The sequence below is a fragment of the Pseudomonas sp. SCA2728.1_7 genome (genome assembly GCF_018138145.1).
Classification (GTDB): Bacteria; Pseudomonadota; Gammaproteobacteria; order Pseudomonadales; family Pseudomonadaceae; genus Aquipseudomonas; species Aquipseudomonas koreensis_A.
Genome location: NZ_CP073104.1, coordinates 6,600,280 through 6,710,653, shown reverse-complemented (window position 1 = coordinate 6,710,653; position 110,374 = coordinate 6,600,280). Strand labels below are relative to the sequence as shown.

Annotated in this window: 118 protein-coding genes (1 of these 118 cut by a window edge); 60 read left to right on the top strand and 58 right to left on the bottom strand. The window is 59.6% G+C overall.

Translation table 11 applies throughout. The annotated features are described in order from the left end of the window. On the top strand, positions 1-297 hold the 3' portion of the coding sequence (gene copD / locus KBP52_RS30060; protein ID WP_212621618.1) for a copper homeostasis membrane protein CopD. It extends 561 nt beyond the left edge of the window; only the last 297 of its 858 coding nucleotides appear in the window; its start codon lies beyond the left edge, outside the window; it ends in the stop codon at positions 295-297. 124 nt (positions 298-421) lie between these two features. Here the strand turns inward: copD and KBP52_RS30055 are convergent, their stop codons facing one another. Next, the gene (locus tag KBP52_RS30055; RefSeq protein ID WP_212621617.1) at positions 422-1,564 is read right to left on the bottom strand and encodes an HlyD family secretion protein; all 1,143 of its coding nucleotides are present in this window, start codon (positions 1,562-1,564) and stop codon (positions 422-424) included. Beyond that, positions 1,561-3,216 (bottom strand): MFS transporter, encoded by a 1,656-nt coding sequence (locus KBP52_RS30050; protein ID WP_077573448.1) that lies wholly within the window; start codon positions 3,214-3,216, stop codon positions 1,561-1,563. Before KBP52_RS30050 ends, KBP52_RS30055 begins: the two co-directional genes overlap by 4 nt. 308 nt (positions 3,217-3,524) lie before the next feature. Between KBP52_RS30050 and KBP52_RS30045 the strand changes: the two genes are divergently transcribed. The 6 genes from KBP52_RS30045 to KBP52_RS30020 all read left to right on the top strand — a co-directional run bounded on the left by KBP52_RS30045 (position 3,525) and on the right by KBP52_RS30020 (position 9,770). Next, entirely contained in the window at positions 3,525-4,820 is a 1,296-nt protein-coding gene (locus KBP52_RS30045) for an OprD family porin (RefSeq protein ID WP_212621616.1), read from the top strand. A gap of 281 nt (positions 4,821-5,101) precedes the next feature. Then, positions 5,102-5,926 (top strand): NAD(P)-dependent oxidoreductase, encoded by an 825-nt coding sequence (locus KBP52_RS30040; protein ID WP_212621615.1) that lies wholly within the window; start codon positions 5,102-5,104, stop codon positions 5,924-5,926. Positions 5,927-5,956: 30 nt separating this feature from the next. Further along, positions 5,957-6,850 carry an SMP-30/gluconolactonase/LRE family protein gene (locus KBP52_RS30035; RefSeq protein ID WP_212621614.1) on the top strand — a complete coding sequence of 298 codons (894 nt, stop codon included), beginning with the start codon at positions 5,957-5,959 and terminating at the stop codon, positions 6,848-6,850. A 64-nt stretch (positions 6,851-6,914) separates the two neighbouring features. Next, complete coding sequence (locus tag KBP52_RS30030) at positions 6,915-7,886, top strand: TRAP transporter substrate-binding protein (RefSeq protein WP_212621613.1); 972 nt, start codon at positions 6,915-6,917, stop codon at positions 7,884-7,886. A 76-nt stretch (positions 7,887-7,962) separates the two neighbouring features. Further along, positions 7,963-8,490, top strand: a complete 528-nt coding sequence (locus tag KBP52_RS30025) for a TRAP transporter small permease (RefSeq protein ID WP_116030074.1) — start codon at positions 7,963-7,965, stop codon at positions 8,488-8,490. Then, positions 8,490-9,770 carry a TRAP transporter large permease gene (locus KBP52_RS30020; protein WP_137216449.1) on the top strand — a complete coding sequence of 427 codons (1,281 nt, stop codon included), beginning with the start codon at positions 8,490-8,492 and terminating at the stop codon, positions 9,768-9,770. The genes KBP52_RS30025 and KBP52_RS30020 overlap by 1 nt, the downstream gene beginning before the upstream one ends. A gap of 49 nt (positions 9,771-9,819) precedes the next feature. Here the strand turns inward: KBP52_RS30020 and KBP52_RS30015 are convergent, their stop codons facing one another. The 3 genes from KBP52_RS30015 to KBP52_RS30005 form a co-directional block, all read right to left on the bottom strand. Continuing rightward, entirely contained in the window at positions 9,820-10,620 is an 801-nt protein-coding gene (locus KBP52_RS30015; RefSeq protein ID WP_077573462.1) for a sulfite exporter TauE/SafE family protein, read from the bottom strand. A 9-nt stretch (positions 10,621-10,629) separates the two neighbouring features. Next, on the bottom strand, positions 10,630-11,874 hold the full coding sequence (locus KBP52_RS30010) for an FAD/NAD(P)-binding oxidoreductase (RefSeq protein WP_212621612.1): 1,245 nt from the start codon (positions 11,872-11,874) through the stop codon (positions 10,630-10,632). Between the two features lie 164 nt (positions 11,875-12,038). Continuing rightward, positions 12,039-12,380 carry a metalloregulator ArsR/SmtB family transcription factor gene (locus tag KBP52_RS30005; protein ID WP_007915092.1) on the bottom strand — a complete coding sequence of 114 codons (342 nt, stop codon included), beginning with the start codon at positions 12,378-12,380 and terminating at the stop codon, positions 12,039-12,041. 91 nt (positions 12,381-12,471) lie between these two features. Here KBP52_RS30005 and KBP52_RS30000 point away from each other — a divergent pair, with 91 nt between their 5' ends. After that, positions 12,472-13,335: an MBL fold metallo-hydrolase gene (locus tag KBP52_RS30000; RefSeq protein ID WP_212621611.1), complete on the top strand. Its 864-nt coding sequence runs from the start codon at positions 12,472-12,474 to the stop codon at positions 13,333-13,335. 125 nt (positions 13,336-13,460) lie between these two features. Next, a complete protein-coding gene (locus KBP52_RS29995) occupies positions 13,461-14,318 on the top strand; it encodes a tyrosinase family protein (protein WP_212621610.1) in 858 nt (285 codons plus the stop codon). 3 nt (positions 14,319-14,321) lie between these two features. Here the strand turns inward: KBP52_RS29995 and bkdR are convergent, their stop codons facing one another. Further along, the gene (gene bkdR / locus KBP52_RS29990) at positions 14,322-14,810 is read right to left on the bottom strand and encodes a Bkd operon transcriptional regulator BkdR (RefSeq protein ID WP_016985245.1); all 489 of its coding nucleotides are present in this window, start codon (positions 14,808-14,810) and stop codon (positions 14,322-14,324) included. Between the two features lie 185 nt (positions 14,811-14,995). On the opposite strand from bkdR, the gene KBP52_RS29985 reads away from it, so the two are divergent. The 5 genes from KBP52_RS29985 to KBP52_RS29965 all read left to right on the top strand — a co-directional run bounded on the left by KBP52_RS29985 (position 14,996) and on the right by KBP52_RS29965 (position 21,197). Continuing rightward, complete coding sequence (locus KBP52_RS29985; RefSeq protein ID WP_102899278.1) at positions 14,996-16,231, top strand: 3-methyl-2-oxobutanoate dehydrogenase (2-methylpropanoyl-transferring) subunit alpha; 1,236 nt, start codon at positions 14,996-14,998, stop codon at positions 16,229-16,231. Between the two features lies 1 nt (position 16,232). Beyond that, the gene (locus tag KBP52_RS29980; protein WP_003224000.1) at positions 16,233-17,291 is read left to right on the top strand and encodes an alpha-ketoacid dehydrogenase subunit beta; all 1,059 of its coding nucleotides are present in this window, start codon (positions 16,233-16,235) and stop codon (positions 17,289-17,291) included. Then, entirely contained in the window at positions 17,292-18,563 is a 1,272-nt protein-coding gene (locus tag KBP52_RS29975; protein ID WP_212621609.1) for a dihydrolipoamide acetyltransferase family protein, read from the top strand. Positions 18,564-18,570: 7 nt separating this feature from the next. Then, positions 18,571-19,944, top strand: a complete 1,374-nt coding sequence (gene lpdA / locus KBP52_RS29970; protein WP_077573473.1) for a dihydrolipoyl dehydrogenase — start codon at positions 18,571-18,573, stop codon at positions 19,942-19,944. A gap of 233 nt (positions 19,945-20,177) precedes the next feature. Beyond that, positions 20,178-21,197 (top strand): branched-chain amino acid aminotransferase, encoded by a 1,020-nt coding sequence (locus KBP52_RS29965; protein ID WP_008086978.1) that lies wholly within the window; start codon positions 20,178-20,180, stop codon positions 21,195-21,197. Between the two features lie 248 nt (positions 21,198-21,445). On the opposite strand, the gene KBP52_RS29960 is transcribed toward KBP52_RS29965, so the two are convergent. From KBP52_RS29960 to KBP52_RS29950, 3 genes are all read right to left on the bottom strand, one after another. Continuing rightward, positions 21,446-22,279 carry a TIGR03915 family putative DNA repair protein gene (locus KBP52_RS29960; protein WP_212621608.1) on the bottom strand — a complete coding sequence of 278 codons (834 nt, stop codon included), beginning with the start codon at positions 22,277-22,279 and terminating at the stop codon, positions 21,446-21,448. After that, complete coding sequence (locus KBP52_RS29955; RefSeq protein ID WP_077573477.1) at positions 22,276-23,496, bottom strand: putative DNA modification/repair radical SAM protein; 1,221 nt, start codon at positions 23,494-23,496, stop codon at positions 22,276-22,278. Before KBP52_RS29955 ends, KBP52_RS29960 begins: the two co-directional genes overlap by 4 nt. 121 nt (positions 23,497-23,617) lie before the next feature. Beyond that, on the bottom strand, positions 23,618-24,382 hold the full coding sequence (locus KBP52_RS29950) for a helix-turn-helix transcriptional regulator (RefSeq protein WP_212621607.1): 765 nt from the start codon (positions 24,380-24,382) through the stop codon (positions 23,618-23,620). A 79-nt stretch (positions 24,383-24,461) separates the two neighbouring features. Between KBP52_RS29950 and KBP52_RS29945 the strand changes: the two genes are divergently transcribed. Next, complete coding sequence (locus KBP52_RS29945) at positions 24,462-25,565, top strand: cytochrome P450 (RefSeq protein ID WP_212621606.1); 1,104 nt, start codon at positions 24,462-24,464, stop codon at positions 25,563-25,565. A gap of 128 nt (positions 25,566-25,693) precedes the next feature. Here KBP52_RS29945 and KBP52_RS29940 read toward each other — a convergent pair whose 3' ends face one another. Both KBP52_RS29940 and KBP52_RS29935 read right to left on the bottom strand, forming a co-directional pair. Continuing rightward, positions 25,694-27,013, bottom strand: coding sequence for an Nramp family divalent metal transporter (locus KBP52_RS29940; protein ID WP_212621605.1), 1,320 nt, complete (start codon positions 27,011-27,013; stop codon positions 25,694-25,696). Between the two features lie 72 nt (positions 27,014-27,085). After that, positions 27,086-27,622, bottom strand: coding sequence for a chalcone isomerase family protein (locus KBP52_RS29935; RefSeq protein ID WP_077573483.1), 537 nt, complete (start codon positions 27,620-27,622; stop codon positions 27,086-27,088). 147 nt (positions 27,623-27,769) lie between these two features. On the opposite strand from KBP52_RS29935, the gene KBP52_RS29930 reads away from it, so the two are divergent. Together KBP52_RS29930 and KBP52_RS29925 are read left to right on the top strand one after the other, a co-directional pair. Beyond that, positions 27,770-28,543 carry a hypothetical protein gene (locus KBP52_RS29930; RefSeq protein ID WP_212621604.1) on the top strand — a complete coding sequence of 258 codons (774 nt, stop codon included), beginning with the start codon at positions 27,770-27,772 and terminating at the stop codon, positions 28,541-28,543. A gap of 84 nt (positions 28,544-28,627) precedes the next feature. Beyond that, positions 28,628-29,185, top strand: a complete 558-nt coding sequence (locus tag KBP52_RS29925; RefSeq protein ID WP_116254966.1) for a hypothetical protein — start codon at positions 28,628-28,630, stop codon at positions 29,183-29,185. On the opposite strand, the gene KBP52_RS29920 is transcribed toward KBP52_RS29925, so the two are convergent. From KBP52_RS29920 to KBP52_RS29905, 4 genes are all read right to left on the bottom strand, one after another. After that, entirely contained in the window at positions 29,175-29,891 is a 717-nt protein-coding gene (locus KBP52_RS29920; protein WP_212621603.1) for a prolyl oligopeptidase family serine peptidase, read from the bottom strand. The genes KBP52_RS29925 and KBP52_RS29920 overlap by 11 nt on opposite strands. 182 nt (positions 29,892-30,073) lie before the next feature. Then, the gene (locus KBP52_RS29915; protein WP_212621602.1) at positions 30,074-31,186 is read right to left on the bottom strand and encodes a succinylglutamate desuccinylase/aspartoacylase family protein; all 1,113 of its coding nucleotides are present in this window, start codon (positions 31,184-31,186) and stop codon (positions 30,074-30,076) included. Between the two features lie 200 nt (positions 31,187-31,386). Continuing rightward, complete coding sequence (locus KBP52_RS29910; RefSeq protein WP_077573493.1) at positions 31,387-32,166, bottom strand: ABC transporter substrate-binding protein; 780 nt, start codon at positions 32,164-32,166, stop codon at positions 31,387-31,389. Positions 32,167-32,522: 356 nt separating this feature from the next. Beyond that, a complete protein-coding gene (locus KBP52_RS29905; RefSeq protein ID WP_212621601.1) occupies positions 32,523-32,951 on the bottom strand; it encodes a rhodanese-like domain-containing protein in 429 nt (142 codons plus the stop codon). A gap of 101 nt (positions 32,952-33,052) precedes the next feature. Here KBP52_RS29905 and ftrA point away from each other — a divergent pair, with 101 nt between their 5' ends. The 6 genes from ftrA (at position 33,053) to KBP52_RS29875 (ending at position 37,242) form a co-directional block, all read left to right on the top strand. Then, entirely contained in the window at positions 33,053-34,027 is a 975-nt protein-coding gene (ftrA, locus tag KBP52_RS29900) for a transcriptional regulator FtrA (RefSeq protein WP_212621600.1), read from the top strand. 437 nt (positions 34,028-34,464) lie between these two features. After that, complete coding sequence (locus tag KBP52_RS29895; RefSeq protein ID WP_077573499.1) at positions 34,465-34,845, top strand: DUF6124 family protein; 381 nt, start codon at positions 34,465-34,467, stop codon at positions 34,843-34,845. 2 nt (positions 34,846-34,847) lie between these two features. After that, positions 34,848-35,117 carry a hypothetical protein gene (locus KBP52_RS29890; RefSeq protein ID WP_116030089.1) on the top strand — a complete coding sequence of 90 codons (270 nt, stop codon included), beginning with the start codon at positions 34,848-34,850 and terminating at the stop codon, positions 35,115-35,117. A 306-nt stretch (positions 35,118-35,423) separates the two neighbouring features. Further along, complete coding sequence (locus KBP52_RS29885) at positions 35,424-36,644, top strand: colicin E3/pyocin S6 family cytotoxin (protein WP_212621599.1); 1,221 nt, start codon at positions 35,424-35,426, stop codon at positions 36,642-36,644. Positions 36,645-36,658: 14 nt separating this feature from the next. Then, entirely contained in the window at positions 36,659-36,898 is a 240-nt protein-coding gene (locus tag KBP52_RS29880) for a pyocin S6 family toxin immunity protein (protein WP_180700142.1), read from the top strand. An 8-nt stretch (positions 36,899-36,906) separates the two neighbouring features. Continuing rightward, positions 36,907-37,242, top strand: coding sequence for a hypothetical protein (locus KBP52_RS29875; RefSeq protein ID WP_212621598.1), 336 nt, complete (start codon positions 36,907-36,909; stop codon positions 37,240-37,242). A gap of 59 nt (positions 37,243-37,301) precedes the next feature. On the opposite strand, the gene KBP52_RS29870 is transcribed toward KBP52_RS29875, so the two are convergent. Next, positions 37,302-37,640, bottom strand: coding sequence for an FKBP-type peptidyl-prolyl cis-trans isomerase (locus tag KBP52_RS29870; RefSeq protein ID WP_053121462.1), 339 nt, complete (start codon positions 37,638-37,640; stop codon positions 37,302-37,304). A gap of 163 nt (positions 37,641-37,803) precedes the next feature. Between KBP52_RS29870 and KBP52_RS29865 the strand changes: the two genes are divergently transcribed. Next, positions 37,804-38,871, top strand: coding sequence for a sensor domain-containing diguanylate cyclase (locus tag KBP52_RS29865; RefSeq protein ID WP_212621597.1), 1,068 nt, complete (start codon positions 37,804-37,806; stop codon positions 38,869-38,871). Between the two features lie 8 nt (positions 38,872-38,879). Here KBP52_RS29865 and KBP52_RS29860 read toward each other — a convergent pair whose 3' ends face one another. Continuing rightward, on the bottom strand, positions 38,880-40,004 hold the full coding sequence (locus KBP52_RS29860) for a hypothetical protein (RefSeq protein WP_077573507.1): 1,125 nt from the start codon (positions 40,002-40,004) through the stop codon (positions 38,880-38,882). Positions 40,005-40,098: 94 nt separating this feature from the next. After that, positions 40,099-40,404, bottom strand: coding sequence for an RcnB family protein (locus KBP52_RS29855; RefSeq protein WP_077573509.1), 306 nt, complete (start codon positions 40,402-40,404; stop codon positions 40,099-40,101). A gap of 985 nt (positions 40,405-41,389) precedes the next feature. Between KBP52_RS29855 and KBP52_RS29850 the strand changes: the two genes are divergently transcribed. Further along, the gene (locus tag KBP52_RS29850) at positions 41,390-42,682 is read left to right on the top strand and encodes an MFS transporter (protein WP_077573511.1); all 1,293 of its coding nucleotides are present in this window, start codon (positions 41,390-41,392) and stop codon (positions 42,680-42,682) included. Between the two features lie 12 nt (positions 42,683-42,694). After that, the gene (locus tag KBP52_RS29845) at positions 42,695-43,465 is read left to right on the top strand and encodes a substrate-binding domain-containing protein (RefSeq protein WP_212621596.1); all 771 of its coding nucleotides are present in this window, start codon (positions 42,695-42,697) and stop codon (positions 43,463-43,465) included. On the opposite strand, the gene KBP52_RS29840 is transcribed toward KBP52_RS29845, so the two are convergent. Beyond that, the gene (locus KBP52_RS29840) at positions 43,455-44,369 is read right to left on the bottom strand and encodes a LysR family transcriptional regulator (protein WP_212621595.1); all 915 of its coding nucleotides are present in this window, start codon (positions 44,367-44,369) and stop codon (positions 43,455-43,457) included. The genes KBP52_RS29845 and KBP52_RS29840 overlap by 11 nt on opposite strands. Before the next feature lie 249 nt (positions 44,370-44,618). Here KBP52_RS29840 and KBP52_RS29835 point away from each other — a divergent pair, with 249 nt between their 5' ends. Beyond that, complete coding sequence (locus KBP52_RS29835) at positions 44,619-46,427, top strand: monovalent cation:proton antiporter-2 (CPA2) family protein (protein WP_212621594.1); 1,809 nt, start codon at positions 44,619-44,621, stop codon at positions 46,425-46,427. A 115-nt stretch (positions 46,428-46,542) separates the two neighbouring features. Here the strand turns inward: KBP52_RS29835 and hcnC are convergent, their stop codons facing one another. The 8 genes from hcnC to KBP52_RS29795 all read right to left on the bottom strand — a co-directional run bounded on the left by hcnC (position 46,543) and on the right by KBP52_RS29795 (position 55,062). Beyond that, positions 46,543-47,802 carry a cyanide-forming glycine dehydrogenase subunit HcnC gene (hcnC, locus tag KBP52_RS29830; protein WP_212621593.1) on the bottom strand — a complete coding sequence of 420 codons (1,260 nt, stop codon included), beginning with the start codon at positions 47,800-47,802 and terminating at the stop codon, positions 46,543-46,545. After that, a complete protein-coding gene (gene hcnB, locus KBP52_RS29825; protein WP_212621592.1) occupies positions 47,795-49,204 on the bottom strand; it encodes a cyanide-forming glycine dehydrogenase subunit HcnB in 1,410 nt (469 codons plus the stop codon). Before hcnB ends, hcnC begins: the two co-directional genes overlap by 8 nt. Further along, positions 49,201-49,518: a (2Fe-2S)-binding protein gene (locus KBP52_RS29820; RefSeq protein ID WP_212621591.1), complete on the bottom strand. Its 318-nt coding sequence runs from the start codon at positions 49,516-49,518 to the stop codon at positions 49,201-49,203. The genes hcnB and KBP52_RS29820 overlap by 4 nt, the downstream gene beginning before the upstream one ends. Before the next feature lie 240 nt (positions 49,519-49,758). Beyond that, on the bottom strand, positions 49,759-50,298 hold the full coding sequence (locus KBP52_RS29815; RefSeq protein ID WP_212621590.1) for a hypothetical protein: 540 nt from the start codon (positions 50,296-50,298) through the stop codon (positions 49,759-49,761). A gap of 139 nt (positions 50,299-50,437) precedes the next feature. Beyond that, positions 50,438-51,784 (bottom strand): delta-60 repeat domain-containing protein, encoded by a 1,347-nt coding sequence (locus tag KBP52_RS29810; protein ID WP_212621589.1) that lies wholly within the window; start codon positions 51,782-51,784, stop codon positions 50,438-50,440. 207 nt (positions 51,785-51,991) lie between these two features. Next, entirely contained in the window at positions 51,992-53,338 is a 1,347-nt protein-coding gene (locus KBP52_RS29805) for a delta-60 repeat domain-containing protein (RefSeq protein WP_212621589.1), read from the bottom strand. 294 nt (positions 53,339-53,632) lie between these two features. Then, complete coding sequence (locus KBP52_RS29800; RefSeq protein ID WP_212621588.1) at positions 53,633-54,562, bottom strand: hypothetical protein; 930 nt, start codon at positions 54,560-54,562, stop codon at positions 53,633-53,635. 191 nt (positions 54,563-54,753) lie between these two features. Next, positions 54,754-55,062 (bottom strand): hypothetical protein, encoded by a 309-nt coding sequence (locus KBP52_RS29795; RefSeq protein ID WP_212623178.1) that lies wholly within the window; start codon positions 55,060-55,062, stop codon positions 54,754-54,756. A 193-nt stretch (positions 55,063-55,255) separates the two neighbouring features. Here KBP52_RS29795 and KBP52_RS29790 point away from each other — a divergent pair, with 193 nt between their 5' ends. Together KBP52_RS29790 and KBP52_RS29785 are read left to right on the top strand one after the other, a co-directional pair. Then, complete coding sequence (locus KBP52_RS29790) at positions 55,256-55,939, top strand: response regulator transcription factor (RefSeq protein WP_016986226.1); 684 nt, start codon at positions 55,256-55,258, stop codon at positions 55,937-55,939. Then, positions 55,917-57,311, top strand: a complete 1,395-nt coding sequence (locus KBP52_RS29785) for a HAMP domain-containing sensor histidine kinase (protein WP_212621587.1) — start codon at positions 55,917-55,919, stop codon at positions 57,309-57,311. Before KBP52_RS29790 ends, KBP52_RS29785 begins: the two co-directional genes overlap by 23 nt. A gap of 132 nt (positions 57,312-57,443) precedes the next feature. Here the strand turns inward: KBP52_RS29785 and KBP52_RS29780 are convergent, their stop codons facing one another. The 3 genes from KBP52_RS29780 to KBP52_RS29770 are packed head-to-tail and all read right to left on the bottom strand — an operon-like array spanning position 57,444 to position 59,692. Further along, positions 57,444-57,854: an SRPBCC family protein gene (locus tag KBP52_RS29780; protein WP_116030102.1), complete on the bottom strand. Its 411-nt coding sequence runs from the start codon at positions 57,852-57,854 to the stop codon at positions 57,444-57,446. 21 nt (positions 57,855-57,875) lie between these two features. Continuing rightward, positions 57,876-58,673, bottom strand: a complete 798-nt coding sequence (locus KBP52_RS29775) for an SDR family oxidoreductase (protein ID WP_116030103.1) — start codon at positions 58,671-58,673, stop codon at positions 57,876-57,878. Further along, complete coding sequence (locus KBP52_RS29770) at positions 58,670-59,692, bottom strand: aldo/keto reductase (RefSeq protein ID WP_212621586.1); 1,023 nt, start codon at positions 59,690-59,692, stop codon at positions 58,670-58,672. The genes KBP52_RS29775 and KBP52_RS29770 overlap by 4 nt, the downstream gene beginning before the upstream one ends. Before the next feature lie 113 nt (positions 59,693-59,805). Here KBP52_RS29770 and KBP52_RS29765 point away from each other — a divergent pair, with 113 nt between their 5' ends. Both KBP52_RS29765 and KBP52_RS29760 read left to right on the top strand, forming a co-directional pair. Then, positions 59,806-60,702 carry a LysR substrate-binding domain-containing protein gene (locus KBP52_RS29765; RefSeq protein ID WP_212621585.1) on the top strand — a complete coding sequence of 299 codons (897 nt, stop codon included), beginning with the start codon at positions 59,806-59,808 and terminating at the stop codon, positions 60,700-60,702. A gap of 86 nt (positions 60,703-60,788) precedes the next feature. Then, positions 60,789-61,448: an isoprenylcysteine carboxylmethyltransferase family protein gene (locus tag KBP52_RS29760; RefSeq protein ID WP_212621584.1), complete on the top strand. Its 660-nt coding sequence runs from the start codon at positions 60,789-60,791 to the stop codon at positions 61,446-61,448. Positions 61,449-61,570: 122 nt separating this feature from the next. On the opposite strand, the gene KBP52_RS29755 is transcribed toward KBP52_RS29760, so the two are convergent. Both KBP52_RS29755 and KBP52_RS29750 read right to left on the bottom strand, forming a co-directional pair. Next, positions 61,571-62,236 carry an HAD family hydrolase gene (locus tag KBP52_RS29755; protein WP_212621583.1) on the bottom strand — a complete coding sequence of 222 codons (666 nt, stop codon included), beginning with the start codon at positions 62,234-62,236 and terminating at the stop codon, positions 61,571-61,573. Between the two features lie 69 nt (positions 62,237-62,305). Beyond that, entirely contained in the window at positions 62,306-62,719 is a 414-nt protein-coding gene (locus tag KBP52_RS29750; protein ID WP_123594218.1) for a response regulator, read from the bottom strand. 199 nt (positions 62,720-62,918) lie between these two features. Between KBP52_RS29750 and KBP52_RS29745 the strand changes: the two genes are divergently transcribed. Continuing rightward, positions 62,919-63,860 carry a class I SAM-dependent methyltransferase gene (locus KBP52_RS29745; RefSeq protein ID WP_212621582.1) on the top strand — a complete coding sequence of 314 codons (942 nt, stop codon included), beginning with the start codon at positions 62,919-62,921 and terminating at the stop codon, positions 63,858-63,860. Between the two features lie 121 nt (positions 63,861-63,981). On the opposite strand, the gene KBP52_RS29740 is transcribed toward KBP52_RS29745, so the two are convergent. After that, positions 63,982-64,761 (bottom strand): helix-turn-helix transcriptional regulator, encoded by a 780-nt coding sequence (locus KBP52_RS29740; RefSeq protein WP_212621581.1) that lies wholly within the window; start codon positions 64,759-64,761, stop codon positions 63,982-63,984. Positions 64,762-64,871: 110 nt separating this feature from the next. Between KBP52_RS29740 and KBP52_RS29735 the strand changes: the two genes are divergently transcribed. Together KBP52_RS29735 and KBP52_RS29730 are read left to right on the top strand one after the other, a co-directional pair. Then, the gene (locus KBP52_RS29735) at positions 64,872-65,987 is read left to right on the top strand and encodes an extracellular solute-binding protein (protein WP_212621580.1); all 1,116 of its coding nucleotides are present in this window, start codon (positions 64,872-64,874) and stop codon (positions 65,985-65,987) included. A 149-nt stretch (positions 65,988-66,136) separates the two neighbouring features. Next, complete coding sequence (locus tag KBP52_RS29730; RefSeq protein ID WP_212621579.1) at positions 66,137-67,255, top strand: P1 family peptidase; 1,119 nt, start codon at positions 66,137-66,139, stop codon at positions 67,253-67,255. Positions 67,256-67,605: 350 nt separating this feature from the next. Here the strand turns inward: KBP52_RS29730 and KBP52_RS29725 are convergent, their stop codons facing one another. Beyond that, entirely contained in the window at positions 67,606-68,238 is a 633-nt protein-coding gene (locus tag KBP52_RS29725) for a TetR/AcrR family transcriptional regulator (RefSeq protein ID WP_212621578.1), read from the bottom strand. Between the two features lie 164 nt (positions 68,239-68,402). On the opposite strand from KBP52_RS29725, the gene KBP52_RS29720 reads away from it, so the two are divergent. After that, complete coding sequence (locus KBP52_RS29720) at positions 68,403-68,843, top strand: hotdog fold domain-containing protein (RefSeq protein ID WP_077573552.1); 441 nt, start codon at positions 68,403-68,405, stop codon at positions 68,841-68,843. Positions 68,844-68,907: 64 nt separating this feature from the next. On the opposite strand, the gene KBP52_RS29715 is transcribed toward KBP52_RS29720, so the two are convergent. Beyond that, entirely contained in the window at positions 68,908-69,594 is a 687-nt protein-coding gene (locus KBP52_RS29715) for a GNAT family N-acetyltransferase (RefSeq protein ID WP_212621577.1), read from the bottom strand. Positions 69,595-69,746: 152 nt separating this feature from the next. Here KBP52_RS29715 and KBP52_RS29710 point away from each other — a divergent pair, with 152 nt between their 5' ends. The 3 genes from KBP52_RS29710 (at position 69,747) to KBP52_RS29700 (ending at position 70,992) form a co-directional block, all read left to right on the top strand. Further along, positions 69,747-70,232, top strand: a complete 486-nt coding sequence (locus KBP52_RS29710) for a DUF3592 domain-containing protein (RefSeq protein ID WP_212621576.1) — start codon at positions 69,747-69,749, stop codon at positions 70,230-70,232. Positions 70,233-70,413: 181 nt separating this feature from the next. Beyond that, entirely contained in the window at positions 70,414-70,737 is a 324-nt protein-coding gene (locus tag KBP52_RS29705) for a YXWGXW repeat-containing protein (protein ID WP_212621575.1), read from the top strand. A gap of 42 nt (positions 70,738-70,779) precedes the next feature. After that, entirely contained in the window at positions 70,780-70,992 is a 213-nt protein-coding gene (locus KBP52_RS29700; RefSeq protein ID WP_077573601.1) for a YXWGXW repeat-containing protein, read from the top strand. 15 nt (positions 70,993-71,007) lie between these two features. On the opposite strand, the gene KBP52_RS29695 is transcribed toward KBP52_RS29700, so the two are convergent. After that, positions 71,008-71,565 carry a YceI family protein gene (locus KBP52_RS29695; protein ID WP_212621574.1) on the bottom strand — a complete coding sequence of 186 codons (558 nt, stop codon included), beginning with the start codon at positions 71,563-71,565 and terminating at the stop codon, positions 71,008-71,010. Between the two features lie 74 nt (positions 71,566-71,639). Then, entirely contained in the window at positions 71,640-72,995 is a 1,356-nt protein-coding gene (locus KBP52_RS29690) for an MATE family efflux transporter (RefSeq protein ID WP_212621573.1), read from the bottom strand. A gap of 200 nt (positions 72,996-73,195) precedes the next feature. Here KBP52_RS29690 and KBP52_RS29685 point away from each other — a divergent pair, with 200 nt between their 5' ends. From KBP52_RS29685 to KBP52_RS29675, 3 genes are all read left to right on the top strand, one after another. Continuing rightward, a complete protein-coding gene (locus KBP52_RS29685) occupies positions 73,196-73,756 on the top strand; it encodes a chorismate mutase (protein ID WP_212621572.1) in 561 nt (186 codons plus the stop codon). Positions 73,757-73,919: 163 nt separating this feature from the next. Continuing rightward, on the top strand, positions 73,920-74,360 hold the full coding sequence (locus tag KBP52_RS29680) for a phage infection protein (protein WP_077573562.1): 441 nt from the start codon (positions 73,920-73,922) through the stop codon (positions 74,358-74,360). Positions 74,361-74,508: 148 nt separating this feature from the next. After that, positions 74,509-76,152: a diguanylate cyclase gene (locus KBP52_RS29675; protein ID WP_212621571.1), complete on the top strand. Its 1,644-nt coding sequence runs from the start codon at positions 74,509-74,511 to the stop codon at positions 76,150-76,152. Here KBP52_RS29675 and KBP52_RS29670 read toward each other — a convergent pair whose 3' ends face one another. The 3 genes from KBP52_RS29670 to KBP52_RS29660 all read right to left on the bottom strand — a co-directional run bounded on the left by KBP52_RS29670 (position 76,153) and on the right by KBP52_RS29660 (position 78,298). Beyond that, on the bottom strand, positions 76,153-76,446 hold the full coding sequence (locus KBP52_RS29670) for a hypothetical protein (RefSeq protein WP_212621570.1): 294 nt from the start codon (positions 76,444-76,446) through the stop codon (positions 76,153-76,155). An 81-nt stretch (positions 76,447-76,527) separates the two neighbouring features. Further along, positions 76,528-76,914 carry a cytochrome c family protein gene (locus tag KBP52_RS29665; RefSeq protein WP_077573564.1) on the bottom strand — a complete coding sequence of 129 codons (387 nt, stop codon included), beginning with the start codon at positions 76,912-76,914 and terminating at the stop codon, positions 76,528-76,530. 52 nt (positions 76,915-76,966) lie between these two features. Further along, positions 76,967-78,298, bottom strand: a complete 1,332-nt coding sequence (locus KBP52_RS29660) for a PLP-dependent aminotransferase family protein (RefSeq protein ID WP_212623177.1) — start codon at positions 78,296-78,298, stop codon at positions 76,967-76,969. A gap of 89 nt (positions 78,299-78,387) precedes the next feature. Between KBP52_RS29660 and KBP52_RS29655 the strand changes: the two genes are divergently transcribed. Further along, positions 78,388-79,281, top strand: a complete 894-nt coding sequence (locus tag KBP52_RS29655) for a DMT family transporter (RefSeq protein ID WP_212621569.1) — start codon at positions 78,388-78,390, stop codon at positions 79,279-79,281. A 3-nt stretch (positions 79,282-79,284) separates the two neighbouring features. Here the strand turns inward: KBP52_RS29655 and KBP52_RS29650 are convergent, their stop codons facing one another. After that, on the bottom strand, positions 79,285-80,100 hold the full coding sequence (locus KBP52_RS29650; RefSeq protein ID WP_212621568.1) for an AraC family transcriptional regulator: 816 nt from the start codon (positions 80,098-80,100) through the stop codon (positions 79,285-79,287). A gap of 131 nt (positions 80,101-80,231) precedes the next feature. Here KBP52_RS29650 and KBP52_RS29645 point away from each other — a divergent pair, with 131 nt between their 5' ends. Next, positions 80,232-80,744: a carboxymuconolactone decarboxylase family protein gene (locus tag KBP52_RS29645; RefSeq protein ID WP_212621567.1), complete on the top strand. Its 513-nt coding sequence runs from the start codon at positions 80,232-80,234 to the stop codon at positions 80,742-80,744. A 483-nt stretch (positions 80,745-81,227) separates the two neighbouring features. Here KBP52_RS29645 and KBP52_RS29640 read toward each other — a convergent pair whose 3' ends face one another. Then, positions 81,228-82,673 (bottom strand): SulP family inorganic anion transporter, encoded by a 1,446-nt coding sequence (locus KBP52_RS29640; protein WP_212621566.1) that lies wholly within the window; start codon positions 82,671-82,673, stop codon positions 81,228-81,230. A 157-nt stretch (positions 82,674-82,830) separates the two neighbouring features. Here KBP52_RS29640 and KBP52_RS29635 point away from each other — a divergent pair, with 157 nt between their 5' ends. Further along, the gene (locus tag KBP52_RS29635) at positions 82,831-83,148 is read left to right on the top strand and encodes a hypothetical protein (RefSeq protein ID WP_212621565.1); all 318 of its coding nucleotides are present in this window, start codon (positions 82,831-82,833) and stop codon (positions 83,146-83,148) included. A gap of 53 nt (positions 83,149-83,201) precedes the next feature. Continuing rightward, the gene (locus KBP52_RS29630) at positions 83,202-83,747 is read left to right on the top strand and encodes a hypothetical protein (RefSeq protein WP_077573571.1); all 546 of its coding nucleotides are present in this window, start codon (positions 83,202-83,204) and stop codon (positions 83,745-83,747) included. 41 nt (positions 83,748-83,788) lie between these two features. On the opposite strand, the gene KBP52_RS29625 is transcribed toward KBP52_RS29630, so the two are convergent. After that, the gene (locus KBP52_RS29625; protein ID WP_123594203.1) at positions 83,789-84,424 is read right to left on the bottom strand and encodes a hypothetical protein; all 636 of its coding nucleotides are present in this window, start codon (positions 84,422-84,424) and stop codon (positions 83,789-83,791) included. 128 nt (positions 84,425-84,552) lie between these two features. Further along, positions 84,553-85,011: a GNAT family N-acetyltransferase gene (locus KBP52_RS29620; RefSeq protein ID WP_212621564.1), complete on the bottom strand. Its 459-nt coding sequence runs from the start codon at positions 85,009-85,011 to the stop codon at positions 84,553-84,555. A gap of 143 nt (positions 85,012-85,154) precedes the next feature. Here KBP52_RS29620 and KBP52_RS29615 point away from each other — a divergent pair, with 143 nt between their 5' ends. Next, positions 85,155-85,799, top strand: a complete 645-nt coding sequence (locus KBP52_RS29615) for a TetR/AcrR family transcriptional regulator (RefSeq protein WP_212621563.1) — start codon at positions 85,155-85,157, stop codon at positions 85,797-85,799. Positions 85,800-85,847: 48 nt separating this feature from the next. Here the strand turns inward: KBP52_RS29615 and KBP52_RS29610 are convergent, their stop codons facing one another. From KBP52_RS29610 to ggt, 3 genes are all read right to left on the bottom strand, one after another. Then, positions 85,848-86,867, bottom strand: coding sequence for a lysozyme inhibitor LprI family protein (locus tag KBP52_RS29610; protein WP_212621562.1), 1,020 nt, complete (start codon positions 86,865-86,867; stop codon positions 85,848-85,850). A 198-nt stretch (positions 86,868-87,065) separates the two neighbouring features. After that, entirely contained in the window at positions 87,066-87,599 is a 534-nt protein-coding gene (locus tag KBP52_RS29605) for a cysteine hydrolase family protein (RefSeq protein WP_212621561.1), read from the bottom strand. A 66-nt stretch (positions 87,600-87,665) separates the two neighbouring features. Further along, complete coding sequence (gene ggt, locus KBP52_RS29600) at positions 87,666-89,393, bottom strand: gamma-glutamyltransferase (protein WP_150750772.1); 1,728 nt, start codon at positions 89,391-89,393, stop codon at positions 87,666-87,668. Between the two features lie 153 nt (positions 89,394-89,546). Between ggt and KBP52_RS29595 the strand changes: the two genes are divergently transcribed. Then, on the top strand, positions 89,547-90,062 hold the full coding sequence (locus KBP52_RS29595) for a methylated-DNA--[protein]-cysteine S-methyltransferase (protein ID WP_212621560.1): 516 nt from the start codon (positions 89,547-89,549) through the stop codon (positions 90,060-90,062). 94 nt (positions 90,063-90,156) lie between these two features. Here KBP52_RS29595 and KBP52_RS29590 read toward each other — a convergent pair whose 3' ends face one another. From KBP52_RS29590 to KBP52_RS29575, 4 genes are all read right to left on the bottom strand, one after another. Continuing rightward, positions 90,157-90,747, bottom strand: a complete 591-nt coding sequence (locus tag KBP52_RS29590; protein ID WP_123594199.1) for an NUDIX domain-containing protein — start codon at positions 90,745-90,747, stop codon at positions 90,157-90,159. A 95-nt stretch (positions 90,748-90,842) separates the two neighbouring features. Beyond that, on the bottom strand, positions 90,843-91,901 hold the full coding sequence (locus KBP52_RS29585) for a chitinase (protein WP_212621559.1): 1,059 nt from the start codon (positions 91,899-91,901) through the stop codon (positions 90,843-90,845). 43 nt (positions 91,902-91,944) lie between these two features. Then, positions 91,945-92,580 carry a lytic polysaccharide monooxygenase auxiliary activity family 9 protein gene (locus KBP52_RS29580; RefSeq protein ID WP_212621558.1) on the bottom strand — a complete coding sequence of 212 codons (636 nt, stop codon included), beginning with the start codon at positions 92,578-92,580 and terminating at the stop codon, positions 91,945-91,947. 221 nt (positions 92,581-92,801) lie between these two features. Then, entirely contained in the window at positions 92,802-93,239 is a 438-nt protein-coding gene (locus KBP52_RS29575; protein WP_077573582.1) for a hemerythrin domain-containing protein, read from the bottom strand. A 148-nt stretch (positions 93,240-93,387) separates the two neighbouring features. Between KBP52_RS29575 and KBP52_RS29570 the strand changes: the two genes are divergently transcribed. Further along, positions 93,388-93,813, top strand: a complete 426-nt coding sequence (locus tag KBP52_RS29570; protein ID WP_064390654.1) for a GNAT family N-acetyltransferase — start codon at positions 93,388-93,390, stop codon at positions 93,811-93,813. A gap of 117 nt (positions 93,814-93,930) precedes the next feature. Here KBP52_RS29570 and KBP52_RS29565 read toward each other — a convergent pair whose 3' ends face one another. Beyond that, positions 93,931-94,281 carry a hypothetical protein gene (locus KBP52_RS29565; protein WP_077573583.1) on the bottom strand — a complete coding sequence of 117 codons (351 nt, stop codon included), beginning with the start codon at positions 94,279-94,281 and terminating at the stop codon, positions 93,931-93,933. A 134-nt stretch (positions 94,282-94,415) separates the two neighbouring features. Here KBP52_RS29565 and KBP52_RS29560 point away from each other — a divergent pair, with 134 nt between their 5' ends. From KBP52_RS29560 to KBP52_RS29525, 8 genes are all read left to right on the top strand, one after another. Continuing rightward, entirely contained in the window at positions 94,416-94,745 is a 330-nt protein-coding gene (locus KBP52_RS29560) for a DUF6388 family protein (protein WP_077573603.1), read from the top strand. A gap of 25 nt (positions 94,746-94,770) precedes the next feature. Beyond that, complete coding sequence (locus KBP52_RS29555; protein WP_212621557.1) at positions 94,771-95,475, top strand: YoaK family protein; 705 nt, start codon at positions 94,771-94,773, stop codon at positions 95,473-95,475. A gap of 186 nt (positions 95,476-95,661) precedes the next feature. Beyond that, complete coding sequence (gene tusD / locus KBP52_RS29550) at positions 95,662-96,054, top strand: sulfurtransferase complex subunit TusD (protein ID WP_212621556.1); 393 nt, start codon at positions 95,662-95,664, stop codon at positions 96,052-96,054. Position 96,055: 1 nt separating this feature from the next. Next, the gene (gene tusC, locus KBP52_RS29545) at positions 96,056-96,412 is read left to right on the top strand and encodes a sulfurtransferase complex subunit TusC (protein ID WP_123594196.1); all 357 of its coding nucleotides are present in this window, start codon (positions 96,056-96,058) and stop codon (positions 96,410-96,412) included. Continuing rightward, the gene (gene tusB, locus KBP52_RS29540) at positions 96,412-96,705 is read left to right on the top strand and encodes a sulfurtransferase complex subunit TusB (RefSeq protein ID WP_123594195.1); all 294 of its coding nucleotides are present in this window, start codon (positions 96,412-96,414) and stop codon (positions 96,703-96,705) included. The genes tusC and tusB overlap by 1 nt, the downstream gene beginning before the upstream one ends. After that, positions 96,702-97,037, top strand: coding sequence for a TusE/DsrC/DsvC family sulfur relay protein (locus tag KBP52_RS29535; RefSeq protein WP_116030131.1), 336 nt, complete (start codon positions 96,702-96,704; stop codon positions 97,035-97,037). The genes tusB and KBP52_RS29535 overlap by 4 nt, the downstream gene beginning before the upstream one ends. After that, positions 97,034-98,035 carry a glycosyl transferase family protein gene (locus KBP52_RS29530; protein ID WP_212621555.1) on the top strand — a complete coding sequence of 334 codons (1,002 nt, stop codon included), beginning with the start codon at positions 97,034-97,036 and terminating at the stop codon, positions 98,033-98,035. Before KBP52_RS29535 ends, KBP52_RS29530 begins: the two co-directional genes overlap by 4 nt. A gap of 91 nt (positions 98,036-98,126) precedes the next feature. Then, positions 98,127-99,128 carry a glutathione S-transferase family protein gene (locus KBP52_RS29525; RefSeq protein ID WP_212621554.1) on the top strand — a complete coding sequence of 334 codons (1,002 nt, stop codon included), beginning with the start codon at positions 98,127-98,129 and terminating at the stop codon, positions 99,126-99,128. A 117-nt stretch (positions 99,129-99,245) separates the two neighbouring features. On the opposite strand, the gene cysG is transcribed toward KBP52_RS29525, so the two are convergent. From cysG to KBP52_RS29495, 6 genes are all read right to left on the bottom strand, one after another. Further along, the gene (gene cysG, locus KBP52_RS29520) at positions 99,246-100,640 is read right to left on the bottom strand and encodes a siroheme synthase CysG (protein ID WP_077573590.1); all 1,395 of its coding nucleotides are present in this window, start codon (positions 100,638-100,640) and stop codon (positions 99,246-99,248) included. After that, positions 100,641-101,921, bottom strand: coding sequence for a serine--tRNA ligase (gene serS, locus KBP52_RS29515; RefSeq protein ID WP_007908080.1), 1,281 nt, complete (start codon positions 101,919-101,921; stop codon positions 100,641-100,643). It lies immediately after the preceding gene. Between the two features lie 15 nt (positions 101,922-101,936). After that, positions 101,937-102,311 (bottom strand): fluoride efflux transporter CrcB, encoded by a 375-nt coding sequence (gene crcB / locus KBP52_RS29510; protein ID WP_129394504.1) that lies wholly within the window; start codon positions 102,309-102,311, stop codon positions 101,937-101,939. After that, positions 102,311-103,633, bottom strand: a complete 1,323-nt coding sequence (locus KBP52_RS29505; protein ID WP_212621553.1) for a replication-associated recombination protein A — start codon at positions 103,631-103,633, stop codon at positions 102,311-102,313. Before KBP52_RS29505 ends, crcB begins: the two co-directional genes overlap by 1 nt. Positions 103,634-103,774: 141 nt before the next feature. Beyond that, positions 103,775-104,395 (bottom strand): outer membrane lipoprotein chaperone LolA, encoded by a 621-nt coding sequence (gene lolA / locus KBP52_RS29500; protein WP_077573591.1) that lies wholly within the window; start codon positions 104,393-104,395, stop codon positions 103,775-103,777. A gap of 67 nt (positions 104,396-104,462) precedes the next feature. After that, on the bottom strand, positions 104,463-106,892 hold the full coding sequence (locus KBP52_RS29495) for a DNA translocase FtsK (RefSeq protein WP_161986613.1): 2,430 nt from the start codon (positions 106,890-106,892) through the stop codon (positions 104,463-104,465). A 276-nt stretch (positions 106,893-107,168) separates the two neighbouring features. On the opposite strand from KBP52_RS29495, the gene trxB reads away from it, so the two are divergent. From trxB to infA, 4 genes are all read left to right on the top strand, one after another. Next, complete coding sequence (trxB, locus tag KBP52_RS29490; protein WP_077573593.1) at positions 107,169-108,128, top strand: thioredoxin-disulfide reductase; 960 nt, start codon at positions 107,169-107,171, stop codon at positions 108,126-108,128. A gap of 63 nt (positions 108,129-108,191) precedes the next feature. Continuing rightward, positions 108,192-108,872: a leucyl/phenylalanyl-tRNA--protein transferase gene (gene aat / locus KBP52_RS29485; protein WP_077573594.1), complete on the top strand. Its 681-nt coding sequence runs from the start codon at positions 108,192-108,194 to the stop codon at positions 108,870-108,872. 57 nt (positions 108,873-108,929) lie between these two features. Then, complete coding sequence (locus KBP52_RS29480) at positions 108,930-109,637, top strand: arginyltransferase (RefSeq protein WP_007908064.1); 708 nt, start codon at positions 108,930-108,932, stop codon at positions 109,635-109,637. 112 nt (positions 109,638-109,749) lie between these two features. Then, positions 109,750-109,968: a translation initiation factor IF-1 gene (gene infA, locus KBP52_RS29475; RefSeq protein ID WP_002553999.1), complete on the top strand. Its 219-nt coding sequence runs from the start codon at positions 109,750-109,752 to the stop codon at positions 109,966-109,968. The last annotated feature ends 406 nt before the right edge of the window (positions 109,969-110,374 follow it).

Below are 110,374 nucleotides of genomic sequence, written 5' to 3'. Positions count from 1 at the left end.
GTCGGTTATGCATTGGTCGCGGGGCTGTTGATCACCGGTTTGATCAACGTACGCGTGCTGACCGGCCAGTGGTGGCCGACGCCGTTGTTCAGTGGGTTTGCGTTGATTCTGCTAGTCAAGGCGATGATCGTGCTGGGGATGCTTGGGCTGGCGCTGTTCAACCGCTTGCGGGTTGAGGATTGCGAACAGCGGATGGGCGCAATCAGGCGCAGTGTGATGCTGGAGTGGTTGCTCGGCATCGGCGCGGTGGCGGCCGTCTCCCTGCTCGGCACCCTGCCCCCGATGATCACTGCCTAAAGATCATGGAGATCCAATGTAGGAGTGAGCCTGCTCGCGATAGCGGTGCGTCAGTCAAAATATCCGTAACTGACACACCGCTATCGCGAGCAGGCGAAGGCCTACAATTGGATCTGTGTGTGGATCAGTGGGGCTGGGTGTCGCCCGCTGCGGTGTCGATGCTGACTACCACCGACATCCCCGGCCGCAACCGTTCCTCTTCCTGCTGATCCGCATCAATGGTGATCCGCACCGGCACGCGCTGGGCAATTTTCACAAAGTTACCGGTGGCGTTATCCGCCTGCAACAAGGCAAATTCAGACCCCGTCCCCGGCGAAATATGCTGCACATGCCCGGTGAATTTGCGGTGGTTCAGCGCATCGACGGTGAAGCGCACCGGCTGCCCGACGCGGACGTTGTCCATCTGGGTTTCCTTCATGTTGGCGATCACCCATTTCTGGTTCGGCACCAGCGCCATCAACTGCGCCCCGGAATTGACGTAGGCGCCGAGGCGCACGCCGATCTGCCCCAACTGCCCATCACGCGGCGCAACAATACGTGTGTTCGACAGATCGATCCGCGCCAGTTGCACCGCTGCTTCGGCGCTGGCCACTGCGGCTTCCAGCGAGCCGCGATTGACGATCACCGTTTGCAGATCCTGACGGGCGATTTCCAGATTGGCCTTGGCCTGCGCCACCCCCGCAACACTTTGCGCATTCGCCGCCAGTGCTACATCCATCTCACGCTTGGACACCGAACCGTCGCGCACCAATTCCTGATTCCGGCGCAGATCCGCCTCGCTCTTGCGCAACTGCGCTTCGCTGTCGGCCTGCACGGCCTGACGCAATTTGATCGTCGCCTCGGCACTGTTGCGTTGCTGCACCACATTGGCCAATGCAGCTTTCTGCACCGCCAGTTGTGCCAGTGACTGATCGAGGCGTTGCTGATAGATGCGGTCATCCAGACGCACGAGCAAATCACCGGCCTTCACGTACTGGAAATCCTGCACCGGCACTTCATACACATAGCCGGCGAGTTGCGGGCCGATGATCGTCACCTGGCCACGAATCAGCGCATTTTCGGTGGTTTCGACCGCACTGCTGAACGGTGGCAATTGCCAGGCATAGAGCACGATCAACACACCGACGATGGCAATCGCCGCGAAGCCCATTGAAGAGATGATCCGCACCCGCAGCGAACGTGGCGCGGTGTTCGGCGATGACGGCGGCGCCTCACCCTCGGGCGTGGCAGCGATGGCATTGGTGGTTGTGGTGGTCGGTTCGGTCATGAATTAGAGGCACCGCTAGGAGGTACGGAAGGCGCTGGGGCGACGGCTTTGGTGGTGCTCATCAGCCACAGTGCACGAATGGACAGCCAGATCATGGTCAGCACCGCAATCACGGCGATCAGCATGAACACATCGTTGTAGGCCAGCACGTTGGCCTCACGGGTGGCGGCGTTGGCCAGGCTGCGAATCCCCGCAAGGTTGCGCAGACTCGGGTCGGCCAACAGCGAACCGTACGCCGAGCCGCCGCTCTGCACGCGTGCCGCCACCAAAGGGTCAGACAGCGTCAGGTGCTCAACGATTTGACTGGAATGAAATTTTTCCCGGACGATCTGGAAAGTGCCCAGAAGTGCCGCACCGAGCAGGCCGCCGAGGTTGTTGCAGATCCCGAACAGCACGGAAAAACTCACCAGATTGCGCGGATTGGTCAACACGTTGCGAGTACCGAAAACCATGGTCGGGCCAAGGAAAAACGTGCTGCCGAACGCCAGCAAAAACTGACTGAAATAGAGGTTTTCCGGACGGGTCAGGTTGTTGGAAAAGCTGTCCATCACCGACCCGGTGGCCATCAGACCCAGCGAGATAATCAACGGCATCAGCAGGTGCTTGGGGTCGATCGTCAGTGCGCTGGTCACCAAGCCCGCGACGCTGCCGATCAGCATCACCACGTACAGGCTGTGCAACTGCTCGTAGCCCATGTTCAGGTTCTGCATGAAACCGACCGCACCGGTGGACTGCTCCGAGGTGACCATACGAATCAGGGTCACCGCCAGCGCCAGGCGGATCATCGTCCCGCTGCCCAGCCAACGGGTCATCAGCAGCGGGTTACTGCGGTTATGTTCGATGGCCAGGCCGGCGATGATCAAGGCAATCGACGCGGCCAACGCATAGCCGATCCAGTCGGCCTCCAGCCACCAATCGATCCGCCCCAGCGACAACACCGCACACAGCAACGCCACGCCAGTGGCGAGAATGGCAAAGGTGAGGAAGTCGAGTTTTTCGAAGGTTTTGAAGCGATCGCCGGGCGGTAACTTGAGCAGCAACACGCAGCCGAGCGACAGCAACGCCATGCCCAATTCGAACAGGTACAAGCCGCGCCATTCGGCGATCTGCAGCAAGTCTTCGGAAAATAATCGTGCCAACGGCAAGGCCAGTTGCGAAGTGCCGAGGCCGAGCACCAGCGCCTTCAGCCGCCACTTCGCCGGGAACGCCTGAACCATGTAATACAGGCCCAGCGAACTCAGCGCCGCGCCGACCATACCGTGGGCCGCGCGCACCGCCACCGCCGAATTGAGGTCATTGACGAACAGATGGCCGAACGTCACCAGCGCGTACAGCACCAGAAACACCTCGGTGAATGCACGCAAACCGAACTGCTGGCGAAACTTCACCAGCAGCAGGTTCATCGACACGTTGGTCATCACGTACGCCGCCGGTAACCAGGCCATTTCCGCCGTGGTCGCGCCGAGTGCGCCTTGCAGATAAGGCAGGTTGGCCACCACCAGCGAGTTGCCCAGACCACCGGTCACCGCCACCAGCACGCCGACCAGCGCATAGGCCAGGCGCTTGGGGGTGGAGTGCAACGGCGTCGAGGGGGAACCGGGCAGACTGGGCTTTTCGTGGGGCTGCCAGTTGCGCGGGGCGTATTGATCCATGGAAAAGCCTTGTGCAGAAGGTGGGTGAAGTTTGCCGCAAATTCACCTGCAACACACATCCCATGGACAACACAGATCCCTTGTAGGAGTGAGCCTGCTCGCGATCGCGTTGTATCAATGATGGAAATGTCGACTGATACACCGCTATCGCGAGCAGGCTCACTCCTACAAGGCTTCTGTGTGATGACCGAAGTCATCGCACAACTTGCTGTTGACATTCCCGGGAAACCTAGGAAATATCCGCACCCATGTTGTACGACGACGTATAACAAATAATAAAAACAACAAACGAAACAGGGAGCGTCACAGTGAGCACACTCGTCCGCAGTTCCGTCCGCCCTTCCCGTCTTTCCGTCACCCGCCCGCGTACCGCTTTAAGTCTGATCGGCTGCAGCAGCCTCGCCCTCGCCATGCCGATGAGCGCCGAAGCCGAAGGTTTTCTCGACGACAGCAAAGCCACGCTGAACCTGCGCAATGCCTACTTCAACCGCAATTTCGTCAACCCGGCCAACCCGCAGGGCAAGGCTGAGGAGTGGACGCAGAACTTCATCCTTGATGCCAAATCCGGCTTCACTCAGGGCACCGTCGGTTTCGGCCTTGATCTGCTGGGGATGTATTCGCAAAAACTCGATGGCGGCAAAGGCACCGGCGGCACACAACTGTTGCCGATCCACGATGACGGGCGTCCGGCCGACAACTTCGGACGGCTCGGTGTGGCCCTGAAGGCCAAAGTCTCGAAGACCGAATTGAAGGTCGGCGAATGGATGCCGGTGCTGCCGATCCTGCGTTCCGACGATGGCCGCTCGCTGCCGCAAACCTTTCGCGGCGGGCAGATCACCTCCACCGAGATCAACGGCCTGACCGTCTACGGTGGCCAGTTTCGCGGCAACAGCCCGCGCAACGATGCGAGCATGGAAGACATGTCAATGAACGGCCGTGGCGCGTTCACGTCCGATCGCTTCAACTTCGGCGGCGGCGAATACACCTTCAACGACAAACGCACGCTGGTCGGCGTGTGGTACGCCGAACTCAGCGACATCTACCAGCAGCAGTATTTCAACCTCAGCCACAGCCAGCCGCTGGGCGACTGGACGCTCGGCGCCAACCTCGGCTTTTTCACCGGCAAGGAAGACGGCAGCGCCCAGGCCGGCGACCTCGACAACAAGACTGCGTTCGCCCTGCTTTCGGCCAAATACGGTGGCAACACCTTCTATGTCGGCCTGCAAAAACTCAGCGGCGACGACGCCTGGATGCGGGTCAACGGCACCAGCGGCGGCACCCTCGCCAACGACAGTTACAACGCCAGTTATGACAACGCCAAGGAACGCTCCTGGCAGTTGCGCCACGACTACAACTTCGTCGCCCTCGGCATTCCCGGCCTGACCCTGATGAACCGCTACATCAGCGGCGACAACGTGCACACCGCCACCACCAATGACGGCAAGGAATGGGGCCGCGAGTCGGAACTGGCCTACACCGTGCAGAGCGGGCCGCTGAAAAATCTCAACGTGAAATGGCGCAACGCGACGATACGCCGGGACTTCAGCACCAACGAATTTGACGAGAACCGGATTTTTATCAGTTATCCGATTTCGTTGTTGTAAGTCTTTGCAGCACCACAGACCCCTTGTAGGAGTGAGCCTGCTCGCGATAGCGGTCCGTCAACCGCGATTGTGCTGAGTGATACACCGCTATCGCGAGCAGGCTCACCCCTACAGGGGATTGCATTGCAAGGCAGCCATTGGGGGGAATCGAAATGCCCTTTAAGCCTTCCGTCATCTACACCAAAAGTCGCGTTGACAAGTTCCGGAAACCCTACCGATACTTCAGCGCAGTCATACGACAACCTACAACAAACCTAATAACAATCGTGTAAGGGATTGCCATGACATCTACCTCCACTCCCCGCGCCCCGTTCAACCGTCTGCTGCTGACCGGCGCCGCCGGTGGCCTGGGCAAAGTCCTGCGCGAACGGATGCGCCCTTATGCCAATGTCCTGCGTCTGTCGGACATCGCTGCCCTCGCCCCGGCCGTCGATGATCGCGAAGAAATCGTGGTCTGCGACCTGGCCGACAAACACGCCGTGCATCAACTGGTCGAAGGCGTCGATGCGATCCTGCATTTCGGCGGCGTCTCCGTGGAGCGGCCGTTCGAAGAAATCCTCGGCGCCAATATCAGCGGCGTGTTTCACATCTACGAAGCCGCGCGCCGCCATGGCGTCAAGCGAGTGATCTTCGCCAGTTCCAACCACGTCATCGGCTTCTACAAACAGGACGAGCCGCTCGACGCCAGCTCCGCGCGCCGCCCCGATGGCTATTACGGATTGTCGAAGTCCTACGGCGAAGACATGGCCAGTTTCTACTTCGATCGCTACGGCATCGAGACCGTGAGCATCCGCATCGGCTCCTCGTTCCCCGAGCCGCAAAACCGCCGAATGATGCACACCTGGCTGAGCTTCGACGACCTCACGCAATTGCTCGAACGCGCGCTGTACACGCCGAACGTCGGCCACACCGTGGTCTACGGCATGTCCGCCAACAAGGACGTCTGGTGGGACAACAAATTCGCCAGCCACCTCGGCTTCGAGGCGAAGGACAGCTCCGAAGTGTTCCGCGAAAAAGTCGAGGCGCAGCCAATGCCGGCGGCCGACGACCCGGCGCGGATCTATCAGGGCGGCGCATTCGTCGCGGCCGGACCGTTCGGCGACTGATCACTCTGACAACGACACAAAGGATTGAGTATGCAAGCCGAATTGATCGTTGATGCCCGCAACGCCGTGGGCGAAAGCCCGGTCTGGGTGGCAGAGGAAAACGCGCTGTACTGGGTCGATATTCCCAACGGCGGCCTGCAACGCTGGAGCGCCGAGACCGGCCATGTGCACGCCTGGAAAACCCCGGAAATGCTCGCCTGCATCGCCCGCCACAGCCGTGGCGGTTGGGTCGCAGGGATGGAAAGCGGCTTCTTTCATCTGCACCCGCACAGCGACGGCAGCCTCGACAGCGAGCGACTTGCCAGCGTCGAGCACGGCCGCAGAGACATGCGTCTCAACGATGGCCGCTGCGACCGTCAGGGCCGCTTCTGGGCCGGCAGCATGGTGTTGAACATGGGCCTGAATGCGCCCGAAGGCCGGCTCTACCGCTACGGCACCCGGCAGTCTGGCGTGATCGAAGCGCAGCTCGACGGTTTCATCGTGCCCAACGGCCTCGGTTTCAGCCCCGACGGCAAGACGATGTATCTGTCCGATTCGCACCCCGACGTGCAACTGATCTGGGCGTTCGATTACGACACCGATACCGGCACACCATCGAACCGCCGCGTCTTCGTCGACATGAACCACTTCCCCGGCCGCCCCGATGGCGCCGCCGTGGATGCCGAAGGTTTCTACTGGATCTGCGCCAACGACGCCGGCCTCATTCACCGTTTCGCGCCGGACGGCCGACTCGACTTCTCGCTGGCCGTGCCGGTGAAAAAACCGACCATGTGCGCCTTCGGCGGCAGCCGCATGGACACCTTGTTCGTGACCTCGATTCGTCCCGGCGACGACCACGATCCGCAATCCCTGGCCGGCGGCGTGTTCGCCCTGAATCCCAACGTCAAAGGCCTGCCGGAACCGCTGTTCGACGATTTGCTGTAACACCCGCCTCTGCTGCACCGCTGCGCCTTGAACACAACAATAACAAGACTGGAGACTCACCCCCATGAACTTCAAACGCACCTTGCTGGCCGCTGCACTCCCGCTGATGTTTACCTTCACTGGCGCCGCTCAGGCACTGCAACTCAAATTCGCGGACATTCACCCCGCCGGTTACCCAACCGTGGTGGCCGAAGAAAACATGGGCAAGACCCTGACCAAGGAGACCAACGGCGAACTGACCTTCCAATACTTCCCCGGCGGTGTGCTGGGCTCCGAAAAGGAAGTCATCGAGCAAATGCAAGTCGGCGCCGTACAGCTGTCCCGCGTCAGCCTGGGTATCGTCGGCCCCGTGGTTCCGGACGTGAACGTGTTCAACATGCCGTTCATCTTCCGCGACCATCAACACATGCGTAACGTCATCGACGGCGCAGTGGGCGACGAGATCCTCGACAAAATCACCAATTCCGAATTCGGCCTGGTGGCCCTGGCCTGGATGGACGGTGGCACGCGCAACATCTACACCAAGAAACCGGTACGCAAGCTCGAAGACCTCAAGGGCATGAAAATCCGCGTGCAAGGCAACCCGATGTTCATCGACATGATGAACGCCATGGGCGGCAACGGTATCGCCATGGACACCGGCGAGATCTTCAGTGCCCTGCAGACCGGCGTGATCGACGGCGCGGAAAACAACCCGCCAACCCTGCTCGAACACAACCACTTCCAGAATGCGAAGTACTACAGCCTCACCGGTCACCTGATCCTGCCAGAGCCGATCGTGATGTCGAAAATCACCTGGGAAAAACTGACGCCGGATCAACAGGCGCTGGTCAAGACAGCCGCCAAGGCTGCCCAGGCCGAAGAGCGCGTGCTGTGGGACAAGAAGTCCGCTGCCAGTGAAGAAAAACTCAAGGCCGCCGGCGTCGAGTTCATCGAGGTCGACAAGAAACCCTTCTACGACGCCACCGCACCGGTGCGGGAAAAGTACGGCGCGAAGTATGCCGACCTGATCAAGAAAATCGAAGCCGTTCAGTAACGCCTCCCGCTCCGTCCTCATGAACAAGGCCCGGTGCGCCCGATGACTGCGGCGCGCCCGGTTACGGTGGAACCCGATGAAGAATCTACTGCTGCGTATCAACGACAAGATCTACATGACGTGCATCTGGGTCGCCGGCCTTGCCGTCCTGGCGATTTCCCTGATGATTCCCTGGGGCGTGTTCGCCCGCTACGTGCTGGGCACCGGTTCGAGCTGGCCCGAGCCCACAGCGATCCTGCTGATGATGGTGTTTACCTTCATCGGCGCCGCCGCCAGTTACCGCGCCGGTGCGCACATGGCTGTGGCCATGCTCACCGACCGCATGCCGCCACAGCTGAGAACCGCGGCGGCGATTTTTTCCCAACTGCTCATGGCGGCGATCTGCATCTTCATGACGATCTGGGGCGCCAAGCTGTGCATGTCCACCTGGAACCAGTTCATGGCGGCCCTGCCCGATCTGCGGGTTGGCGTGACCTACTTGCCGATTCCCGTGGGCGGCTTGCTGACGCTGATTTTCGTGCTGGAAAAACTCTTGCTCGGTGACCAGAGCAAACGGCGCGTCGTGCAGTTCGACCTGGTTGAAGAAAGTGAAGGTGCCGCTTAATGGACGCTCTGATACTGCTGGGCAGTTTTATCGTATTGATCCTGATCGGCATGCCGGTCGCCTACGCGTTGGGCGCCGCCGCGCTGATCGGTGCTTGGTGGATCGACATTCCGTTCCAGGCGGTGATGATTCAGGTCGCTTCGGGGGTGAACAAATTCTCGCTGCTGGCCATTCCGTTCTTCGTGCTGGCCGGTGCGATCATGGCCGAGGGCGGCATGTCCCGTCGCTTGGTGGCGTGTGCCGGGGTGCTGGTGGGGTTTGTGCGCGGCGGCCTGTCACTGGTCAACATTGTCGCCTCGACCTTTTTCGGCGCGATCTCCGGTTCGTCGGTAGCGGACACCGCGTCGGTGGGTTCGGTACTGATTCCGGAAATGGAACGCAAGGGCTATCCACGGGACTTCTCCACCGCCGTGACGGTCAGCGGTTCGGTGCAAGCCCTGCTGACCCCACCGAGCCATAACTCGGTGCTTTACTCCCTGGCCGCCGGTGGCACGGTTTCGATTGCCTCGCTGTTCATGGCGGGCATCGTGCCGGGCTTGCTGATGAGCGCCTGCCTGATGGTGCTGTGTCTGATTTTCGCGAGAAAACGCGATTACCCCAAGGGTGAAGTGATCCCGATGCGCCAGGCGTTGAAAATCGTCGGCGAAGCCCTCTGGGGCCTGATGGCGATGGTGATCATCCTCGGCGGCATCCTGTCCGGCATCTTCACCGCGACCGAATCGGCGGCCATCGCCGTGCTCTGGTCATTCTTCGTGACCATGTTCATCTACCGCGACTACAAGTGGAGCGAACTGCCGAAACTGATGCACCGTACGGTGCGGACGATTTCGATCGTGATGATCCTGATCGGTTTCGCGGCGAGCTTCGGTTACATCATGACCCTGATGCAGATCCCGGCGAAGATCACCACGGCGTTTCTGACCCTGTCGGACAACCGCTACGTGATCCTGATGTGCATCAACGTCATGCTGCTGTTGCTCGGCACGGTGATGGACATGGCGCCGCTGATCCTGATCCTCACGCCAATCCTGATGCCGGTGATTCTCGGCATCGGCGTCGATCCGGTGCAGTTCGGCATGATCATGCTGGTGAACCTCGGGATCGGATTGATAACGCCGCCGGTGGGTGCGGTGCTGTTTGTCGGTTCGGCGGTGGGCAAGGTCAGTATCGAGAGCACCGTGAAGGCGCTGCTGCCGTTCTATGCCGTGCTGTTTTTGGTGTTGATGTTGGTGACTTACGTGCCGGCACTGTCGCTGTGGTTGCCGCATCTGGTGTTGTAAGCCGATAGAAAGATCGCAGCCCTTGATGGGCTGCGATTTCTTTTGAACCTCACGCCCGCAACAACATATACCCCGCCACCACCAGACAGACACTGGCAAACCCCACCTGCAATGCCCGCGCCGGCACCCGCGCACAAAGCTTGCGGCCGATGATCATGCCGACAATGCTGGCGACAATAAACGCCGCGCCCTGCCCGTCTATCCGCACACCGGCGTGAAACGAGCCGATCACCCCGATTGCCGAAATCAGACTGATCACCATCAACGACGTCGCGACAATCCCGCGCATCTGCACGTCGGTCAGTTGCTTGAACGCCGGCACGATCAGAAAGCCGCCCCCAACGCCCAGCAATCCGGACACCACGCCGGTAATTGCGCCCAGCGCCGCCAATGTAGCGGTGCATTTGGCGGTCCAGTCGAAGCGCCCGGTGTCTTCATTGAGCATGCAATTCTTCTGGCCCCAACTGGCGTGACCATGATCACTCGGCCCCTCCTGCTGGCGCTCGCGGCGCAGCATGCGCCAGGCCACCATGACCATCAGCAGACTGAACAGAATCATCAGGATTTTCTCCGGCAACTGATGCGCGAAGTAAATGCCCAACGGCGAAAACACCGCGCCCAACGCGGCAATCAACAACGCCGCGCGATAGCGCACCAGACCATGACGCAAACCGTCGATAGCGCCGACCGCCGCCGCACTGCCGACCGCAAACAACGCCACCGGCGCTGCCTGGGTCATCGTCCAGCCCAACCCGAGCACCAGCGCCGGCACCGCAAGAATGCCGCCGCCGGCCCCGGTCAAGCCGAGGACCAACCCCATCACCACGCCAAACAGACTTGCCAGCAACATAGGGTTTTCTCAGTCAACCTTGGACAGACCAGTCAGCCACTCGCGGCCCTTGAGCATGCCGTTCCAGTAGAACCATGGCAGCAGCGAGGCCTTGAGAAACCACGCCGAACGACGCGCCACAGTCGGGTCCAGAGGAAAGGTCGGCAGCAACTTACCGGCATAACCGAACTCGGCGAGAATCACCTTGCCCTTCTCCACCGTCAGCGGACAGGAACCGTAGCCGTCGTACTTCAACGGCAGTGGTTGTTGCTTGCGCAGGGCGAGCAAGTTTTCCGCGACCACCACCACTTGCTTGCGCACCGCTGCGGCGGTTTTTGCGTTGCTGGTGCCGCAGATATCACCGAGTGCAAACACCTCGGGATAGCGCGGATGTTGCAGGCTGTGCGGATTGACTTCGCACCAGCCGGCCGCATCGGCCAATGCGCTTTGCGCGATGAAATCCGGCGAAACCTGCGGCGGCACGACGTGGAGCAGATCGAAGGTTTTCGCCACACGGGTGACGTTGCCGTCAGCGTCCTTGATCTCGAACCACGCGGTTTTCGCCGGGCCGTCGACCTTGACCAGGTTCGAGTTGAACGCCAGTTGTGCGTTGTATTTTTCGATGTATTTCATCAACGGCGGCACAAACGTCGCCACGCCGAACAGCGCGGCGCCGGCCAGATTGAATTCGACATGGATGTTGTTCAGCGACCCGTTTTTGAGCCAGTGATCGCAAGACAGATACAGCGCCTTTTGTGGTGCGCCGGCACATTTGATCGGCATCGCCGGCTGGGTGAACAGCGCCTTGCCGCCGCGCAGTTTCTGCACCTGATCCCAAGTGTATTGCGCGTGCTGATAGCTGTAGTTGGAGGTGACGCCGTGCTGGCCGAGGCTTTCCTGCAAGCCTTCGATCTTCTCCCAGGCCAGACGCAGGCCGGGGCAGACAATCAGGTTTTGATAGCTGACCGTGCGTTGATCGTTGAGGGTGAGTTGGCGTTTGTCCGGGTCGATTGCAGTGACCGCCGCTTGCAGCCAGTTTGCTTGCTTGGGCATGACCTTGTTCATCGGCCGTGCGGTGTCTCTCACATCAAAGGCGCCACCGCCGACCAGTGTCCACGCCGGTTGGTAGTAATGTTGGGCGCTGGGTTCGATCACGGTAACTTTTAGAGCCGGGTCACGCTTGAGCAGGCTGGCGACAAAACCGATACCGGCCGTACCGCCGCCGATGACCACGATGTCTGCACTGATGGATGGGCCCCAGTGTTGATCGTTCATTGCTTGTTCCTTTTGCTGCACGCAAGGATTTCTCAGCCTTCACACAAATCCATTGTAGGAGTGAGCCTGCTCGCGATAGCGGTGGGTCAGCCATATCTTTATTGACTGATACACCGCTATCGCGAGCAGGCTCACTCCTACAGGGGTTGTGTGTTGGCTGGCATTTATTGATGGCCGAGACTTTTCAGCACGGCCCCGCAATACAATCCGGACAGGGTCTTCATCACCTGAATCACTTCCGGACTGGCGAGGCCGTAGAAAATGTACTTGCCTTCACGCCGGGTCGCGACCAGCCCTTCATCGCGCAGGATGCCCAGTTGCTGGGACAGCGTCGGCTGGCGCACGCCGGTCATTTTTTCCAGTTCGCCGACGTTGCGCTCGCCCTGAGTCAATTGACAGAGGATCAGCAGGCGATCCTCATTGGCCATGGCCTTGAGCAGCGCACAGGCCTTGGAGGCCGAGGCGCGCAGTTGGGCGACTTCACATTCGGTCAGACTGGATTGCATTTGCACGATGCCTTCAAGGTCACTTAAGCTGCGAACATTATGTTTTTAGATAAAGTGTTGCAACCCATTTTCCTTGTTCAGGTTGGTGTCCATGCCCGCGCAGATTGAATCGTTCCTCGACCCCGCCTCTTCGACCTACAGCTATGTGGTCTATGAAACCGATGGCGGGCAATGCGCGATCGTCGATCCGGTGCTTGATTACGACGGCGCCGCCGGGCGCACCTGCACCGCGCAGGCCGACAAGATCATCGCCTTCGTTCGCGCCCACAACCTGCAAGTGCAGTGGCTGCTGGAAACCCACGCCCATGCCGATCACCTGTCCGCCGCGCCGTATCTGCGCCGGGAGCTGGGTGGAAAAATCGCCATCGGTGAATCGATCAGCAAAGTGCAGAACGTGTTCAAGGCGCTGTTCAATCTGGAGCCGGAGTTCCGCGTCGATGGCTCGCAGTTCGATCACCTGTTTGCGCCGAACGAGTCGTTCCGCATCGGTAACCTCAAGGCCACGGCCCTGCATGTGCCCGGGCATACGCCGGCGGACATGGCCTATCTGATCGATGGCGAACAGATTCTGGTGGGTGACACGCTTTTCATGCCGGATGTCGGCACCGCGCGCTGCGATTTCCCCGGCGGTAACGCCCATCAGCTGTTTGCCTCGATCCACAAACTGTTGGCCTTCCCTGCCAGCGTGAAACTCTACGTTTGCCACGATTACCCGCCCGAGGGCCGCGAGTCGCAGTGCCAGACCACCGTCGGCGAGCAGCGCAAAAGCAATATCCATGTGCATGACGGGATTGATGAGGCAGCGTTCGTCGAGATGCGCACAAAACGTGACGCCGGGCTGGGTATGCCGACGCTGCTGCTGCCGGCGATTCAGGTGAATGTGCGGGCGGGGAATTTGCCACCGGCGGAGGAAAACGGCGTGGTTTACCTGAAGATTCCGCTCAATTCCCTATAGGAAAAAACCGCTCGGGGCGTCGCCGGATTATTTTTCCTACGAACGCTGTCGAGGGTGATGAACTGGTGAAAATCCTGTAAGCGAGCAGACTCCATTGGGCAAACATTCAATGGAGTTTTCGCAATATGGATATTCGTCGTAATCACCGTGACATGACCGCGCAACAGAAATCCGCATTCATCGATGCCATCCTGAGATTGAAGAACAATGTCGACAGCGTACTGCGCCCGGGAGAGCAAAGCCGCTACGATGATTTTGTCCAGATCCACAAAAATTCGATGGGCCGGGGCAATCCGCTGACGCCCAACCCGCATCGAAGCCCGCTGTTCTATCCGTGGCACCGGATTCTGATCCGCCAGTTCGAACTGGCCCTGCAGTCCGCCGCCAATGACCCGACCATCACCCTGCCTTACTGGAACTGGCAACTGACCGGCGCCGACAACCCCTTTACCTCGGACTTCATGGGCCCCAACGGTGACAACCTGCAAGACCAGCGCGTCACCGGTGGGCCGTTTTCCAGAGAGCAATCGCGGTTCGAAGTGCGAGTCTGGGACGAGGGCATCGGCAACACCGGGATTCGTCGAGATCTCGGGACAAACGGCGCACTGCCCAGCGCAGAGACCGTCATATCGACGCTCAACAGGACGCCATACTGGATGGAAGCAAGCGGCTGGGAAAACACCTCGGAAACCGAACTGCACAATCCGGTACATGCCTGGATAGGTGGCAGCATGGCGCAAGCCTCCTCACCCAATGACCCGATCTTCTTCCTGCACCACTGCTACCTCGACTTGTTGTGGGAGCGCTGGAAACATCAGCATTCTGGCACTCCTGGCTTAACCAATGAGGCCGGCTCGGCGGACATGGAAGAAACCGTGCTGATTTTCCACCCGGCCAATGAACTGGCGCCCTGGCCGCAAACCTTTACCGTCCAGCAAGCCCTCTTCACCGCAGAGCTCGATTACCGCTATGACTACATCTGACCCTCAACTGCCCAGCGTCAAACCGTTAGCGGGTAACGGCAGCGCGGTCTTGTAGCGCACCTGCTTGAGTGCAAAGCTTGACCGGATGTTCGCCACACCCGGCACTTTGGTCAGGAAGTCCATCATGAAGCGCTCGAGCGACTGAATGGTCGGCACCAGGACCCGGATGAGGTAATCCGGGTCTCCGGCCATGAGGTAGCACTCCATCACCTCCGGGCGATCGGAAATGGCTTCCTCGAAATGCTGCAGCGCTTCCTCGACCTGCTTCTCCAGGCTGACGTGGATGAACACGTTCACGTGCAGCCCCAGCAGGTCGGCATCCAGCAGTGTGACCTGCTCGCGAATCAGGCCTAATTCTTCCATCGCCTTGACCCGGTTGAAGCACGGCGTCGGCGACAGGTTTACCGAGCGTGCAAGGTCGGCGTTGGTGATGCGCGCATTCTCCTGAAGGCTGTTGAGAATGCCGATGTCGGTACGGTCCAGTTTGCGCATGAGACAAAACCACCTGTTTTTTATGTTTATGCAGAATTTCTATCTGCAAATCGCCTCCAGCGCAACGAAACAGAGATAAATATTCTTCTTGCCCGGGCCTATGATTGTTGTAGGACAAGATTTCTTCTACCGAAGAATGACTGCCAGCTCACTACAAGAAATTCACAAGATCGAGCGTAGAAGCCATGACCCAAGCGTATGAACCGCTGCGTCTGCACGTCCCTGAACCCTCGGGCCGTCCAGGCTGCAAAACCGATTTTTCCTACCTGCATCTGACCGATGCCGGTACGGTGCGCAAACCTTCCATCGACGTTGAACCCGCCGACACCGCCGACCTCGCGCGTGGGCTGATTCGTGTGCTCGACGATCAGGGCAACGCCCTCGGCCCATGGGCTGAGAACGTGCCGGTCGAGATCCTGCGTAAAGGCATGCGCGCCATGCTCAAGACGCGCATCTACGACAACCGCATGGTGGTCGCCCAGCGTCAGAAAAAAATGTCGTTCTACATGCAAAGCCTCGGCGAAGAAGCCATCGGCAGTGCTCAGGCCCTGGCCTTGAACATCGACGATATGTGTTTTCCGACCTACCGCCAGCAAAGCATTTTGATGGCGCGCGAAGTGCCACTGGTCGACCTGATCTGCCAACTGCTGTCGAACGAGCGCGATCCGCTCAAGGGCCGGCAGTTGCCGATCATGTATTCGGTCAAGGAAGCGGGTTTCTTCACCATCTCCGGCAACCTCGCTACCCAGTTCATTCAGGCGGTCGGCTGGGGCATGGCTTCAGCAATCAAGGGCGACACCAAAATCGCCTCGGCGTGGATCGGTGACGGCGCTACCGCCGAATCGGACTTCCACACCGCCCTCACCTTCGCCCACGTTTATCGCGCGCCGGTGATCCTCAACGTGGTCAACAACCAATGGGCGATTTCGACCTTCCAGGCCATCGCCGGTGGTGAAGCCACCACCTTCGCCGGACGCGGCGTCGGTTGCGGCATCGCTTCGCTGCGCGTGGATGGCAACGACTTCTACGCGGTATATGCGGCATCTGCCTGGGCCGCCGAACGCGCCCGCCGCAACCTCGGCCCGACCATGATCGAATGGGTCACCTACCGCGCCGGCCCGCACTCGACTTCTGACGATCCATCCAAATACCGTCCTGCCGATGACTGGAGCCACTTCCCGCTCGGCGACCCGATCGCCCGCCTCAAGCAACACTTGATCAAGGTCGGCCACTGGTCGGAGGAAGAACACACCGCCGTCAGCGCCGAACTCGAAGCCGAAGTGATTGCCGCGCAGAAACAGGCCGAACAGTACGGCACCCTCGCCGGCGGCCAGATTCCAAGCGCCGCGACCATGTTTGAAGACGTCTACAAAGAGATGCCGGAGCACTTGAAGCGCCAGCGTCAGCAGTTGGGGATCTGACATGAACGATCACAACAACAATATTCAGTTGGAAACCGCCATGACCACGACCACCATGACCATGATCCAGGCCCTGCGCTCGGCCATGGATGTGATGCTTGAGCGTGACGATAACGTCGTCGTGTTCGGTCAGGACGTCGGCTACTTCGGCGGTGTGTTCCGTTGCACCGAAGGCCTGCAGACCAAGTACGGCACCTCGCGGGTGTTCGACGCACCGATCTCGGAAAGCGGCATCGTCGGCGTTGCGGTCGGCATGGGCGCTTATGGTCTGCGCCCGGTCGCCGAGATTCAGTTCGCCGACTACGTCTACCCCGCCTCCGACCAGATCATTTCCGAAGCGGCGCGCCTGCGTTATCGCTCGGCTGGCGAGTTCACCGCACCGATGACCCTGCGCATGCCTTGCGGCGGCGGCATCTATGGCGGTCAGACCCACAGCCAGAGCATCGAGGCTATGTTCACTCAGGTCTGCGGCTTGCGCACTGTCATGCCGTCCAACCCGTATGACGCCAAAGGCCTGTTGATCGCCTCCATCGAAAACGATGATCCGGTGATCTTTCTTGAGCCGAAACGCCTGTACAACGGCCCGTTCGACGGCCACCACGACCGCCCGGTAACCCCGTGGTCGAAACACCCGCAAGCGCAGGTTCCGGACGGTTACTACACCGTGCCGCTGGACGTTGCTGCGATCACTCGTCCGGGCAAGGACGTCACCGTGCTGACCTACGGCACCACCGTGTATGTCTCGCAAGTCGCTGCCGAAGAATCCGGCGTGGATGCTGAAGTCATCGACCTGCGCAGCCTGTGGCCGCTGGACCTGGAAACCATCGTCAAATCGGTGAAGAAAACCGGCCGGTGCGTGGTGGTCCACGAAGCCACTCGCACCTGCGGTTTCGGCGCCGAGCTGGTGTCGCTGGTGCAAGAGCATTGCTTCCATCACCTGGAAGCGCCGATCGAACGCGTTACCGGTTGGGACACCCCCTACCCGCACGCGCAAGAGTGGGCGTATTTCCCAGGGCCGTCCCGAGTGGGCGCGGCGTTGAAACGGGTTATGGAGGTCTGAATGGGCACGCACGTTATCAAGATGCCGGACATCGGCGAAGGCATCGCAGAAGTAGAACTGTCGCAGTGGCACGTCAAGGTTGGCGATCTGGTCGTTGAAGATCAGGTGCTGGCGGACGTGATGACCGACAAGGCGATGGTCGATATTCCCTCGCCAGTGCATGGCAAGGTGATTGCCCTCGGCGGTCAGCCGGGTGAAGTGATGGCGGTTGGCAGTGTGCTGATCAGCATCGAGGTTGAAGGTGCCGGTAACTTGAAAGAGTCCGCCGCACCCGCGCCCGTTAAAGAGGCGCCGGTCGTAGCGAAAGTTGAAGCGGTTGTCGAGAGCAAACCTGCTCCAGCCGCCCCGCGCCCTGCTGCGGTTTGCCAAGGCCCGATGGTTGCGCGCGAAGCAGACGAACGCCCGCTCGCCTCGCCGGCCGTGCGCAAACATGCACTGGATCTGGGGATTCAATTACGTCTGGTGCGCGGTTCCGGCCCGGCCGGTCGTGTGCTGCACGAAGACATTGAAGCCTATCTGGCGCAAGGTCAGTCGAACGCTTCGGCACCAGTCGCCGCCGCTTACGCCCAGCGCAACGACGAAGAACAGATTCAAGTGATCGGCATGCGCCGCAAGATCGCCCAACGCATGCAGGACGCCACGCAACGTGCCGCTCACTTCAGTTATGTCGAGGAAATCGACGTCACCGCGATTGAAGAATTGCGTGCGCACCTGAATGAAAAACACGGTGCCAGCCGTGGCAAGTTGACCTTGTTGCCGTTCCTCGTCCGTGCATTGGTCGTCGCCCTGCGCGACTTTCCGCAGATGAACGCCCGTTACGACGACGAAGCCCAGGTCATCACCCGCCTCGGCGCGGTGCATGTCGGCGTCGCCACGCAAAGCGATGTCGGTCTGATGGTGCCGGTGGTGCGTCACGCCGAAGCACGCAGCCTGTGGGACAGCGCCACGGAAATCTCGCGTTTGGCCAACGCCGCGCGTAATGGCAAGGCCAGCCGCGACGAGTTGTCCGGCTCGACCATCACCCTGACCAGCCTCGGTGCGCTGGGCGGCATTGTCAGCACGCCGGTGCTGAACCTGCCGGAAGTGGCGATCGTCGGCGTCAACAAAATCGTCGAACGGCCAATGGTCGTCAAAGGCCAGGTAGTAATCCGCAAGATGATGAACCTCTCCAGTTCCTTCGATCACCGCGTGGTCGACGGCATGGACGCGGCGCTCTTCATCCAGGCCATTCGCGGCCTGATCGAACAACCTGCCACTTTGTTTGTGGAGTAAGGCGCGCATGCAATCTCTGAACACTACGCTGCTGATCATCGGCGGCGGCCCCGGCGGTTATGTAACGGCGATCCGCGCCGGGCAACTGGGCATTCCGACCATTCTGGTCGAAGGCCAAGCGCTGGGCGGCACCTGTTTGAACATCGGCTGCATCCCGTCGAAGGCGCTGATTCATGTGGCTGAACAGTTTCACCAGACCCAGCACCACAGCCAGCATTCGGCGCTGGGCATCAGCGTTTCGGCGCCGAGCCTCGACATCAGCAAAAGCGTCGAGTGGAAGGACGGCATCGTCGATCGCCTGACCACTGGCGTCGCAGCCCTGCTGAAGAAGAACAAGGTTCAGGTCATCAACGGCTGGGCCGAGGTCATCGACGGTAAAACCGTGGATGTCGGCGACACGCGCATCCAGTGCGAGCACTTGGTGCTGGCCACTGGTTCGACCAGCGTCAATCTGCCGATTCTGCCGATTGGCGGGCCGATCATCTCTTCCACCGAAGCGCTGGCGCCGAAATCCGTGCCGAAACGTCTGGTGGTGGTGGGCGGTGGTTACATTGGTCTGGAACTGGGCATTGCTTATCGCAAGCTTGGCGCCGACGTCAGCGTGGTCGAGGCGCAGGATCGCATCCTGCCGGCCTACGATGCGGAACTGACGCAACCGGTGCATGACGCCTTGAAGCAACTGGGCGTGAAGCTGTATCTGAAGCACAGCGTGCTGGGTTTCGACGGCACCTTGCAGGTGCGCGATCCCGAGGGCGAAACCCTCAACCTGGAAACCGATCAGGTGCTGGTCGCCGTCGGTCGCAAACCGAATACCCAGGGCTGGAACCTCGAAGCGTTGAATCTGGACATGAACGGCTCGGCGATCAAGATCGACAGCCGCTGCCAGACCAGCATGCGCAACGTCTACGCCATCGGCGATCTGAGCGGCGAGCCGATGCTCGCCCACCGCGCCATGGCCCAAGGCGAGATGGTTGCCGAGTTGATCAGCGGCAAAACCCGTGAATTCAGCCCGACCGCAATCGCCGCGGTGTGCTTCACCGATCCGGAACTGGTGGTGGTCGGCAAGACGCCGGACGAGGCCAAGGCTGCAGGTCTGGACTGCATTGTTTCCAGTTTCCCGTTCGCCGCCAATGGCCGGGCGATGACGCTGGAGTCGAAAAGCGGCTTCGTGCGCGTGGTCGCTCGTCGGGATAACCATGTGATTGTTGGCTGGCAGGCGGTGGGCGTCGGGGTTTCCGAATTGTCGACGGCATTCGCGCAAAGCCTGGAAATGGGCGCGCGGCTGGAAGACATCGGCGGCACCATTCACGCGCATCCGACATTGGGTGAAGCGGTGCAGGAAGCGGCGTTGCGTGCCCTTGGCCATGCACTCCACCTGTGAGTGAGGGTGGCAATGATGGCCCCATCGCGAGCAGGCTCACTCCTACATTTTGGAATGCATTCCCTTGTAGGAGTGAGCCTGCTCGCGATTTCTTGAGAACAACGCGATTTATCTGCCTGTCATCCGATAGTCCGGGCTGCGAAACCGCTCAAGAATGAAGTATTGTTGTGCCCATCCAAAAAACGTCAGAAGCCTTGAACCGTTTCGGCGGTTGTTCAGTGATAGAGGGTGTCATGGGTAACGAAAGCATCAATTGGGACAAGCTGGGTTTTGATTACATCAAGACCGACAAACGCTATCTGTCGTACTTTCGCGATGGCGAGTGGGACAAAGGCACCCTGACCGAAGATAACGTGCTGCACATCAGCGAAGGCTCGACTGCCCTTCACTATGGCCAGCAGTGCTTCGAAGGCATGAAGGCCTATCGTTGCAAGGACGGCTCGATCAACCTGTTCCGCCCGGACCAGAACGCCCTGCGTATGCAACGCAGCTGCGCGCGTCTGCTGATGCCGACGGTCGACACCGAACAGTTCATCGAAGCATGCAAAGCCGTGGTTCGCGCCAACGAGCGCTTCATCCCGCCATACGGCACCGGTGGCGCGCTGTACCTGCGTCCGTTCGTGATCGGCGTGGGTGACAACATCGGCGTGCGCACTGCACCCGAGTTCATCTTCTCGATCTTCTGCATTCCGGTCGGCGCCTACTTCAAGGGCGGCCTGACCCCGCACAACTTCCAGATCTCCAGCTACGACCGCGCCGCCCCACAAGGCACCGGCGCAGCAAAGGTCGGCGGCAACTACGCCGCGAGCCTGATGCCGGGTTCGAAAGCGAAGAAAGCCAACTTCGCCGACGCAATCTACCTAGATCCGATGACCCACACCAAAATCGAAGAAGTCGGTTCGGCCAACTTCTTCGGGATCACCCACGACAACAAGTTCATCACCCCGAACTCGCCGTCGGTCCTGCCAGGCATCACCCGCCTGTCGTTGATCGAGCTGGCGAAATCGCGTCTGGGCCTGGAAGTGGTTGAAGGCGACGTGCTGATCGACAAACTGTCGGACTTCAAGGAAGCCGGCGCTTGCGGTACGGCTGCAGTGATCACGCCGATCGGTGGTATCAGCTACAACGATCATCTGCATGTGTTCCACAGCGAGACCGAAGTGGGTCCTGTGACCCAGAAGCTCTACAAAGAGCTGACTGGCGTGCAGACCGGCGACATCGAAGCGCCTGCGGGCTGGATCGTCAAGGTTTGATTTGACGGCTGGTGATGTCGAAAAGCCCTCCACCGAGTGATTGGTGGGGGGCTTTTTTTGCGTTTGGTGGGGATTTTTGTGTAGGGCTTGAGATCTTTTCCCCCTCACCCCAGCCCTCTCCCCCAGGGGGGCGAGGGGGAAAGGGAGCCGATCGTTGTGCCGTTCAAAACCTGAGTTCGACCTGATCGTTCAGGTCGATGGATCAAGTCCGAACACCTCGGTCAGTCCCCTCTCCCTCTGGGAGAGGGTTAGGGTGAGGGGCTTTTCAGTGCGATGCGTTTACCTGCACGATCAGCAATCCCACTCGCCTGCCCATTCTGCTGCTTACCCATCCGCGCCTGCGTAATCAACCCGGGAATCAACTCCCCTTCCGGCAGATTCTTCCAGAACCGCGCCGGCAAATGCCCCTGCATGACCTTCTCGTTCAACCGCGCTGGATTAAAGATGTGGCTGTAATAGGTCAGCCACAGATCCCCATGAGGATCATCGACATTCTGCGCCAACTGCTGCCACTCCTGCGGGCATTGCCGCTGATGGATCAATTGCTCGCCATCGTAATAAACCCCATCACGCGGCGTGGCGATCAACCAGCGGTGGCGGCCCATGCGCCCGATGAAATGCTCACTGGCGCTGTGCAGAATGTCGTGGGCCGGCTCATGCCACGCCACATATTGCGGACCCGCGCTGGATGAAGGGCGTTCGATGAAGCGCACAAACGCATGCAGATGATGGGCTTCGCGATTGACTTGTTTGATCCGTCGCTGCAACTCGCTACCGAGTTTGTCCCCGGCCATCATCGCCGTGCGATCGCCATGGCTGACGCGCCACAACACTTCATACAACAGGCTCCAGCGTTGATCGCCGCGATAGCGCGAGGCTTGCTCCAGGGTGTCGAGCAACGCTCGCGGAATGCGCGCCTGGAACGGCCCCTGCCCTTCAGGCACCGGCTCATCACTGGCAAACAGATCACCCACACCTTCCGACGCCCAGCTCACCAGACTCGGGTCGACTTCATGGCTCAGCAGCCAACGCGCCTGCTGGCGCCAAGTATCGAACAGATCATCGCAATCGAGATTGATCATCCCCACAGCCCCATCTGCTGCGGCATCGGCCGGTCGCGCAATTGCTGATAGAGCAAATGGCTGGTGACCTCGGCCTGCTGCGGGTGATAGTCGCTGGTGATGATGAACGGCTTCGCCTTGGCCAGCACACAGCGCATGCGCGCGACATCTTCGTAGCGGATTCGCCGCTGTCGACGCAGCTCGACCAGACGCTCGGTGGTGCGCAAGCCGATGCCGGGAATACGCGCAATCAGGGACGCTTCGGCGCGGTTCAGATCGAGCGGGAACACTTCGCGGTTCTGCAAAGCCCAAGCGAGTTTCGGGTCGATGTCCAACGCCAGATTGCCCGGGCCCTTGAGCAATTCATCGGCGCTGTAACCGTAGCTGCGCAGGAGAAAATCGGCCTGATACAAACGGTGTTCGCGCATCAGCGGCGGCGCGGCCAATGGCACGCTTTTCGGGCTGTCGGGGATCGGGCTGAAGGCCGAATAGTAGACCCGTCGCAGACGGAAATTGCCGTACAAGGCCTGAGCGCTGTGGAGAATGGTGCTGTCGTCGGTGTCGTCGGCGCCGACAATCAACTGCGTGCTTTGCCCGGCTGGAGCGAACTTCGCCGAGCGCGGTTCGTTCAAAACGGTCTGCACGCCTGTGTAGATGGTGTTCATCGCCTGCTTGATCGAAGCGATGTCCTTCTCCGGCGCCAGCACTTGTAGGCTGGCATCGGTCGGCAATTCGATGTTGACGCTCAGGCGATCGGCGTAGCGCCCTGCTTCTTCGATCAATGCCGGATCGGCTTCGGGAATAGTCTTGAGATGGATGTAGCCGCGAAACTCATGCTCTTCGCGCAGCAGCTTCGCCACCCGCACCAGTTGCTCCATGGTGTAGTCCGCCGAGCGAATGATCCCGGAGCTGAGAAACAGCCCGCTGACGCAGTTACGCCGGTAGAAATCCATGGTCAGCGCGACGACTTCTTCAGGGGTGAAACGGGCACGCGGAACATCGCTGGAACGGCGGTTGACGCAGTATTGGCAATCGTAAAGACAGAAGTTGGTCAGCAGAATCTTCAGCAATGACACGCAGCGGCCGTCCGGCGTGTAGCTGTGGCAAATGCCCATGCCATCGGTCGAACCCAAGCCGCTCTTGCCTTCGGAGCTGCGCTTGGGCGCGCCGCTGCTCGCGCAGGAGGCGTCGTACTTGGCGGCGTCGGCGAGGATGCTCAGCTTGTCGATGATTTGCATGGCGCGGGCCCTGTACTGTTTGCATATACAGTATAGAGTCGTCTGCGGTGATACAAGGTGGCAGATGCGCCCCTCGTCGGTCAGATGCGAAAAATCAAAAGATCGCAGCCTTCGGCAGTGCCTACAGGGATTCGGTACGGTCGGAATTTATCGGGTGGGCACGCTTTGCCGATCGTTTGATCTGCCCATCTACCGGCCACTCAACGCCAAACCGCGCACCGATCTCCTTGCGCCCCGCCGCCGTTAATGCCAGCGCGCGACTGTCCAGATCCTGTGTCACCCACTTGCGCTTCAACGCGGTCTGCAACAACGCCGCGCCCAGCGAACCACCAAGATGCGGCCGGCGCATGCTCCAGTCCAGGCACGGGCAGGCAAACTTGCGGCGCAGGGTGGTCAAATCCTGCACTTCGATGCCCAGACCGAGAAACAACGCCTCGCCACTGTCACTCAAGCGATACGCCTGCTCGTCGGTTGCCACCAGCCAACCGCCTGCGAGCAAACGGTCATGCAGCATCACCGCGAGCGTCCCGGCCATGTGGTCATAGCAGGTGCGCGCAAATTGCAGGCGATCCGGGGTGTGCGCCTTGAACGTCGGCGCGGCGTTCTGGCCAATCACCATCAGCGCTTCCAGCGCCTGCGCCACGCGCTGATCGGCGAGGCTGTAATAGCGATGACGGCCCTGCACATGCAGACGCACCAAGGCCAGGTCCTTGAGTTTCGCCAGGTGCGCACTGGCGGTGGAGGCGCTGACTTCGGCGATCGTCGCTAGCTCCGTGCTGGTGCGGGCGTGGCCGTCCATCAGCGAACAGAGGATTTTCGTCCGCGCCGGCTCGGCGATGGCGGCGGCCACTTGGGAAACGCCGATGTCTTGATGTTCTGCGTGCATAGTTCGCTCCCGGACGAATCATCGTCGCTGCGCAGTGGAGATAGTAGCAACACTTTCCCCGCCGACAAGGATGCAAACCATGAACCCGATCAGCGCCGCAACGCATGCCGATCCTTATCCCTACTACGCCGAACTGCGCGCAGCAGGTGGACTGACGTTTCATCCGGATCTGAAACTGTGGGTCGCCAGCAGCGCCCGTGCGGTGTGTGCGGTGTTGGCCCACGCCGATTGTCGAGTACGTCCGGCGCAGGAGCCGGTGCCCAAGGCGATTGCCAGGGGCATGGCCGGCAAAGTCTTTGGCCAACTGATGCGCATGAATGACGGTGAACGCCAGCACTGTCCGCGTTCGGCCATCGAGCCTGAGCTGGCAGCGCTGGACCTTGAACCAATCAATGCTTTGGTCGCCGCACGGCTGATCACTGCGGACGCCGACGGTGTGTACAAGGCAATGTTTCGTGGCCCGGTGTGCGTGGTCGCGGCGCTTTTGGGATTCACTCCGGCGCAGGCGCGGGCAGTCAGTGAACTGACGGCGGATTTCGTCGCCTGCCTGTCGCCGTTGAGCAATGACCTGCAACTGGCCGCGGCGGATACTGCGGCCGAGCAACTGCGCGGTTACTTTATCGAGCTGCTCGCTGAACCCGCCAGCGACTTCCTCAGCGCGATCCAGCAGCGCTTTGCCGGCGATGAGGAAATCCTGATCGCCAACCTGATCGGCCTCTGTTCGCAGACGTTCGAAGCCTGCGCTGGGCTGATCGGCAACACGCTGTTGGCGTTACGTCGTCAGCCGGCGTTGCGCGGCGAATCCATCGAAGAACTGCTTAGCGAAGTCCAGCGCTTCGATCCGCCGGTGCAGAACACCCGGCGCTTTGTCGCCGCGTCCTGTGAGATTGCCGGTGTGCGGGTCGAAGCAGGCGACGCGATTCTGCTGCTGTTGGCCTCGGCCAATCGAGATCCGGCGCTTAACGAACAGCCGGAGCAGTTTCTGCCGCAGCGCGAGGACCGCCGCAGTTTCAGTTTCGGCAGTGGTCGGCATCAGTGTCCGGGGCAAGCGTTGGCGATGAGTATTGCCAGCGCAACGGTGAGGGAAATAATCAAGCATGACATCGACCTGAATCGCCTGAATTGGCACTACAAGCCTTCGCTCAATGGGCGCATTCCATTGTTCAGCGATATGTGCGCCTGACAGTCCGTCTTCGCGAGCAGGCTCGCTCCCACAGGGTTATGGGGTGTACACACTGTTGAAATCACCTCGAACATTGTGGGAGCGAGCCTGCTCGCGAAGAGGCCAGCCCAGTCACTGCAAATGCTGGCTCAAGCCGCCCACTGCAAAATCAACCAGCTGTTAGCGCCGCTGATCACCACAAACAACGCCCACGCCAACACCCGTGTCGGCCAGCGATTCACAAACGGCCCCATCAGCTTTTTATCATTGGTCATGCGGATCAATGGGTACAGGGCAAACGGCAATTGCAGACTCAACACCACCTGACTCAGCACCAGCAACTTGCCAATCGCGTTATCGCCCATCAGCCACACGCCGATAAACGCCGGAATCAACGCCAGTCCGCGAGTGATCAAACGTCGCTGCCAGCACGGAATCCGCAGGTTCAGGTAACCCTCCATGATTACCTGCCCGGCGATGGTGCCGGTGAAGGTCGAACTCTGCCCCGACGCCAGCAGCGCCACGCCGAACAACACGCTGGCCAACGCGCCGCCGACCAGCGGATCGAGCAAGTGGTAGGCGTCCTGAATGTCCACCACGTCGGTGTGCCCGGACTGGTGAAACGCCGCCGCAGCCAGGATCAGGATCGCCGCGTTGACCAGCAACGCCAGGGCCAGCGAACCGATGGTGTCGATGCGCGCCAATTTTACCGCGTCCTGCTTGCTGGCGAGGTCCTTGCCGATCATCCGCGTCTGCACGATCGAGGTGTGCAGATAGAGGTTATGCGGCATCACCGTCGCGCCGAGAATACCGATCGCCAGGTACAACGGTGCGGCCTCGCCAATCGCCGCCAGAGACGGTTTGAAACCTTGGGCGACATCCGGCCAGTAGGGTTTGATCAACAGCAGTTCAACGAAGAAACACACGCCGATGGTCGCGACCAACACCAGCATGATCGCCTCAAGCCTGCGGAAACCGCGATTTTGCAGGGCCAGCACCAGCAAGGTGTCGAACGCCGTCAGGGCAATGCCGAAGGTCAGCGAACAACCGAGCAACAAGTGAAACGCCAGCGCGCAACCGAGCACTTCGGCCAGATCGGTGGCGATGATCGAGATTTCCGCCAGCACCCACTGCAGGCGCGCGGTCGGTGTGCTGTAGCGCTCGCGGGACAGCTGCGCCAGATCGCGCCCGGTGGCAATGCCCAACCGCGAACACAGGCATTGCACGACCATGCCCGCCAGACTCGCCAGCAACACCACAAACAACAGGCTGTAACCGAAGCGTGAACCGGCCTCGATGGCGGTGGCCCAGTTGCCCGGATCCATGTAGCCGATCGACACCAGCAAGCCGGGGCCGGCGAAACGCAGCACGCGTTTGAAGAACGCGGCATTCGGATCCACCGCAACACTGCCAGCCACTTCCGGCGGGCAAAACGGCGCGGTGGCGATTTTGGGCAAACTGAATTTCACGCACACATCCAGAAACAAGTCGGAAAGACGCAGCTTAGAGGTTTCCGCCCGAGCCTTGAAGTGCAAAAGAATCTATCGACTCACCCCTAACAACTGTTCGCGCAACTCCGGACTGCGCGTGCGCGGATCGAGCCAGATATCGAAAAACGCGCGGGCAAACAGCGGGTCATCGATCTCATGCTGCAACTGCTGGCCGACAAAAAACCGCGCGCCCTGCCCCGGCAGATACACGCCGGTAATCCGCGTGCCGGCCTGCACATCGACGAATGATTGCTGCATCTGGATCTGCCAACCGGCCAATTGCGCCGGGCTGACGCGGCCATCGGCCAGGCGTTTGATTTCGTCGACGCTGGCCTTGACCAGGTCGTCGCGGGAAATGTTGCGGCGGTAAATCAACTCCAGCGCAAACGGCTGACCGTCGACCAGGGGCCGCGCGGCACTCCACAGGCGCGCGTTGTAGACATCGAAACCGAACACGCTGTAATCGCCGGTGCCGATGATCTGCGCGCCGGGCACCGCGTCCTGCCAATTGGCCCAGGTTGGCGTCAGCAATAGCGCCCACAAGCCGATGCCGCAACATCCCCGTAACACCTTGGGTGTTCTGTTCATCGCGGTATCGACTCCGGCAAGCCCTGATAGTCAAAGCATAGCCGGGTATCGTCGCCGGCACTTTGTATACAAAAACCGCACACATAGGCAGCAATCGCCGATCGACAATGCTAACGTGGCGAACCTTCAACGGATGGAGACTCCTGCGTGCTGATCCTCAAACTGCTGCTGATTCCCGGTTTTCTGCTGCTGATTTCCCTGGCGGGCAAACGCTGGGGGCCGAGTGTGGCCGGGTGGCTGTCGGGATTGCCGGTGGTGGTCGGGCCGATTCTGTTTTTCCTCGCCATCGAGCAGGGTCCGGGGTTTGCCGCGCAGTCGGCGGTGGCGGCGTTATCGGCGATGTTCGCGATGATTGCGTTTTGCATCACCTACGCGCAGGTCGCGCAGCGGGCGAACTGGCCACTGGCGCTGACGGCGTCGCTGTCGGTATGGGCCATCATCGCGGGGATGTTGTCGCTGATCCCGGCGTCGCTGCCGTTTTCAGTGGCAGCGGCGGCAATTGCGCTGCTGGCATCGCCGTATCTGTTTCCCACGGTGCAACCGGTGTTGAACGGCCCGGCGCCGAAGTCGGACAGATTGATCTGGCGGATGATCGCCGGCGCCGCGTTGACCTTGGTGGTGACGATGCTCGCCAGCACCGTCGGCGAGCGCTGGAGCGGTTTGCTCGCGGTGTTCCCGGTGCTCGGCAGTGTGATGGCGGTGTTCTCGCAACAGACGCGCGGCCCGGCATTTACCGCCGCATTGTTACGGGCGACGGCGACCGGCATGTATTCGTTTTCGGCGTTTTGTCTGGTCTCGGCACTGACTTTGCCAAGCATGGGCCTGAGTGGATTCGCCGTCGGTGTGGCGGTGTCGGTGGCCATGCTCGGCGTGACCAAACGGCTGTTGGCCCGTCCGTTGGCGAAAGCGCAGGCGCAGTAACCGCTCGGATGATTCGCGCTGGAACGCCCGCCCTCCTCCGTGGGATGATCGCCCGCCTCGCGCGACCATCCACCGGAGATTCACATGTCATTGTTGAGCAAAAAAGCCGTCGTCCTGCTAGTGGCGGCCCTCGCCGGTTTCGGCGCCCTCCACGCGCAAGCGGCCAAGAAAAATGCCGGCACCGAGAAAGTCTCGATGCTCGAGGGTAAGTTCACTTTTGTGTTGCCAAAAGGTTTCGTCGCCGACCCGCTGCCGACCAGCCCGAGCGGGACCACGGGCACGATGTACACCAACGAGGCCACAAAAACCGTGGTCATTACCGCTGAGAACAAGATTCCCGAAGGCCAGCACGTCAAGGACAACGACGGCCAGTTCCTCGATGGCAGCGTGGCGAGTTTCATCGAAGACCAACGCAAGGCCCTGCCGGACTTCAACAAACTCAGCGAGAAGAGCCTGACCCAAAAAGGCACCGGCCTCGGCCTGCGTCAGGTCGACAGCACCGCGACCCAGGGCGGCGGCCAGACCCTCAACACTACGCTGATGGCCGGCTCCGGCACGAAAATGGCGCTGGTGCAGGTGATCTCCCGCGCCAGTGACAAGAAAGGTCACGATGCCTTGGTGAAAACCATCCTCAAGGATTGAGCTGCTGCAGCCAGCCATTCAAGTCGCGCAGCTCGGCCGCACTGATACTGTGGCCGACGCCGGGATAGGCGTGGAACTGCGGTTTGTAACCGAGTTTCTGTAGTTGCGTGTTGGCCTCGGTGCCGTTTTTGTACGGCACGGGATTATCGGCGGTACCGTGGCCGATAAAGATGCTCAGCGGCAACGGCGCCTGCCCGTCCTTCAGCTCAGCCTTCAACACCGGCAATAAACGCCCGCTCAACGCCGCGATCCCGCCGACCGCCACTGGCGGCCGCAGCCCCACTTCGTAGGTCATCATCGCGCCTTGACTGAAGCCGATCAGGTACACCTTGTCCGGAGTGGTGTGATATTTCTGCGCCGCTTGCGCGATAAAGTCGCGCAGTTTCTGGCCACTGACCTTCAGATCATCGGTCTCGCCGTTGTAGGCGCCTTCACCTTTCTTGCGAAACCACTGGAAACGCCCTTCACCCAATGACAGCGGTGCCTGCACCGACAGGTAGTTGTATTGCGCCGGCAGCTGAAATTTCATGCCGATCAGATCGGCTTCGTTGCTGCCGTAGCCATGCAGGAAAATCACCAGCGGCCGCGCTTCGGCGTCGGCGTGCACCTGTTCGAGGTACTTGAGCGGCAGATCGGATAGCAGCGTGGTTTGCGCCTGCACGGCGGTGGACGCCAGCAGGGTCAACAGAGCAAAGACCTTCAACATAGAGCCTTCCTTCACGGAGAGTCGGGTTCGGGGGGGGAGCCTAACATCCTGCGGCGAGGATCCAAATTCGGTGGTGCTGCTGATGCCGCCATCGCGAGCAGGCTCACTCCTACATTTGGAATGCGTTCCCCTGTAGGAGTGAGCCTGCTCGCGATGAGGCCATTAGCCCCAACGAAGATCCGTCAGTCGTTCGTCAACTTACCCGTCCGAAACGCCACCCGCCCCGCCACTTTCGCCTGCCAGATCCCCGGCTCGGTGTAGCGCCCGCGATCCAGCGCAAACAAGACGCCACTGGTGCCGGCGCGCACGGTGGTCACGCGATCCTGCAACGGGTCCACCACTTCAAACAGCGCATCGCCCTTCTCAACCCATTCACCGGCATTGCGCAAGAAACTCACCACGCCATGATGCGGCGCGAACAGGTATTCGGTGCCCTCGAACGGCAGGCCTTCGCAGCGCTCGCCCGGCGCCGCCGGCCATTCGCCGCTGATGAAACCTTGCTCGGCGAGGAAGCCGAGGATCGCCTCACAATTGGCCTGAGCCTGATCGACCCGGGTGTCGCCCATGCTGCCCAGCTCCAGCGTGGTCGCCAGGTTCGCCGCAGGAATCGCAGCGTTAGGGAACGCCCGCGCCAGACGCAGCCACGGCGTCGAGCAGGATTCATCAAACGAGCTGCCGCCGGAATCTTCACACAACAGCGCCACGCCGGCCTTCAAGCGTGCCGCCAGCGATTGCCACTGAGGCCAGTGCTGCGGCAACGCGTACAAGTGAATCGCCGCGTCGAAATCACAATGCAGATCGAGGGTGATGTCGGCATCGCAGGCATGGCGCAGCAACAAGCGATGCAAGGCTTCCAGTTGCGAGGCCGGGGCCGGCAGCTCATCGAACACTTGGCCCATGGTTTGGCGGATCAGCGCGACGTTGGCCTCGGCATCCGCGCCCAGACGCTCACCGATCAACGCCCCGACCGGCGCGCTGAGTTCGACGAAGGCGCGGTTGAAGTTCTTGCCGCTACCCAATTCGAAGCGGCCCATGTGCGCGCCTTGCACGTGTTGATCGAGGCCGATCGGGTTGGCCACTGGCACCAGCTCGATCACGCCCTGCAAACGGCCCTGCTGCTCGAGTTCATTGAGGCGTTGCTTGAGTTCCCACGCGGTGCGCATGCCCGGCAGTTCATCGGCGTGCAGGCTGGCCTGGATGTACACCTTGCGGGTGCCCGCGCCGTAGCGAAACACGCTGAGCGAGCGCTCACTGCCCAAGTGGCTCCAGGGCAGAACATGGTCGATGCGTTGCATGGGAAAATCTCCTCAATATCTGGATCACAAAGATCCCCTGTAGGAGTGAGCCTGCTCGCGATAGCGGTTTAACATTCAACATAATCGTTGTCTGACACACCGCTATCGCGAGCAGGCTCACTCCTACAAGGGTCTCACCACAATTAGAGCGCAAAAAAAGTGGCCACCGCGCCAACGGGGCCACTTTTTTCTACGGCGTATTAATGGCCGTACACATCAAAGTCGAAGTACTTGTCCTGGACTTTCTTGTACTCGCCATTGGCGCGGATTTCGCTGATGGCTTTGTTGAATTGCTCGGCCAGCGCGGTATCGCCCTTGCGCACAGCAATCCCGGCGCCGCCGCCGAAGTACTTGGCGTCTTCGTAGGTCGGGCCAACGAATTCAAAACCTTTGCCGGCGTCGGTTTTCAGGAAACCGTCGCTGAGGTTGACCGAATCGGCCAGCATCGCGTCGATACGCCCGGAAACAATGTCGAGATTGGCTTCCTGTTGCGAGCCGTAACGCACCAGGTCGATCCCGGCCGGCACCAGCACTTCGGTGGCGTAACGGTCGTGGGTACTGGCACGCAGCACACCGACTTTCTTGCCCTTGAGCTCGGTCAGCGGGTCTTTGACACCGGAGCCTTCCTTCATCACGAAGCGCGCCGGGGTGTGGTAGTACTTGATGGTGAAATCGACGTTTTTCTTCCGGTCATCGGTGATGGTCATCGACGACAGAATCGCGTCGATCTTCTTCACTTTCAGCGCCGGGATCAGGCCATCGAATTCCTGCTCGACCCAGGTGCATTTGACTTTCATCTGCGCGCACAGCGCATCGCCGATATCAACGTCGAAACCGGTCACTTTGCCGTCAGGGGTTTTCATCGAGAATGGCGGGTAACCGGCTTCGATACCGATGCGGATCGGCTTGGCGTCTTCGGCCACAGCGGTCAGGGACAACATCGACAGTGCCAGGGCACCGAACATCACTAGCTTCTTCATTTATAACTCCTGTGTGCGGAGGCTTTTATTGGCAGCTTTCGATTCAGCGTTCGGTCATGGCCAATTGGCTACAAACACCGAAGTGGCCGGCAGTCTATGGCGGCGCGCACAGGGTAAATTGTGTTTAAGCGACAAATACTTATGAAAGATCAGCGCACCGATTGACCGGGGTCAACGGGTGCGCCGTCCGCCGTCGTGGTGCAAAGGCTGTAGGACAAGGGCATTTTCCAGCGCAGAAAATCGATGATTTCCCTGGAGCTGCCGCAGGCTCGGGCCGCGTTCGGACGATCTTTTGATCTGGCTTTTTAAACGACAAGATCAAAAGATCGCAGCCTGCGGCAGCTCCTACAAGGGGATCAGCATTCGCAGCCGATGGCGGTTTTGCCGACTTGCTCAACGCTCAGTTGAAAGCCTTCATCCAGCCATCCGGTCACGCCGCCGATCATCTCCTTGACCGGGTAACCCAGCGCCGCCAGTTTCACCGCCGCCTTGTTCGCGCCGTTGCAATGCGGGCCGGCGCAATAGACCACGAACAGCGTGGTTTTCGGGTAACTCGCCAGTTCCGCCGCCGTCAGCAAACGGTTCGGGATATTGATCGCCCCCGGCACGTGTCCGCGCTCATAGGCCAGCGGCCCGCGCACATCGACCAGGACAAAATCAATCTCGCCGGCCTCCTGGCTGCTGAACACGTCAGAACAATCGGTTTCGAAGGTCAGACGATTGCTGAAGTGCATCAAGGCGATTGCCGACGGGGCTGCAGGGATGTCGCGAACCAGACTGACCATGGGTGTTGCTCCTTTATCTGAACGGGTGTGAACAGACTTTATCGAGCGGTCGCTTGCGGCTACAGTGGCGCACAAGACACTCACCGGGAATTATCCGCCAAATGCCGACATCACCAGGTCTGGTTGCGATTCTGGCCTACGACGGCCTCTGCACATTCGAGTTCGGCATCGCCGTTGAGGTCTTCGGCCTGACCCGGCCGGAGTTCGATTTCCCGTGGTACACCCACGCCATTGCGGCGGTCGATCAAGGCCCAATGCGCGCCTTGGGCGGCATTCAAGTGCTGGCCGATGGCGGCCTGGAATTGTTGGCTGAGGCGCGCACCATCATCATTCCCGGCTGGCGCGATCGCAACGCAGCGGTGCCTCCAGCATTGATCGACGCGCTGCGCCAGGCCCATGCCCGGGGTGCGCGGTTGCTGTCGATCTGCTCCGGTGTATTTGTGCTGGCGGCCACCGGCTTGCTCGACGGCCACGGCGCCACCACGCATTGGCGTTACACGGCGGAACTGGCGCAACGCTTCCCGGCAATTGCGGTCGATCCGGATGTGCTTTACGTCGATTCCGGTCAGTTGATCACCTCGGCCGGCAGCGCTGCGGGGATCGATGCCTGCCTGCATCTGGTGGCGCGGGACTTCGGCACGCAAGTCGCCAACTCGGTGGCGCGGCGCCTGGTGATGTCGCCGCAACGCACCGGCGGTCAGGCGCAGTTCATTCCGACCCCGGTTAGCCCGACGCCGCGCAACGACTTGTCGCGGGTGATGCAGTGGGCGCGTGAGCGTTTGCATGAACCACTGGAAGTACGCGATCTGGCCAGTGAAGCGGCGATGAGTGAGCGGACGTTTCTGCGGCGATTTACCGAGGCCAGTGGGCAGTCGCCGAAGGCGTGGCTGCAGCATGAACGGTTGGCGCGGGCGCGGGAGTTGCTGGAGAGTACGCCGGACAATACCGAGCAGATTGCCGAGCGTTGCGGTTATCGGTCGGTGGAGAGTTTTCGTGTGGCGTTTCGTGGCGTGGTGGGTGTGCCGCCGTCGGTGTATCGGGAGCGGTTTGGGCGGGGTGTGAGGGTTGAATCCTGAGGTGGTTTTGAAGGCGCCTTCGCGAGCAGGCTCGCTCCCACAGTTTGGAATGCGTTCCCCTGTGGGAGCGAGCTTGCTCGCGAAAGCGCCGGGTAAAACGCAGCATCATTTAGACATCAGCCACAAGGCTACAGCGCCTTGCGCCTTTGCCTACAACTACGCCAGAATCCGCCGGCTTGTGCGGCTTGGGAGCTGCCGGTAACTTGGTTCGCATCACTGAATGTTCAGTGATCGGGTTTAGTCGCTCGGTAATCCACTTAAACTGCACAACGTTCCAGACAGTAGGTATTTCGATACCTCACTCAATGGTAGCTGTGCGCAGGGCGCCTTCGGGTGCGCCGGTTTTGGTGGGTTTACCGGTCGACTAACCTGCGTACAGCTGCCACCTTTTCGTTTAGTCGCGAGGTGGTGTCGGCATCAATTAGGAAACCTACACCATGTTCAAAATAACGCCAAATCCGCCCGAAACAGACGCGGAAATCGATCCAAATCCAACGTCCCCCTACTCCGAACCGGGCTCCAGAAAACTCCACGAAGCCGCCGAGCGCGCCCTCGACCATTACCTGAAACCCACACCCCCAGCGCCACCGCGCAGACCCAGCACCATGTTCCTCGTCGACCCCAACACCGGCGCCGAAGACCTCATGGCCCACGCCTGCGAATCCATGGCTTCGGCCAGCGTCATGCTCAGCGACTTCGCCGCCCTGCTCGACTCGCCCTACCGCAACACCGTGCTCGGCATCCAGCAAGTGGTCATGCTCGGCGAACTCGCGGTGAACCGCGCCCTCGACAAAATCGAACCCGCCCTGAGGCAATAAACATGTCCAATAAAACAGATGCACAAGTCGTCGCGGCACTGGTGGCCATGGGCTTCAACGAGCGCGACGGACGCTGGGCACAGAACGCCTGCCTGGTGCTGTTCGAAAGCGAACGCGAATCCATCGTCGCCTCCGCCGTCACCGTCCTTCCCCAACTCGATGAACTGGAAATCGACGCCGTGCTACCCGCACTGCGCCGCGTGACACGCCGGTTCCCCTCACTGCAAAGAACCGTGGCCGACACCCTGGCCGAAATGGCGCACGCAGCCTGATTGACCGCGTGATCGTTCTTCGCGAGCAGGCTCGCTCCCACACTAGATCTGCGGTGTACTCAAATCCCATGAGCATCCGCGATCAACTGTAGGAGTGAGCCTGCTCGCGATGGCGTTCTTTCTGCTAACAAATATCTGAAAACCAGACCATAGGAAGGCCCGAGCGAGTTGGCGTACCTGCCGATGTACCAATCCTGATTTTTTACACTTGTAACAACTGTCGCTATTTCAGACCCGTCCTACATCCATCAAACGTCCATTCATTTAGCGTCCGCATCGTTTTCTGACGAAAGAACAAGGACGCTCATGGCGCGAAAGACAGACAGACCTCGGGTTCAAAACCCACCGGCCGGTGACGGACACCACATCACTAGCCGCTATATGACCGACAGCGAGTTGGCAGAGCGGGAAGCTAGACAAACCGCCTATGACGATATGCTTGCCAGACAGCAAGCCTACGAAAATAGCCTAATCAAACAACCACAACAGCCTATGCCCGATGCAAAAGGTTGCGTGTTCGCTAAAAGCTGCCAGCTTCCGGATGGTGTAATCAACCATGTCAGTAGTACCGGATTTATTCCGGTCGAGAAGTTGGCTGATTTTGGAGAGTTGTCTTTTTTGGGCGGCCGCGAGCGAGACACTGCTGGGAACATTCCGCTAAAAAAAGTAGGAGGCCGTAATTTTCCTGCTGAGGCAGGAACGCTTCTATTAGCTACGACTACCACTGCAAGCCCAGGCGCAAGTGCGGTGAGTGGTGCAAGTGCAGTGACGGGAGGTGTTGTCGCTGGTGCATTGCTCGGCATTGTTGCTCTGCTTTGGCCTTCGAGTTTGGGCGACAGCTCGCTATACACAGAAGAACAACTTAAATCGCTTGAGAAAGGTCGCACTCGTGTCCGATTGCGTTTAGAACAACAAGCCGACGGCACCTTGAAAGGATATGGGTACAACACCCAGACGCGCAGCGATTGGGAGATGATTCCTGTCGTACGGTTCGTGAAGCAAGGCACCCAGCAAGTCGCAGATTTCGGTAATGGCGCAAAATTGATCTGGACACCCGCCGTAGACCCCACCAAGACAACGGTAATTCCACCGCTGGAAGGCGCACCGCAAATACCCCAGATCTGGATTTACCCGCCGACTGAGCAAGCAGACAAGATCATCGTTAATCCGGTTTACCCGCCTGAATACCACGATTTCATCCTGGTTTTTCCGGCTGACTCCGGGGTGTCGCCCCTGTATGTTGTGATTTCAAGGCGCGCTCTCGGCGGCGATATCAAGTACCACAGACCTCCCGCAACACTTCCCGCATTCCCGGATGCTTTTCCTGTCAAATCCAAAAGCAGTGTTCAAGGTGGAGGCGGTAGACGCAGCCGATGGAAGGATAGAAAAGGCCGGATCTTTGAATGGGACAGTAAAACCGGTGCTATCGAGCTTTATAACAAGCAAGGCAAGCATCTTGGCGAGTTTAACCATGAGACCGGGGAACAAATCGATCCCGCAGACCCCGAAAGATCAACCCCGAAGTAAACAGGAGGCTACAGATGTTTTTATGGATTAGCGGTTTCTTAAAGGGTGACGACGAAGACGACACCTTAAAATACCAACTTACAGTTGGGTCGAAATTTGAACCGGCAGTTCTGGCTGCAATGGGTTGGAAAAGCCTTGACGAAAGTCCCGACGGCGAGTGGCTGCTGACACTGGATCAAGCTCAAAAAATCGGCATGGCGGTTAACGAACAACTGCCAGCGGAACTCGATCTTTTTATCGGCATCAGGGGTTAACTTCGGCAATGAGCCTCATCTACCAAAACCCATCGATAAACCACGAAGAGGCCGTCCGCCTACTTTCCAGCGGCATAGATGCAAACGTAATCGCCGCACTCGTATCCATTGGCCTAAATGAAACCGACAGAAACTGGGCTCAGGACATCTGCCTGAAACACATCACCAGCAAAACCGAAGCAATTGTGGCCGCTGCGGCGACTGCACTCGGGCACATCGCTCGCCGACATGGCGAAGTGGATACAGAAACTGTTTTTTTGGCACTTGAGTCAGCTAGGCGAACGCACCCTTCACTGCAAGGAATCATCGAAGACGCGCTTGACGATATAGACGTATTCACCTGATCCACCCTGACGGTATTTGGATGAAGTAACGGACTTCATCCAAATCGACGCCCTCCACCTCAATCCTCCCGCGTCAACACTTCCAACAACTCAATCTCAAACACCAGATTCGAATTCGGCGGGATCTTGCCCATCGTCCGTTCGCCGTACCCCAAATGCGCCGGCACCAGCAATTTGCGCTTGCCCCCCACCTGCATCCCCATCAAGCCCTGATCCCAGCCCTTGATCACCCGTCCGGTGCCAATCACGCACTGAAAAGGTTTGCCACGGCTGTAGGAAGAATCGAACTCGCTGCCGTCTTCCAGCCAGCCGGTGTATTGGGTGGTGATCAGCGCGCCTTTGACGGCGGCCTTGCCTTCGCCGACCTGAAGATCGATTACCTGCAGTTCATCATTCATAACATTCACTCTATTGTTCAGCCGGCCGCCGTTTTCCCAGAAATGCCGGGGATTGGCAACCTGCCAGCGCAGATCAACATGGTATCCGAACCGAGTATTGAAGCATTAACATAGCCAACCGCCACTACTCTACGGATCGATTCGCCATGCTGGCAGCGCCCGAATGACTCTGTTCTGGATCAGCCTTGCCGTCGGCGCGATCATGCTCGCCATTATCGTTCTGCTGCTGTGGCGCGAACGCGGTTTGCGCAGGCAGCTCGCGCAGTACCGGGATCTGCTGAGGCGGGCCGCCGATGGCCAACACATTCAGCAGGACGGCGACGTCGAGCGCTTCAAGCGCAGCCAGTACTTTGCGCGCATTGGCACTTGGGATTGGGAAGTCGACACGGATCGGCTGTACTGGTCGGATGCGATTTACGGCATGTTCGGCTTCAAGATCGGCGAGATCACGCCGTCCTATGCGCTGTTCTGTTCCTGCGTCCATCCGGACGACCGCATCAAGGTGCGCGAGGGCGAACTGCGTTGCCTGGAGACCGGCGAAAACCACGATGAGGAATACCGCGTGGTCTGGCCCGACGGCACGATTCGCTGGCTACGGGAAACCGGCAACGTGGTGCGCAACGACCACGACGCGGTGGTGAAGATGATGGGCGTGGTGCGCGACATCACCGAAGAAAAAGCCTCGGCCAGCTACCTGCAACACCTCGCCCACTTCGATCCGCTGACCGGCCTGCCCAATCGCCTGGTGCTGGAACAACGCTTGTCCGAAGCGCTGGACCACGCGCGGCAGACCGAGACCCGCGTCGCACTGGTGTTCGTCGATCTCAACGGCTTCAAAACCATCAATGATCGCTACGGCCATGCCGCCGGTGACCGGGTGCTGATCACCACGGCAACACGGTTGAAGCGCATCTTGCGCGCCACTGACACCGTCGCGCGCATTGGCGGCGATGAGTTCGTGGTGATCCTGCAAGGCCTGGCGCCGAGCGTGAGTTTGCAGGACGAAGCCCGCCGCATCTGCCAGAAAATCTTCATCGAACTGTCGCCACCGATCAGCATCGGCAACGACCAGCGCCATATCGGTACCAGCCTTGGCGTGGCGGTGTTTCCGGATCATGCGACGGCTATGGATCGCCTGCTGCACATTGCCGATCTGGCGATGTATGAGGCCAAGCGCAGTGGCAATAATCAGTATCGGTTGGGGCATCAGGTTGAAAACATCAGAGCCTGATACTGGGGTTATGAGGGTTTCAGGAGTTCCGACAATGTTTTGGTGATATCCAATATGTCTTTAGCCCGCCCCAATGCCGTCCAGAAACCTGCTGGAAGCGCACGCGGGGCGCCCAGTGTTGTACGTGTACGCTTAGCAGCAAGTTTATGAACAAACTCCGAAAGTTGAGCCTGGCGCCTTTCGATTCTTTCCAGTTGTAGCTCTTCGGTCTCATTAAAACGGTCAACGTGGTAAGCACGAAGTAATTCCAGCGCGCTATCAATACTCTCCGCCAATCGCAAACATTTGAGTCGTCGCGACTCTTGGCTCGCAAGCGAAAAATCGATGGATGGCAATTGGGAGAAAAGCGCATGGAGAGCTTCTGTTGTCCCGCTCTGTTCTTTGATAAAACCGTCGACCAATCGCTGCTCCGAATCCGGCAAACTGGAATGTTTGGCGAGCGCCAGCAAGACCTTGTCGATTTTCCTCTTGTTGGCCTCGATGGAAACGATCAAATCGGCTAGATGCCCATAAGCCTGTTCGATACCCCCCATCGGCGGTGGAAGCGGAGTTGCATCCAGCACGTCCAAAAATGCCTGTAGCGCATGGAAATACTCCTGCACTTCCTTTTGCGTCCATTGAGCGGGCAACGACTTGACTGCCACGTCATCAATACCCCGGACAAAAGTACAGATGGCGGGCAAGCTTTGCGCGTCAATCCCTAGCAGTTCAACGAAACTGGCGTCCAGTTGCAAGGTTGACTCGGCGGTCTCTTCGGCAAGGATCATGCGACGGGCAAAATCGTCTTCACTGACATCTTTGAAAACAGGCACCTCACTCAGAGGTAATGTGACGTGACTCTCAGGCGCTAACAGGTTATCGGCGAAAAATATCTTGCGCGTACTCCTGGCTCCTGGCAGCTCCAACATTTTTTCCGCTTGAGCATGAAAAACGAGAAATGCGATACGACTGCCCAAGGCGACGTTGGTTCTGGAGTAATTTTTTATTAAGGAAAGCAGGCCGCTTCCATCTTTACTGGTGCTGGCGGCAACACTGCTCTCGTTTGCCAACAGCAAGCACAGAACTTCTTGGCCATGGTCGGCATTCTTGAACCAACGGAGTACATCTTCCGGGCTAGCGGATGTAATAAACATTAACTGTCCTTAGTGAGCCATTCCTTTGGCTCGATTAAGCGACAGAAATCGTTGGTAAAGCAAGTCTCGCATAGCTCTTGCTGGCTGGTATTTTCTAGCGCTCGACCGGTTTCATCTCGACAATCGTCCCGTTGGTGATCATCACCATGACGTACTGGTCATTGATCTGTACCCACTGCGCCTGCTCAACAGGTTTTTTCAGGCCCTTGGTTTTCCAGTCGATGGCTTTTTCACTGCGCTGATAAATATCCGGGGCGCGGTCGTTGACCTTCAGTTCGCGGTCGCTGACCGGGGATTGCACGGCCTGTTCATTTGAGGTTTGCGCCGCTTGAACAAGTGGGCTGATCCCGGCAATGCCGGCGACGAGGGCCAGGCTGGCGATTAGGGTTTTGCTGTTCATCGGTGAACCTCCTGAATTGGTAGTACCTCAACTCCGACTGCGTGGGGCGGGAATCATTCCTTTTTTGCCGGGGGTGGGCGCTAGAGGTCATTGAAATTTGGGTGTCCTGGAGACAAAAGCAAAATCAAGAGCCCCTCACCCTAGCCCTCTCCCGGAGGGAGAGGGGACTGACCGAGGTGTTTTGCAGAAGTGCGCCGACGTGCGATACCGAGCCGAATGCAAGTTTCAAAACCAACCGAAATCGGCTCCCTCTCCCTCGGGAGAGGGGACTGACCGAGGTGTTTGGCAGAAGTGCGCCGATGTGCGATACCGAGCCGAATGCAAGTTTCAAAACCAACCGAAATCGGCTCCCTCTCCCTCGGGAGAGGGCACTGACCGAGGTGTTTGGCAGAAGTGCGCCGATATGCGATACCGAGTCGAATGCACGTTTCAAAACCAACCGAAATCGGCTCCCTCTCCCTCGGGAGAGGGGACTGACCGAGGTGTTTGGCAGAAGTGCGCCGATGTGCGATACCGAGTCGAATGCACGTTTCAAAACCAACCGAAATCGGCTCCCTCTCCCTCGGGAGAGGGGACTGACCGAGGTGTTTGGCAGAAGTGCGCCGATGTGCGATACCGAGCCGAATGCAAGTTTCAAAACCAACCGAAATCGGCTCCCTCTCCCTCGGGAGAGGGCTGGGGTGAGGGGTAGCCACCCCACCAATCCAAAGCCATGCGCCCGCTTTTAACCACTCATTACAATGAGCGCCAGCTCGAGTGCCCTTGATCTTTTCTCACCGGCGACGTCGCCGTCAGTCGAAACCATAAGCAGCCGTTAGCGCAGCAATGCATGTGTCCCCAAAAAAACCATTGATCCGCCCTGAACATCAATCCATGCCAACAATGCAATTAACAGATTGTTACATCTGCGCCACCATCCGCCTCAATAAAAACCGTGCGCCGCCCTCCCGTCGCGCACGTCATAAAAGCGGTGGAGTACTTTTCTATGACAGCCTCAATCCCACACAACGGCTCGCGGGCCGGCGCCATTTTCCGGGTGACCTCGGGCAACTTCCTCGAACAGTTCGATTTCTTTCTGTTCGGCTTCTACGCCACGCAGATCGCGGCGGTGTTTTTCCCGGCGAGCAGTGAATTCGCCTCTCTGATGATGACATTTGCCGTATTCGGCGCAGGCTTCTTGATGCGTCCGCTGGGCGCCATTGTGCTCGGTGCGTACATCGATGATGTCGGCCGGCGTAAAGGTTTGATCGTCACGCTGTCGATCATGGCGAGCGGCACAATATTGATTGTGCTGGTGCCCGGTTACGAAAGTATCGGCCTGTTTGCGCCAGCGCTGGTATTGATCGGACGCTTGCTGCAAGGGTTCTCGGCCGGTGCGGAATTGGGCGGAGTGTCGGTGTATCTCGCCGAGATCGCCACGCCGGGTCGCAAAGGTTTCTTCACCGCTTGGCAGTCGGCCAGTCAGCAAGTGGCAATCATTGTCGCCGCCGCGTTGGGCTACGCCTTGAACGCGTGGATGGCGCCGGAGGTAGTGGCCGATTGGGGCTGGCGGATTCCGTTTTTCGTCGGCTGCATGATCGTGCCGTTCATCTTTTTCCTGCGCCGTAACCTGGCGGAAACCGAAGAGTTCGCCGCACGCAAACACCGCCCGAGCATGGGCGAAGTGTTCCGCACCCTCGGCCAGAACTGGGGCGTGGTACTTGGCGGCATGTTGATGGTCGCGCTGACCACCACCGCGTTTTACCTGATCACCGTGTACGCGCCGACCTTCGGTAAAACCGTGCTGCATCTGAGTACTTCGGACGCGCTGTTGGTGACCTTGCTGGTCGGTGTGTCGAACTTCTTCTGGCTGCCGATTGGCGGCCTGTTGTCCGACCGTATCGGCCGTCGTCCGGTGCTGATCGCCATGTCGCTGCTGGCCCTGGCCACGACCTATCCGGCGCTGTCGTATCTGGTGCAGGCGCCTAGCTTCAGCCACATGCTGCTGTCGCTGTTGTGGCTGTCGTTTATCTACGGCTTGTACAACGGCGCGATGATTCCGGCGCTCACCGAGATCATGCCAGTCGAGGTTCGCGTTGCCGGTTTCTCCCTCGCCTACAGCCTGGCCACAGCGATTTTCGGTGGTTTCACCCCGGCGATGTCGACCTTCCTGATTCAGTACACCGGCGACAAAGCCGCGCCGGGCTACTGGATGAGCATCGGTGCGCTGTGTGCCCTGTGCGCCACTCTTTATCTGTACCGCCGTGCCGGTGGTCGTCTGCAACCTGTCGCGGCCTGAGGAAAACTCGCCATGAAAAAACTGTTTACTGTCACCGCCCTGCTCGCCGGTCTCGCGTTCAACCTCGCGGCCCAGGCCGAAGAATTGAACGTGATGACCTCCGGCGGTTTCACCGCTGCCTACAAGATTCTCGGGCCGAAATTCGCTGCCACCAGCGGCAACACACTGACGACCAGCCTCGGCCCGTCGATGGGCAAGGCGCCGGAGGCGATCCCCAATCGCCTCGCGCGCGGTGAACACGCCGACGTGGTGATCATGGTCGGCTACGCCCTCGATGACTTGATCAAGCAAGGCAAGGTCGACCCGGCTTCGCGCGTGGAACTGGCCGATTCGCGGATCGGCCTGGTGGTGCGCGAAGGCGCGCCGAAACCGGACATCAGCAGTGTCGACGGCCTGAAGAAAACCCTGCTCGACGCACAATCGGTGGCCTACTCCGACAGCGCCAGCGGCGTGTACATCGAGCAGCAGTTGTTCAAGAAACTCGGCATTGAAGATCAGCTGAAACCGAAGGCAAAAATGATCCCGAAAATCCCGGTCGGCTCGGTGGTTGCCACTGGCGACTACCAATTGGGCTTCCAGCAGGTCAGCGAATTGCTGCCAGTGCCGGGCGTGAGTTTCGTCGCGAAGATTCCGGAATCGGTGCAATCGGTAACGCGATTTGCCGCCGGGATTCCAGTCGGTGCGCAGCATCCGAAAGAAGCCAAAGCGCTGCTCGCTTACCTCGCCGCGCCGGCCGCGCAAGCAGACGTGCAGGCCACCGGACTGGATTCGGTCAAGCGCTGACAATTGGCGGCTGGACTTTCATTTCCACCACCAGCCGCTCCAGTTCCAATGCCGCCGGGGTCAGCGTACGACCCCGGCGCTTGATGATGCCGACACTGCGCATCACTTGCGGATCGGTCAGTGGCACCCGCGTCAGGATCGGATGATCCGGCCCGGGCATCGCCATCAGCGGCACCGCCGCCACGCCCAACCCCGCCTCCACCAGTCCGATCATCGTCGTCACATGCCGGGTTTCGCAGATGCTCGAACGCTGCGGCACCACGCTGCTCAACGCCTGATCGAGCAGAAAGCGGTTGCCGGAGGTCTTGTCCAGCGAGATGTAATCCTGCTGATAGAACTCGTCCCAGCTCACACTGCTGCGCCCGGCCAACGCATGATCGCGGCGACAAGCGACGACGTAGCACTCCTGCACAAGCGGTTCGAACTCGACTTTGGCATCCTGCGTGCCGAGAAAACTCAAGCCGAAATCCGCCTCGCCATTGACCACTGCACTCAAGACATCGTGCGCGCTGGAGTCGAGCACTTTGACCTTGATGCGCGGGAATTGCTGGTGATAGCGCGCGATCACGCGCGGCATGAAGTAGTACGCCGCCGAAGGCACGCAGGCGACGGTGACATGGCCCAGACGCGTCGAAGCGACTTCGCTGATGCCCAATAACGCGACGTCGAGATCATCGAGCAAACGCTCGACGCTGGGCATGAAACCGCGCCCGGCCTGAGTCAGGCTGACCTTGCGTGTGGTGCGTTCGAAGAGTTTGACGCCGAGGGCGTCTTCGAGCTTTTCGATGCGCCGGCTCAGCGCCGGTTGCGACAGGCGCACGGTGTCGGCGGCCTTGCGGAAACTGCCCTGCTCGACCACGGCGCGAAAGGCTTGCAGGTCGTTGAGGTCGAAGTTGATGGACATGGCGGGACTCGGGAGATTGATACGCAGAGGTTATGAATGTAACCAATTGATGCCAGATATTACAGAAATGATTAAGATCCCCTGTAGGAGTGAGCCTGCTCGCGATAGCGGTGGATCAGTCGACTCATGTGTGGCTGATACACCGCTATCGCGAGCAGGCTCACTCCTACAGGGATCTTCTGTGGATCTTGAATCGATTCAGCCCTTATCCTTGTCACCCCCCGCCGTACCGTTGTCAGGAGTAACCTCATGCCCCATGAAGGCAATCTGTTGCAAGCCGCCGTCGTCTTTCTGTTCGCGGCCGTGCTCACCGTGCCTTTGGCCAAACGTCTGCAATTGGGCGCCGTGCTCGGTTATCTGTTTGCCGGCGTGATTATCGGCCCGTCGGTGTTGGGCCTGATCGGCAATCCGCAAAGCGTCGCGCATATTTCCGAACTGGGCGTGGTGTTGCTGCTGTTCATCATTGGTCTTGAGCTGTCGCCACGACGTTTGTGGGTGATGCGCAAATCGGTGTTCGGCGTCGGTCTGGCGCAAGTGCTGTTGACGGCTTCGGTGATCGGCGTGCTGGCCTTGTCGGTGTTTGGCCAGCCATTGAACAGCGCGATTGTGTTGGGTCTCGGTCTGGCCCTTTCCTCGACGGCATTCGGTCTGCAAAGTCTGGCCGAGCGCAAAGAATTGACCAGCCCACACGGGCGACTGGCGTTTGCGATTCTGCTGTTTCAGGACATCGCCGCGATCCCGTTGATCGCGCTGGTGCCGATGCTTGCCGGTGGTGCTCAGGACAACAGCAATGCCGAGGGCCTGAATCACGCCTTGCAGGTGCTCGGCGGTATCGCCGTGGTCGTGGTCGGTGGGCGCTATCTGCTGCGTCCGGTGTTCCGCGTGGTGGCGAAAACCGGTTTGCCGGAAGTGTCGACGGCCACGGCGTTGCTGGTGGTGATCGGCACGGCGTGGTTGATGGATCTGGTCGGTGTGTCGATGGCGCTGGGCGCGTTTCTTGCCGGTTTGCTGTTGGCGGATTCGGAATATCGCCATGAGCTGGAAGCGCAGATCGAGCCGTTCAAAGGGTTGCTGCTCGGGCTGTTTTTCATCAGCGTCGGCATGGGCGCCAACCTCAGCTTGCTGCTCAGCGCGCCGATCACCGTGCTGGGGCTGACGCTGTTGTTGATCGGTTTGAAACTGCCGCTGCTGTTCGTCGTCGGGCGTCTGGCCGGTGGCTTGAACAAGGTCAGCGCGATTCGCCTCGGTATCGTCTTGGCGGCGGGTGGTGAATTTGCGTTTGTAGTATTCAAGATCGGTCGCGATCAGGGCCTGTTCGAACCGCGCTTGTATGACTTGCTGGTGCTGACCATCACCTTGTCCATGGCGGTGACGCCGTTGTTGCTGTTGCTCTGCGCGCGGCTGGTCAGCCCGAAAGTGCAGCCGGTGGAAGTGCCGGAAAAATACCGTGAGATCGACACTGACACGCCACGCGTGGTGATCGCCGGCATGGGCCGGATGGGTCAGATCGTCGCGCGGATTCTGCGTGCGCAGAACATCAAGTTCGTCGCACTGGACACCTCGGTGGAAACCATTGAACTGTCGCGCAGTTTCGGCGGTGTGCCGGTGTTCTACGGCGACCCGATGCGCCCGGAAATCCTCAATGCGGCCAAGGTCGGCGAGGCGGAATATTTCGTGATTGCCACGGACGATCCGGACACCAACATCAAGACCGCCGAGGTGGTGCGCAAGCTTTATCCGCACATGAAGATCATCGCTCGGGCACGTAACCGTCAGCATGTGCACCGCTTGGTGGATGTTGGCGCGGAGGCGATTCGTGAGACTTATTATTCGAGCCTGGAAATGAGCCGGCGTACGTTGGTGGGCCTCGGTTTGACCCAGGCCCAGGCCGATGCGCGGATCAAGCGCTTCAAGCACCACGATGAACAGGTGCTGGAGGCGCAGCACGCGATTTACGATGACGCGGCGAAAGTCCTGCAAACCGCCCAGGAAGCCCGGGCGGAACTGGCGCGGTTGTTCGAATCGGACCAACTCGAAGAAGAATCGCGCAAATCCTGAGCCACACACAAAACCTGTAGGAGTGAGCCTGCTCGCGATGGCGGTGTGTCAGTCGACTTATTCATTACTGACAGATTGCTATCGCGAGCAGGCTCACTCCTACAGGGGATCGGTGTCAGGCCAGTTCCAGCTCCAGCGCTTGTTTGACCGGGGCCACCTCAAACCGGTCCGCCAGAAACGGCGTGATATCCAGCGGCAGCGGTTCGTCGTTGACCAGTTTGTCCAGCAGTACGCCAGTAATCGCCGACGTCAGAATGCCGGTGCGGAAGTGCCCGCAGGCATTCAAATACCCTTCCACCCCACGCATCGGCCCGAGAATCGGCAACTCATCCGGCGAGCCCGGACGCAAACCCGCCCAGGTGCGTTTCAGATTGACATCCTTGAGCTCCGGCAGACACCGCACCGCGCCCTGCACCAGCCCGGCGATTTCCGGGTAGGTGGTGGTGACGTCGAAGCCTTTGTCTTCGGTGGTGCTGCCAATCAGGATCTCGCCGTTGTCTTTCTGCGCCACGTAGCAGTCGCTGGTGGTCAGGCAGCCGTTGAGGATTTTCGGCATGCGCTCGGTCAACAGAATCTGGCCTTTCACCGGTTTCACCGGGATGCGAATCCCCGTCGCCCATTCACTCAAGTCCGCCGCCCACGCACCGCTGGCGTTGATCAGCGTCTTGCAGTGGAACACGCCCTCCTCGGCCGTCTGCACACCGGTTACACGGCTGCCGTGGTGCAACACGCCGGTGACGTTGGTGTTGACGAAAATATCGACGCCGTTCTGCCGCGCGCCTTCCATGTAGGCATCGGCGAGGCGGAACGGGCTGACCTGATGGTCGCAAAGAAACTCCAGCGCCCCGCGTGCTTCATGGCTGACGCTCGGCTCGGACTCGCGCAGCGCCGCCTGATCGAGCCAGCGCACCTGATCGGCCAGATGCGGAATGCAGCCGACGATGTGCTCGGCATAGAGCCGGTCTTCATCGTCATAGATAACGAATTTCAGCCCGGTCTTTTCGAACTTGAAATCCATCCCGTGATTGTCTTTCAGCTCTCGGTGCAACGCCGGGTACAGCGCGTTGGACTGCAGGGCAAAATCGAAAAACGACTCCGGCAGGATATGCGGCGTGCTCGCGTCCACCGCCACCGCCGCGCCCTGGGTTTCGCGCTTGCGGTTGGCCGACATCATGCGGAAGAAAATCACCCCGCAGCCGAGGCCGACCGACTCACCGATCGCCCACAAACCACCGGCCGAAGCACGCGTCGCGTTGCCCGGGCGCTTGGCATCGATCAGCGCGACCTTGAGGTTTTTGCGTTTGGACAATTGATAGGCGCAGGACGCCCCGATCACACCACCACCGGCAATGACCACGTCATAGAACTTACTCATGGGCAGCGGCCTCCGTGCCGACGGACTGGAACGCGGAAAAAGGAATCGGATCAATCGGAAAACGCGGGCGCAGCCAACCGACGTCCTTGCGTCCGGTCGCTTGACGCAGGCGGTCGCTGCAGTAGCCGACGCACATCCGTCCCTGGCAATCGCCCATGCTCACGCGGGTGCGCATTTTCAGGCTGGCGATGTCTTGCACGCCCTGCTCCAGCGCCAGGTCGATGTCGGCTCGGGTGGCGTGCTCGCAACGGCAGATCACCGTGTCAGCGGCCGGCAATGCAGTCTGGCCAACGCCGCGTTCGGTGTAGCGATCCACGGCAGCGCGGAAACGCACGATGGCTTTGAGTTTGCTCAAGTAGCGGTCGCGGCGCACACGCGCCAATTCCTCCTCGAGGACACCACGTTGCAGGAGAATCGAGGTTGCGGCGATCTTGCCGGCGAGCATCGCCGCCTCACCGCCGCGAATCCCGCCCATGTCGCCGGCCAGATGCACGTGAGGTTCGTTGCTTTGCTGCCAGACGTTCGCGTTGGCGCGCAGATAACCGTCGTCACTGAAGCCATGATCCAGGCCCATCTGCTGGCTCAGTTGCGTGCGCGGAATAAAACCGTAACCGACCGCCAGAGTCTTGGCTTCGAAACGTTCGACGCGGCTCATGTCCGGTTCCCAGGTGGCCGAGTACGGCGCGACGCTGACGCTCTTCAGTTCGCCCTCGCCGTGCGCCTCGACCACGCCCCAACCGTAGTTCATCGGGATGCCGTGCAGTTTCAGGTAGGCGAGCATGCTCAAACCGTCGAGAAACAGCTGCGGCTTGTTCAGCAGCGCCAGACTTTCGCGGGCAATCTTGCCGAACGCGCAAGCCTCATACACGCCCGCGACGCTGACGCCTGCGGCATGCAGTTGCGTCGCCACCAACGGCAGCAACGGCCCGGTGCCGGCGATGATCACCGGACCCTGCGGTTTGACCACACCACTTTTGATTTGCAGTTGCAGACCGCCGAGCATGATCACCCCCGGCAAGGTCCAGCCCGGAAACGGCACGCTGCGTTCATGGCAACCGGCAGCCAGGAGCAATTGCGGATACTCGATCTCGTGCAATTGCTCGTCGCCATCCAGCACCACCAAGGCGCGGGTGCCTTCGGCGCCGACCACGCGATGGTTGAGGCGCACGTCGATCAACCCGGCCTGCTCCTGAAAATCACCGTGCAATTTGCCCAGTGCTTCGGAGTAACGCGGGCCGAGATAATCCAGTTGCACGCCATCTCGCAGCGGCCCGCGATAGACCACGCCGCCGAGGCGCGAAGCTTCTTCGAGCAAGGTGCAGCGCACGCCGTGGCGCGCCAGTTCGATGGCCGCTGCCATCCCCGCCGGGCCGCCGCCGACGATCACCGGTTGCAGGCTCATACAACCACCTCCTGCGCGGTGATGCGGTTGACCTGGGTTTCGATGCGCATGCCGTCACGTACCACGGTCTGGCAGGCACGGCGTTTGTGTCGGCCATTGATTTTCACCAGGCAGCACTGACACACGCCCATGCCGCAATAGGCGCCGGTAATCTGGTCGTGATCGTTGCGGGCAATCTGGCGTACGCCGAGTGATTGAATAACGCTAAGGACGGTTTCGCCGATGGCGGCGCTGACCGCTTGACCGTTGATGTGGACGGTCATGTCCGCCTGCGCCAACGGCTGGATATCGAAGGTTCTTTCTTGGCAGTGCATTGCGATGTTCATCCGTGAAAGTTCGGTTGAGGTGGTGTCAGCTCCTTGCTGCACTACAGCGTGTCGACGCGTTTATTGTGGCTGTGATTGGGGCGTCGACGCGTACTCCGTCAGCGCAACAAGGTGCGCGTGAAGCACTGTAGTTCATACCTCAGCAAAGGCCGGGATCATTTACGTTAGGCGATCTCGCCGCAGTAAATATTGATCCAGGCCAGTGAAAACGATTGGATTGTCCAACGATCAGTTGGAGAAGACGAACTGCCCTTTGATCTTCTTCGCGCCGATGAAACCCAGGTCCGGGAACAGCAGGGATTTGATCCACGCGGCGTAGAACACAATGGCCAGGGTGATGCCGACGGCAATCACGGTCGACAGCGGATCTTCCTCATAACCCTTGAACAGGCGTGAAACCTGACTGATGGTGAGGAGGACGTAAACGGTGTAAGCCGCCGCCACGTTCTTGTAGAAGCCCCATGCAAACAACAACGGAATGCCACCAGCGATCAGCAACATGGTCAGTGCCAGACCGGCGCTTGCGTCATAGAACAGGAAGAAACCGACGACTGAGCCGATCAATGCCTGAATGCAGGTCAACACAACCAGCAGGGTGACTTTGAGTGAATGCTTTGCTCTGAGGGCCGGATCCGGACGCCCGCCGATCCAGGCCGCCAACACGCGATCTTTGACCGCACCGCCCGACAACGCTTTGAACGTTTCGGTTTTCGAGCGCCCGGCTTCGAGCATCTCAACCAACTGGCGTTTGATTTCCTTCTTGTCCAACGTGTTCATCCTTAAAGAGAGGTAAAAGCGGCCAATCCACTTCCGGCGGCGATTCTCGCTGTTGGCCCCGCAGAAAGCAAAAAGCCGCTTCCACCCGAAGGTGGAAGCGGCCGAGGCAGAAATTCAGCGTTCCACTGTGTCAAACCAGATAGCAGATCACCCAGCCCCCGACCACAAGTCCATCCCAAGGATCAAGTTCGTGGTAACCACAAGCAATGATTCGTCCATCCTCCATCACACTCATGCTTTTGTAATAACACGTCTTCTCTTCATCAGTGAAAACGGCAAACCCTGTTTCATTGAATGCCTGGTCCAGAGAACCGCCAGCCAGAAAACGAGCAACCACGCATCGATCGCCACCGTTGATCATTCCACCGCTGCCGTTCCCAGCGACGACAATCGACCCATCGGTCTGAACCACGCAGTTTTTCCAGTGAACACCCGCCTCCAGCAATGGCGAGTACAAAGGCTTCCCTTTGTTAAAAACCAGGTTGGGCCTGCCATTGGCGTTCAACACGACCAGCGCTCCTTGAACGACGCCCATCGGGGCAGCGGCACCAGCGACAACAATGAGGCCATCGCTTTCTCTGACCGATACAGCGTTGAACTCCTCCCAGCGAGTTTTCAGCTTGAAAACCTCTCCGCCGTTGAAGGTGCTATCGATATGCCCGAACGCATCCAAACGCACTAGATAGCCACCCTGAAGTCCCGGCGTATCGTCATGGTATCGGCCACAGACAAGGATCTTCCCGTCTGACTGAACGGCAACACCCAAGGCATGATTGGAACTGTTATCGAAGTCGATCAGTGCGAATCCGTGATCGTTGAACGTCTTGTCGCGAGTGCCGTCCGCGTTCAGTCGCAGCACGATGCCACGCCACTTTTCGGACTCATCGTTATAGAGATAGAAGGCCACGACCATTTTGCCGTCGGATTGCTGAACCATGGACTTGCCGGAGCCCGCAGCCGCCCCCGTAGCAAAGGCTCTTTTCCAATGTCGCGAGGCTGACTTCGCGTTGCCGGTTGCACCCGATTCAGGTTTGTCCATTTGATCAAAAGGAAGGTAACGAACACCTTTTTCACCGTAGGACTGATCTTGCTGGCCATCAGGGTGACAGCGCACGAGCGCGATGCCCTCTACGTAGCCTTCTTGCTGATAAGTGCCCTGCAACATCCACGCGCCGTCTTGCAATAGGTAGAGCCCGACAACATGCGCCATGGTTGCGTTTTCCAAGACGATGTCTACAAAACCCTTTCCCCCGCCGAATCCAGTGTTCAGTGTTCCGTCTTCGTGAAAGCAGGCAACCGTGGCCGGCCCGAATAATGCAAACGGGTAAAATCCAACTAGAATTTTTTTGTCAGGCAATGCCAATACAGCTGCTGATTGGATATCAGGCAATCCATCTTTCGGAAAGTGCAATTTCCCGGCATCGGCGAAAGCCGGATCAAGCGTTCCTGCGTTTTCAGGTTTCAACTGCGTGTTCATGTCCAGTCCCTCGAAGCAAAACCGGAATAAACGTCATGTTCACTCCTGCTCCGATTCCAGCACTTTCCTCTCGCGACGCCACCTGTCAGAAATACCAGTTCGACTATCCTTGCAAGCCGTACTTATGACCCTGTGAGCCAGAAAGCAAAAAGCCGCTTCCACTCGAGGGTGGAAGCGGCCGAGGCAGAAATTCAGCGTTCCACTGTGTCAAACCAGATAGCAGATCACCCAGCCCCCGACCACAAGTCCATCCCAAGGATCAAGTTCGTGGTAACCACAAGCAATGATTCGTCCATCCTCCATCACACTCATGCTTTTGTAATAACACGTCTTCTCTTCATCAGTGAAAACGGCAAACCCTGTTTCATTGAATGCCTGGTCCAGAGAACCGCCAGCCAGAAAACGAGCAACCACGCATCGATCGCCACCGTTGATCATTCCACCGCTGCCGTTCCCAGCGACGACAATCGACCCATCGGTCTGAACCACGCAGTTTTTCCAGTGAACACCCGCCTCCAGCAATGGCGAGTACAAAGGCTTCCCTTTGTTAAAAACCAGGTTGGGCCTGCCATTGGCGTTCAACACGACCAGCGCTCCTTGAACGACGCCCATCGGGGCAGCGGCACCAGCGACAACAATGAGGCCATCGCTTTCTCTGACCGATACAGCGTTGAACTCCTCCCAGCGAGTTTTCAGCTTGAAAACCTCTCCGCCGTTGAAGGTGCTATCGATATGCCCGAACGCATCCAAACGCACTAGATAGCCACCCTGAAGTCCCGGCGTATCGTCATGGTATCGGCCACAGACAAGGATCTTCCCGTCTGACTGAACGGCAACACCCAAGGCATGATTGGAACTGTTATCGAAGTCGATCAGTGCGAATCCGTGATCGTTGAACGTCTTGTCGCGAGTGCCGTCCGCGTTCAGTCGCAGCACGATGCCACGCCACTTTTCGGACTCATCGTTATAGAGATAGAAGGCCACGACCATTTTGCCGTCGGATTGCTGAACCATGGACTTGCCGGAGCCCGCAGCCGCCCCCGTAGCAAAGGCTCTTTTCCAATGTCGCGAGGCTGACTTCGCGTTGCCGGTTGCACCCGATTCAGGTTTGTCCATTTGATCAAAAGGAAGGTAACGAACACCTTTTTCACCGTAGGACTGATCTTGCTGGCCATCAGGGTGACAGCGCACGAGCGCGATGCCCTCTACGTAGCCTTCTTGCTGATAAGTGCCCTGCAACATCCACGCGCCGTCTTGCAATAGGTAGAGCCCGACAACATGCGCCATGGTTGCGTTTTCCAAGACGATGTCTACAAAACCCTTTCCCCCGCCGAATCCAGTGTTCAGTGTTCCGTCTTCGTGAAAGCAGGCAACCGTGGCCGGCCCGAATAATGCAAACGGGTAAAATCCAACTAGAATTTTTTTGTCAGGCAATGCCAATACAGCTGCTGATTGGATATCAGGCAATCCATCTTTCGGAAAGTGCAATTTCCCGGCATCGGCGAAAGCCGGATCAAGCGTTCCTGCGTTTTCAGGTTTCAACTGCGTGTTCATGTCCAGTCCCTCGAAGCAAAACCGGAATAAACGTCATGTTCACTCCTGCTCCGATTCCAGCACTTTCCTCTCGCGACGCCACCTGTCAGAAATACCAGTTCGACTATCCTTGCAAGCCGTACTTATGACCCTGTGAGCCAGAAAGCAAAAAGCCGCTTCCACCCGAAGGTGGAAGCGGCCGAGGCATGGGCCTCAATGGAGCAATCAGTGCACGAACAGGGCGATCAGGATGATGATCGGGATCGGTACGCCAAGGAAAAACAGCAATAGTGAGCGCATGGTGATGCTCCTTGTTTAACGGACTGGAGTGGTCGTGGTGTAGGTGTCGACTTCAACGTACTCGACGGCATCCCGACGACGACCGCCGTAGGTGGCCGCGAGGCTAGCGAAGAACGCACCGGCCAACAGCGAGATGAACATCCACAGCGAGGTCCAGGCAGCGACTTTCGCGGCGGTGTCGGCAGCTTGTTGAGCTTTCAGCTTGGCGTCGGCCAGGGCTTTCTGAGTGCGGGCGTAGATCTCATCGACGCGGCGCTCGGCATCGGCTTGAGTCAGGTTGGTCCGTTGCGCCACCAGTTGCGCAAGGTAGGTACGGTCTTCGGCACTCATCTGACCGTTGGCCAGGCTTTGCGCGAAGATGCGGGCCACGGCACCATGGGCCGCGTCATCGCTGACGGACGCCGGACGGTCATCGCGGAACAGACTGTCGATGTAGTAACCGTACTGGTTGCTGTCGGTGTTGGCCGCAGCGGTACCTGCCGCTTGGGTCATCGCGCTGGCAGCACCGCCGGCCACACTGGCACCGGCCTGCACACCACCACTGATGACGCTGCTGACCGAGCCGACCACCAGCACCGCAGTGACCAACGTCGCCACACACCAGGCAAGGAAGCCGTGCGCGGTGTCGCGGAAATACACTTCATCGCCGTGCATGTTCGCCCACTTCACCCGCAGGCGACCGGCGATGTAGCCGCCCATGCCGGAAGCGATGATTTGCGTCGCCGCCAGCCAGACGATCGTGGAAATGCCCAGGCCCTTGGCGCTGACGCCCTCTCCGGCCCACGGTGAAACAGCAGAGAAACCCAAACCGAATCCGAGCAGGACCAAAATCATCGACAGCGCAGCGGCAGCCGCAGCACCGGCGAAAATCGCGCCCCAGGACACGCCCGAAACGCTGCTCGACTCTTCAACGGCGGGATAAAACCCATCAGGGGATCTACTCATTGTTGTTCTGCTCCAGGCATGAAAAATGGTGTTACAACTCGTCATCAGATGAATTGCAGCGACCGTGCCATTCGCAGAAATTAAATAAATCGTCTGTTTTCAATCACTTAGAAAGAATGAACTTCCTCATTCCATGCAAATTGCAACAAGGGCCGAATAACAGCGGGTTTTATGCATGGCACAAATGCCGGTTATTTGCGTTTGTAGCTCTTGTTACCGCTGGGCGTAAGGCAATAAACCCCGCCACGCGGGCCAGTGCAAAACGAGCCGGTGCCGCAGGCGCAGCCATCATCACTTTGCAGGAGGTTTTGCGGACGGGCCTGCTGGCGCTCGCCAAACATCGCCGCACAGCTTTTCTTCGAGCCGCTGATGGAGCCGTCATTGCATAGGAACAGATCGCCGTCGCAGCGATCGATCCCGCCTTTTTTGCCGGAACACGGCGTGTTGGCGGCCCATGCCGAGGCGCTGAACAGCACCAGCAGCAGACCGGTGATCGGCATCCAGCCACGGCGAATCGAAAGACGCACGGCACCACTCCTGATGGAAATTGTGGCCAGATGATATCAACGTTGCGGCAAATAAATCCCCAAGGCGCGCAAACGACAGCTACAACATGAAAGTTAATTTAAAGCGTCGCCGGAATTTCTTGGCAAAATGCTGCCATTCCGTTTGAACCGATCAGCAGGCCTGCCTATGACTCGTATCTTGACCATCGAAGACGACGCCGTGACCGCGCGGGAAATCGTCGCCGAACTGAGCAGCCACGGGCTGGAAGTCGACTGGGTCGACAATGGTCGCGAAGGCCTCGACCGCGCCGTGAGCGGCAACTACGACCTGATCACCCTCGACCGCATGCTGCCCGAACTTGATGGCCTGGCCATCGTCACCACCCTGCGCACCATGGGCGTGGCCACACCGATTTTGATGATCAGCGCCCTCTCCGATGTCGACGAGCGTGTGCGCGGCTTGCGCGCTGGCGGCGATGATTACCTGACGAAACCGTTCGCCACCGATGAAATGGCCGCACGGGTTGAAGTGTTGCTGCGTCGGCAGAACAGCGGCGCGACTCAAGCGACGACCCTGCAGGTAGCCGACCTCGAACTGGACTTGATCAGCCACGAAGCGCGCCGTGCCGAACAAGTGCTGACGCTGTTGCCGACCGAGTACAAGTTGCTCGAATTCCTCATGCGCAACAGCGGCCAGATCCTTTCGCGGATGATGATTTTCGAAGAGGTCTGGGGTTATCACTTCGACCCCGGCACCAACCTGATCGACGTGCACATCGGCCGTCTGCGTAAGAAGATCGACGCCGTCGGCCATGTGCCGCTGATCCGCACGGTACGGGGCTCCGGCTATGTCATTGCCGAACCCGTCTGACGGCTGGCGTTCCTCCAGCAGCCGCTTGCTGGCACTGTACAGTTCGCTGTTCGTGGCATGGAGCGCGATCCTCATGGGGGTCATGTATTACGAGGTCTCCGGCTACCTCGACAACCTCGCCAAACATTCGCTGATGCAACGTCAGCACCTGTTCTCGCACTTTCGCGGTGAGCAACTGGAAGACGCCCTCGCCGCCAGCATGACTTTCGATATTCGCGGCATCGACGCTTATGGCTTGTTCGATGCCGACGGCGTTTACCTCGGCGGCGCCTTGCAGCAGATTCCCGAGGGCCTGCCGCTGGACGGCAAGATCCACATGCTCGCCGACTGCGCCGACTCCGATGACCCGACCCTGCCCAATGACAGCTGCGACGCAGTCGCCACGCAAACCCGCGATGGGCGCTGGCTGGTGTTGTTGCGCGACAACGGCTCGCTGTTTGCGGTGACGCGGATCATTTTGCATGCGTTGTTCTGGGGCGTGTCGCTGACGATTCTGCCGGGGATTGCCGGTTGGCATCTGCTGCGGCGGCGGCCGTTACGACGGATTCGAGCGATTCAGGACAGCGCCCAAGCGATTGTGGCCGGCGATCTGACGCACCGTTTGCCGCTGTCCAATCGCCGCGATGAACTGGACATGCTCGCCGCCATCGTCAACGCCATGCTCGAACGCATCGAGCGTTTGATGAATGAAGTCAAAGGCGTCTGCGACAACATCGCCCATGATTTGCGCACGCCACTGACGCGCCTGCGCGCGCAGCTGTATCGCATGCAGCAGCAGGCCGGCGAAGGCTCGCAGGAAGCGGCGCAGCTGGATCTGGTGCTCGCTGAAGCGGACACGCTGATGGCACGGTTTCGCGGGTTGTTACGGATTTCCGAACTGGAAGATCGCCAGCGCCGCTCAGGTTTTGTCGAGCTCGACCCGGTGCAATTGCTGGAAGAACTGCATGAGTTTTATCTGCCACTGGCCGAGGAAGGCGAGCTGCGCTTCGACTTGAACATGCCGGAGACGCTGCCGCCACTCAATGGTGATCGGGCGTTGTTGTTCGAGGCCTTGGCGAATCTGCTGAGCAACTCGATCAAGTTCACCCCGCCGGGCGGCACGGTGATGTTGCGTGGGGTCAACGCGGGTGGGCAGACGCGGATTGAAGTGCACGACTCAGGACCGGGGATTCCCGAGGCTGAGCGTGAGGCGGTGTTCCAGCGGTTTTATCGCGCCGAGGGTGGGCAGCCGCAGGGTGGCTTTGGCCTCGGATTGTCGATTGTGGCGGCGATTGTCAGTCTGCATGGCTTCAGTCTTGAAGTCGGCAGCAGTGATCTGGGTGGGGCGAAACTGGTGCTCGATTGCCGGCAGAGCCTGATCGAGAATTCCTGACCTTTTATATTTGAAATGCACAACCTGTAGGAGTGAGCCTGCTCGCGATGGCGTCGTGTCAGTCGATATCTTTTTTGACTGACACACCGCGATCGCGAGCAGGCTCACTCCTACATTGGATCGTGGTGTTGATCAGGTTGGGTAATTGGCTCGCAGTGCCTCGAGGCCACCCTGATAGATGCCGTTAAACAACGCCACCACTTCTTCATCACTCACGCCTTTGGCGTTGAAGCGCCCCGACCACGTCACCCGTGCGCCCTGCCCCTGTGCTTCAACCTTGATGGTTGCCAGATAATCCGTCGCCGGGAACGGCGCCTGTTCAATCGAATAGCTGTAGGTTTTCGCGGCGTTGTCGAACGCTTGCAGTCGCTCGACCACCACGCCGCCGTCAGCGGTTTGCAGGGTGCGCACGCGGCCGCCGTCGCTCAGCTCACTGTTGGGAATAAACGGCAGCCAATCGGGCAGCGTGTTGAAGCCGCCGATCAATTGCCAGACCTGATCGGCCGAGGCCGGGATGTCGATGGTTGCGGATGCTGTTGGCATAAATAAACGTCTCTCCAGAATTCAGATAGTCAGGCTGTCAACCACGCCGCCATCGACACGCAAAGCGGCGCCGGTGGTGGCCGACGACAGCGGCGAAGCGATGTAGGTGACCAGATGCGCGACCTCTTCAACATCCGCCACGCGCTGGATGATCGAGGTCGGCCGCGCCTTGCGCACAAAGGCGTCGGCCTCATCGCGCAGGTTGCGCCCGGATTCGGCGGCGGCATCCTTGAGCATGTCTTGCAGGCCATCGGTGAAGGTCGGCCCCGGCAGGATCGCATTGACGGTCACCCCGGTGCCAGCCAGACGTTTGGCCAGACCATGGGAAACCGCCAGATTGGCGCTTTTGGTCACGCCGTAGTTGATCATGTCCGCTGGCGTGGCCACGCCAGACTCGGAGGACAGGAAGATCACCCGGCCCCAACCCTGCTCGACCATTGCCGGCACATAATGCCGCGCCAGACGCACGCCGGAAATCACGTTGACCTCATAGAAACGCGTCCACTCGCTGTCCGGCGCTTCGAAGAAATCCACGGCGTCGAAGATGCCGAGGTTGTTCACCAGAATGTCCGCGCGCGGTTCAGCGGCGAACAGTTTTTGCGCGCCTTCGGCGGTGCCCAGATCAGCCGTCAAACCACGCAATTGCGCGCCCTGCACTTTCTCGCGAATGCTCGCCAGCGCCTGATCGACCTTGGCGGTATCGCGACCGATCACCACCACGGTGGCGCCGGATTCGGCCAGCGACTGGCTGATGCCCAGTCCAATGCCGGCGGTGCTGCCGCTGACGATGGCCAGTTTTCCACTCAGATCAATCTTCATGCTTTCACCTCATCGATTGGCAATGGTGCACGTTCGGAAACCAGTTTCGCGTCGCGCATGGCCTGCCAGAATCCGGCAGGAATGGTCGCCGACAGCGCCGCGACATCTTCAGCGATACGACCGGGTTTGCTCGCGCCGGGAATCACCGCCGCAACAGCGGGATTGGCCAGCGAGAACTGTAGCGCAGCGGCTTTTACATCGACGTTGTAAGCAGCGGCGATGCGTTTGATCTGCTCGACCTTGGCGATGACTTCAGGGCTGGCCTGCTGGTATTCGAAGTGCGAGCCACCGGCCAGGATTCCCGAGCTATAAGGGCCACCGACGACGATTTCAACGTTTTGCGCTAGGGCCGAATCCATCAGGCGTTGCAACGGACGTTCGTGGTCGAGCAGCGTGTAGCGACCAGCCAATAGAAAGCCATCCGGTTGCGCTTCGGTAAGGTCGAGGGTCAATTCGCACGGCTCGACTTTGTTCACGCCCAGGCCCCAGCCTTTGATCACGCCTTCTTCGCGCAAGCGGGTCAGCACTTTGAATGCGCCAGTGCGGGCCTGATTGAAGTATTCCAGCCATTGATCGCCATAGAAGTCCTGCGCGATGTCGTGCACCCAGACGATGTCGAGGCGATCGGTTTGCAGGCGTTTGAGGCTGTCTTCGATCGAACGCAGCGTTGCATCGGCGCTGTAGTCATTGACGATCTTGTTCGGGCGGCCGTGTTCGAACACGCCGCTTTTCTCGCCGAGATCACGGGCGGCGGCGTCTTCGACTTCATCGAGAATCACTCGGCCGACCTTGCTGCTGAGCACATAGTCGTCGCGCTTATATTGCTTCAGTACTTCGCCGAGGCGGATTTCCGACAGACCGGAACCGTAAAACGGCGCGGTATCGAAGTAACGCACGCCGGCATGCCACGCAGCATGTACGGTGGCTTGCGCTTCGGCCTCGGGAATGGCGCGGAACATGTTGCCCAGTGGCGCGGTGCCGAAGCCCAGTTGGCCGGGCAGTTTGTCTTTCAAGCTCATGGATTTTTCCTCGATAGGTTCTGGGCCTGTGTGACCGTTGAGCAGATCCTAGATTGCGACACCGAGACCGTCCAAGACATAATACGAAGCACTTGAGTCCCTACAGGTCTGACATGATCGACATCCGCCAATTGCGCTATTTCGTTGCCGTCGCCGAGGAAGAACACGTCGGCCGCGCTGCCGAACGGCTGCATATTTCCCAGTCGCCGCTGAGCCGGCAGATCGCCCAACTCGAAGAGCGCCTGGGCCTGACCCTGTTCGAACGCAGCCAGCAACGCATTCGTCTGACCCGCGACGGTCAGACTTTCCTCGCCGAAACCCGCGCCCTGCTGACCCACGCCAATCGCCTGGAATCCCTAGGCAAGCGTCTCGGTCGCGGCGAAGAAGGTGGCTTGTGCATCGGCTATATCGAAAACGCCATGCACGCCGGAGTCCTGCCCAATGCCCTGCGCGTATTGCGCGCCGATCGGCCGAATGTGCATGTCGCGTTGTATAACCTCAGCTCCGCCGAGCAACTGGAGGGCCTGCGACAGCGTAGTCTCGATATTGCCTTGGTGAGTGAGCCGCCGACCGATGACGATCCGGATCTGCTGAGCTTTCAGGTGCTCGATGAGCCGATGCTCTTGGCGTTGCCGGAACATCATCCATTGGCGCAGCAAGCCGCGTTGAGTCCAGAGGATCTGGCCGAGCAGGAATGGATTGGCGTGCAGCCGCGACAGGATGCCAACGATGAGTTTGTCAGCGCCTGCATCCGAGCCGGCTTCACCCCGGATGTGCGCATGCAGGCGACTGAACCGTTTACTGCGCTGGGGCTGGTGGCGTCGGGGTTGGGGATTGCGATGATTCAGAAAGGTTTGAGCCATAACGCACCGCCGGGTGTGGTGTTGCGTGAACTGCCATGGCTGACGTTGACCACACCATTGTGGGCAGCGTGGCACCGAATCAATTTGCGGCCATTGGTCGAGACCTTCCGCAAAGTCCTGACTGACGAAGAGATACCTGCCGACTGACCCAACGCCTTCGCGAGCAAGCTTGCTCCCACAGGTTTTACGGTGGATCTACACTCAACGGATCAGCACCCAGCCGTGAGTTGACCATGAAAATGTCTGCGCAAATGACCGTCGTCGCGGTACTCGCCACTCTCGCTTATCTGGGGCTGGCGGTGTGGGGCATTGGCGGTGTGGCAATGTTCTTTTCCCACGGTTCGCTGGTGATCGTCGCACTGGCGACGGTGGCGATGGTGATTGCTTCGCTGTTCAGTGAGGTCAACCTCAGCTCTGGCGAACGTGAAGATCGCACCAATCGCTGGGTGATTCCGGCGTTTGGGGTGATTGGTCTGGTCAGTGGTTTCTTGCCGGCCTATTGCGACCGGGTGAATTTCTGGACCTTTGGTGGTGAAGGCGTACGTTGGCTCGGCGCACTGCTGTTCATCATTGGCGGCGTATTAAGGCTGTGGCCGGTGTTTGTGCTGGGGCGGCGGTTCAGTGGATTGGTGGCGATTCAGCCGGGGCACCGCTTGGTCACCGATGGCATCTATCAACACCTGCGTAATCCGAGTTATCTGGGGTTGGTGGTCAATGCCGTGGGCTGGGCGCTGGCGTTTCGTTCGGTGGTCGGGTTGATGCTGGCGGCGCTGACGCTGATCCCGTTGATTGCCCGGATTCATTCGGAGGAAGCCCTGCTGCGTGCGCAGTTTGGGGCGGAGTACGAGGCTTATTGTGCGCGGAGTTGGCGGTTGGTGCCGGGGGTTTATTGATTTGCGAACACCGTCCCCTGTAGGAGTGAGCCTGCTCGCGATAGCGGTGTGTCAGGCAACACTTATTTGACTGAAAGACCGCTATCGCGAGCAGGCTCACTCCTACAAGGGATTGGGGGGTGTCAGTTGCGTTGCAGGTGCAGGCCGTTGCTGTCGACTGCGACGCGGATGTCAGCATAACTGGCCAGCGTCGCATGCGCCGTTTCCAGGGGGTGCTGATGCGTCGTGGTGATGATCATCAACGGCGCACCGGCGGCTTCGGCAGCCTGAATGCCGACCGTGGCGTCTTCGAAGATCAGGCAATCACGCGGCTCCAGCCCCAGTCTCTTGGCCGCCAGTAAATAGCCGGCCGGATCAGGTTTACCCGCCTGCACATCTTCAGCGGTGATCATCACCGCAGGCTCTGGAATCCCCGCCGCCGCCATGCGCCGCAAGGCCAGATCCCGTGGCGCCGAGGTCACCATTGCCCAGCGATCCTTGGGCAGGCCGTTGAGAAACGCGGCCGCCCCGGGAATCTCGACAATGCCTTCAACGTCTTCGATTTCCGCCTCGGTGATAAACGCCGCTTGCGCCTCGGCATCCACCCCCGGCAGGTTCAGACGGGTGATGGTATCGATGGCGCGCACGCCATGAATGGTCGGCAAAAAGGTTTCCACATCGACGCCATGGCGCACGGCCCAGGCTGCCCAGATCCGCTCGGCGGCGGCAATGGAGTTGAGGACAGTGCCGTCCATGTCGAACAGAAACGCGCCGAACGCGCGATCGAATACAGCATCGTGAGCAGACAAAGGGTCGCATCCTCTGGCAAAAGACCGGGCGGGCAATGTACCACTTGCCCGGTCGATTCACCCAGCGTGTCAGTGCAGGCGCGGTGCCTTGGATTTGAAGGCGCTGTCGACGCAGTCGAGCAATTGACCGATGGCCCACGGCTTTTTGATGAACGCCACCGGATGCTTGACCCCGGAGGTCTCGGGCGTTTCATAGCCGGACATGACCATCACCGGTTTGTCCGGCCAGCGGTCGCCGACCAGATTGGCCAGATCAGCGCCATTGAGGGTGCCGGGCATGGTGATGTCGGTCAGTAGCAACGCCACGTTCGGGGCGTTCTGCTCAAGGTAAAGTGATGCGGCGTCGGCACTGGTCTGCGGCTCGACCTTGAAACCTTCCTCCTGAAGAATTTCGCAGAGAAACTCCAGAATCAACGGATCATCCTCAACCACCAGAATCAATCCGTCAGGAAGGTGCGCATCCGCCGTCGGTGTTGGGCACATGGAACTGCACTCCCTGAATTGCATTAACGATTTAGCGGCTTGAATCCGCTGCTTAACTGGTATGAGCAGCGGGCTCTGCAGAAATTCATTTTTGATACAGGTCTTTTGCGAAACGGCGTTTTTGTCTGTCAGCAGCAATCGTTCGCGACGGTGTATTTGTGGTTAAAATGCCGGCCCTTTTGCTTGCCGATCCTGACCGATGAACCCTGAAGCCCTCGCCACCCTCCACGCCCATCTGCTGCCGGCCCTCGCGGCCGCACCGAGCGAAACCCGTCGCCTGTTCCACGGGCGCGGACGCTGCTGGGCCGGGCTGGAGCAGTTGACCGTGGACTGGCTGCAAGGCGTGGTGCTGGTCTCGCTGTTCAAGGAACCAACGCCTGAGCAACTGGACAATCTCAAGGCGTTGCTGCTGGAACTCACGGGGTCCGCCGAATGGCAGCAGTCTGGCGCGCACACGTTGTTGATCCAGCATCGCTACTTGCCGCAGAGCACTGCCGAATGGCTGCTCGGTGATGAGATCGACGAAATGAGCATCGTCGAGGGCGGCCTGCAGTATCGCGTCGATCTGGGGCGCAAACAGAACGCCGGGCTGTTTCTCGACATGCGTTACGGGCGCAACTGGGTGCGCGAACAGGCCAGCGGCAAACGCGTGCTCAATCTGTTTGCCTACACCTGCGGTTTTTCCGTGGCCGCCATCGAGGGCGGCGCCAGCCATGTGGTCAACCTGGACATGTCGCGCGCCGCACTGAGCCGGGGCCGCGACAACCATCGCTTGAACGGCCATGACCTGAGCAAAGTCAGTTTCCTCGGCCACGACCTGTTCAAGTCCTGGGGCAAGGTGATCAACAGCGGTCCGTATGATCTGGTGATCATCGATCCGCCGTCGTTCCAGAAAGGCAGTTTCCTGCTGACCAAGGATTACCAGCGCGTGCTGCGTCGTCTGCCGGAATTGCTCACGGCGCAAGGCACAGTGCTGGCGTGCATGAACGATCCGGCGTTCGGTTCGGACTTTCTGATTGAGGGCGTGACGCAGGAAGCGCCGAGTCTGCGTTTTGTAGCGCGGCTGGAGAATCCGCCGGAGTTTCCGGACATTGATCCTGAAAGCGGCCTCAAGGCTTTAGTCTTCCAGCGCACCCCCTGACACCCAGAAGATCCCTTGTAGGAGTGAGCCTGCTCGCGATAGCGGTCTATCAGTCAAACAGGTGATATCTGACAAACCGCTATCGCGAGCAGGCTCACTCCTACAAGGGGATTGTGGTGGGTCAGGGAGTTGGTGGGCGCAACACCAGCGCAAACAACTCACCATGCCCGGTGACATTGAGCTTGTGATACAGATTGCGTCGATGCACCTTGACCGTCTCCGGCGAGATACCCATCTGCTGTGCCATCGCCTTGCTGGAGAAGCCCTGCAAGATCAGCCGCGCCGTATCGACCTCACGCACCGTCAGCCGCGCATCGAAGCGGTCAAGCAACGTCGCCAGATCACCGACCACCGTTTGCGCCACCGCGCCCTGCGGCGGCAGCAACTGCACATGCCGACGCATCGCCGCCAACACCCAGTCACGCACGCACAGCAGTCTGCCCTGCTCGGCCATGTCGAACGGCGTCGAGCGGCCCAATGACAAACCGAGCACGCCGCCTTCGACGTTGATCATGAACTGCAACTCGTCTTCGCCGACCACCGAACGGAAGTAACTCTGGTAGTACTCGCTGTGCAGAAACTGGTCCGGCGCCACCGAGGCCAGGCTGTGCAAGCCGTCGGCAATACCGGTCGACGCGGTTTGATAGAACGGATCAAGCAGGTACATTCCGGCACTGTAACCGGCCAGTTCTTCCTGCTCGTCGGGGCGGCCCTTGCTGTCGAAGTCGATCAGCAATTGCGGCGCCTGCCCGGCTTTCATCAGCGCCACCAGCGCGTTGTCCAGCGGCACCAGCAGCCGCAGCGTGTCCACCAGCGCGCGCCAGAAACCCTCTTGGCCAACGCCCGCAAATACCCGCGCCAGGCTTTGATGCACTGGCAGTTCCTGCAGCAACGCGTCCACGCACTACCCCTTTTGAGTAACCCATGATGGGAATGGGTCAGGCGTGACCGGCCCGATAGGCTGACCACTCTTGTTCATCACCGGCCTGTACAGGCCAGGAGTGCCGCATCATGCGTGGTCGCCGTGGCTGTATCAACCTCAGCATTAAACTGGGCCTGCTGGCCGGAATTGGCGCCAGCACGATCGCCTTGGCTGCCGAAGCACCGAGCGTGCACGTCTACAACTGGTACGACTACATCGGCCCGAACACCCTCCACGATTTCCAGCGCGACAGCGGTATCCAGCCGGTCTACGACACCTTCGACAGTGCCGAAGTCCTTGAAGGCAAACTGATGACCAGTCGCAGCGGCTACGACGTGGTGGTGGCAAGCAACTTCAGCCTGCCGACGCTGATCAAGGCCGGCGCCCTGGCCCCGCTGCCACGCGAGCAACTGCCGGGCTGGAAGAATCTTGATGCCGATTTGTTGGCAAAACTGGCCAACAACGATCCCGGCAATCAATACGCGGTGCCTTATCTGTGGGGCACCAACGGCATCGGCTACAACGTCGACAAGGTGCGCGCGGCGCTGGGCGACAAGGCGCCGGTGGATTCGTGGGATCTGGTGTTCAACGAAGCCAACCTCGCCAAACTCGGCCAGTGCGGCGTGGCGATGCTCGATTCGCCGTCGGAGATGCTGCCGGTCGCCCTGCATTATTTGGGGCTGCCACCGAACAGCACCGATCCTGAAGATTATAAAAAAGCCGAAGCGCTGCTGCTGAAACTGCGCCCGCACATCGCCTACTTCAACTCGTCGAAATTCATCAGCGACCTGTCCAACGGCAACATCTGCGTGGCAGTCGGTTGGTCGGGGGCGATGCTCGAAGCCAAGACCAATGCCGAGGAGGCCAACAACGGCGTGAAGATCGCCTACAGCCTGCCCAAGGAAGGCGCGCCGGTGTGGTTCGACACGCTGGTGCTGCTCAAGGACGCACCGAATCGTCCTCAGGGTCTGGCGTTTATCGACTATCTGCTGCGCCCCGAAGTGATCGCGCCGGTCAGTGATCATCTGTCCTACCCCAATGGCAATCGCGCGGCGACAGCGCTGGTGGCTGCAGCGACTCGGGACAACCCGGCGGTTTATCCATCGGCCACGGCGATGGCCACGCTGTACACCCTTGAACCTTTGCCGAAAGCCACCGAGCGGGTGCGCACGCGGGTGTGGAGCAAGGTCAAGAACGGCCAGTAAGAACAACGCATTCCCCCTGTAGGAGTGAGCCTGCTCGCGATAGCGGTCTGCCTGATAACACTGTTTTGCCTGACAAACCGCTATCGCGAGCAGGCTCACTCCTACAGGTTTTGTGCTTCACCAGACATTTTTTAGAGAGACAGAAATCAATGAAACCTCGTGCCCGTGACCTCAACATTCGCATCGGCCAACTACCTCCCGGCCCGCTCAACGCCATTACCGATGTGCCCGGCGTGCGCGTCGGCCACAGCAATGTGCGCGGGCGCAGCAGCGCCGGGCGGGATATCTGCACCGGCGTCACGCTGATCGAACCGCGCCCCGGTTCGACCAATCAGCAGCCATGTTTTGCCGGCGTGCATGTGCTCAACGGCAACGGTGACGCCACCGGGCTTGAATGGATTCGCGAGGCCGGTTTGCTGACCAGCCCGATTGCCTTCACCAATACCCACAGCCTCGGCGTGGTGCGCGATGCCTTGGTTGCCCTTGATCGCCAGCAGCAACCGGACGACGGTCGTCTCTACTGGAACATGCCGGTGGTACTGGAAACCTTTGACGGCTTGCTCAACGACATCAACGGTTTTCACGTCCAGCCTGAACACGTCGCCGAAGCGCTGGCTGCGGCCGTCGACGGTCCAGTGACGGAAGGCGCCATCGGCGGTGGCAGCGGCATGATCTGCCATGAATTCAAGGGTGGCATCGGCACTTCGTCTCGGCGATTGAGCAGTGCTCAGGGTGGCTGGACCGTCGGCGCCATCGTGCAGGCCAACCACGGCATTCGCAGTGAGTTACGGGTCGATGGCTACCCGGTCGGGCGCTATATGGAACAAAAAGATTCGCCGTTCCTGCGCGCCTCATTGCCGCATCCGGGCATGGGTTCTATCGTCGTCTGCCTGGCGACCGATGCGCCGCTGTTGCCGCATCAATGCACACGTCTGGCGCAACGCGCGAGCCTGGGTCTGGCGCGCACCGGCGGTGGCAACGAGGATCACAGCGGCGACATTTTCATCGCCTTCGCCACCGGCAACGCTCACGTGCCGCCCGCTGCCTACGAAGGCAAAGGCGCGCCGACCTGCGACGGCTTGCGCATGGTCAACAATGACCATATCAGCGAGCTATTTCTGGCCGCGACCGAGGCGGTTGAAGAAGCGATCATCAATGCGTTGCTGGCCAGTGACAGCAACGAAGGTAATGGGCATTCGGTGCCGGGTCTGGACGCCGACACCCTGCTCGCTGCGCTCGAAAAATCAGGCTGGCCTGGCGCCCGTTGACACCGCTGTTCCCCTGTAGGAGTGAGCCTGCTCGCGATCGCGGTTTGTCAGTCGAAGTTGATTTGACTGACCCACCGCCATCGCGAGCAGGCTCACTCCTACGCAGGATCACGTCGGTATTTGGGTGCCAGGTTCGCGCCGCCGCCCGGGCGACTGGCGGTACTTGAGCCGCCACTTGCACACTCCTAGGATGGAATCACGCAGTGACTCCGCTCTATCGAGCGCCGCGTAGGCACGGGTGCTCTGAACCCCAATCAAGCCCGTGTCTTGCTTCATGCGCATCTTGAGCCTCGAGGGCTCTACTTCCTCCCCATCAAAGAGCTTTGAGGCTCTTTTTTTGTCTGCGTAAATCAGCAGTCCGGCAGCACATCGACGCGAATCGAGCGCCAGGCCGCTTGTGCCAGCAACTCGCGATAATCCGCCGGACTGCCCTTCACCCGCCCCGCCAGCCAGGCACGGCAGTAACTGTCGGCCTGACCGATGATCAACGACGGCAACAGTTCAGCGGGCATGGCCTTGAGTTCGGCAGCGCGACCCGATTCGGCCAGCCAGTCGCGCAGGCGCAGATTACGGGTTTTGTTGCGCTCGGCCAGTTCATCTTTGAACGGCCCTTTGGTCACGGCAAACCGCGCGTGGTACTGGAAACGCGCCCATTCGGGTTGACGCTCGACCCAATCGACGTAGCTGAACACCAGCGCCTGCACACCTTCCTCGGTGGTTTTCGCCGTCTCCAGATAGGCATCGCGCAGACGCGCCTGATCCTCCAGCGCGGTGAAAAACAACGCGGCGACCAAGCCCTCCTTGTTGCCGAAATGGTGATAGATCGCCCCGACACTGGTGTCGCACTCGGCGCGAATCATCTCGATGGTGGTGGCTTCGATCCCCTGCTCGTTGAACAGACTCAGCGCCTTGCGAAAGATATCGCGCTTGAGTTCGGCACGGCGGCCGGGGTAACTGCGTTCAAGTAGATCTGCGGTGTCCATGCGGCTCACTGCCTGAAAATCGGGATTGAAAGGCACACGTCGTACCCATGGAAAAAACACGCACAGGTTGACAGATTTCCCGCAGACCGAATACCGTTCCGTTACAGAATATTATTCTGTAACGGAACATCATTCTGCAAAATCACTTTCCGCGAGGCTTTTCCATGAGTCAGTTTCTCAGCATGTTCAACAGCGCAGGCCCGCAAGCGTTCAGCCAGATGGCCTGCCAGGTCGCGCCGTACTTCAGCAGCATCAACCCGCTGGTAACCGAGTTGCGTGCGAACTCGGCGACGGTACAAGTGCCGTTTCGCCGTGAGATCACTAACCACCTCGGCACCGTGCATGCGATTGCCATGTGCAACGCCGCAGAACTCGCCGCCGGGATGATGACCGATGTGTCGATCCCGGCCGGCGCACGCTGGATCCCCAAAGGCATGACCGTGGAATATCTGGCCAAGGCAAAAACCGATGTGACAGCGGTGGCCAGTGGTGAAGGCGTGGATTGGCAGAGCGAAGGCGACAAGATCGTCACCGTGGACATTCACGATACCGAGGGCAAAAAAGTGTTCACGGCGCGGATCACCATGAACGTCAAACTCGGCTGAATGACGCGCACAAAAAAGCCCTTGCTGCGGCATTCACAGCAAGGGCTTTTTCAGCGATGTGAGATCAGTGCACGGTCAGGCGCTGGCGGACAAATTCTTCGGTGTGACGGGTGGTCTGATCGAGGTGTCGATCGCGCTGTTTCTCGGCGTCGAGCATCGCCCGTTTGCCATTTTTCTGCAGCAGATAGGTGTGAATCTGCTGCACTTCCAGCGACCGGTAGATCGGTGTGGTGTCGATAAATCCGCGCAGGCCGTTGCTGCGGTAATGCCGGGTGCTCATCAACACCTGCGTTTCCCGTGAACCGATCACTTCAAAACCCAAGGCTTCGAAGTACGGGACTTTCCCCACGGTGCAGGCCAGTTCGGCATGAGGATAACGCCCGACCATTTCGCCGATCATTGCCCGCGCCACACCCTGACGCCGATGCCCTTCGCGCACGGCCATATAAGCCACGCTGCACGCCTCCCAATCGCCCTGCACCGGCAGGTACAACAGAAAACCGATTACTTGCTCCGGATCATCGTCGTCGGTGGCGACCAGCAACTCGACGTCGGTGCCCTTCTCGCCATTCAACGCCTCCAGATACAGATGCACCTCATAGCCGACCGCGTACTGATAGACGTTGTACAGCAGGTTGCTCGGGCCAAGACCGACCGCGCTGATGTCGGTCAGGTAGTCGACGACCAGTTGCAGAATCTGGCTGTTGACGTCTTCGGGGCATGGGGTTTTGTAGTGGGTGATGCGTGGCATGACGAACTCCGACGGTAAAAAGCGTTGCCGACAACCGCAGCGGTCGACGAACCGCGACATCATACCGTGACCGACCCGGCGGACGTCTAAAGTTCCTGTTCCGAGCGCCGATGTAACGGTCTCCTACAAAAAGTCACCACCAGGGATCGGCCATGTACTACCCGCGCGAAGCTGCCAAGGATCACCTTTACAACCGTATCGTCATGCTGACCGTTGCTTGCTGCGTGGTTTTGCTGCTCGCTGCAATGGCGCACAAGTCGGGCATGCTTTATGGGGCGCTGAGTTTCAACGGTGTGGAAACCCGCGGCAGCGTCACGGCACTGGAAAAGATTCCAATGAACGCCAATGGCAAGGTCATTCACTATCAATACGCCGATGCCCAAGGCCAGACCCATGAAGGGCAACACGCCGACGAACGCTACGTCGAGCATACCCAGTATGAAGTCGATGGCCCCATCACCCTGCTGGTGTCGCCGTGGATGCCGGATAAAAGCTGTATCGCCAGCCAGTTGCAGGGTTACCGTACGAGCTTCTACATCATGACCGGCGGTGTGTTGCTCGCACTGCTGTTTCTGCTGATCTCCGGCAGGACGTTCTGGCAGATTCAGGCGATGAAAGAACAGGACCGGTTTTATTGAGTCCGGCCTCACAGGCAACAACCATCACGCGCGCCGGGCGTCTTGCTGCGGCGCCATCCTGACGTTCTCGCATCGCCCTCCCTGAAAAAAATTTCATCCGCCTCAGACGGGATCTTTCGCAATTCAGGCATCCAATTCTGCAGCTGCGTTCACTTTTCGACGCAGGCCTTGAGGAGTTGTCATGAGCGTTTTGCGTTCCCTGTCCAAATGGCGAAAAACCCTGCTGCTGGTGCCGTTGACGCTGGCCGCGCTGAGCAACGCCCCGGTGTTTGCGCAACCGGTGGTGATCGTCCAGCAAGCGCCACCGCCGATGCGCATGGAAGTGATGCCCGGTGCGCGTCCCGGTTATGTCTGGGATCAAGGTCATTGGCGCTGGCAAGGACGCGGTTATGTGTGGATGCCCGGCCACTGGCAACCGGTGAGGTACGGCGCGCGCTGGAAACCCGGGCACTGGCAGGCGCGCGGACCTAACTGGTTCTGGGTCGAAGGGCATTGGGTGCGATGAATGCGCGACAGCCTGACCATCACTTCTTGGGGGAACCCCACCATGTCGAAAATCGTTAAAGCACTGCTGGCAGCCACGCTGGTGGCCATTACGCTGTCCGGTTGTGTCGTCGAGCCGGCCCGTCCGCACCGGCCACCGCCGCTGGTCGAAGTCGTTCCGGTGATGCCGGCACCGGGTTATCACTGGGTCGCCGGGCACTATCGCTGGGGCGGCAATCAATGGCGCTGGGTGCCGGGGCACTGGCGGGCGTATTGATCGCAACGGCGGGCGTCACTGCTGTGGCGCCACCACTTTGAATTTGATGGCGATGTCCTTGGACACCACGGTGTCTGCCCACTCCCCCGCGCCGAGGCCGAACTCGTCGCGCTTGAGCACCAGGTCACCGTCGAAAATGCCGATGTCGCTGCCCGGCTTCAGTTCCACCGGTACCTGCACTTCGCGGGTAATGCCCTTGAGGGTGAGTTGTCCGTCGATCAGATAGCGACGCTCGGCCACTTGGGTGAAACGCCGTGACTCAAACACCGCCACGGGAAATTTTTCGGTGTCGAACCACGCCGGTTTCACCAGTTCGATGTTGGCGTCTTCGCTGCCGGCATCGATGCTGTCGAGATCGATGTGCAACGTGGCGTGGGCGTTCGCGAGGTTATCGGTATCAAAGGCCAGCGTCGCTTCGAACTTGCCGAAGGTGCCGTACATCGGCGAGCCCATCTGGTTGTAGGTAAAACTGATCTGGCTGGCGGTGGTGTTGACCCGCGTGTATTCGACAGCCTGAGCGGCAGAGATGACGCACAGTGAACACGCGGCAGCCAGCAGCAATCGGATCGACATGGGATTCTCCGGGCGGGGCCAGCCGTCGAGGGCCTCGATTGACTTAAGCAAACATCCGAGCGTTACGCCAGCGCCTACACCAGACGCTCGATCTTCTGATGCTGCCAGACCAGTTTGTAATACAAGGTCTGCAACACCAGCATGCCCAGATACGCCACCGGAAACGCCATCCATACACCCTGTAAACCGTACTTTCCATCCAGCCAGTAAGCCGCTGGCAGTTGCACGCCGACCACGCAAATGATCGCAATCACCACCGGCACCAACACCGTGCCACTGGCGCGCATGATCCCGCCAATGATTGCCTGGAAGCCGAACACCAACAGGCTCCACAACATGATGTGCAGCAGATGCTCAGCCATCGCCCGGGTCGAATCGTCGGTCAGGAACAGCCCCAGCAGCCAGTGCGACAACAGGTAACCGAGCACAATCAAACCGCCGGTCAGGCACACGTTGATCAGCAGCCCGGTGCGCAGAATCGGCCCCATGCGTTCCAGCCGCCCGGCGCCAATGGCCTGTGCGCCAAGAATCGAAGCAGTGATCGCAATCGACAACGCCGGGAACTGCACATAGTTGACGATTTGCGTTACCGCGCCATAGGCCGCCGTCGCTTGCGAGCCGTGCTGGTTGACCAGCGCCAGAATCACCAGCTCCGACAGCGACAGCACAATCATCTGTACGCCGGTCGGCAGACCGATGCGTAACACCTTGCCGAGAATCGCCCCGTCAAGGCGCAGCGCAGCAAAGAACTCGCGATCCGGCGCCAGCGGATGGCCCTTGCGAATCAGGCGCCACGCTAGCCACGCCATTGCCGCCAGGTTGCCGGCCAACCCCGCGTACGCCGCACTTTGAATACCCAACTGCGGCAAGCCGAACCAGCCGCGAATCAGCGCCGGGGTCAGGGCCAGCCCGACACAGGTCGAGACCATCAGCGCCAGCAACGGCGACAGCGTATCGCTGACCCCGCGCAACAGTTGCGTGAACAACACAAACACCAGCAGCGACGGCAAGATCCACATCATCACATGGGCATACGCCACTGCATCGTCGAGCACATCCGCCGGCGTCCCCAGCCCCGCCAATGCCTGTCGCGCAAACACGCTGCCCAATATCGCGGCCACCAGGCCGATCAATACGCCAAGCAACAGCGTCGCCCCGGCAATCGCCTTGACCATGTGCGGTTCGCGCGCGCCCCAGGCTTGACCGATCAACACCCCGGCGCCCGCGCCAAGGCCGATCACCAACGCGATAAAGAAGAACACGATGGGAAACATCCCCGACACCGCCGCCAGCGCCTGGGTGCCGAGCATCTGGCCGATGTAGATGCTGTTGACCGTGCCCGACATCGATTGCAGAAAGTTCGACAGCACCATCGGCGCGAGGAACAGCAGGTAGGTGTGCCAGAGTGGGCGTTGGGCGGCGACTTGCATTGAATAGAGGTCCATCTCGAACGGCGGGAGGGCTGATTGAGGATAGCTTCGGCGAGTTGTACGCGGGGCGCAATTAACATTTCAAATCGATGTTTATTACCGGTGGTCAGGTCTGTGTAATTGGCGCGGATCTGTAGGTGTCGGTTCAGCGCTGTGGTAAACAACTGCCCACTTCCATTGTTCTCATCGAGGCTCTGCTCATGCCGCACTTTGCCAATCTGTTGACCGCCAGCCTACTTGCCCTGCTCGGCACCAGCGCTCACGCCGCCGTACCCGCCGACAGCTTGAAGCCTTTACTGGAAACACTCAACGAACGTCTGAACATCGGCGACCTCGTCGCGCTGACCAAGTGGGACAGTGGCAAGCCGATTCAGGACAGCCCGCGTGAGGCGCAGGTCATCGCCAATGCCCGTACGCTGGCCGCCGAGCGCCAGCTCGACCCTGAAGAGGTGGCGCAACTGATTGCTGCGCAAATGGAGGCGAACAAACTGGTGCAGTACGGTTTGCTTTCGCAATGGCAGGCGGCCGGTGCCGCGCCGGACACGCCGCGCCCCGACCTCGGTAAACAGATCCGCCCGCGTCTGGATGAACTGCAAACCCGGCTGTTGCAGCAATACGCTGATTTTGCGCCGTATCGCCATGACGCGAATTGCCCGCTGTGGCTGGCCAAGGCGCGCAGTGGCCTGACCCGCGATGCGTTGCATGAGCTGGCCCTGACACGGGCGACCGGTGAACTGTGTGTTCGGGCGGCGAAGTCCTGAGAAACGGCCAGATCAAAAGATCGCAGCCTGCGGCAGCTCCTACAAGGGATTTTTGAACCATCATTGCGGTCGATGTTTACCATCACGGCAATGAAGTTCTCATAAAAAATCCACGGCGTAACATCGGCTCCAGACAAACAACTACCCCTTGGAGCACACGATCATGAAACGCCAAACCCTTCTCAGCATCGCTTTTTCGGTTTTCGCCATTAACGCTTTTGCCGCTACCCCGGCACATACCCAGGTCGCTGAAGGCGGCTCGGACAAGTTGATTGAAAGTCGTGTTGCTGAGGGCGGTTCTGATCGTCTGCTCGAACGCCGTGTTGCCGAAGGTGGCGCTGATCGTCTGCTCGAACGCCGCGTTGCCGAAGGTGGTTCCGATCGTCTGATCGAACGCCGTGTTGCCGAAGGTGGCTCCGATCGTCTGATCGAACGCCGCGTTGCCGAAGGCGGTTCCGATCGCCTGATCGAACGCCGCGTTGCCGAAGGTGGTTCCGATCGCCTGATCGAACGCCGCGTTGCCGAAGGTGGTTCCGATCGTCTGATCGAACGTCGTGTTGCCGAAGGTGGCTCCGATCGTCTGATCGAACGCCGCGTTGCCTAAACCTCTGGCTTCATCGCAACCCCAAGAAAAAGCCCGGCCTGATCAGCCGGGCTTTTTCCTGCCCGCAACCATCCATTCCCCGACTGGTCACCCACCACCCGTTGCGCATACCATGCGGCCACAACTCCAAAACAGACCTCGCCCGCCCATGCTCAAAGCCAGTCTGCGTAGCCACCTCACCCTTTGGTTTGCCGGTTTGTCCCTGCTGACGCTGCTCAGCGTGGGCTTCTATGTCGGCCACATCGCCACGGAACAGATGAAGCAGGCCAGCGGCAATGCCTTGCTCAACACCGCGCGTTCGGCCGCATCGTTGTTGGGTGAACAACTGCGCGAACGCCAGTTGGAGGTGTATCTGCTCAGCCGCGCGCCGCATCTGGAGCGTGGCGATCTGGATAACCCGGCGATTCTGAAATCGATGCAACTGCGCACCCAGGCCCGCGCCGAGTATGCGTGGATGGGCGTCACCGATGCCGAGGGCAAAGTGCATCAGGCGGTGAACGGCTTGCTGGTCGGCCAATCGGTGCAACAACGGCCATGGTTCCAGGCCGGGTTACGCGGGGAGTACACCGGCGATCCCCATGAGGCGGTGCTGCTGGCGAAAATGCTGCCGGGGCTGCCGAACGGCGAACCGCTGCGCTTCATCGATTTCGCCGCGCCGATCCGTAATGCCGACGGCCAGGTGATTGGCGTGCTGGGCGCACACGCACATTGGAGTTGGGTGACACGCATTGTCGAGTCGGCGGCGTTTTCACATAAAAATTCAACGCCGGATATCGAGGCGTTGATCATCGATCACGATGGCAAGATTCTCTATCCGGAAGCGCTGGCGGGCCAGCAACTGGCGGCGATGGATTCGAAGTTACAGGGGTGGACGGCGGGCAACGGTTTTCTCACCAGCATGGTCACCGTACCAACGCCGTCGAGCACGGCGCTGTCGTGGTCGATCGCCGTGCGCCAGCCATTGGAAACCGCACTGCAACCGGCGCGTCTGCTGATGTACAAATTGCTGCTACTGGGTGTGGTCGCAGCGGTGCTGTTCGGCCTCGTCGCCTACTATTTGGCGCTGTATCTGAGCCGACCAATCGAACAGCTCGCCCGTTCGGCCCGACAGGTGCAGAACAAGGAACCCGGCGCGCAATTTCCGCTGCAACACCCGGTGCGAGAAATTGCCCAGTTGGGCCAGTCCATTGATGCGATGACGCAATCACTGCTCGGCAAAGAGCGCGAACTGCAAGAGGCCAATGCCTCGCTGGAAGCAACCGTCGCGCAACGCACCGCTGCGCTGACGCAGGCCAATGCCGAATTGCTGAGTCTGGCGACCCACGACAGTTTGACCGGCGTTTACAACCGTCGCCGTTTCGACGAGAAACTCACCGAATACACACTGCTGTTCCGCCGCACCGGACGCCCGTTTTCCCTGCTACTGATCGATGCTGATCACTTCAAACGAATCAATGACACCCACGGTCACGCGGTGGGGGATGAAGTGCTGCAGCAGTTGGCACAGTTGATTCAGAGCAGCCTGCGCACCACCGATTTCGTCGCCCGTTATGGCGGCGAAGAGTTCGCCGTGCTGTTGCCGGAAATCGTCCAACCCGACACCCCGGAAGTGGTCGCCGAGAAAATTCGCGCGGCGGTTGCCGAGGCCGATTTCCCTGCGGTCGGGAATGTGACGGTGAGCATCGGTGTCGGCCTGGCAGACCCGGCCGATAACAACCACAGTGCACTGATCAAACGCGCCGATCAGCAGCTCTATCAAGCCAAGGCAGCGGGCCGCAATCAGGTCGCTTGATCAGTCGCTTTTCACTTCACAAATCCCGTTGGCCCTGTTCTTCCCGGTGTACGACACCGCAGGCGATCCGTCGGGATTGGTGCTCAGAGAGATGGTCACGCCCGCGCCTTTGGCCTCGAAGTAGTTCTCATTGAATTTCTTCAACTTGCCTTCCTTGCCATTGATGTAGATCGGCCCGCCTTGATCGGCGTGCACTTCGATCTTGCCCGGGCACGTGGCGTTGAACATGGGGATGCCCGCGTGGGCCAGTCCTGTGGCAAGCAACAGCGGTGTTACCAATAGCAAAAATTTCATGGTGGGTTCCTTGAAAGTAGCAACAACGCCGAAGAGCTTTTTCATGTCATTTTCAATCAGGGACTTCGGCAGCTCCTGCCGTTATTGCGAGAAGGTCTGAAGATAAGCCAACAGGTTGTCGAGTTTTTCTTCGTCACTCAGGCCCCAGAAAATCATCCGCGTACCGGGTACGACGCCTTTCGGATCCTTCAGATAAGCGATCAGCGTTTCACGATCCCAGGTCACGCCCGAGTTCTTCATCGCATCGGAATACACATAGTTCGCGGATGTCCCGGCAGGCCGGCCGATGATGCCGTTGAGTTGCGGACCGAATCCGGGACGGGCCGATTCGCCAACCTGATGGCAGCCGCCACACAGACGCGGGAAGATTTTCGCACCGGCTTCGGGGTCGCCTGCGGCGTGGGAGAGCGTACTGAACAGGCTTGTGGCCAGCATCAGGGCGAGTGACAGTGCAGCGGTGTTTTTCATCGCGGGTTCCGGATCGGTCTGCATCGGGCGGCGCAAGGGTAACATTTTGTTTTTACAGGTAAGCGCCAATGATCCTGCTGATTTTGATCAATGCCTGGCGCAACACATCCATCTCTACCGAACCCAGCGCCAGACGAATCGCATGCGGCGCATGACCCGACACCGAAAACGGCTCCGCCGTGGTGACGGAAATCTGCTCGTGCATCAACTCGACGACAATCTGATCGGCGCGCACATCTTCCGGCAGCGGCAGCCAGAGGAAATACGACGCCGGATGGCCAATGCTCGGCAACCCTTTCAGCACTTTGGCCGCCAACGCTTGCCGCGCTTTGGCGTCGTTGCGCTTCTGTTCTTCAAGCAGCGTCACCGTGCCGTCGTCGAGCCAACCGCAAGCGATGGCGCTCATGATGCCGGGGGTGTTCCAGGTGGTGGCGCGGATGATGCGTTCCAGTGCCGGTACCGTTTCTGGCGGGGCGGCAATGAAACCGACGCGCAGGCCGGTGGCGATGTTTTTCGACAGGCCCGAGACGTACACCGTGCGCTCCGGCGCCAGATCGATTAACGCGCGGGGTGGGTTTTCTACCAGAAACGCGTAGGCCGCGTCTTCGATGAGGGTCAGATCATGTCGACGGGCAATTGCCACCAACTGCTCGCGTTGCGCCAACGGCATCACCCAACCCAACGGATTGTGCAACGTCGGCATGCTGTACACGGCGCGCACCGAGCGGCTGCGACAGAGTGTGTCCAGCGCCGCGAGATCCGGCCCCTGATCGCTGAACGGGATCGCCACGACTTCCAGATGCAGCGCCTCGGCCAAGACCTTGAACCCGGAATAAGTCAGCGCGTCGGCGGCAATCACATCGCCGGGTTTGAGCAATGTCATCAACGTGACGGCGAGGCCTTGCTGGGCGCCATTGACGATCAGCACTTGCTCGGCCTCGACCGTCACCCCGCGCGTCAGCAAATGCCGGGCAACCGACGCACGCTCGTGGGCACGACCGGCATGCGGTTGATAACGCAGCAACGCTTCCAGGTCGCCGGACAACGCTAATTGGCGCAGCGCAGTGCGCAAAAGGTCGGCCTGCCCGGGCAATGACGGGTAATTGAAATTGAGGTCGATCATGCCGACCGCCACGTCTTTCTGATCGATGCCCTGCCCCGACGACAATGAGGTTTCGCGCGCAAAGGTGCCGCGACCGGTCTCGCCGCTGACCAGGCCCATGGCCTCCAGCTCCGCATACACCCGCGAAGCCGTGACCAGCGCCAGCCCTTCCTGAGCGGCCAGTTGCCGGTGCGTCGGCAACCGCGTACCCGGCGGCAACTGGCCCGAGCGAATGTCTGCCGCATAGGCATCAACGAGTGTCTTGTAGCGCGAACGTGGCATGCCGGATGTATCCATGACAATTCTTTGATTGTGCTGATTCTCGGCTCTAGCATGGCCGCAACGCAACCCACTCCTGAGCGTGATCTGGCATGGAACAGACTTCGAACCTGAGCACCCCGGCAATGGAAAAAACCAGCGGCTGGATCAACGGTTTTATCGGCGTAGTGATCTTCAGCGGTTCACTGCCGGCCACGCGTCTGGCGGTGCTGGAGTTCGATCCGGTGTTTCTCACCGTGGTCCGCGCCGCCATCGCCGGGGTCGTGGCGGTGGCCCTGCTGTGGCTGTTTCGCGAACGGCGTCCGGCGCGCGATCAGTGCTTGTCACTGTTGATTGTCGCGCTGGGCGTAGTGCTCGGTTTCCCACTGCTGACTGCACTGGCGCTGCAACACGTGACGTCGGCGCATTCGATTGTGTTTGTCGGATTGCTGCCATTGGCGACGGCGATTTTTGCCGTGCTGCGCGGCGGGGAGCGGCCGCGACCGGTGTTCTGGATTTTCTCCGTACTGGGTAGCGCACTGGTGGTGGGCTTCGCGCTGGCACAAGGGCTGACTGCCTCGCCCACCGGTGACCTGCTGATGCTCGCCGCCATTCTCGCCTGCGGGCTCGGTTATGCCGAAGGCGCGAAGTTGTCACGCACCCTCGGCGGCTGGCAGGTGATTTGCTGGGCGCTGGTGCTGTCGCTACCAGTGATGGCAGTGTTGAGTCTGTGGCGGGCGCCCGCCTCGTTCAGCACGGTCAGTCTGTCGGCATGGTTGTGTCTGGGCTATGTGTCGCTGTTCAGCATGCTGATCGGGTTTGTGTTCTGGTATCGCGGCCTGGCTCAGGGCGGGATTGCGGCGGTGGGTCAGTTGCAATTACTGCAGCCGTTTTTCGGTCTGGCGTTGGCGGCGACCCTGCTACATGAACACGTCAGCCTCGGCATGCTCGCCGTGACGCTGGGCGTGATCCTGTGCGTGGCCGGGGCGAAGAAATTCGCCAAATGAGCCTCAGGCGCCCGCCTTCCACTCCCGAGGGCTGAGCCCGGTCTTGCGCCGAAACGCCCGCGCCAGCGCCGACGGACTTTCGTAACCGACCTCTTCGGCAATCAGCGCAATCGGTTTGCCTTCGCGCAGGCGTTTCTGCGCCAGACTGACCCGCCAGCTCAGCAGATAATCGGCCGGGGTCTGCCCGACAACGCGGCGAAACTGCTCGGCAAACCCGGCACGGGATAAATTGGCGACCGAGGCCAGATCCGCCACGCTCCAGGGTTTTTGCGGTTGCTCGTGCATCGAGTTCAAGGCGCGTGAAAGACGTGGATCGGCCAGCCCGGCGATCATCCCCGGTTGTTGTTCGCGACTGCTGATCAAGTGCCGCAGCAACAGAATCACCAGCAGTTCGAACAGTCGATCCATCACCGCCACGCGCCCGCAATGCCCTTCGAACGCTTCCTTGAACAGCCACTCCACGGTATTGCCCAGTTCCGGGATGTCCGTCAGTTTCAGCACCAGATAATCCGGCAGTGCCGCCGCCAGCGCATTACCGGAACCGCCGTCAAACGTCAGCGTTGCGCAAACCACTTGGGTGTCCATCGCCTCGTCAGCGAACATGCGATGGGCAAAAGGTCGGGGGAAGAAAATCAGCGACGGTTCGCTCAGGCGAATTTCACGCTCGCTGCCCGGCTTGAGCAGCAACTCGCCTGCCTGCAACAAATGCACATGGCCGACCTGTTCATTTTCATGAACCGCGACGCCGCAGAACGTGCCGCTGTGAAAAGTGCCGGCAGTCACGCCGAAATGGCTGAGCAATGTTGAAAGGCGATCCATGGACGACTCCAAGAGCATATCTGGACGATCTGCCGCATATCCTCGACGATTTGCCGCCAATCCACCAGCTTCGCTCAATAACATGACCTCCATCCCCGGCGCACTTCGCACCGGACTCTCGGAGCATCACCATGAGCCGCATCCACGCTATCAGCCTCGAAACCGCCACCGACGCCAGCCGCCCTGTGCTGGAAGGCGTGAAAAAGAAAATCGGTTTCCTGCCCAACGTCTTCACCACCCTGGCCAAAGCACCAGTGGCCCTCGAAACCTACGTGCAAGCCTCGGCGATCCTCGGCAAAACCTCGCTGAGCGCCCAGGAAAAAGAAGCCGTGTACCTCGCCACCTCACAGGTCAACGGTTGCGACTACTGCCTGGCCGCACACACCTTGTTTGCCGGCAAGGCCGGGCTCTCGGCGCAAGACATCGTCGCCGCCCGCCAAGGCGAACTCAACGCCTACGCCACCCTCGCCCGTCAGTTGACCGAAAGTCGCGGCCATTTGAGTGACGAACAGATCGCCGCCGCCCGGGCTGCCGGCATCGACGACGTGAAGATCATCGAAGTGATCGCACTGGTGGCAGTGCAGAGCCTGACCAACTACCTGAACAACGCGGCGCTGACCGATATTGACTTCCCCGCCATCTGAATCCGGCCACGCAAAACCTGTTGGAGCTGACCTGCTCGCGATAGCGGTATGTCATTCAAAGCATCTTTGAGTGACATACCGCCATCGCGAGCAGGCTCGCTCCCACAGTTTTAACGTGCGTACAACCCAAGCGGCAAAGCCGCCCCACTCAACAGGATGAGCGTTAGCTCGGCTGCAGCTCTTGATCTTGATCCACGGGCGACGTCGGAAGGCTGAGTGGAGGGATTGATCCGGGGGTGGGAGCGCAGCGACCGTTTGGCGAAGCCAAACACAGCGAGAGGAGGTGCAGCGAAGCAAACCGTAGGCGCTGCGCCCGGATCGATCCCGCAGCGAAGGAACCCCGAGCCCCAGCGAGCGGGCCGCACGCAGGAGCAAGCCTTTTTGGTTACTTTTTCGGCGTCTGGAAAAAGTGACCCGCCGTAAGGGCGGAACCCTAATCAGCAACACCCGCAGCAACGGATATGTACCCAGTAAGCCAGATAATCAGTGATGCTCCTCACCCGCCCGCTTCAGCAATTTCTTGCACCGCTCAGACAAATGAAACACCTGCAAATGCTTCCCCGCCTTGGCATAACGCTCGCGCAAAGTCTTCAACGCCGCAATCGCCGAATAATCGACAAAACTCAAATGCCGACAATCCAAAGTCACCCGAGCCGGATCATTAGCCGGATCGAACTGATTGAGAAACGGCGCAGTCGAGGCAAAAAACAACGTGCCATGCAAACGATAAAGCTTGGTGCCGTCAGCCTCCAGATGCTCATCGGCGTACAACTCGCGAGCCTGCTGCCAGGCAAAGTTAAGCGCGGCGATAATGATGCCGCACAGCACCGCAGTGGCCAGATCAGTAAACACGGTGATAGTGGTCACAGCGATGATCACCAGCACATCGTTGAGCGGCACTTTGTTCACCACCCGCAACGACGCCCAGGCAAAAGTCTGCTGCGACACCACAAACATCACACCCACCAGCGCCGCCAGCGGAATACGCTCGATCAACGGCGACAGAAACAGAATGAACAACAGAATCAGCACCCCCGCGACCACGCCTGACAAACGCCCGCGCCCACCGGAACTGAGGTTGATCACGGTCTGGCCGATCATCGCGCACCCACCCATACCGCCGAACGCACCCGAGACCATATTCGCCGCACCGAGCGCCACGCACTCACGATCCGGATAGCCACGGGTTTCGGTGATTTCATCGGTGAGGTTCAACGTCAGCAGGGTTTCCAGCAAACCGACCAGCGCCATCAAAATCGCGTAAGGCGCAATGATGCGCAGGGTTTCAAGATTCCACGGAATATCCGGCAAGGCGAAGGTCGGCAAGCCACCGGCAATGTGCGCCATGTCGCCGAGGGTGCGGGTCGGCAGGCCGAACAGGTAGACCAGCAGGCCGACGCCGAGGATCGCCACCAGTGCTGGCGGCACCGTTTTTGTCAGACGCGGCAGAATATAGACGATGGCCATGGTCAGCAGCACCAGGCCGGTCATCAGGTACAACGGCGTGCCGCTGAGCCAGTCTTCACCGCTCTTGAAGTGCTCCAGTTGCGCCAAAGCAATGATGATCGCCAGGCCGTTGACGAAACCGAGCATCACCGGATGCGGCACCATGCGCACCAGTTTGCCCAGGCGCAGCAGCCCGAACGCCATCATGATCAAACCGCCAAGCAACACCGTCGCCAGCAAATACTGCACGCCGTGTTGCACCACCAGCGCGACGATGACCACGGCCATCGAACCCGCCGCGCCGGAGACCATGCCCGGCCGCCCGCCGAACAACGCCGTCAGCGTACAAATGATGAACGCGCCGTACAGGCCCATCAGCGGATTGAGGTGCGCCACCAGCGCGAACGCAATGCATTCGGGCAACAGGGCAAACGAGGTGGTGAGTCCGGCCAGGACATCGGCGCGCAGACGAATCGGTTTCATGGCTTACCTGATTGAGCGGCCGTCGAGCGCGGCTGCAGGTGTTCGGGAAAAAGAGGGTTGCGGATGTTACGGAATTGTCGCGGATCGGGCCAGTGAACGCTGACACTTGTGGGTTCGGGCTTTATGCTGGCGCGCTCCTCTGTTCATCGAGTTCGACATGTCTGCATTTCTGACGTCCCGCGAAGTGTGCCAGCGTTTGCGTGAAGCGGCGCTCGGTGTGCTCGCGTTCAAAGTCTGCGAAGCGCCTGCCGAGACCGGACTGGTCACAGTCGATATCGACGGCTGGCGTCTGCTGTTGGATTTTGCCGAGGGGCGATTACATCACTGTGAATCCGCCCGCAGCGGAGATGGACAAGAAGGCTCTCTAGAGCGTTGGCAGCGCTTTGGCACCGACCCGGTGAGCCTGCTCAGTACGTGGGAGTTGGCGCAGATCGAGCAATTGCTAAAAGGCCAAACGAACAAGGTTGCTCAATGATGGCACTCTGCCCATAATTCGCGCCCTCCTCTATTCCCACGCAAGGAACTGCCGTGAAGAAGTCGCTGTTGTTGATCCCGATGCTGGCCGTGCTGCTGCAAGGCTGTGGCATGACCATGACCCGCTACGAGCCAAGCTTCGAGAACGTGCAGAAGCTCAAGCAAACCCCACCGTTACATGCGATCAGCAATCCTCAAGTTACGGCCGAGTCCGGTGAAGGTTCGCTGGTGGTGCGTGCCAATCCGGTTCGCTCGCCGTCCGGCAGCATCCCGGCGCACATTCAGGATGCGATCACCGAAGAACTGCGCAAGGCCGGCCTGCTTGATCCGCAGGCTCAGCGTCAGTTGAAAGTGCTGGTGGTGAACAACGAACTGTCCGCCGGCATGGGCACGGGCGACGGCAAACTTGCTGCACGTTTCACCCTGCTCAACGGCAACGATGTGGTGTACGACGCGACCAAGAATGTCAGCAGCCAGTGGAGCAGCAGCTTCTTCGGCTTCATTGCCATCCCGAACGCGGTCAACGCTTACAACCCGATGGTGCGTGACTTGCTGAAAGAACTGTACAGCGATCCACAGTTCATTCAGGCCCTGAAGTAAGGGCAAAAAAAGAGCCGCAATCGCGGCTCTTTTGTTTCGCATCAAGCCCGAGGAATACCGGTTTCGAGTGCCGAGTACTTCAGGTTCTTGCTATCAACCATCTGCTTGAGCAGCGCATTGACCTGACGGGTGAAGGTGTCATTCACCGCTTCTTTAGGCGTGTTGGCCATCAGCGGGATAAACCAGATGCCGAACCAGGTGCCGACCGCATCGTGGTTGCTCGCGGTGGTCAGGGCCTGACCCTGGCCATCCATGCCTTCCAGGCTCAAGGTGTACTGATCGGTACCATACGCTGGAATCACCATCATGCTGAAGCCGCTGATGAAGGCCAGTACCATGGAACCGGCATTCGGCGGATGGTTGTACATTTTCAGACGCAGGCTGTAATCGCCCGGCTGCTTCTGGAATTCATCCAGGGTGACACGGCCGAACAGACCCGAGTCAGTGAGGATTTTTTGCAGCTGTGGTTTCAGTTGATCACGGGCTTGTGGCACTTCCACGGCGGAGCCACTTTTCGGCTCACCCTGGTAGAAATCGAAATCGACGTAGACGTTTGGCTTGTTGGTATAGCTGGCCATCGACGGCATGGTCACCGGCGCCACTTCGTCTTTGGTGAAACTGGCACAACCGCCCAGCGCAAGTACCAGCCCCAGCGCCAGAATTTTCCCGAATTGCATGATGTCCGTCCCTATGTGTACATAACCAGATGATGGCATTGCGCCTTCATTGCGAAGGCCGGGCGGATTCTAGAGAGAGCGGCGCTCGGGCGAAAGCCTGAATTGGGGAAATCGGCAAAAAAACTTGCTCAGCCCTGCCGCAAGTCGAGGATGTAGGTGTAATAACCGCTGTCGCGTATGTAGCCGAGGGACTCGTACAGGCCTTGCGCCGTGAAGTTGTCGGTGGCGGTTTCCAGCACCAGCCCTTTGGCGCCGGTCGCCAAGGCGAAGTCGCGTGCAGTGTTCATCAGCAATCGACCCACGCCCCGCCCACGGGCGTCGGGCGCGGTGAACAGATCGCTGAGCAGCCAGGTGCGGTGCGCATCAATGGACGAGAACGTCGGATACAACTGCACGAAACCCAGCGCTTCACCGTGTTCATCCTGAGCAAGAAAAATCGCCGATTCGCTGGCAGCCATACGTTCAGCGATGAAGGCTCGCGATTGCACAAGGTTCGACGGCTGCTGGTAAAAACCTCGATAAGCGTCGAACAACGCCGCCACCGCATCCAGATGTGTCGGGGCGGCGCGCACTGTCTGAAGAGTCATACGCCCGCTCCGTTTCCAATCAATGATCGAAACAGCATAGCGCTGCCCTTCGAGTATGCTGGCCTCATCGCTATATAGTTTTGTATATTGCGAAACCAAAATCGCCAGAATCTTTCCATGCCGTCCAGCCAGCCTGTGTGTCCATGAGTGCCATCCGCGTACGCAACGAGCAGTTGATCCTCGCCGCCGCCAGCGAAGAGTTTGCCGCCAACGGCTTCGACGCAACCCAGACCCGCGATATCGCGGCGCGTGCCGGCGTGCCCAAGGCCAATCTGTACTACTACTTCCAGACCAAGGAAAACCTCTACAGCAAAGTGCTGCTGGGGTTTGTCGAGCCGTTGCTGGAAGCCTCGGCGGTGCTGCGTGAAAGCGATGATCCGCTGACGGGGCTGCGCGCTTACGTGGCCGCGCGAGTTCGTATTGCCCGCGAGCATCCGGCGATTGCCAAGGTGTTCAGTGGCGAGTTGCTGCTGGGCGGTCGCCAGTTGCCGGATGAGTGCCGCGATCTGTTGCAGGCCGAAGCGCGGCGCAATGTTGAATGCCTGCGCAGCTGGATCGAGCGCGGTTTGCTCGCGCCGGTAGATCCGGAGCATTTGATGCTGTTCATCTGGTCGGCGACGCGCACGTACACCAACATCGGCTGGCAGATGGGCCAGATCATGGGGCGCGAAGTGCCGCAGGATGAGGATTATCAAACGGCGGCGCAGACGATTACCCGGATGGTGCTGGAGGGCGTGGTCGTAGCGCCGCGGGTGGGTGAGATTCGTGGGGTTTTGTTTGCGACTTGAGGGGCTGTGGTTTCACAGCCCCTCGGACGCCAGCAGGATTGATGCGGGTCAGGGCACGAAATCCAGCGGCATATAGCCTTCCCCGCCTTTACTTGCATACCAGGCTTGCAGGACGTCCGGCATGCGCCCTTTCCATTGCGCAACATTGGTGTAGTAACGCGCGAGGGTTTTACCCCCAGCCTGGGGCACCAGGACTATGATCCAGAACTGCTCATTCGGTGCACGCATGACAATCGCCGCGTTGCTCGACGGCAATCCCCGGACCCAATAGTTGCTGACCTCACTGTTCGGTACGTCTTCAGAGGACTCACCGTCCATCTTCAAGCCGCAGTTTTGCAGGAGCGTCTGATAGTCGCCCTTAAGCAGCGTGTGCAACATTGCGTTTTCCCGCTGGGTTTGTGCCACACCCAGTGTGAGCAAATCATAGTCGACCAGGACTGTTTGCCTCGATGCCACATACCGTCCACCGTAGTAAACGCCCATTCCGGCGCCGCAATCGGAATCCGCGCCATCCTGTGCCACATCCATCACCCCGTTTAGGGCTTTGAAGGTTAAAACACACTCTCCCTGCTCGTAACGGGCCTGCGTCCCCTCTATCGTTGCGATGCCTTCCAGTTCACCCGAGTGGGAGCCGTTCGCTGCTGAAATGTCGAAGGCGATGTGAGAAGCATCCTGGCGCCTGGTGGTGATTTCTGCCCCTTCCGAAACGCCCCAGGGAATGAGCTGCCAAGTGGCGTCCCAGGAAAACGGTTTGACCATGTATTCAAGAGCGGTGAGACGCATCAGGTACTGCCGGTGTAAACAGGGCGCCAGATCGTCACATTGATTACGTTGCTTAAGCCACCCTCGCTGATCCGCTTTAAGCGCTTTCGGATCGTCAACCTTGGCCAGGGTCGACCGCCAGCGCGCCGCGAGTTGCTCGTCGAGGCGCGAGAGATCCGGATCGGCGCAAATGGCTTTTTCAGTTTTGCTGACAGCGCTGGCGCAATCGAAACTGCTGGCGTGGGTAACAGAGGCAAACGCAAGGGCGGTCAGCAGCAAGGCATGACGCAGGGAGATCGCGAACATCGAGAGATTCCATTCTTCGGACGGCGCGCAGTATGCCAGTGCAGCCAGCGGAAATCCCTGATGTGCATCGCAATCAGGGTTTAGCAATCACTGTGGGAGCGAGCCTGCTCGCGAAAGCGGTGGATCAGCCACGATCAATGTCGACTGACACACTGCCTTCGCGAGCAGGCTCGCTCCCACAGGGTTTTGCGTGGGTTGTCAGAACGTGATGTCGGCTGCGGGTTTGACATCGATACGCGCCACGGAGCCAGTCAGGTGCGCCAGATCCTTGTTGTGCTCGGCGATGATGTCTTCGGCACTCATGTTGCCATTGTCGACAGTGGAATGCGCATCGGCGGCAAGCACCACGTCATAACCCAGTTGATGGGCCTGGCGCACGGTGGCGTTGACGCAGTAATCGGTTTGCAGACCGCAGATGACCAGTTGCTCGAAGTCTTCGCTCGGCAGCAGTTTGCGCAAGTCAGTCTGGTAGAACGAGTCCGGGGTGGTTTTGCGTACGCGCAGGTCTTTGGGCGATGTCTCAAGCCCTTCGGCCAATTGCCAGCCTTCGGCACCCTGGGCCAACGGGCTGTCCTTTTCTTCGTGCTGAATCAGCACCACCGGCACACCTGCCTGTCGGGCGCGGGTGCTGAGACCGTTGATGGTGTCGATCACCCGGTGAATGTCATGGCACTGGTATTCGCCCGAGCAGAGGGCGCGCTGGACGTCGATGATCAGTAATGCGGTGGTCATGATGAGCCTTCCTTGATCAGTCCTCGAGACAGGGGCGGACGTGAGCCCGCCCCCTTTTTACGCCCCTCAGTAACCCAGTGACAAGCCGGTGTTGCGGCGCGGATCATTGGCGCCGTAGAAACGGTTTTTGCCGACCGGTTTACCCCCCAGCGACGGTGCGCCGACCAGAATCGCAGCGATGTGGTTAGCGTCCTGCGGCCCGGCAAACTTGTGGCCCCAGCTCTCGAGAATCTTCTTCGTGTCGGGGCTGGCGGCGAAGTCTTCGAGGTTGGTTTCCTCCGGCATCCACTGCTGGTGGAAGCGTGGTGCGTCGACCGCTTCCTGCAGGCCCATGCCGTAATCGATGACGTTAAGCATGGTCAGCAAGGTCGCGGTAATGATGCGGCTGCCACCCGGCGTGCCGACCACCATCACCACTTTGCCGTCCTTGGTGACGATGGTTGGGCTCATCGACGACAACGGTGCCTTGCCCGGCGCAATCGCATTGGCTTCGCCCTGCACCAGACCGTACATGTTCGGCACGCCGACCTTGGAGGTGAAGTCGTCCATTTCATCGTTGAGGATCACCCCGGTCTTGCTCGCCATCACGCCCGCGCCGAACCAGTCGTTGAGGGTGTAGGTGACCGACACCGCGTTGCCCCACTTGTCGACGATCGAATAGTGCGTGGTGTTGCTGCCTTCATGGGGCGCCACACCAGGTTTTAGCTCAGCCGACACACCGGCCTTTTGCGGCTGGATGGCATCACGCAGCTTGGTCGCGTAGTTCTTGTCCAGCAGGTGCTCGATCGGGTTTTTGACGAAATCCGGATCGCCGAGGTAGCTGTTGCGATCAACATACGCGTGGCGCATCGCTTCAATCTGATAGTGCATACCCTGAGCCGAATGGAAGCCCAGATCCTTCATCGGATAGCCTTCGAGGATGTTCATGATCTGGCAGATCACTACCCCGCCGGAGCTTGGCGGTGGCGCCGAGACCACATGATAACCACGGTAGTCACATTCCACCGGCGCCAGTTCGCGGGTCTTGTATTTGTCGAGGTCGGCCTGGGTGATGATGCCTTTGTTGGCCTGACTCGAGGTGACGATGGCATCGGCGACCCAACCTTTATAGAAGCCGTCGGCGCCTTTTTCGGAAATCGTCCGCAGGGTCTTGCCGAGATCCTTCTGCACCAGTTTCTGCCCGACCTGCATCGGCTCGCCGTTGTGCAGGAAGATCGAGCCTGAATCGCGCATGTCTTTCTTGAACACATCGGTGGCGTACTCCAGCAACTCGACATCACCCTGCTCCAGCGCAAAACCGTCTTCCGCCAGTTTGATCGCCGGGGCAATCATCTCCTTGCGCGGTTTGGTCCCGTATTTGCTCAGCGCCAGTTCCATGCCAGAGACAGTGCCCGGCACGCCCACCGCCAAATGCCCACGGGTGCTCAGGTCGGGAATGACGTTGCCTTCCTTGTCGAGGTACATGTTGGCCGTCGCCGCCAGCGGCGCTTTTTCGCGGAAGTCGAGGAAGGTCTTGCGCCCGTCCGCCAATTGAATGGTCATGAAGCCGCCACCGCCGAGGTTGCCGGCTGCGGGATAAACCACCGCCAGCGCGTACCCCACAGCGACCGCTGCATCGACGGCATTGCCGCCACTTTTCAGAACGTCGACGCCCACGTGGGTCGCCAGGTGTTGCGCGGTGACCACCATGCCGTTTTCGGCAGCAACCGGTGCGACTGACGCCGCGTGAGCCATGAGACAGCTGAGTGCCAGTGAGGTCGCTATCAGCGATTTGGCCAAAGGTTCGTACTTCATGAGTCGATCTCTTTTTTTGTTTTCAGGGTCTGTGCAAAACAGAGGGGGAACGCTGCAAGAGCACCAAGCAGTATGGTCGGCTTTGCGTATTGCGCCTCCCCGATCAGGCAGTATGCTGGGCGCTGTTGCCGCCCTGATCCGGAGTCTGCCGTCATGTCTTACACGTTCATCACCCTGCCCTCGCCCGTCGGCGAGCTGAAGCTGGTCGCGAACGGCTCACGACTGGCGGCCATCCTCTGGGAAAACGACAAACCGAACCGCGTGCGCCTCGGGCCGATGATTGAGGCACACGACAATCCGATCCTGATTCGAACCGCTCGACAACTTGAAGAATATTTTTCCGGGACGCGTGACTGTTTTGATCTGGAACTGGATTTCACCGGCACCGACTTTCAGAAAAAGGTTTGGGCAGCGCTGCTGACCATTCCATTTGGCGAGACGCGCACCTACAGCCAGATTGCCGAACAGATCGGCAATCCCAGCGCCGTGCGGGCAGTAGGCGCCGCCAACGGACGCAACCCGATTTCCATCGTCGCGCCGTGTCATCGGGTGATTGGCGCGTCGGGAAAGCTGACCGGATTTGCCGGTGGGCTTGAGGCGAAAGAGCGCTTGCTGACCCTGGAGGGTGGCAACTGGTCGACGGTTGGCAAAACCGGGGATCTATTTTAGCCAGTTAATACAGATCAAGAGATCGCAGCCTTCGGCAGCTCCTACCCTGGAATGCGTTTCCTGCAGGAGCTGCCGATGGCTGCGATCTTTGGATTTATCCGTTAAACAAGTTATTCATCGCCGCATACTGCAACAGCATGATGGTCTTGGCGTCGCAGATCTCACCGCGCTGAAACGCTGCCAGCGCGTCATCGAATCGCCACTCCAGCACTTCCAGTTCTTCGGTCTCCTCTTCCAGACCGCCACCGTCGCTGACCTTCGATGCGGCGTCGTATTCGGCAATGAAAAAGTGCAGCTTCTCGGTCACCGAGCCGGGACTCATGTAAGCCTCGAACACCTTCTTCACATCGTGCACGCGATAACCGGTTTCCTCTTCGGCTTCATCGCGAATCCGCTGTTCCGGCGCAGCGCCTTCGAGCAAGCCTGCAGCCACCTCTATCAACAGACCATCATGACCATTGACGAATACCGGCAAACGAAACTGCCGTGTCAGCACCACCGTGCGCTGCTCGCGGTTGAACAACAGAATCGCAGCGCCATTGCCGCGGTCGTAAACCTCACGGGTCTGACGCTGCCACTCGCCATTGTTGCGGTGATAGTCGAAGGTGATTTTCTTCAGCAGATACCAGTCATGGGACAACACCTGAGTGTCGACGATGTTGACCCGCTCGGTTGTGTTGGACATGACGCTTGATCCTGTTTCCTGAATAAGCCGCCATGGTCGAATAATTGCGCAAACAAAAAAAGCCCGGCAGCGCTACCGGGCTTCTTTATTTGCAACTACCGAGCGATGAGCGAACGCATGTCACCAACAGCCTGCTCAGCAGCAGGAACCCCGTGAATCAACGGCCCATATCGCCGACTGAATTCCCAGTTGTACGGCACGCCATCCTTGCTGGTGCCGTTGTCCCAATTCACCGACCAGGTCATCAAGCCTTTGATCGGCAGCCCCTTGATCGCCAGACGCTTAAGGACATTCCCGACCACGGTTTTGTCGATCACATAACCGGTGGCAGCTGCATCGTTGTTGGCCGGTAGGCCGATGACGAACTTGTCCGCCGGGATCCGCGTGAAGCCACGAGTGCCGGTCACCAGACTTTCAGTCAGGTAGTAAAGGAAATCCTCCTTCAGCGCATCGTTGTTCTGCGCAATCCATGCACCCGCGCCGTTGCTGGCTTCCGGCACCCAGACCCCGTCACCGCCCTGGTTGTAGAACTGCGGGGCGATGAAGTCGTAGTAGCCTTCCAGTGCCTGCAAATAGCTCACGTACTTGCCGGTGCTGGTCAGGTACGGAAACTCCGGGGCCATGCTGATGATGAAGTGCTTGCCTTGGCCTGCGTAGTGATCCTTGACCAGTTTCAATGCCGCTGGCAGAACCGTCTTGTTGGCAGCGAAATCAATCGCGCTCTGTTCAAGATCGATGTCCAGTCCGTCGAAGCCGTAGGTTTCCACCAGACGGATGATTTCATTGGCCAGCGGTTGTTCCTGACCGCTGCGCAACTCGATGTGCGCGTCGGCGCCACCGAGTGAAATCAGCACGGCCCGACCCTGGCTGTTGAGCACACCGACCTGGCGGCGGAACTCGGAATCGGAAACGTTGAACGGCTTGAAGGTCGGAATCCCGCTGCCCTTCATGAAAGCGACCGCGACGACGTTGTATTCCTTGGGCACCTCCTCCAGTGAGAGGCTGGCAAAGCGACCCTGGCGATAACCGTCGCTCGGGCCCGCCGGCCAGTTGTGCCAGAAGCCCATGAGGATCTTTTTACCGGCAATGCTCGGCATCAGCGAGGCGGCATCGCTCGCCGCGTTTTGCACTAAAGAGAAATCGATTTTTGACATGTTCTAATCCTTCAGAACGTGTGGGTTTGGCGACGCAGCGCCGTTATTTGAAGTCGACGTCGAAAGCCTGATAGAAGGCGTTGCCGGTATTGGCGACGATCCACATCAGCACGATCACGTGATGGCCCGTCTTGTTGGTCGGTAGTTTCACCGCGTGATTGACCTTGGCCTTCAATTCATTCGGGTAGCTGTAATAAGGCACCTGAGTGTAGAAGTCCTCGAAGAACGGTTGGGCTTCCAGTTGCGCGCGAGTGATGCGTTGTTTCGGGTCCCAGCCATCCTTGGTGATCAGCCAACGGTAACCACGGGTGGTGTGCGGCGCGGTGTATTCCCATTTGATTTCGAGGGTTTGCCCCGGGGTGACATTGAGCAGCGGCCAGGTGAACGGACGAGCGAGTTTTTTGCTCATTTCGTCATGGGTGAAGTTCACGCAATCGCGGGCATCGCTCTTGCCACCGCTGAGAATGTAGCCGTCGGCCGGTGGCGTGACACTGTCCGAGTCGCTCTGGTAAGGCGCCGGGAACGGCCCCGCCGCCAGCGCCGGGAAATTCTTCCCGCCTTCCATTTCGTTGACCTGCCAGGCACCGAGCAATCCTTGCTCGATCGCTACCGCACCGCGGCTTGCAGGGGAAATCACACGACCGTGTCGCAGTTGGGTTTGTGCTTGTGGTTGATTCATGTTTTTCACTCCGTTGATTTACGAACTCTCCTTTCCGAGGAGAGGCCTTCAAGCTAACGGAGACGGATTTTTTGTCCATCGGCGGTTTTGTCGCAGTCAGCAGCCTAGAACTGTAAAAACACCGCAAAAACTGGATGGATATACAGCCTTTTGCGACAACGCCCACCTGAGATGACGCCAAAAGATTACACGCCAATGCTGCAAACACTGCCATTCAGTACTCACGGCAGCTGTGCGTTGAACTCCTTTTCGTACTGCCCGGCGAGTTGTTCTTTCTGTTTTTCGCTGAGCAATTTGCCAGCCATCTGGAAGAACTTCTGTTCTTCTTCCTTCAGGTGATGGTGAACTTTGTCAGAGAGCTTTTTGGCAGTGGCCAGCCAGGCCGGGCTGGACATCTCGGTCTCGTCGAGTTCTTCCATCATCTCGTCCATTTCATGGTGTTCGGAAATGGCGTGGCGGCTGAGATCGACACCGTTGTCGTATTCCATCAACGGAATGTAGAAATGACGCTCTTCGGCCGTTTCGTGGGCCTGCAATTCGGCTTTCAACAACTTATAAGCCTCAACCCGCTCCGGGGTGTCACCGCTGGTTTCGATCAGGTTTTTGGCGTAAGTACGCTGGCGGTCGTGGCTTTCGCGAAGGGCTTCGAAAATATTCATGGGGGATCCTCATCAACCGCGTGCTGGAGTGACGCTGTAAAGGCTAGACCCCGACGCGAGAGCGGCAGTTCCAACGGGTTGCGGCAGGGCTTGGAAGACAGGTGCCGGGCAGGATAGGCTGCGGGTTCAAACTACAAGGAAGTCACGCATGAATTTGCGCATCGAGCTGTCACAAAACCCGACCGAAGAAGAACGCACAGCCATCCTTGCACCGCTGCGTGCGCACAACGTTGCCAAAGCCGGACCGTCGACCTTCGAGCCGATCGCTCTGTTAGTGCGTGATGAACACGACGCGATCCTCGGTGGTTTGTATGCCCACACGTTCTATCGTTGGCTGTTCATTGAGCTACTGGCGGTGCCGGAACAGGGTCGCGGCAAGGGTATCGGCTCGCAGTTGATGCAGAGGGCGGAAGATCTGGCACGGGAAAAAGACTGCGTTGGCATCTGGCTCGACACCTTTTCCTTCCAGGCACCGGAGTTTTACAAGAAGCTTGGATTTAGCGAATGCGGAGAGATTCTGGATTATCCACTGGGACATAAGCGGCATTTCTTCCAGAAGCGACTGATTGGTTGAATGTTGCGACCCCTTCGCGAGCAGGCTCGCTCCCACATTGGAACGCATTGCAAAATGTGGGAGCGAGCGTGCTCCGGGCGGCGTTCCGACGAAGGTGGCAGCCGCTTCAGCGCATGATCAGAGGCAGGTCGCTAAAGCCGCCAACCGGCGCTTGGCGACAAAGTCATCCTTCTGCGCGTAGTAATTCAGCGTCGTGCCCGATGCCTCGGTAATCACGTCGACAAACGACTCCGCCGAACGGGTATACACCGTCGTCCCGCCCGACTTGCGCGGTTCCAGATACGCCGCCGCGTCCACGCCGAATACCGCCTCGTCCTGCCAGCCGAACTGCACACATTGCGCCACGACTTTCTCGGCTTTGTCCGAAGTCAGTACTTTATAGGGGGCTTTGGTGCGAGCATCGTCCATCACCGAACCTGCGCAACCGGCCAGCAGCGTCGCCGCCAGCGCTACCATCAGAATTCGCATTGCATTCGCTCATTCAGAAAAAAGCGGACTGTATCATCGCAGCAGCAGAAATCGTTCTGCTTTACTGCATTTATAGCGCGACACGCGCAGGCCGCTGCGGCAACCTAAGCTCATCAGCCTCACAAGGAAACCCCATGGCGCCTACCGACCAGCGACATGAACATGCCCTGAAAATATTTCTCGACGCGCGTCCCGAACTGCGCGAAACCCTCGACCACCTCAACCCGTTACTGGCCCAGGCCAAAGGCGAAACTCAAGCACAGTATCGCGAAGAGCGCCTGCATGAAGCGTTTGAGGCCGAAGCGGAAAGTCGCGGACTGTTCGCCTGGGAGCTGACCCTGCTACTGACCGCTGACTCGCCTGAGGAATACCAGGCGCAGCGCCTGGAAGTACATCGTGAAGTCGCGGAAATGGCCGGGATGGATTGGCTGGAATATTGCGATCTGTATGGCATAGAACCGTAACCGCCGCGAAAGGACACCGCCACTCATGCTGCCATCCGCCTCGACTCACCGCGCCAGCCCCGGCCACCCGCACACACAAAAGTGGCGCGGGCGGATTGGTCTGGCGCTGGTGGCCAGCCTCTCGGTACTGGCCGGAATGACCGACGCCATTGGCTTTATGGCCAGCGGCGATTTCGTCTCGTTCATGAGCGGCAACACCACCCGACTCGCCGTGGCGATCAGCGATGGCGACGTCGGGCTGACCGTGCGTTTGTTGATCCTCGTTGCAACATTTATTGTCGGCAATGCCTTGGGGGTCGTCGTCGCACGTTTCGGCGGCCGCCGGGCGCTGCCGCTGCTGTTGTGTATCGCCACCCTGCTGTGCGCGGCAGCGGTCTGGCCATTCGACACCCAACTGCCGGCGCTGATGGCGGCGATCATTGCGATGGGCATGCTCAACGCGGCGGTCGAAGAAGTGAATGGCTTGCCGGTCGGGCTGACTTACGTGACTGGCGCGTTGTCGCGGTTCGGCCGTGGATTGGGCCGCTGGATGCTTGGCGAACGGCGCAGTGGCTGGCGGGTGCAACTGGTGCCCTGGAGCGGAATGTTTATCGGCGCGATTCTGGGGGCAGTGCTGGAACATCATTTGGGACTGAAGGCGATGTTTGTCAGCGGGTTGCTGGCCGCGATGATCGGGCTGCTATCGCTGAAAATCCCGCGGCGCTGGCAATTGGGTTACATGCCGCGCTAACCGAGGACAACAAAAATCTCTGTAGGAGCGAGCCGGCTCCGGGCGGCGTTCCGACGAAGGCGCCGGCACATTCTTCATCTTCACCAGCTGACAGACCGCTATCGCGAGCAGGCGAAGGCCTACAAGGTTTCGCGGCGGCCATGATAAAGCTTTATCATGGCCGCAGTTTTGCTGATCGAGTCCGTCATGAAGTTCGCCATCGCGCTGTTTTCCGCCGCCCATGCGCCCTCCTCGCGCCGCGCCCTGCTGTTTGCGCAAGCCGCACTGGCCGGTGGGCATGAAATTGTCCGACTGTTTTTCTATCAGGACGGCGTTTATAACGCTGCGGATGCGGTGGTTACCCCGCAGGACGAACTGGACCTGCCCAAACAATGGCGCGCCTTCATTACCGAGCAAAAGCTGGACGGCGTGGTGTGCATTGCCGCCGCCCTGCGTCGTGGTGTGCTGAACGCTGAAGAAGCCAAGCGTTATCAGCGTGACGCCGTCTCAGTCAGCGCACCGTGGGAATTGTCCGGTCTTGGTCAGTTGCATGATGCGGTGCAAGACGCTGACCGCTTGATCTGCTTCGGAGGTGCGTGAGATGGCTAAATCCCTGTTGCTCATCAGCCGCCAATCACCGTGGTCCGGTCCCGAAGCCCGCGAAGCACTGGACATCGTGCTGGCCGGTGGCGCCTTTGATCTGCCCATTGGCTTGCTGTTTCTCGATGATGGCGTGTTGCAACTCGCCGCCGGGCAGAGCGCCAAAGCCCTGCAGCAGAAAGACTTGAGCGCTAACCTGCAAGCGCTACCGATGTTTGGTGTCGAAGAGTTGTTCTACTGCGCAGAGAGCGCCAGCACTCGTGGCCTCGGCACTCTGTCGCTGGACGAAGCGCAGCCGCTGGCCGCCGAGCAAATCACCGCCCTTATTGACCGTTACGACCAGGTGATCACCCTCTGATGTCGACTTTGCATGTGTTGTCTCATTCCCCGTTTGGCGACGATCGCCTGACCAGTTGCCTGCGCCTGATCGGCAGTACTGATGCCCTGCTGCTCTCCGGCGATGCGGTGTATGCGTTGCAACCAGGCACCGCGCCGTTCAGTGCACTGGAACAACGCCAAATCAAATTATTCGTCCTTGCCGAAGATGCACAGGCTCGCGCCATTGATGTCCCGGACTGGGCTGAGGCCATTGATTACCCGGCCTTCGTCGAGCTGTCGATCCATCACGACAAGGTCAACAGCTGGCTATGAACTCCATGACCGTCGGCGCCCGCGCCATCGAACTGGACAAGGACGGTTTTCTTGTCGACCTCAGCGACTGGTCTGCCGACGTTGCCAGCGCCCTCGCTGCCGCCGAAGAGATCGAGTTGACCGCCGAACACTGGGAAGTCCTCGAACTGTTGCGCAGCTTCTACGCCGAATTCCAGCTGTCCCCGGCCACACGGCCGCTGATCAAATACACCGCGTTGAAACTCGGCCCGGACAAGGGCAACAGCCTGCACCTGAACCGACTGTTCAAAGGCACCCCCGCCAAACTCGCCGCGAAACTGGCGGGCCTGCCCAAACCGACGAATTGCTTATGACCGACTTTCCAGCACTGACCCTCGAAACGCCTGCCGAACATCCGTTCGCCCAATTCGTGCGCATCCTCGGCAAGGGTAAACGCGGCGCCCGCGACCTGACCCGCGAAGAAGCCCGGGAAGCCATGGGCATGGTCCTTGACGACAAGGTCGAGGACACCCAGCTCGGTGCATTCCTGATGTTGCTGCGGCACAAGGAAGAAAGCGCCGAGGAAATGGCTGGCTTCACCGAAGCCCTGCGCGAGCGCTTGCAGGCCCCCAAGCTGAACGTCGATCTCGACTGGCCGACCTATGCCGGCAAGAAGCGCCATCTGCCGTGGTATCTGCTGGCAGCCAAGTGTCTGGCACAGAACGGCGTGCGCATCTTCATGCACGGCGGCGGCGCACACACGGCCGGGCGGATGTACAGCGAGCAACTGATCGGCGAGTTGAACATTCCGTTGTGCCGCACCTGGCAACAGGTCGGCACGGCACTGGACAACGGCGGGCTGGCCTTTATGCCGCTGGTGGACTGGGCGCCGCAATTGCAGAACATGATCGATTTGCGCAACACCCTCGGCCTGCGTTCGCCGATTCATTCGCTGGCACGGATTCTCAATCCGCTGGGCGCGCGTTGTGGGCTGCAGAGCATTTTCCATCCTGGCTATCAGGCAGTGCATCGCGATGCCAGCGGTTTGCTCGGTGACACGGCGATTGTGGTCAAGGGTGATGGCGGCGAAATCGAGATCAACCCTGATGCCGACAGTCACCTCTACGGCACCACAGGTGGCGAAAGCTGGGACGAGGAATGGCCGCAATTTTCGGCGCAGCGCCACGTCAAACCGGCGACACTGGACGTTGAACATCTGAAGGCCGTCTGGCGGGGAGATGTCGTCGACAGTTACCCGCAAATGGCCCTGATTGCGACCATGGCCTTGGCCTTACGCGGCCTCGGTCAAAACCGTGAGCAAGCCTTCGCAACCGCCGAGCAGTACTGGGCCGCACGGAACAAATCGATTTAACCGATCATTCACGCCCGATCTTTGCGCTTTTTGTTCGAACTCATCGGAATAGACTCGACTCCAACGATTATTGGTTTACGGAGTCTTGATCATGGGTTTACTCGTCGATGGCCACTGGCAGGACAAGTGGTACGAAAGCAGCAAGGACGGCGCGTTCCAGCGCGAACAGGCCAAGCGCCGCAGCTGGGTGACCGCTAACGGCGAACCCGGTCCCAGCGGCGAAGGCGGTTTTGCCGCTGAAGCCGGACGCTATCACCTCTACGTTTCCCTCGCCTGTCCATGGGCGCATCGCACGCTGATCCTGCGCAAGCTCAAAGGCCTGGAAAATCTGATCGACGTTTCGGTGGTCAGTTGGCTGATGCTGGAGAACGGCTGGACCTTCGACAAAGCACTCGGCTCGACGGGTGATAAGCTCGATGGTTTTGAATTCATGCACCAGCGCTATACCGCCGACACTGCCGATTACACCGGCCGCGTCACCGTGCCGGTGCTGTGGGACAAGAAGCTCAAGCGCATCGTCAGCAATGAATCGGCGGAGATCATCCGCATGTTCAACAGCGCGTTTGATGATCTGACCGGCAATGATCTGGACTTCTACCCGGCGCCGTTGCGAAGCGAGATTGATGCGCTGAACGAGCGGATCTATCCGGCGGTAAACAACGGCGTGTACCGCGCAGGCTTTGCGACGTCGCAACAGGCTTATGAAGAAGCGTTCGATGAGGTGTTTGCCGAACTGGATCATCTGGAGCGAGTGTTGGGTGCCAATCGCTACTTATCGGGTGAGTACCTGACGGAAGCGGACATCCGTTTGTTCACCACGATGATTCGTTTTGACGCGGTGTACCACGGGCACTTCAAGTGCAACCTGCGGCAGATTGCCGATTACCCGAATCTGTCGAACTGGCTGCGTGAGGTGTATCAGCTGCCGGGGATTGCCGAGACGGTGGATTTCCAGCACATCAAGAATCACTACTACGGCAGTCACAAGACGATTAACCCGACGGGTGTTGTGCCGAAGGGGCCGGAGCAGGATTTCAACGAGGCCCATGATCGGGCGCGGTTGAGCGGCAAAGGGGTTTGGCGCCGGGGTTGATTGATTCGGTGTTTTTGAGGGCCTCTTCGCGAGCAGGCTCGCTCCCACAGGGAATTTGTGTACGACACAGATCCAATGTGGGAGCGAGCCTGCTCGCGAATGAGGCGACTCGGTCTTTTAGACCTGCGCCTGAGCCCCTTCGAACCACGCCAGCTTCTCGCGCAGTTGCACCACTTCACCGACGATCACCAATGTCGGCGCATGCACTTCATGCTCCGCCACCAGTCGCGGCAGATCAGCCAACGTGCCGGTGAAGACGCGCTGATTGACCGTGGTGCCCTGCTGAATCAACGCCGCCGGAGTATCCGCCGAACGACCATGCTTGATCAGTTGCTCGCAAATGACCGGCAAGCCGACCAAGCCCATATAGAACACCAGCGTCTGCGCCGGTGCGACAAGGTCGGCCCATGGCAGATCGGTGGAACCGTCCTTCAAATGCCCGGTGACAAAACGCACCGACTGCGCGTAATCACGATGGGTCAGCGGAATCCCGGCATACGCCGCGCAACCGCTGGCCGCGGTGATACCCGGCACCACCTGAAACGGAATGCCGTGGGCCGCCAGTTCTTCGATCTCTTCGCCACCACGGCCGAAGATAAACGGATCACCACCCTTCAACCGCACCACACGTTTGCCGGCCTTGGCCAGATCGACCAGTTGCTGGTTGATCTGATCCTGCGGCACGGCGTGATCAGCACGACGCTTGCCAACGTAGACCCGCTCGGCATCACGACGACACAGTTCAAGAATCGCTGGCGCCACCAAGCGGTCGTAGAGCACCACATCCGCTTGCTGCATCAGACGCAAGGCCTTGAAGGTCAGCAGATCCGGATCGCCCGGGCCCGCGCCAACCAGATACACCTCGCCGGTGGTGACCATGGCTTCGCCATCGATCTTGGCTTGCAGCAGACGTTCGGCTTCGGCGCCCTGCCCGGCCAGTTGCCGATCGGCAATCGGCCCCTGAAACACGTCTTCCCAGAAACCACGACGCTGCTGCACATCCGGAAACAGGCTTTTCACCTGATTGCGGAAACGCGCAGCCAGACCGGCCAACTGACCGTAAGTCGACGGAATCCAGGTTTCGATCTTGGCGCGAATCAAACGCGCCAGCACCGGCGCATCGCCGCCGCTGGACACCGCGATGATCAGCGGTGAGCGATCGACGATCGCCGGGAAGATCACGCTGCACAAGGCCGGCGCGTCGACCACGTTGACCGGCACGCAGCGCTTGTGAGCATCGGTGGAAACTTGTGCGTTGAGCGTCTCATCGTCGGTGGCGGCGATGATCAGCCCGCAACCGTCGAGATCCGCCTCGACGTAACCGCGCAACAGGCATTCGCCACCGGAGGCTGTAACCAGTTCACGCAGTTGCGTTTCGATTTCAGGTGCGACCACCCGCAGCAGCGCACCGGCATCGGCCAGCAGGCGGGATTTGCGCAAGGCAATTTCCCCCCCACCGACGACCAACACACGACTGCCGCGCAGGTTGTGAAACAGCGGCAGATATTTCATTTAGCCGATGACCTCAAGGCCACCCATGTACGGCTTGAGCACGTCCGGAACCCGGATCGAGCCGTCAGCCTGCTGGTAGTTTTCCAGTACGGCCACCAGGGTGCGGCCGACGGCCAGACCGGAACCGTTCAGGGTGTGCACCAGCTCAGGCTTGCCGGTTTCCGGGTTACGGAAACGCGCTTGCATACGACGGGCCTGGAAGTCACCGCAGTTCGAGCACGAGGAGATTTCGCGGTACTTGTCCTGGCTCGGGATCCACACTTCCAGATCGTAGGTCTTGACCGCGCTGAAACCCATGTCGCCGGTGCACAGCGCCAGGGTGCGGTAAGGCAGACCGAGCAATTGCAGGACTTTTTCAGCGTTGGCGGTCAGGCCTTCCAGCGCTTCCATCGAAGTCGATGGCTCAACGATCTGGACCATTTCGACTTTGTCGAACTGGTGCTGACGAATCATGCCGCGGGTGTCACGACCCGACGCGCCGGCTTCACTGCGGAAGCACGGAGTATGGGCAACGAACTTGATCGGCAGCAGTTTCGAATCGACGATTTCACCGGCAACGATGTTGGTCAGCGACACTTCGGCAGTCGGGATCAGGTACAGATCGGCTTCGCCTTCGCGGGCGATCTTGAACAGGTCTTCTTCGAACTTCGGCAGTTGACCAGTGCCTTGCAGCGCCGGGGCCTGAACCAGATAAGGCGTGTATGCCTCTTCGTAGCCGTGCTCGTTGACGTGCAGGTTGATCATGAACTGTGCCAGTGCGCGGTGCAGCCGGGCGATCGGGCCACGCAACAGGGCGAAACGCGCGCCGGACAGTTTGGCGGCGGTTTCAAAGTCCAGCCAGCCGAACTTCTCGCCCAGCGCCACGTGGTCTTTCACTTCGAAATCGAATGCAGTCGGCGTGCCCCAGCGGCGCACTTCGACGTTGTCGTCTTCGTCTTTGCCGACCGGAACCGATTCGTGCGGCAGGTTGGGGATACCGAGCAGGATCGAGTCCAGTTCGGTCTGGATCGCGTCCAGTTCGACTTTACCGGCGCTCAGTTCGCCCGCCATGCGCTCGACGTCCGCCATCAACGGCGCGATGTCTTCGCCGCGCTGCTTGGCCTGACCGATGGATTTGGAACGCGCGTTACGCTCAGCCTGCAGTGCTTCGGTGCGGGTCTGGACGGTCTTGCGCTGTTCTTCCAGCGCTTCGATGCGCGCGGTATCCAGGGCAAAGCCACGGGAAGCCAGGCGGTCCGCTACGTCCTGAAGGTTGCTACGTAACAGTTTGGAATCGAGCATGTCGGTTTCTCGTTATCAAAGTTTGGTCAAAGACAGGCCAGCCCACGTCGCGAGCAGCCCGCCGAATACGCTGAGTGCCGCATAGCCCAAGGCCAGCGGCACTTGCCCGCTTTCCAGCAGGCGCACCGTATCCAGTGAAAAGGATGAAAAAGTCGTCAGCCCCCCGAGGAAGCCAACCATCAACCCGGCGCGCACCTCGATCGGCACCTCCGGGCGTATCAAAAACAGGCCGTACAACACGCCAATCAACAGACAGCCCACGATATTAACGGCCAGCGTCGCGGTATAGAAGTGCCGCGGCCAATTGGCGTTGATCCAATTGCCCGTAGCAAAGCGCAACAAAGTGCCGGCAACCCCGCCGACGGAGACCGCAACAATCAATGGAAGCACTATTTTCTCCGCTGCCGAGGGCTTAAACGGTCGAGTTGGGCGAGGTGGTTGAGCTTCTCGCCAATCTTCAACTCCAGGCCGCGCGGCACCGGTTGGTAGAACGGAATGGGATCGAGCTCTTCCGGGAAATAGTCTTCGCCAGCGGCATAAGCATCCGGCTCGTCGTGGGCGTAGCGGTATTCGTCACCGTAGCCCAATTGTTTCATCAGTTTGGTCGGCGCGTTGCGCAGGTGCAGCGGTACTTCCAGCGAGCCGTTTTCGGCAGCGGCACGCAGAGCGGTTTTGAAGCCCATGTACACGGCGTTGCTTTTCGGCGCGCAGGCCAGATAAGTGATGGCCTGGGCCACGGCCAACTCGCCTTCCGGACTGCCGAGGCGCTCCTGCACCTCCCACGCCGCGAGGCACAGGCTGAGGGCGCGCGGGTCGGCGTTGCCGATGTCTTCACTGGCCATGCGCACCACGCGCCGGGCCAGGTACAGCGGATCGCACCCGCCGTCGATCATCCGCGCAAACCAGTACAGCGCGCCGTCGGGGTTGGAGCCACGTACCGATTTGTGCAGCGCCGAGATCTGGTCGTAGAACGCTTCGCCACCCTTGTCGAAACGCCGGCGCGTGTCACCGAGCAAACTCTGCAACAGATCGATGCCCATCTCGCTGTTGTCGTCGGCCAGATCGGAGGCGTTTTCCAACAGATTGAGTAAACGTCGGCCATCGCCATCGGCGGCGGACAGCAGCATTTGAAAGCCCTCATCGCTGAGGGTCAGGTTGCGCTTGCCCAGACCGCGCTCTTCGGTAAGCGCGCGGTGCACCAGTTTGCGCAGCGCCGCTTCGTCGAGGCTTTTCAGCACGTAGACGCGGGCACGCGACAACAGAGCGTTGTTGAGCTCGAACGAAGGGTTTTCGGTGGTGGCGCCGATGAAGATCAGCGTGCCGTCTTCAACGTAAGGCAGGAACGCGTCCTGCTGCGACTTGTTGAAGCGGTGCACTTCATCGACGAAGAGAATCGTGCGCTTGCCGTACTGGCCGGCCTGCTGCTTGGCAATTTCAACGGCCTGACGGATCTCCTTGACCCCGGCGAGCACCGCCGAGACCGTTTCGAAGTGCGCATCGGAGACTTCGGCGAGCAATCGTGCAAGGGTGGTTTTGCCCACGCCCGGCGGGCCCCAGAAGATCATCGAATGCAGGGCACCCTGCTCCAGCGCCTCACGCAGAGGCTTGCCGCGAGCGAGCACGTGCTCCTGACCGACGTACTCATCCAGATTGGTCGCACGCAAACGCGCGGCCAGTGGCTGGGCAATCGGTGCACTGCGAAACAGATCCATCACGTAGCGTTGAAACCTCTATTTTGCCGATCATTGACCCTGTAGGAGTGAGCCTGCTCGCGATAGCGGTGGGTCAGACGATGAAGATGTGACTGACAAATCGAATCGCGAGCAGGCTCACTCCTACAAAGGGTTTTGGGTTTATTCCTGGATCACGTCGGCACCCTTGGGGATGTCGAACTTGAACTTGGAAGGCGACACCGGCTCGTTGGCCTTGACCCCGGTAAACAGGATGTTGGTGCGCTGGCCGACGCTGTCGATCAGTTGCATATCGTTAAGCAGACCGTTGCGGAACGACAAGCGCAGGTTGTCGAACAGGGTGTCCTTGGTTTTCGGCTTGAGGGTGAAGTCGATCACGCCGCCCGCCTCTTTCGCGCTGATGTCGAAGCTCTGGCTGATCTTCGATACATCACCGGACAGCAGCAGCGCCGGGGTCTGGGTCAGACGCTCGTCGAGTTTCTTGATCGTGGCCTGTTCCAGATCCGGGTCCCACAGGGTGACTTTCTTGCCGTCGGAGACCATGGTCTGCTCGGCTGGCGCATTGGTGTGCCAGTAGAACAGGCCCGGACGCTGCAAGGTCATGTCGCCGGTGGTTTCCTGCAACTGCGTGCCGCCGCCGTCGAGGGTCAGCTGCGAGAAGTTCGCGCTCAGGGTCTTGGATGTTTCCAGCAATTGGGTCAGACGCGCCACGTCCTTGTCATCGGCGTGGGCCGTGAGAGTGGTCAGCGCCAGTACTGGCAGCAGCATGCGGATAAGACGCATGGGAGTCCTCTTGAATACTCGTTGGGAGAGCGGCGGCACATCATTGTCCCGCCTCTTGCGTTTGCAATCAGTCGCGCACCGGGCCCGGGGCCAGGACTTCACGGGAACCGTTGGTGTTCATCGAGGTGACGACGCCGGCCATTTCCATGGCTTCGATCATCCGTGCAGCGCGGTTGTAGCCGATCTTCAGCTTGCGCTGTACCGCGGAAATCGAGGCGCGACGGCTTTCCAGCACAAACTGTACAGCTTCGTCGTACAGCGCGTCGGCTTCCGGATCATCGCCGTCGCCGCCACCGCTGCTGCCTTCAAAACCGCTGCCGGCTTCTTCGACACCGTTGAGGATGTCATCGTTGTATTCCGGCGCGCCGCGCAGTTTCCACGCTTCGACCACACGGTGTACTTCATCGTCGGATACGAACGCACCGTGAACCCGGATCGGCAGGCTGGTGCCCGGTGGCATGTAGAGCATGTCACCGTGGCCGAGCAGTTGTTCGGCGCCACCCTGATCGATAATGGTGCGGGAGTCGATCTTGCTCGACACCTGGAACGCCATACGCGTGGGAATGTTCGCTTTGATCAGACCGGTGATCACGTCCACCGATGGCCGCTGAGTGGCGAGGATCAAGTGAATACCCGCCGCACGCGCTTTCTGGGCAATACGGGCGATCAGTTCTTCGACCTTCTTGCCGACGATCATCATCATGTCGGCGAATTCGTCGACCACCACAACGATGGTCGGCAATTTCTGCAGCAGCGGCGCTTCGTCGTGAATGCTTTCGCGCTTGTACAGCGGATCGCTCAACGGTTCGCCGGCGTCCTGCGCCTCCTTGACCTTGGCGTTGAAGCCGGACAGGTTACGCACGCCCATCTTCGCCATCAGCTTGTAGCGGCGCTCCATCTCGGCAACGCTCCAGCGCAGGGCGTTGGCGGCGTCCTTCATGTCAGTCACGACCGGGCACAGCAGGTGCGGAATGCCTTCGTAGATCGACAGTTCCAACATCTTCGGGTCGATCATGATCAGCTTGGCGTCTTCCGGGCCGGACTTGAACAGGATCGACAGGATCATCGCGTTCACACCCACCGACTTACCGGAACCGGTGGTACCGGCCACCAGCAGGTGCGGCATCTTCGCCAGGTCAGTGATGACCGGTTTGCCACCGATGTCGTGACCCAGCGCCAGGGTGACCGGCGATTTGAAATTGTCGTATTCAGGCGTCGACAGCACTTCGGAGAAGCGCACGATCTGCCGGTCTTCGTTGGGAATCTCGATACCGACGGTGGTCTTGCCCGGAATCACCTCAACCACCCGCACACTGGTCACGGCCAGCGAACGCGCGAGGTCTTTGGCGAGGTTGGCGATGCGGCTGACTTTTACGCCGGCGGCAGGCTGGATCTCGTAACGGGTAATTACCGGGCCGGGGTGGATCGAATCCACCGTGACCTCGACACCAAACTCCTTGAGCTTGATTTCGAGCAAGTGGCCGACTGCCGCCAGGGATTCCGGTGAGTAATTGAGTTGTTTCTTTTCTGCCGGATCGAGAATCGAGATCGGCGGCAAGGTGCCTTCCACGGCGCTGTCGACGAACAACGGCACCTGCTTCTCTTTCTGCACGCGCTTGCTTGGCTCGGGCGCTTTGGCTGGAGCTGGCGCAATGACCGGCGGAACTTGTTTCTCGCGATCAGACATGTGCTTGCTCAGGGCTTGCTCACGCTCGATCAAGCGTTCTTTGACTTTGGCTTGCTCACGTTTGTCGGTGACCGTCGGCGCGACCACGTCATGCACGCGATCGTCGACTTCACGCAGTTGCGCAACCAGTTGCTTGCGCTCGGTACGCGCCGCCCACCAGCGATTGAGCGCGCCCTGGAACAGCTCGAACAGGTCGAGGGTGATCTTGCCGGTGATGTCCATCACCTTGAACCACGACAGGTCGGTGAACACCGTCAGGCCAAACAGGAACAGCGCAATGAACAGCAGTGTGCTGCCCTGAATATTCAGTGCGTTCTTCGCCAGATTGCCGAGGCTTTCGCCCAGCGCACCACCAGCACCCGCCGGCAGCCCCGAAGCCGCGTGAAAGTGCAGATGCGCCAGCGCAGCGCCGGACAGCACCAGGAACACCAGACCGATCAGGCGCCAGGAGAACAGCCAGCCGCTCCACTGCCACGGTTCGTGGCGCTGGCGGAAGATCTGGTAGGCCTTGATCGCCAGCAACAACGGGAAGATGTAGGCGAAGTAACCCAGCACCATGAACAGGATATCGGCGCTGTAGGAACCCGCCGGGCCGCCGAAATTCTGTACGTCGTCGATCTTGCTGTTGTGGCTCCAGCCCGGATCGTCCTTGCCGTAGGTCAGCAAGGCCATCATCAGGAACAGGCACAAGGCGCCGATGGCGATCAATGCACCTTCCTTGAGCCGGTAGTGCAATTGTTGGCGCCAGAGCGGAACGACTGTTTTTGGTGCTTCGGTGGATTTCTTCAAAACGCTTCTTTTCCTGCGCACGAGGCGCGTCCATCTATTGAATGACGATAAAAAACTGCCCAATCCAGGCAGGTAAAAAAGTGAACGAGCGCAACTGAGACTACTTTTAACACTGCGTCACGCTTTTTATAAACACAACGCACCGCGAATATTCTGTAACAGCCCGGCATTGTACGGGTTTGTGCGTCTGATGCCATGCTTCGAGCCCCAGGATTGAGCATAGTCAAGCACACAGAGGCCGCGACTCAATTTGAGCATGCATTACCTTTTGTGACAAAGGCTTATGAGGTGTATTTGATGAACGTAGCGAAGCATTCACGCCTGATCATCCTCGGCTCCGGTCCGGCCGGTTACAGCGCTGCCGTGTATGCCGCCCGCGCCAACCTCAAACCGGTGGTCATTACCGGCCTGCAGGCAGGTGGCCAGCTCACCACCACCGTCGAGGTCGACAACTGGCCCGGCGACGTCGAAGGCCTCACTGGCCCGGTGTTGATGGAGCGCATGCAGAAGCACGCCGAACGCTTTGCCACAGAGATCGTTTACGACCACATCCACACCGCCAAGTTGCAGCAGCGCCCGTTCGAGCTTGTCGGCGACAGCGGCACTTACACCTGCGACGCGCTGATCATTGCCACCGGCGCGTCGGCGCAATACCTGGGCCTGCCCTCGGAAGACGCTTTTGCCGGCCGGGGTGTTTCTGCTTGTGCGACCTGTGACGGCTTTTTCTATCGCAATCAGGTGGTCGCCGTGGTCGGCGGCGGCAATACGGCCGTGGAGGAAGCCCTGTACCTGTCGAACATCGCTAAAGAAGTGCACCTGATCCATCGTCGCGACAAACTGCGCTCGGAAAAAATCCTCCAGGACAAACTGTTCGAGAAAGCCGCCAACGGCAATGTGCGCCTGCACTGGAACCAGAATCTCGACGAGGTGCTGGGCGATGCCAGCGGCGTCACCGGTGCGCGACTGCGCGACAGCCACACCGGCGAAACCCGCGAACTGGCGCTGGCCGGCGTATTCATTGCCATTGGTCACAAACCCAACACTGACCTGTTTCAAGGACAGCTGCCGATGCGCGACGGGTACTTGCTGGTCAAGGGTGGCAGCGACGGTGACGCTACCTCCACCGAGATTCCCGGGGTGTTCGCCGCCGGCGACGTCGCCGACCACGTTTACCGCCAGGCGGTGACGTCGGCAGGTGCCGGCTGCATGGCTGCGCTCGATGCCGAGAAGTATCTGGACGACATTCCTGTCATTTAACGGCACACTTTATCGCGGGCCGAACAGCCCGCACCGCCCTCCCCTTCTGCAAGCCTGGATGCCATGCTGACTTGGTTACAACGTAATTCCCTGACTTTTCCGCCGCTGGAAAAGGCCATGCGCGACCCTAACGGATTGCTCGCCGCCGGTGGCGATCTGTCGGCCGATCGGCTGATTCAGGCGTATCGCCATGGCTGCTTTCCGTGGTTTTCCGAGGGCCAGCCAATTCTCTGGTGGTCGCCGGATCCGCGCACAGTGCTGTTTCCCGACGAACTGCATGTCTCGCGCAGCCTCGGCAAACTGCTGCGCCAGGAACGCTATCAAGTGACCTTCGACCAGGACTTCGACGCTGTGATCCGCGCCTGCGCCGCGCCCCGGGATTACGCCGACGGCACCTGGATCACCGAAGCCATGCAGGACGCTTACGTTGAACTGCATCGTCGCGGCTTCGCCCATTCGGTGGAGGTCTGGGATCAGGGCGAACTGGTCGGCGGCCTGTACGGCCTGGCGATGGGCCAACTGTTTTTCGGCGAATCGATGTTCAGCCGCGCTGACAACGCCTCCAAATTCGGCTTTGCCACTCTGGTGCGTCACCTGCAAGACTCGGGATTCGTACTGATCGATTGCCAGATGCCGACCGATCATCTGCACAGCCTCGGCGCGCGGGCGATTCCTCGTCAGCAATTCGCCGACTATCTGGCAAATCACCTGGATCAACCCAATCGTGCCACCTGGGTTTGCTGAGCGACTTTTGCGCGCGTGGCTTACACTTAATTCATCAGCTTATCCCGAGGGTTGATCATGACCGAGTTGGCGCGGTTGAAGTTCTATGCCACTCAGCCTCACTCTTGCAGTTATCTGCCCGAGGAGCAGGCCACGACCCTGTTTCTCGATCCGAGCCAGCCCATGGATGTGCATGTCTACGCAGACCTGTCGGAAATGGGCTTTCGCCGCAGTGGCGATCATCTGTACCGCCCGCATTGCCAGAACTGCAATGCGTGCGTGCCTGCGCGCATTCCGGTGGCGCAGTTCACACCCAATCGCCAGCAGAAGCGGATCTTCAAACGCAACACGGATTTGCAGGTGCGCCCGGCCAAGCCGCAGTTCAGTGAAGAGTATTTCGATCTGTACCAGCGCTATATCGAACAACGCCACGCTGACGGCGACATGTACCCGCCGAGCCGTGATCAATTCTCGACTTTTCTGGTACGCGATCTGCCCTTCTCGCGCTTTTACGAGTTCCGACTCGACGGACGGTTACTGGCCGTGGCCGTGACCGATTTACTGCCGAATGGGTTGTCGGCGGTATACACCTTCTACGAACCCGCCGAAGAGCGCCGTAGCCTTGGCCGATTTGCCATCCTCTGGCAAATCGCCGAGGCACAGCGCCTTGGGCTTGAGGCGGTGTACCTCGGATACTGGATCAAGAACTGCAAAAAGATGAATTACAAGACGCAATATCGCCCCATCGAATTGCTGATTAATCAGCGCTGGGTCATCCTCAACTAAACCCAAGCCGTAAACCCCTTGGCGTAAACCCCATTTTTCGGGCACAATGCACGCCGCTTTTGCCTGGCGCAGTTGCACCGGGCCATTCATTGGATACCGAGGGCTTTACTGCATGTCGAAAGAAGACAGCTTCGAAATGGAAGGCACTGTCGTCGACACCCTGCCCAACACCATGTTTCGTGTGGAGTTGGAAAATGGGCACGTCGTAACCGCGCATATTTCCGGCAAGATGCGCAAGAACTACATTCGTATTCTTACCGGTGACAAAGTGCGCGTCGAGCTGACGCCCTATGACTTGAGCAAAGGGCGCATTACTTACCGCGCTCGTTAATCAAGTCAATACAGAACGCCCGGTTTATGCCGGGCGTTTTTGTGTCTGCGTTTTGGGGTTTGGGTTTGGGTTTGGGGGCATATCCGTTGCTGCGGGTGTTACTGATTAGGGTTCCGCCCTTACGGCGGGTCACTTTTTCCAGACGCCGAAAAAGTAACCAAAAAGGCTTGCCCCGGCGTACGGCACTTCGCTGAGGCTCAGTATTCCCTCGCTACGGTGTCCATCCGGGGGCATCGCCTACGGTTTGCTTCGCTGCACCTCCTCTCGATGAATGCGGCTGCGCCGCACGGCGCTGCGCGCCTACCCCCGGATGAACACCTTCGCTCGGCCTGCCGATGGGGCAAAAGATCAAAAACCAAAGCTAAAGCCAAAGCAAGATCACAAGCCCCTCACCCTAGCCCTCTCC

What these genes read in the sequence shown, in the direction of transcription:
- KBP52_RS29895 (WP_077573499.1), top strand. Translation starts at nt 34,465, where the DNA reads ATGTTCAAAATAACGCCAAATCCGCCCGAAACAGACGCGGAAATCGAT.
- KBP52_RS30025 (WP_116030074.1), top strand. Translation starts at nt 7,963, where the DNA reads ATGAAGAATCTACTGCTGCGTATCAACGACAAGATCTACATGACGTGC.
- KBP52_RS29720 (WP_077573552.1), top strand. Translation starts at nt 68,403, where the DNA reads ATGAGTCAGTTTCTCAGCATGTTCAACAGCGCAGGCCCGCAAGCGTTC.
- KBP52_RS29885 (WP_212621599.1), top strand. Translation starts at nt 35,424, where the DNA reads ATGGCGCGAAAGACAGACAGACCTCGGGTTCAAAACCCACCGGCCGGT.
- KBP52_RS29525 (WP_212621554.1), top strand. Translation starts at nt 98,127, where the DNA reads ATGGGTTTACTCGTCGATGGCCACTGGCAGGACAAGTGGTACGAAAGC.
- KBP52_RS29655 (WP_212621569.1), top strand. Translation starts at nt 78,388, where the DNA reads ATGGAACAGACTTCGAACCTGAGCACCCCGGCAATGGAAAAAACCAGC.
- KBP52_RS29945 (WP_212621606.1), top strand. Translation starts at nt 24,462, where the DNA reads ATGAACCCGATCAGCGCCGCAACGCATGCCGATCCTTATCCCTACTAC.
- KBP52_RS30030 (WP_212621613.1), top strand. Translation starts at nt 6,915, where the DNA reads ATGAACTTCAAACGCACCTTGCTGGCCGCTGCACTCCCGCTGATGTTT.
- aat (WP_077573594.1), top strand. Translation starts at nt 108,192, where the DNA reads ATGCTGACTTGGTTACAACGTAATTCCCTGACTTTTCCGCCGCTGGAA.
- KBP52_RS29920 (WP_212621603.1), bottom strand. Translation starts at nt 29,891, where the DNA reads ATGTTGAAGGTCTTTGCTCTGTTGACCCTGCTGGCGTCCACCGCCGTG.
- KBP52_RS29870 (WP_053121462.1), bottom strand. Translation starts at nt 37,640, where the DNA reads ATGAATGATGAACTGCAGGTAATCGATCTTCAGGTCGGCGAAGGCAAG.
- KBP52_RS29805 (WP_212621589.1), bottom strand. Translation starts at nt 53,338, where the DNA reads ATGAACACGCAGTTGAAACCTGAAAACGCAGGAACGCTTGATCCGGCT.
- KBP52_RS29745 (WP_212621582.1), top strand. Translation starts at nt 62,919, where the DNA reads ATGAACCCTGAAGCCCTCGCCACCCTCCACGCCCATCTGCTGCCGGCC.
- KBP52_RS29605 (WP_212621561.1), bottom strand. Translation starts at nt 87,599, where the DNA reads ATGACCACCGCATTACTGATCATCGACGTCCAGCGCGCCCTCTGCTCG.
- KBP52_RS30050 (WP_077573448.1), bottom strand. Translation starts at nt 3,216, where the DNA reads ATGGATCAATACGCCCCGCGCAACTGGCAGCCCCACGAAAAGCCCAGT.
- KBP52_RS29750 (WP_123594218.1), bottom strand. Translation starts at nt 62,719, where the DNA reads ATGTGCCCAACACCGACGGCGGATGCGCACCTTCCTGACGGATTGATT.
- KBP52_RS29855 (WP_077573509.1), bottom strand. Translation starts at nt 40,404, where the DNA reads ATGAACAGCAAAACCCTAATCGCCAGCCTGGCCCTCGTCGCCGGCATT.
- KBP52_RS29690 (WP_212621573.1), bottom strand. Translation starts at nt 72,995, where the DNA reads ATGCAAGTCGCCGCCCAACGCCCACTCTGGCACACCTACCTGCTGTTC.
- KBP52_RS29590 (WP_123594199.1), bottom strand. Translation starts at nt 90,747, where the DNA reads ATGTCCAACACAACCGAGCGGGTCAACATCGTCGACACTCAGGTGTTG.
- KBP52_RS29610 (WP_212621562.1), bottom strand. Translation starts at nt 86,867, where the DNA reads ATGTTCGCGATCTCCCTGCGTCATGCCTTGCTGCTGACCGCCCTTGCG.
- KBP52_RS29850 (WP_077573511.1), top strand. Translation starts at nt 41,390, where the DNA reads ATGACAGCCTCAATCCCACACAACGGCTCGCGGGCCGGCGCCATTTTC.
- KBP52_RS29585 (WP_212621559.1), bottom strand. Translation starts at nt 91,901, where the DNA reads ATGTCAAAAATCGATTTCTCTTTAGTGCAAAACGCGGCGAGCGATGCC.
- KBP52_RS29680 (WP_077573562.1), top strand. Translation starts at nt 73,920, where the DNA reads ATGAAACGCCAAACCCTTCTCAGCATCGCTTTTTCGGTTTTCGCCATT.
- KBP52_RS29505 (WP_212621553.1), bottom strand. Translation starts at nt 103,633, where the DNA reads ATGGATCTGTTTCGCAGTGCACCGATTGCCCAGCCACTGGCCGCGCGT.
- infA (WP_002553999.1), top strand. Translation starts at nt 109,750, where the DNA reads ATGTCGAAAGAAGACAGCTTCGAAATGGAAGGCACTGTCGTCGACACC.
- KBP52_RS30000 (WP_212621611.1), top strand. Translation starts at nt 12,472, where the DNA reads ATGCCCGCGCAGATTGAATCGTTCCTCGACCCCGCCTCTTCGACCTAC.
- KBP52_RS29670 (WP_212621570.1), bottom strand. Translation starts at nt 76,446, where the DNA reads ATGAAATTTTTGCTATTGGTAACACCGCTGTTGCTTGCCACAGGACTG.
- tusD (WP_212621556.1), top strand. Translation starts at nt 95,662, where the DNA reads ATGAAGTTCGCCATCGCGCTGTTTTCCGCCGCCCATGCGCCCTCCTCG.
- KBP52_RS29790 (WP_016986226.1), top strand. Translation starts at nt 55,256, where the DNA reads ATGACTCGTATCTTGACCATCGAAGACGACGCCGTGACCGCGCGGGAA.
- KBP52_RS29695 (WP_212621574.1), bottom strand. Translation starts at nt 71,565, where the DNA reads ATGTCGATCCGATTGCTGCTGGCTGCCGCGTGTTCACTGTGCGTCATC.
- KBP52_RS29890 (WP_116030089.1), top strand. Translation starts at nt 34,848, where the DNA reads ATGTCCAATAAAACAGATGCACAAGTCGTCGCGGCACTGGTGGCCATG.
- KBP52_RS29780 (WP_116030102.1), bottom strand. Translation starts at nt 57,854, where the DNA reads ATGCCAACAGCATCCGCAACCATCGACATCCCGGCCTCGGCCGATCAG.
- ggt (WP_150750772.1), bottom strand. Translation starts at nt 89,393, where the DNA reads ATGAAGTACGAACCTTTGGCCAAATCGCTGATAGCGACCTCACTGGCA.
- trxB (WP_077573593.1), top strand. Translation starts at nt 107,169, where the DNA reads ATGAACGTAGCGAAGCATTCACGCCTGATCATCCTCGGCTCCGGTCCG.
- KBP52_RS29570 (WP_064390654.1), top strand. Translation starts at nt 93,388, where the DNA reads ATGAATTTGCGCATCGAGCTGTCACAAAACCCGACCGAAGAAGAACGC.
- hcnC (WP_212621593.1), bottom strand. Translation starts at nt 47,802, where the DNA reads ATGAGTAAGTTCTATGACGTGGTCATTGCCGGTGGTGGTGTGATCGGG.
- KBP52_RS29975 (WP_212621609.1), top strand. Translation starts at nt 17,292, where the DNA reads ATGGGCACGCACGTTATCAAGATGCCGGACATCGGCGAAGGCATCGCA.
- KBP52_RS29845 (WP_212621596.1), top strand. Translation starts at nt 42,695, where the DNA reads ATGAAAAAACTGTTTACTGTCACCGCCCTGCTCGCCGGTCTCGCGTTC.
- KBP52_RS29640 (WP_212621566.1), bottom strand. Translation starts at nt 82,673, where the DNA reads ATGAAACCGATTCGTCTGCGCGCCGATGTCCTGGCCGGACTCACCACC.
- tusB (WP_123594195.1), top strand. Translation starts at nt 96,412, where the DNA reads ATGTCGACTTTGCATGTGTTGTCTCATTCCCCGTTTGGCGACGATCGC.
- KBP52_RS29555 (WP_212621557.1), top strand. Translation starts at nt 94,771, where the DNA reads ATGCTGCCATCCGCCTCGACTCACCGCGCCAGCCCCGGCCACCCGCAC.
- KBP52_RS30040 (WP_212621615.1), top strand. Translation starts at nt 5,102, where the DNA reads ATGACATCTACCTCCACTCCCCGCGCCCCGTTCAACCGTCTGCTGCTG.
- KBP52_RS29735 (WP_212621580.1), top strand. Translation starts at nt 64,872, where the DNA reads ATGCGTGGTCGCCGTGGCTGTATCAACCTCAGCATTAAACTGGGCCTG.
- KBP52_RS29950 (WP_212621607.1), bottom strand. Translation starts at nt 24,382, where the DNA reads ATGCACGCAGAACATCAAGACATCGGCGTTTCCCAAGTGGCCGCCGCC.
- KBP52_RS29765 (WP_212621585.1), top strand. Translation starts at nt 59,806, where the DNA reads ATGATCGACATCCGCCAATTGCGCTATTTCGTTGCCGTCGCCGAGGAA.
- KBP52_RS29820 (WP_212621591.1), bottom strand. Translation starts at nt 49,518, where the DNA reads ATGCACTGCCAAGAAAGAACCTTCGATATCCAGCCGTTGGCGCAGGCG.
- KBP52_RS29710 (WP_212621576.1), top strand. Translation starts at nt 69,747, where the DNA reads ATGTACTACCCGCGCGAAGCTGCCAAGGATCACCTTTACAACCGTATC.
- serS (WP_007908080.1), bottom strand. Translation starts at nt 101,921, where the DNA reads ATGCTCGATTCCAAACTGTTACGTAGCAACCTTCAGGACGTAGCGGAC.
- KBP52_RS29565 (WP_077573583.1), bottom strand. Translation starts at nt 94,281, where the DNA reads ATGCGAATTCTGATGGTAGCGCTGGCGGCGACGCTGCTGGCCGGTTGC.
- KBP52_RS29480 (WP_007908064.1), top strand. Translation starts at nt 108,930, where the DNA reads ATGACCGAGTTGGCGCGGTTGAAGTTCTATGCCACTCAGCCTCACTCT.
- KBP52_RS29980 (WP_003224000.1), top strand. Translation starts at nt 16,233, where the DNA reads ATGAACGATCACAACAACAATATTCAGTTGGAAACCGCCATGACCACG.
- KBP52_RS29725 (WP_212621578.1), bottom strand. Translation starts at nt 68,238, where the DNA reads ATGGACACCGCAGATCTACTTGAACGCAGTTACCCCGGCCGCCGTGCC.
- KBP52_RS29775 (WP_116030103.1), bottom strand. Translation starts at nt 58,673, where the DNA reads ATGAAGATTGATCTGAGTGGAAAACTGGCCATCGTCAGCGGCAGCACC.
- KBP52_RS29625 (WP_123594203.1), bottom strand. Translation starts at nt 84,424, where the DNA reads ATGCAATTCGGGAAAATTCTGGCGCTGGGGCTGGTACTTGCGCTGGGC.
- KBP52_RS29645 (WP_212621567.1), top strand. Translation starts at nt 80,232, where the DNA reads ATGAGCCGCATCCACGCTATCAGCCTCGAAACCGCCACCGACGCCAGC.
- KBP52_RS30010 (WP_212621612.1), bottom strand. Translation starts at nt 11,874, where the DNA reads ATGAACGATCAACACTGGGGCCCATCCATCAGTGCAGACATCGTGGTC.
- KBP52_RS29615 (WP_212621563.1), top strand. Translation starts at nt 85,155, where the DNA reads ATGAGTGCCATCCGCGTACGCAACGAGCAGTTGATCCTCGCCGCCGCC.
- lpdA (WP_077573473.1), top strand. Translation starts at nt 18,571, where the DNA reads ATGCAATCTCTGAACACTACGCTGCTGATCATCGGCGGCGGCCCCGGC.
- KBP52_RS30020 (WP_137216449.1), top strand. Translation starts at nt 8,490, where the DNA reads ATGGACGCTCTGATACTGCTGGGCAGTTTTATCGTATTGATCCTGATC.
- KBP52_RS29800 (WP_212621588.1), bottom strand. Translation starts at nt 54,562, where the DNA reads ATGAGTAGATCCCCTGATGGGTTTTATCCCGCCGTTGAAGAGTCGAGC.
- KBP52_RS29955 (WP_077573477.1), bottom strand. Translation starts at nt 23,496, where the DNA reads ATGCAAATCATCGACAAGCTGAGCATCCTCGCCGACGCCGCCAAGTAC.
- KBP52_RS29795 (WP_212623178.1), bottom strand. Translation starts at nt 55,062, where the DNA reads ATGCCGATCACCGGTCTGCTGCTGGTGCTGTTCAGCGCCTCGGCATGG.
- lolA (WP_077573591.1), bottom strand. Translation starts at nt 104,395, where the DNA reads ATGCGTCTTATCCGCATGCTGCTGCCAGTACTGGCGCTGACCACTCTC.
- KBP52_RS29730 (WP_212621579.1), top strand. Translation starts at nt 66,137, where the DNA reads ATGAAACCTCGTGCCCGTGACCTCAACATTCGCATCGGCCAACTACCT.
- bkdR (WP_016985245.1), bottom strand. Translation starts at nt 14,810, where the DNA reads ATGCGCAAACTGGACCGTACCGACATCGGCATTCTCAACAGCCTTCAG.
- KBP52_RS29925 (WP_116254966.1), top strand. Translation starts at nt 28,628, where the DNA reads ATGTCATTGTTGAGCAAAAAAGCCGTCGTCCTGCTAGTGGCGGCCCTC.
- KBP52_RS29660 (WP_212623177.1), bottom strand. Translation starts at nt 78,298, where the DNA reads ATGCCACGTTCGCGCTACAAGACACTCGTTGATGCCTATGCGGCAGAC.
- ftrA (WP_212621600.1), top strand. Translation starts at nt 33,053, where the DNA reads ATGCCGACATCACCAGGTCTGGTTGCGATTCTGGCCTACGACGGCCTC.
- KBP52_RS29905 (WP_212621601.1), bottom strand. Translation starts at nt 32,951, where the DNA reads ATGGTCAGTCTGGTTCGCGACATCCCTGCAGCCCCGTCGGCAATCGCC.
- KBP52_RS29675 (WP_212621571.1), top strand. Translation starts at nt 74,509, where the DNA reads ATGCTCAAAGCCAGTCTGCGTAGCCACCTCACCCTTTGGTTTGCCGGT.
- KBP52_RS30055 (WP_212621617.1), bottom strand. Translation starts at nt 1,564, where the DNA reads ATGACCGAACCGACCACCACAACCACCAATGCCATCGCTGCCACGCCC.
- KBP52_RS29860 (WP_077573507.1), bottom strand. Translation starts at nt 40,004, where the DNA reads ATGTTTATTACATCCGCTAGCCCGGAAGATGTACTCCGTTGGTTCAAG.
- KBP52_RS29960 (WP_212621608.1), bottom strand. Translation starts at nt 22,279, where the DNA reads ATGATCAATCTCGATTGCGATGATCTGTTCGATACTTGGCGCCAGCAG.
- KBP52_RS29700 (WP_077573601.1), top strand. Translation starts at nt 70,780, where the DNA reads ATGTCGAAAATCGTTAAAGCACTGCTGGCAGCCACGCTGGTGGCCATT.
- KBP52_RS29715 (WP_212621577.1), bottom strand. Translation starts at nt 69,594, where the DNA reads ATGCCACGCATCACCCACTACAAAACCCCATGCCCCGAAGACGTCAAC.
- KBP52_RS29810 (WP_212621589.1), bottom strand. Translation starts at nt 51,784, where the DNA reads ATGAACACGCAGTTGAAACCTGAAAACGCAGGAACGCTTGATCCGGCT.
- KBP52_RS29705 (WP_212621575.1), top strand. Translation starts at nt 70,414, where the DNA reads ATGAGCGTTTTGCGTTCCCTGTCCAAATGGCGAAAAACCCTGCTGCTG.
- KBP52_RS30015 (WP_077573462.1), bottom strand. Translation starts at nt 10,620, where the DNA reads ATGTTGCTGGCAAGTCTGTTTGGCGTGGTGATGGGGTTGGTCCTCGGC.
- KBP52_RS29910 (WP_077573493.1), bottom strand. Translation starts at nt 32,166, where the DNA reads ATGAAGAAGCTAGTGATGTTCGGTGCCCTGGCACTGTCGATGTTGTCC.
- KBP52_RS30005 (WP_007915092.1), bottom strand. Translation starts at nt 12,380, where the DNA reads ATGCAATCCAGTCTGACCGAATGTGAAGTCGCCCAACTGCGCGCCTCG.
- KBP52_RS29865 (WP_212621597.1), top strand. Translation starts at nt 37,804, where the DNA reads ATGACTCTGTTCTGGATCAGCCTTGCCGTCGGCGCGATCATGCTCGCC.
- KBP52_RS29760 (WP_212621584.1), top strand. Translation starts at nt 60,789, where the DNA reads ATGAAAATGTCTGCGCAAATGACCGTCGTCGCGGTACTCGCCACTCTC.
- KBP52_RS29665 (WP_077573564.1), bottom strand. Translation starts at nt 76,914, where the DNA reads ATGAAAAACACCGCTGCACTGTCACTCGCCCTGATGCTGGCCACAAGC.
- KBP52_RS29915 (WP_212621602.1), bottom strand. Translation starts at nt 31,186, where the DNA reads ATGCAACGCATCGACCATGTTCTGCCCTGGAGCCACTTGGGCAGTGAG.
- tusC (WP_123594196.1), top strand. Translation starts at nt 96,056, where the DNA reads ATGGCTAAATCCCTGTTGCTCATCAGCCGCCAATCACCGTGGTCCGGT.
- KBP52_RS29840 (WP_212621595.1), bottom strand. Translation starts at nt 44,369, where the DNA reads ATGTCCATCAACTTCGACCTCAACGACCTGCAAGCCTTTCGCGCCGTG.
- hcnB (WP_212621592.1), bottom strand. Translation starts at nt 49,204, where the DNA reads ATGAGCCTGCAACCGGTGATCGTCGGCGGCGGCCCGGCGGGGATGGCA.
- KBP52_RS29580 (WP_212621558.1), bottom strand. Translation starts at nt 92,580, where the DNA reads ATGAATCAACCACAAGCACAAACCCAACTGCGACACGGTCGTGTGATT.
- KBP52_RS29875 (WP_212621598.1), top strand. Translation starts at nt 36,907, where the DNA reads ATGAGCCTCATCTACCAAAACCCATCGATAAACCACGAAGAGGCCGTC.
- KBP52_RS29650 (WP_212621568.1), bottom strand. Translation starts at nt 80,100, where the DNA reads ATGGATCGCCTTTCAACATTGCTCAGCCATTTCGGCGTGACTGCCGGC.
- KBP52_RS29620 (WP_212621564.1), bottom strand. Translation starts at nt 85,011, where the DNA reads ATGACTCTTCAGACAGTGCGCGCCGCCCCGACACATCTGGATGCGGTG.
- KBP52_RS29835 (WP_212621594.1), top strand. Translation starts at nt 44,619, where the DNA reads ATGCCCCATGAAGGCAATCTGTTGCAAGCCGCCGTCGTCTTTCTGTTC.
- KBP52_RS29985 (WP_102899278.1), top strand. Translation starts at nt 14,996, where the DNA reads ATGACCCAAGCGTATGAACCGCTGCGTCTGCACGTCCCTGAACCCTCG.
- KBP52_RS29685 (WP_212621572.1), top strand. Translation starts at nt 73,196, where the DNA reads ATGCCGCACTTTGCCAATCTGTTGACCGCCAGCCTACTTGCCCTGCTC.
- KBP52_RS29965 (WP_008086978.1), top strand. Translation starts at nt 20,178, where the DNA reads ATGGGTAACGAAAGCATCAATTGGGACAAGCTGGGTTTTGATTACATC.
- KBP52_RS29995 (WP_212621610.1), top strand. Translation starts at nt 13,461, where the DNA reads ATGGATATTCGTCGTAATCACCGTGACATGACCGCGCAACAGAAATCC.
- KBP52_RS29880 (WP_180700142.1), top strand. Translation starts at nt 36,659, where the DNA reads ATGTTTTTATGGATTAGCGGTTTCTTAAAGGGTGACGACGAAGACGAC.
- cysG (WP_077573590.1), bottom strand. Translation starts at nt 100,640, where the DNA reads ATGAAATATCTGCCGCTGTTTCACAACCTGCGCGGCAGTCGTGTGTTG.
- KBP52_RS29935 (WP_077573483.1), bottom strand. Translation starts at nt 27,622, where the DNA reads ATGAACAGAACACCCAAGGTGTTACGGGGATGTTGCGGCATCGGCTTG.
- KBP52_RS29635 (WP_212621565.1), top strand. Translation starts at nt 82,831, where the DNA reads ATGTCTGCATTTCTGACGTCCCGCGAAGTGTGCCAGCGTTTGCGTGAA.
- KBP52_RS29595 (WP_212621560.1), top strand. Translation starts at nt 89,547, where the DNA reads ATGTCTTACACGTTCATCACCCTGCCCTCGCCCGTCGGCGAGCTGAAG.
- KBP52_RS29560 (WP_077573603.1), top strand. Translation starts at nt 94,416, where the DNA reads ATGGCGCCTACCGACCAGCGACATGAACATGCCCTGAAAATATTTCTC.
- KBP52_RS29770 (WP_212621586.1), bottom strand. Translation starts at nt 59,692, where the DNA reads ATGAGCTTGAAAGACAAACTGCCCGGCCAACTGGGCTTCGGCACCGCG.
- KBP52_RS29530 (WP_212621555.1), top strand. Translation starts at nt 97,034, where the DNA reads ATGACCGACTTTCCAGCACTGACCCTCGAAACGCCTGCCGAACATCCG.
- KBP52_RS29785 (WP_212621587.1), top strand. Translation starts at nt 55,917, where the DNA reads ATGTCATTGCCGAACCCGTCTGACGGCTGGCGTTCCTCCAGCAGCCGC.
- KBP52_RS29575 (WP_077573582.1), bottom strand. Translation starts at nt 93,239, where the DNA reads ATGAATATTTTCGAAGCCCTTCGCGAAAGCCACGACCGCCAGCGTACT.
- KBP52_RS29535 (WP_116030131.1), top strand. Translation starts at nt 96,702, where the DNA reads ATGAACTCCATGACCGTCGGCGCCCGCGCCATCGAACTGGACAAGGAC.
- KBP52_RS30035 (WP_212621614.1), top strand. Translation starts at nt 5,957, where the DNA reads ATGCAAGCCGAATTGATCGTTGATGCCCGCAACGCCGTGGGCGAAAGC.